This is a genomic window from Roseococcus sp. SYP-B2431, from assembly GCF_004336745.1.
In the GTDB taxonomy this organism is placed as follows: Bacteria; Pseudomonadota; Alphaproteobacteria; order Acetobacterales; family Acetobacteraceae; genus Roseococcus.
The window spans coordinates 113,202-223,975 of the sequence record NZ_SJXD01000027.1; the positions used below are offsets into that span (position 1 = coordinate 113,202).

Here is a 110,774-nt window from a genome sequence, read left to right on the forward strand (position 1 = left end):
GGCCGGAAGCGCTGGCGGATGGCCATCGCCACCGCGCGGCCCGCGGCTTCCATCAGCGCGGGGCCATTCCCCGCCAGCCTGTCCGCCTCGGCCATCTCCCCGGGCGTCAGCAGTTCGGAAAGCATTGCGGAGCGGGGGCGGGTCTGCGTCATATTAGCCGGAGCTTGGGAGGATCACATGACGTCGAACAAGAGGCCGGGGCGACCCGAGCGCTCGCTGCAGGAGCTTTACCGCGACGACCCCGAGCGGGCCGACGCGCTGGCCTGGGGCCGGCGGGGCGCGCTCAAGGGCACGGCGCTCACCAGCATGGGCGCCGCCCTCGGCGCCGCGATCCCCTTCTCCGGCCGCATGCCGGCCGGCACCCTGCCCGAGCTTCTCGCCCGTCCCGCGGCGGCCCAGGGCGCAGGACAGCCGGCCGCCGGGCCGCAGGTCTTCCGGATGGAGGGCAAGAACGAACTCATCCTGCTCGGCGACCGGCCCCTCGTCGCCGAGACGCCGGAGCACCGGCTGGACGAGCCGGTGACGAGCTTCCGCAACTTCTTCATCCGCAACAACGGCCAGATGCCCGAGCCCGTCGCGGAGCCGGACGCCTGGGAACTGACCATCGACGGCGAGGTGAACACCCCGCTGAAGCTCCGGCTCGGCGATCTACGCGCGCGCTTCGCCAATGTCACGATGCAGCTGCAGATGGAGTGCGGCGGCAATGGCCGCGCCTCCTACGCGCCGCAGACGCGCGGCAACCAATGGGGCAACGGCGCCATCTCCAACGCCGAATGGACCGGCGTGCGCCTGCGCGACCTGCTGAACGCCGCCGGCCTCAAGCCCGGCGCCGCCTACACCGGCCATTTCGGGGCGGACCCGCATCTCTCTGGCGCGACCGACCGGCAGGCCATCAACCGCGGCATGCGCATCGCCAAGGCCATGGACGAGGACACCATGCTCGCCTTCCGCATGAACGGCGAGCCGATCCCGCATATCCATGGCGCGCCGCTGCGGCTCATCACGCCGGGCTGGCCCGGCAGCTTCAGCCAGAAGTGGCTCACCCGCATCTGGATCCGCGACAAGGTGCATGACGGCGCGGGAATGGGCGGCACCAGCTACCGCGTGCCGGTCCGGCCGATCGTCCCCGGCAGCAACGACAACGGCGCCAGCTTCGCCGAGATCGAGAGCATGCCGGTGCGCGCCATCCTCTCCTCCCACGCGCATGGCGCGCGGCTGCCGGCGGGGACGCGCAGCCTGGACCTGCGCGGCGCCGCCTGGGCCGGCGACCTGACGGCGAAGGCCGTGCATGCCAGCGTCGATTTCGGCGCGACCTGGGTGGAGATGCAGGTCTCGGCGCCGGCCAACCGCCATGCCTGGCAGCGCTGGCAGGGCCGCGTGACCCTCCCCTCGGACGGCTATTTCGAGGTCTGGTACCGCGCCACCGACAGCGAGGGGCGCATGCAGCCGCACGCCGCCGCCAACTGGAACCCCCAGGGCTATTCGGCGAACCCGATCAGCCGCGTCGCGATCCTGGTGGGCTGATGCGGTCGATGCTGCTGGCGCTGGCCCTCACCGGCGGCGTCGCGCTGGCCCAGACGGCGCCGGAGCCGGAGGATCCCTCGATCCTCCCCGCCGGCGACGGGCAGGAGGAGACCTTCTATGCCTGCTCCGCCTGCCACAGCACCGCGATCATCCGCCGCAGCGCGTTCAGCCGCGAGCAGTGGGACGGCCTCATGGACTGGATGGTCGACAAGCAGGGCATGAACCCGCTGGAGCCGGCCGAGCGCCGGCAGATCGTGGACTATCTCGCGCAGCATTTCGGCCCGCGCGCCGCGCCGCGCGGCCGCAATCCCTTCCTGAACTGAGCCGCGCGCGATGATCACCATCGCCTGCCTGCACACCGCCCAGAGCAACGCCCCACTCTTCGATTCGGCCGCCGCCGCCCTGCCCGGCGGCGCGCTGCGCCTGACCCACAAGGTCCGCGCCGACCTGCTGCGCGAACCCACGCCCGAGGTGCTGAACGAGGCCGCCGTGCTCCTGCGGGATCTCGCCCGGCACGCCGATGCCGTGCTGCTCACCTGCTCCACCATCGGCGCGGCCGCGGCGCAGGCGCAGGACTCGCCCAGGCCCGTCCTCCGGGCCGACGGGGCGCTGGCCGAGGCCGCGACCCGCGCCGGCGGCACCGTGCACGTCCTCTATGCCGCGCCGACCACGCGGGAGCCGACCCGGCGGCTTTTCGAGGCGGCGGCCAAGGCGCATGACGCGCGGCTGGTCATGCACATGGTCCACGGCGCCTGGGGGCTGTTCCAGGCGGGCGAGACCCGCGCCTATCTGGGCCGCATCGCCGCCGCGGCCGAGGGGCTGGAGGGGCGCGTGGTGCTGGCCCAGGCTTCCATGGCGCCGGCCGCGGCCCTCATGCCCGGCCATCCGCCGCTGACCGTCCCGGGCATCGGGGTCATGGCCGCCGCAAGAGCCGCCGTACAGGCGCGAAAAGCGGGCTAAGCTCCGGCTTCCGAATCGCAGGAGACCCTGCCTTGGCCATTATCATCGCCGTAGCGCAGCAGAAGGGCGGCGCGGGAAAATCCACCCTGGCCGCCAATCTCGCCGTCGCCCTGGGAGCAGGCGGCAAGAAGGTCGTGCTGCTCGACACCGACCCGCAGCAGAGCCTGGCCCGCTGGCACGGCTTGCGCGCCGAGGGGGCGGCGCCGCTGACCTTCGAATCCCCTTCCGGCTGGCGGCTCGCCGGCGCGATCGACCGGCACCGCAAGACGGCCGACTACGTGGTGCTCGACACGCCGCCCCATGCCGACACGGACGCCCGCATCGCCGTCCGCGCGGCCGACCTCGTGCTGATCCCGCTGCAGCCCTCGCTGCCCGACCTCTGGGCGGCCGAGGCCACCATCAGGCTCGCCGAGGAAGAGAAGCGGCCCTACCGCATCGTGCTGAACCGCATGCCGCCCACCGGCCGACTGCGCGACGTGGTGACGGCGGAGCTCGCCCGCCGCAAGGCGCCGGTGATGAAGGAGACGCTGGGCAACCGTTCTGCCTTTGCGACCGCCTTCGCCCTGGGCCTGGGCGTCACCGAGAGCAGCCCGCGCAGCGCCGCGGCGGCGGAGGTGAAGGCGCTCGCCTCTTCCCTCCAGAGGGTGAAGGCCCAATAACTTCCGCATGAAGTCTCCCCTCCGCAGGCGCGTCGCGTGACGGACGCGCCCAAGCTCACCATCCGCGACGACGACTATCCCGAACTGGAGGCCGTGGCGGCCATCCAGCGCGGCCTGCACAGCTACAACCAGGAGCGCGGCGGCCCCTATGACCGCGAGCCGGTGACCGTGCTGGCGCGTGACGAGGAGGAGGTCGTGAAGGGCGGGCTGCTGGGGCTGACCTACTGGAACTGGCTGTTCATCGACTGGCTCTGGCTCGCACCCGGCGTGCGCGGCAAGGGGCTGGGCGGCGAGCTGCTGGCCCGCGCGGAGGCCATCGCGCGGGGCCGCGGCTGCACCGACGCCTATACCGACACCTTCAGCTTCCACGCGCCGAACTTCTGGCAGCGGCACGGCTGGATCGAGGCCGGGCGGCTGGACGGAATGCCGCCGGGGCACTCGCGGATCTGGTACCGGAAGAAGCTGTAGCGTCGCCTGGAGCGTGATGACCGAAGGCGCAAAGGCGCCGGAGGTCTGAATCACGCGCTCGAACAATGAGCTGGACCATGATGCCTGAGCGAATGCGAACGCATCATGGTCTAGCGGCCGGGGCGTGACACATCGGGCCCGGACTCCCTAGTCTTCGCGGCGGACCATCGTCCGAAGGAACGTTCATGGCGCTCAAGCGCATGGTGCTCGAAATCGGCATGGGCACCGATATCCGCGGCACGGATTACACCAAGGCCGCCGTTCGCGCGCTGCGCGACGCGCTCTGGCACAACTCCCTGACCATCGGCGCCGCCGTCGGCCAGCCGGTCGATGCGATGCAGGTCGAGGTGCTGATCGGAGTGCCGAAGCCCGAGCTCGTCGACAAGGCCGCGGTCCTGGCCATCCTGCCGCATGGCACGGGCACGGTGACCGTCGTCGAAGGCGGGCTGGAGATCTCCAATGACGAAGGCACGGGCACGACCGTGATGGCCAATTGCTGCGCCATCGTCCGGCTCGACGTCTGAGGGAGGCGCGCAGGTGGCCTTGAAACGAATCATCCTGGAAATGGGCAGCGGCAACGACCTGCATGGTGGCGACTACACCAAGGCGGCGCTGCGGGCGGTGCAGGACGCACTGCACCATTCCTCCCTCTCCTTCATCCGCACCCTCGGCCTGGACATCAGGACCATGCAGGTGGAGGTGACGATCGGCGTGCAGCGGCCCGAGAGGGTCGATATCGAGGCCGTCCGGACGTCGCTGCCCTATGGCGTCGTGACGGCGCGGGCCGTGAAGGGCGGCCTGGACGTGCCGCAGGAAGAGGGCCACGACCTGGCCGTGATCGCCTCCGCGGCCATCGCGGTGCGCTTCGACCTTCCGGGCTAGCCACGTCATGAAGCTGAACGCCGTCGTGAACGCGGAGGACATGCGCGCGCTGGCCCGATCCGCGCTGCCCAGGATCGCCTTCGACTTCATCGACGGCGGCGTGGCGGACGAGGAAGGCCTCACCGAGAACCGCGCGGCCTTCCGGCGTCACAAGCTGGTTCCGCGCTATCTCGTGGATGTCAGCCGGCGCGACCAGACGGTGGAGATCTTCGGCAGCCGCTATGCCAGCCCGATCGGCATCTCGCCGATGGGCATCGCCGGCTTTTTCCGGCCCGGCGCCGACCTCATGCTCGCCAGGGCCGCGGCCGAGGCCAACATCCCCTACATCATGTCCAGCGCCAGCTGCGATTCGATCGAGCGCGCCATGGCGGTGGCGCCGGACACGACCTGGTTCCAGATCTACGGCACCAGGGACCCCGCGATCGTCGAGGATCTCGTGCGGCGCGCGACGGCGCTCAGGGTCAAGGTGCTCGTGCTGACCATCGACACGCCGATCATCGGCGGGCGCGAGCGCAACATCCGCAACGGCTTCACGCGGCCGATGAAGCTGACGCCCGGCATCGTCCTGCAGGGGCTGCTGCGCCCGCGCTGGACGCTGGGCTTCCTGAAGAGCGGCGGCGTGCCGGTGATGGAGAACTGGAAGCCGTACAGCGCGCGGAAGGACGCCAACTCGGTCGCCGACCTCTACGGCGCGCAGACGCCCGCGCCGGGGCAGACCTGGGAGGTCCTGCATCTCGTCCGCCGTCTCTGGAACGGCCCCCTGCTCGTGAAGGGGGTCCTCCACCCCGAGGACGCGCTGCTCTGCGCCGAGGCCGGAGCCGATGGCCTCATCGTCTCCAACCATGGCGGGCGGCAGCTGGACAAGGCGCCGGCGCCCCTCGACGTGCTGCGGGACATCAGGGCCCGTGTGGGCGACCGGCTGGAGCTCATCGTCGATGGCGGCGTCCGCCGCGGCAGCGACGTCGTCGTGGCCCTGAGCCTTGGCGCGCGGATGTGCACCTTCGGCCGGCCCGCGATGTTCTCCGTCGCCGGGGCGGGCCAGGCCGGCGCCGCGAAGCTGCTGAAGCTCATGCGCAGCGAGATCGACATGACGCTCGCCCAGATCGGATGCACGTCACTGGACGATCTGGGCGCGCATCGGCTGGCTTCGGCAGCGCGCGACGGGCAACCGGATCTGCCGTAAGGCCCCGCGCGCCGCCCTTTGGGAAGCGCCGCTCCGCATCAGCCTTGCCCCGGCGCCCGCTCCCGAGGCGGCATGTGGACGGCGAGCCAGAGCGTGTCCTTCCCGGGCTCCGTCCAGGCGACACGATGCCGGCAGCCCGCCGGGAGGATGGCATAGTCCCCCGCCTCCAGCCGCCGCTCGCCGCCATCCGCGAAGGCCAGCACCGCGGCGCCCGAGACCAGCAGCACGAACTCGTCCCAGCCCTGCTCGTACCAGAAGCCCGACGGGCTCGCGGCGCCGCGCGACAGGACCCGCTCGACCCGCGCGCCGCCGGGCGCGGTCAATAAATCCTGGAAGCACTCGTCGCCGGCCACGGGGCGCGGGCCGCCCTCCGCGAGCCGGCCGAATCGCGGCATGTTCATGGGCTGCATCCTCCCTGCCTCCCGGCTGATTTCGCGCCGCACAACTTGCCCATTCCTTCAGGGACCAACATCTTTCCCCGGACAGCAGGATGACACGAATGGACACGGAATTCGGGCGTTTCGGCAGTGGACGGGCGGTGCGGCGGGTCGAGGACCGGGCGCTTCTCGCCGGCGAGGGCCAATTCACCGGCGATTTCGCGCCCCAGGGCGAGACGCACCTGGTCTTCCTCCGCTCGCCGCACGCGCATGCTCGGATCGTCTCGATCGACACCGCGCCGGCGCTCGAGGTGCCGGGCGTGCTGGCGGTGCTCACCGGCCAGGAGCTGGCCGCCGCCGGCGTGAAGCCCATGACCGTCTCCGTCCCGTTCAAGCGCCCGGACGGCGCACCCCTCCAGGCCGAGGCGCAGACCCTGCTGGCGACCGGCGAGGTCCGCTTCGTGGGCGAGCCCGTCGCGGCCGTGGTGGCCGAGACCATGGCCGCGGCGCGCGACGGCGCCGACGCCATCTGGGTCGAATACGACGAGTTGCCCTCGGTCACCGTCATAACCCGGGCGGCCGAAGACCCCGCCCGCATCGTCGCGCAGACCCGCTACGGCGACCCCGCCGCCGCGCAGGCCGGCTTCGACCGCGCCGCGCATGTGGTCGCGGTGGAGATCGCCAACCAGCGCCTCGCCCCCGCGCCGATGGAGCCGCGCGTGGTGCTGGCCGAGCACGACGCCGCCACCGGCCGGCTCACGGTCCGGCTGAGCAGCCAGATGCCCTCCACCGCGCGCGACCAGCTGGTGGACCTGCTGAACCTGGAGAAGGGCAGCCTGCGCGTGGTCATCGGCGATGTCGGCGGCGGCTTCGGCATGAAGACCAACCTCTACCCCGAGGATGCGGTGGTGGCCTTCGCCGCGCGCAGGCTGGGGCGTCCGGTCAAGTGGGCCGCCACCCGCATCGAGGATTTCCTGTCGGCCGTGCACGGCCGTGATGTCGAGAGCCAGGCGGAGATGGCGCTGGACGCCGACGGCAAGGTCCTGGCGCTGCGCGTGCGCGGGCTGGCCAATGTCGGCGCCTATCCGCGCAATTCCGGCATCGCCATCCAGCTGCTGATCGGGCCCTGGGTGTCCACCAGCATCTACGACATCCAGACCATCGACTTCACCTTCACCGCGCTGATGACCAACACGGCCCCGACCGGCGCCTATCGCGGCGCCGGGCGGCCGGAGGCGATCTACATCATCGAGCGGCTGATGGACGTGGCGGCGCGCAGGATGGGCCTCGACCCGGCCGAGCTGCGCCGGCGCAACATGATCGGCCCGGAGCAGATGCCCTACCGAAACGCCATGGGCCAGACCTATGACAGCGGCGCCTTCGCGCAGATGCTCGACCAGGGGCTGGAGCTCGCCGACTGGGGCGGCTACGAGGCCCGCGTCGCCGCCTCGGCCGCCCGGGGCAAGCTGCGCGGCCGCGGCCTCGCGACCTTCCTGGAATGGACCGGCGGCAATGCGCTGGAGGAACGCGTGACCGTCGCCGTGAAGGGCGACGGCGGCATCGAGATCTACGCCACCACCCAGCAGATGGGCCAGGGCATCGCGACCTCCTATGCCCAGCTCGCGGTCGACGTCTTCGACGTGCCGCTGGAGAAGATCACCATCGTGATGGGCGATTCCGACCGCGGCACCGGCTTCGGCAGCGCCGGCTCGCGCTCGCTCTTCACAGCGGGCTCGGCGGTCAGCGTCGCCTCGGGCAAGGCGGTGGACGAGGGCAAGGAGCGCGCCGCGGAGGCGCTGGAAGTCGCCGTGGCGGATGTCGAGTACCAGGCGGGCCGCTTCCGGGTCGTCGGCACCGACCGGGAGATCGGCCTTTTCGAGGTCGCGGCGAAGCAGCCTGAGGGGCGGATCTTCATCGATTCCACCACCAAGGTGGACGGCCCCACCTGGCCCAACGGCTGCCATGTCTGCGAGGTCGAGATCGACCGGGACACGGGCGAGATCGACGTCGTCTCCTACGTCTCGGTCAACGATGCCGGGCGGGTCGTGAATCCGATGATCGTCGAGGGCCAGATCCAGGGCGGCGCGCTGCAGGGCCTCGGCCAGGCGATCTGCGAGCAGATGGTCTACGATCCCGAGAGCGGGCAGCCGCTCAGCGCCAGCTTCCAGGACTACTGCATGCCGCGGGCCGACGTGCTGCAGGCCGGCTATGTCACCGCGCTGGACCAGACCGTGCCCTGCCGGACCAACCCGCTCGGCGTGAAGGGCGTGGGCGAGCTGGGCACCATCGGCGCCACGCCGGCGCTGGTGAATGCCGTGGCCGATGCGCTGGCGCGGGAGGGGCGGACCGCCCAGGCGGACAGGCTCCAGATGCCGCTGACCCCGCCGAAGGTCTGGGCGCTGCTGGAGGGGTAAGGCCGCCCCTGCCGCAGCCCCCGCATTCGTCTAAGGTCTCGCGACCGGACGAAGATGCCGGGCGCGAAAGCTGCGGAGGAACGGCGATGACCTTCAACAGGCGATGCCTCATGGCAGGCGCGGCGGCGAGCCTCGCCGCGCCGCCGGCCCTGGCCCAGACCTGGCCCAACCGGCCGATCCGGCTGGTCATTCCCTTCCCGCCGGGCGGCGGGACGGATATCTGCGGGCGTATCCTCGGCGCCAGGCTGGGCGAGGTGCTCGGCCAGCCGGTGGTGGTCGACAACCGCGCCGGCGCCGGCAGCATGATCGGCACGCGCGCGGTCGGCCAATCGCCGCCGGACGGCTACACGCTGCTCTTCAACGGCACCTCCTCCATCGTGCGGGACGGCTTCGATCCGCGCTCCGCGGTCCACCACGTCGCGCGCGCGGCGATCACCCACAACATCCTGGTGGTGAACCGGACGGTGCCGGTCGCGGACGTGCCGGCGTTCATCGCCTGGCTGCGGGCGCGGCCGGGGCAGGTGAATCACGGCACGGCCGGGCCGCTGACCTCGCAGCATCTGGCGGCGGTCATGTTCGACCTGCTGGCCGGCACGCGGATGGAGAACGTGCATTACCGCGGCACGGGCCCGTCGGTCGCGGGCATCCTGGGCAACGAGGTCCAGGTGATGTTCGGCTCGTTCAGCGCGGTGTTCCCGCTCGTGCAGGAGGGGCAGCTCAGGGCCCTGGGGACGGCCTCGGCACGGAAATCGATCGTCCTGCCGTCGCTGCCCACCATGGGCGAGTTCCTGCCCGGCTACGCCGCCGAGCTGACCTATTCCTTCTGCACGCCGCTCGGTACGCCGGCGCCCATCGAGCGGCGTCTCGAGGAGGCCGTGCGGCGCGTCCTGGCCGATGAGAACACGGCGCGCGCCATGGCCACGAATGGCTTCGAGCCCTACTTCGAGAGCGGCGAAAGCCTGAACGCCTCGATCGACCGCGACATGCGCCGCTGGGCGGATGTCCTGCAGCAGGCGGGGATCCGGCTGGACCAGCTCTAGCCCAGCCGGGCCAGCTTGATCTCAGCCCGCGTTCAGCAGGTTCTCCCGCAGCGTCCGCCCGGCATATTCACGGCGGAAGACGCCGCGGCGCTGCAGCTCGGGCACCACCATCCGGCCGACATCCTCATAGGTGATCGGGAAGGTGGTCGGCGGGATCACGAAGCCGTCGCAGGCGCCCGAGCGGAACCAGTCCTCCATCACATCGGCGATCATCTCCGGCGTACCGGCGAGCTGGCCGCGCGCCTTGCGGGCCGCCTCGGCATAGCTGATGCCCTCAGCCTTCGCCCGCTGCGTCATGCGGTCGCGCGAGCCTTGCGAGCCGCTGGCGCCAGCGCGGCGCTCGGCCTCCTCGGGGCTCGGCACGTCGCTCAGGTCCACGCCCAGCAGGCCGGAATTGGAGGCCATCACCAGCTCGGGATCGACCAGCGATTCCACGAAGGCGGCCTTCTCCCTCGCGATGGATTCGGTCTCGCCGACCACGACGGAGAGCGTGGGCAGGATCGCGACATCGGCGCGCGAACGGCCATGCTTCGCCAGCCGCCGCTCCATGTCGGCGCAGAACTCGATGCCGTCCTCCTTGGTGGCCACGGTGCAGAAGATCATCTCCGCCCAGCGCGCCGCGACGTCGCGCCCGCGCGGGGAGGAGCCGGCCTGAAGGATCACCGGCCGCCCCTGCGGCGTGCGCGGGATGGAGAGCGGCCCGCGCGTCTTCACATGCGGCCCGACATAATCGACGTAACGGATCTTTTGCGCATCGGCGAAGACGCCGCTCTCGCGGTCGAGCACCAGCGCATCCTCGTCCCAGCCGTCCCACAGGGCGCAGCAGGCTGCCAGCACGTCCTCGGCGCGGTCGTAGCGCAGGTCCTTGTCCGGCAGCGCCTCCATGCCGAAGTTCCGCGCCTCGGCATTGTAGGAGGAGGTGACCACGTTCCAGGCCACCCTGCCCTTGCTGATCAGGTCCAGCGAGCCGAGGCTGCGCGCGAGCTGATAGGGCTCGTAGAAGGTGGTCGAGAGCGTGGCGCCGAGGCCGAGATGCGTCGTCACGCGGGCCATCAGCGGCAGCACGATCATGGGGTCGAGCAGGCTCGCCTGGCCGCCGCGGCCGATATAGTCGGCGAAGGTCTGGCGATAGACGTCGGGGATGCCCAGGCCGTCCGCGAAGAAGCCGCAGTCGAAGCGGGCATGTTCCAGCAGCCGGGCCAGGTTCTCCCAGCGCGAGGGCTCCCAGATGTCGTCGAGCGGCGCGGCCGGGTGGCGCCAGCCGCTGGCGAAGCTCGCGGTGGGGCCCGTCTTCAGATAGGCCACGAGATGCATCTTGCCCGGACGGCTCACGCGCAAAGTCTCCTCAGATCCGACGAAGGTCGTGGTCCGTGCTAGCACCGCGCCCGCCGAGGGTCAGGACGGGCGCGGCCCGCCGATCACGTCCGGGAGAGCGCGGCTGATCGATCCTTGGGCATGAAGCTGCGCGCTTCCTGGGCGAATTTCAGAAGCGGTAGAGCTCCGCCGGATTGGTGACCAGGATCTTCTCCCGCGTCGCCGCATCCGGCACCCAGTCGAAGAGCCAGTCGAGCAGCATGCCGTCATCCGTCATCTGCTCCGGGGTCTCGAACTGCGTGTGCGGCCAGTCGGTGCCCCAGACGCAGCGCTCCGGCGCCGCGGCGACGAAGCGGCGGGCGATGGGCGCGAGATCGTCATAGGGCGGCTTGCTGGAGCGGTAGCCGCTGATCTTCACCCAGACATTGCCGCTGTCCAGCAGGCGCAGCGCGGCCTGGAGCTCCGGGCTGTCCGGCCCGTCGGCCGCGTCCACGCCCGCCATGTGGTCCAGTACCAGCGGCACGGGGAGCTTCGCGAGCTGCGGGGCGAACTGCGTCAGCGGCGGGCCCTTCACGTAGAGCTGGAGGTGCCAGCCGAAGCTCGCGACTCGCCGGGCCATGCTCTCGATCTGCTCCAGCGGCGTGCCGTTGCCGCTCACCACGTTGAAGCGGAGCCCGACCGCGCCCTCGTCGGCCAGCCGCTGCAGCTCCTGCGGCATGGTACCCTCGTCCACCACCACGACGGCGCGGGCCGTGTCGCGGCCGAAGCGCGCGACGGCGTCCATGGTGACGCGGTTGTCGGTGCCGTAGACGCTGGCCTGCACCACCACCCGGCGGTCGAGGCCCAGGGTGTTCGCCATGTCGAGATAGTGGTCGATCGAGGCGGGTGGCGGCGTATAGGGCCGGGCCGGGCTCATCGGGAAGCGGTCGTAGGGGCCGAAGATGTGGAAGTGGCTGTCGCAGCTTCCGGGCGGCGCCTTCTCGCGCGGCGGGCGCGTCTTCGCGTTGGCGGGGACGCAGGTGAATTCGAGATGCGTTTCCATGGGGTGAGATTGCGGGGATCGCCGGCCCGACGCAATCTTGCGCCGCAACGGAACCTTCCCTGGGAGAGAGATGACATGACCGGAAAAGTCGCGGTGGTGACAGGCGCGAGCACGGGCATCGGGCGCGCCTCGGCGCTGGGCCTGCTGAAGGCGGGCTATCGCGTGGCGCTGGTCGCGCGGCGGCAGGAGGCGCTGGACGAGACGGCGCAGATGGCCGGCGCCAATTCCGGCAACGCCATGCCGGTCGCGACCGACGTGGCCTCGCCCGAGGGCGTGGCCAAGCTCTTCGCCGCCGTGAAGTCGAAGTGGGGCCGCTGCGACCTGCTGTTCAACAATGCGGGCATGGGCGTGCAGGGCTTCCTGCTCGAGGACCTGCCGGTGGAGAAGTGGCTGCAGGTGGTGAACGTGAACCTCACCGGCTCCTTCCTCTGCGCGCAGCAGGCCTTCCGGATGATGAAGGAGCAGACTCCGCAGGGCGGGCGCATCATCAACAACGGCTCGATCAGCGCGCATACGCCCCGGCCGGACAGCGTGGCCTACACCGCCACCAAGCACGCCATCACGGGGCTGACGAAGTCGCTGATCCTGGACGGGCGGAAGTACAACATCACCGCCGGCCAGATCGACATCGGCAATGCGGCGACCAACATGACGCAGCGCATGACCAAGGGCGTGAAGCAGCCGAACGGCGAGATGCTGGTCGAGGCCACGATGGACGTGCAGAACGTGGCCAATGCCATCGTCTTCATGGACAGCGTCACGCCCGAGGCCAACGTGCCCTTCCTGACGGTCAAGGCCTCGCTGATGCCGTGGGAAGGGCGTGGCTGAGCCGCGGCCTTTGGATGAAGGTGCAGGAAACGAGTTTCCTGCAGGGCTTGGCGCCGAAGGGGAGACAACCGAGGGGCAAAGCCCCTCGAAGGTCAGGTCAACTGATCGTAATGTCCGCCGATACTCGCTGCAGGGACCGCAGGTTCGGGCGGTACGTGTTGTCCCACCGGAAACCCTCCAGCGGGCTTTTTGTGTTCTGGAGCGAGCCGGACTGAACCCCTACTGAATTAGCACGCTCATCCGCCGCCAATTCTCCAGTACCCCACTCCCGCCCGGACCGATCACTCTCCGTAGCACTGTTGATCTCCAGCTCGAAAAAGCTGCGGGGCATCAGGGACATCTCGTAAGAGGCAGCTTGGCCCAACGGCGCTCCTCGACCCCTCGGATGACATTTGGGGGTGGATATCAGTGGCGATTACGGCATAGACTGGTAGTATTCCCAATACGAGAGGTCACCCGTGAGCATTCTCATTCCTCGCGGCCTCTTAGCGGCGACTGGTGCTGTTTTATTGCTTGCAGGGTGCGCTGCGCAGAATGCAGCCGATCCTGTTGCTAGGACAACAATTGCAAGCCAACGAGTACCCGGCTTTTCGTGCCCACCTGCCGGAGCAGTTGTATCATATGGCCAAGTAACTCGAACCTACCAAGGCTCAGATCCGACGGACCCTGTGATATGTGTTTCGTCCGATCAATTCGGTGTGATCCACCGTCGAATGTACGATTTTTATGAACTTGGCCATCCATCTGACACTATTATTCGTTCAGCCATGCAATCATTGTACCCAATGGCCGCTGGAAGGCAATCGGAATTTTCTGTTTTTCTTACAGGACAAAGCGGTCTATCTCTGCCATTCACCGAAAGATACCGCGTCGAAGGAGAGGAAAAGGTAGTTATCGGAAATCGAGAGTATGATACTTGGATCGTAAGCCACATTCGAAATGGTGGAGGTCCGAGCAACTTTATGGGAGAAGATATTTACTGGATAGATAAAATAAATGGAATCCAATTAAAAAGAGTGATTCGGCAATCATTAGGGGCGGTAGCGGTCAGAAGAAATTTTACAGCCTCCAGTGTAATAATGGGGAATTAATGTAATAAGTGCGAGCCAGCGAGGCTGTTTCTTGGAATTTAGTATCCAATCAGCGCGCGTTTGCAAAGGATGGGTATCCGCCACCCAGAGCATCACCCCGCCAGCGGACGAATAAATAAATCGGCCGGCACTTGGATTAGGCGCCGATTTATTAGGTGGCCATCAGTACACCAGCGCCTCGCGAATCGGCCGCTCCGCCGCAATCCGCTCATATCCCAACGGCGAGAGATCGAGCGACACATAACGCCCATGCAGTAGCAGCTCCGCCACGCCGCGACCCGTGGCCGGCGAATGCATCACGCCATGGCCGGAGAAGCCGTTGGCGAAGAGGAAGTTCGTCACCTCCGGATGCGGGCCGATCACGCCGTTGTGGTCGAAGAGGTTCATCTCGTAATGCCCCGCCCAGGCGCTCATCAGGCGCAGGCTTTCCAGGGCCGGGATCCGGTGCGCCAGGGCGGGCCAGACCTTTTCCTCGAAGAGATAGTGGTCCGGCTCGAAATCCTCGCCCGGGTCGGGATCGCGGTCCTCGTCGGGCAGCGCGCTGCAGATGAAGCCGTCGCCCTCCGGCCGGATCGCGATGCCGGAGCTGTCGAAGACGAAGGGCAGCCCCTTGTTGGGCAGCGGCGCGCGGATGACGAACATGGTGCGCTTGCGCGGCCAGACGGGAAGCTCGCAGCCCGCCATCGCGGCGACGCGGCCGGCGAAGGGCCCCGCGGCATTCACCACGCTGCCGCAGGACCAGGCCGCGCCGCTCGCCAGCCGCACGCCCTCGATCCGGCCAGGCGCCAGCTCCAAGCCGGTGACCTCCTCGTCGATGAACTCAACGCCCCTGCGCTTCGCCTGGACGCGCAGCAGGCGGAGCAGCATATAGGCGTCGAACCAGCCCTCCCCCGCGAGGCCCAGCGTCGCGCCCGCCAGATCCTCCACGTTCAGCCAGGGAAAGCGACGCGCCAGATCCTCCGGGTCGAGCCAGGCGATGTCCGATCCCAGCTGCCGGAAGGTCGCGTGGCAGCCGCGCAGCGTCTCGACGCGCGCCGCGTCGGCCAGCAGCAGATAGGCGCTGCGCACCAGCGCGATCTCGCCCTCCTCGCCGAAACGCTCCTTCAGCCCGGCGAGGAAGGCCCAGGAGAATTGCGACATCTGCGTGCTCACCGGCGTGGTGAACTGTTGCCGGATCGAAGCGGCCGAGCGCGCCGTGGAGGCGAAACGGTAGGAGGAATCCTTCTCGAAGACCACGACGCGGCCGGTGAAGCCGAGCTCCCGCAGGAAGAAGGCCGTGGCGCAGCCGATCACGCCGCCGCCCACGATGACGATATCCGCCACCTGCCGTGCCATCGAGGGCCTTTCGCCGACGGGCACGGCCGGGCCCGCGCTCACCGGCCGGTGAAGGTCGCCTGCCGCTTCTCCAGCATGGCGCCGACGGCCTCCCTGTGGTCCTCCGTCTCCTGCGCGATGGCCTGGTAGGAGGCCGACAGCTCCAGCAGCGAGGCCAGCGACATGTGCTGCCCCTCGCGCAGCAGACGCTTGGTCATGCGCAGCACCTGCGGCGGATTCTTGGCCACGCGCGCGGCGAGTTCCTTCGCGGCCGCCATCAGCTCCGCATGTGGCACGACGCGCGAGACGAGCCGCGCCGCCAGCCCCTGCTCGGCATTGAGCGGATCGCCGGTGAAGGACATCTCGGCGGCCATGGCCAGGCCCACGGCGCGCGGCAGCAGCCAGGCGCCGCCATCGCCGGGCACGATGCCCACGCGCACGAAGCTCTCGGCGAAGATCGCCTTCTCGCTGGCGATGCGCATGTCGCACATGCAGGCGAGGTCGAGGCCCGCGCCGATCGCCGGGCCGTTGATGGCGGCGATGGTCGGCAGGTCCAGCTCCCACAGCGCCAGCGGGATGCGCTGGATGCCGCGGCGGTAGTTCTCCCGCATCTCGGCCGCGTTCTTGGCCGCCATGATGCCGGTGCGGTCGCGCATGCCCTTGAGGTCGCCGCCCGCGCAGAAGGCCGGGTCGGCGCCGGTGACGATGACGCAGCGCAGGCTGTCGTCGCGCGCGATGCGGCGGCAGGCGTCCTCCACCTCGTCGCAATCGGCGAAGCTGGAGATGGCGTTGCGCCGCTCGGGCGCGTTGAGGGTGATCGTGACGACCGGGCCGTCCTGCTCGATCTTGAGGAAGTCAGCCATGCGTCAGTTTCCTTTTTAAGCGGCCGATCCAGACCTGGCACCTTCGGTGCTGCGGTCCTCGGAGGCCTGCGGGTCGCGTGCGGTCAGGTCGGGCCAGAGGTTGGCGCCACCACGGGCCAGCGCCCCGCGGCCGATCTCCGCCGCCCAGAATCGCTCCGTGCCGCCCTCCTCGCGCCAGGACCAGAGCCGGCGCGTGAAGTGGTGCAGCTCGTGCTCCTCGGTGATGCCGATGGCGGCGAAGACCTGGTGCGCGGTGGCGGCGCCCATGGTCGCTGCCTCGCCGGCGACGACCTTGGCGCAGCCGATCTCGAAGGCGGCGCCGGCCAGGCCATGCGCGTCGGCGGCCCGCGCCGCCTGGCTCACGGCCACGCTCACCGCGGCGACCTCGCCGGCCATGGCGGCGAGCTGCTGCTGAACCGCCTGGAACTTCCCGATCGCGCGGCCGAACTGCCTACGCGTATTGGCCCAGTCCACGGTCAGCGCCAGCACCCGCTCCAGCGCGCCGGCGATCAGCGCGGCGCGGATGAGCGCGCGGCCGAGCAGCCCGGCGCGCGGCCCGAAGGCGTTCGGCAGCAGCCCGCGCGCGATGCGCGGGCCTTGCGTCACGAGGTCGCGCGGCTCGCGGCCGATATTGGCCGCCGGCGCCGCCTCCGCGGCCTCGTGCAGCGCGACGGTGCCGCCCTCCAGCACCACGAGCCGCGACACATGCCGGCCGAAGGGCACGGCGGCCCTTCCGCAGGCCAGCCCGAGCGGGCCTTCCGGCACCTCGATCCCCGCGCTCGCCAGCAGCGCCGCGCCCAGCATGGTCTCGGCGACCGGCGCCGGCGCGCCGTGACGGCCGAGCACCTGCCAGATCGCCGCGGCATCGCCCCAGGTGAGGCCGACGCCGCCGGCCTCCTCGGGGACCAGCGAAAGCGCCAGCCCCTGTGCCTCGAGCCCGGCCCAGAGCCCGGCCGGGAACTCGCCCGTCTCCACCTGGCGCAGCAGGGCCACGCCGCCCGCATCGCCGATGAGGCGGTCCACCTGCTCGATCAGGATCGCACGCAATTCGTTCATCGATGCGGCCCCTAACGCAAGCCGAGGTCGCGCGCGATGATGCCGCGCAGGATCTCGCGCGTGCCGCCGCGCAGGCTGAAGGTGGGCGCGAGCTGCGCGAGCACGCCCAGCATCTCGCGCAGTTGCGGCGACGAATCGCCGGGATCCAGGAGATTGCGCAGCTGCTCCGGCAAGGCCTGCTCGAAGAGGTTCCCCGCATCCTTCACCAGCGCGGCCTCGACCTGCGGCGATTCGCCCCGCTCCAGCATGCCGCCGACCGAGAGCGACATGCCCCGCAGCGTGGCCAGCCGCGCGACCATGCGGCCGATGGCGACCTCCGCGCCGGGCTGCGGCGCGGCGGTCAGCGCATCGAGGCCGGCCGTCAGCGCGGGGAAGGAGGAGAGGTAGCGGTCCGGCCCGCTGCGCTCGAAGCCGAGCTCGGAGGTCGCCTGGGCCCAGCCGGCGCCTTCCTGCCCCAGCAGGTCGTCCGGCCTCAGCCGCACCTCGTCGAAGGTGACCTCGTTGAAGCTGTCCTCGCCCGCCAGGTCGCGGATCGGGCGGATGGTGATGCCGGGCAGCGTCAGGTCCACCAGGAACTGCGAGAGGCCGGCATGGCGCGAGCCGCCCTCCGGCGCCGGCGAGGTGCGGACGAGGGCGATCATGTAGTCGCTCTTGTGCGCGAAGGTCGTCCAGATCTTGCGGCCGTTCAGCACCCAGCCGTCCTCGCTCCGCTCCGCCTTCGTGCGCAGGGCGGCGAGGTCGCTGCCGGCATCCGGCTCGGAGAGCCCGATGCAGAAGGCCAGCTCGCCCCGGGCGATGCCGGGCAGGATGCGCAGCCGCTGCTCCTCCGTGCCGAGTCGCAGGATCAGGGGGCCGGACTGCCGGTCGCCGATCCAATGCGCGCCGACCGGAGCGCCGGCCGCCAGCATCTCCTCCAGCACCACGATGCGTTCCAGGCTGCCGCGCTCCTGGCCGCCGTAGCGCCTCGGCCACGTCATGCCGATCCAGCCGCGCGCGCCGACCGCGCGCGAGAAGCCGCGGTCGAAGCCCATCCAGGAACGCGCGCGCGTCGCCGCCGACCAGTCGCGGCCGGCCTCGGCGAGGAAGGCGCGCAGCTCCGCGCGCAGCGCCTCGGAATCCCGCGGGGTATCGGGCAAGTCGAAGCGCATCCGGCATCCTCCTGGAGACGCAGGCTAGACGGGGCGCGTTTCGAGGGCGACCCCCCGCTCCCGGCCCGCGATCCGAGGCCCGGATGCCCTTCGAAGACAGAGCGAGCCCCGCTTCCCTTTCGCGGAAAGCCAGGCAAGAATGCAATCATAGGTTGTATTTGGACAAGGACACGCATTCCGCATGTGGTTGGAAAGCTACCTGAAGCCGGTCACGCCCGCGCATCCCCCCGTCGGGCCCCTGCAGCAGGGCGACATATTGGTGAAGGAGTCGGACGGCAGCGCCACCGGAGGCGTGATCAAGTTCGGCCAATGGCTGGTGAGTGGCGCCGGCGCCTATGCGAAATGGGCCCATGCCGGCATCGCGACGTCGGACCGCATGATCGCCGAGATGGATGGCGAGGGCCTGCAGCACCACGATCTCGCGGTGAAGAACGCCGGCTACACCTACTCGGTATTCCGCTGCAAATTCAAGAATGTCGCCATAGGCGCCGCCGAGACCGCGAATATGATGCTCGGATTCCAGAACAACAAGTCGGGTCACGTCACCTATTCGATCGGCGGTGCTGCGAAGTCCACCTTGCTCTCCACCGGGAAACTGTCCGACCGGAACCGTGTCAACGCGCTGCTGGACAAGTTGCTGGACGGCCAGGATGTAAGCTTCTTCTGCTCCGAGCACACCGTGTACTGCTACGTGGTGGCGCTGGAGCAGTCAGGCCTGCTGCCGGCCCGCTCCCGCCCCGACCTTCCTGGCCTCGGCAGCTTCTTCAGCTACGAGCCCGGCAACTACAGCCCAGCGTATCTCTACGAGATGCTCGTGAAGAACAATCGGTTCGACTATATCGGCCTCTACAAGGGCCTGCGCTGGATCTGAGGGGGCGGCGGCCGGGCCGCCCAGCCCTCTGGATCAGGGCTCCAGCAGCACCTTGCGCGGGCGCATCACCGCGAAGCCCGCGACGATCGCCAGCAGGACCACGCCCGCCAGGGCCGGGGCCCGCCAGTCGCCGGTCGCCACCCTGTTCACCAGCAGCGCCAGGCAGACCAGCGCTCCGAGCGCCGGAACGAACTGCGGGATCTCGAAGCCGCCCCGCGCCTCGCCCGGGCGGCGCTGGAGGATCAGCAGGGCCAGGTTCACGCAGGTGAAGACCGCCAGCAGCAGCAGCACCGTCGCCGAGGCCAGCTGCGCGATGTTGCCCGCCAGCATCAGCGCCGCCACGACGAGGAAGAGCACGGCCACGGCCACATGGGGCGTGCGCGTCGCCGGATGGATGCGGCCCAGCGGCTCGGGCAGCAGGCCCTGCCGGGCCATGCCATAGGCGAGCCGCGAGGCCGTGACGTAGTTGAGCAGCGCAGTATTGGCGACGGCGAAGATCGTCACGGCCACGTAGACCCATCCCGGCATCCAGGAGGCGGCGCGCAGCATCACCTCGGCCAGCGGGCTCGGGGCCGCGGCGAGCTCGCGCCAGGGCACGACCGAGACGGCCACGATCGCCACCGCGATATAGAGCGCCGTGGCCACCAGCATGGCGGAGATGATGCCGATCGGCACCGTGCGCTGGGGGTCGTGGCATTCCTCGGCGACGTTCAGCGTGTCCTCGAAGCCGATGAAGGCGAAGAAGGTCAGGATCGCGCCCTGCAGCAGCAGGCTGGCGCCAATCCCCTCCGGGCCCGGCGTCTCGAGGAGGTCCGTCATGCCGATCCAGGGCAGCCCGACGATGACGACGAGCAGGAGGCCCAGGGCCTCGACGGTCGTGCAGAGCATGTTCATCCACATGCTCTCCCGCATGCCGCGCGCGACCAGGCCGGCGATGAGCAGGAGAAAGCCCAGCGCCAGCAGGACCGCCGGGATCCCCGGCATGTCCAGCAGGCGCAGGAGGTTCTGGGCCACCACGCGCGACTGGGTGGCGACCGAGGTCAGCCCCGAGGCCATCACGGCCAGGCCCACCGTCCAGGTCAGGAGCGGCCGTTGGAAGCCGCGATGCGTGACATAGGCGGCGCCGCCCGCGCGTGGATAGCGCGAGCCGAGGGAGGCGTAGGAGAGCCCCGTCAGAAGGGCGGCGACCATCGCGACGATGAAGCCGAGCCAGACCGCCGAACCGAGCTGCCCGGCCGCCTGGCCGACCAGCCCGTAGATGCCGGCGCCGAGCATGCCGCCCAGCGTATAGGCGAAGAGCTGAAGAGGCCCGATGCTGCGGCGGAGGCCAGGCTGAGCGTCGATGTCGCTGGGCATGGCGTCTTCCCCGGATCACGATACCCTATCAACGCGGCATCCCTGGCGAAAGGTTTTCCTCACGGGAAGCCTTACCGCGCCATCGTCGCCAGCCCCGCCTCCACGCCCAGCACCGTCGCGTCCCAGACGGGCCTGCCCCCGAAGTCCGGACCGAGCAGCGGCAGGGGGAAGTTGGTGCACCAGCCCAGCAGCACGTCGCAATGCGGCGCCACGCGCCCGGCCTGGGCCTCGATCGTGGCGCGCGGGACGGCGGCGTAGGACAGGTTGTCCCGGAGGCCGAGATGGTCCTCGGCGCTGACCAGCCAGCCGCGCGCGGCGAAGGCGTCCAGTAGCCGGCGCTGATAGGCGTCGTCATAGGGCGTGACGAGGCCGAGCCGCACCGGCCGGCGCTCCATCGCCGCTTCGAGCGCGAGGCCGGAGGTGGTGGCGGGAATGCCCGTCGCGGCGGTGATGCGCGCGCAGAGGTCGCGGTCGTGGTGCAGGCCGATCACGCCGCCCTTGCTGCCGTTCCAGAGGATCACGTCCGGCCGCGCATGGCTCAGCAATTCGGCGGCCCGGAGCATGCCCTCCAGGTCGTAGCCGTCCGGGAAGGGATCGCGCCCGCCATGGACGGGGATGCGCGAGAAGATGGGCAGCACATCCGCGCGGTCGCGCAGCAGGGCCTGCGTCACCGCCTCGACCACCGTATTGCCCGAGGGCGTGATGGTGGCGAGGACCCGTCCCCCGCTGAGCCTCATCCGCGCGCGAGCGAGAGCAGCGCCGAGCGCGGCGGCACGCCCGGCTCAAATTCCGGCCAGCGCGTGGCGGGGCGGTCGAAACTCGCGCCCCGCTCGGCGCCGGGACGGCGCGCGACGGTGAAGATGACCCGCCCGTCCGGCGAGGCGGCCGCGCCGCCGATCCCGGCCGCGCGCGGCGCTCCATAGATCGGGCGCGTGCCGGCCTCGTCCATCCGCCAGAGCGTCTGCGCCGCCGGGCCCACCACGCCGTCCGTGTCCGTGCCGAGCATCAGCCCGCCTTGCGCATCGACGGACACGGTGCGGAGGGCGCCCAGCCCGCTCGTGTCGTGCCGGCGCAGCGACATGGTGGCCGCGCCCGGATCGCCGCCATCCGGCGAGAACGAGATCGCGCCCAGCCCGCCGCACAGGACCAGCCGGTTGCCGGCCGTGTCCCAGGCCAGGCCGGAGGGCGTGTCGAAGGGCGTGCCGCCGGCCGCGCGCGCGGATTCGGGCGGGTTGGAGGCATCGGCCAGCGGCACCCAGCTCAACCGCCCGCCCTGGACCTGCGCCACGCCGAGCGACCCCGCCTCCAGCGGCCCGCCCGCGGCGGCCGGGCCGCTGGAGAGGAAGCGGAAGAGATAGCCGGCCGGTCCGCGCTCAGCGACGAAGACCACCGCCTGGCCGGAGCGCGCGGCGGCGGCGGCCGCATCGGCCTTGGGAAACCGGCCGACGGCCGTGTGCTTCACGGGGATGGATTGTGGGTCGAGCGGGTCGAGCTCCACGAGCCAGCCATGGCCCTCCGCGCGGCCGAGGTCCAGGCGCCGGATCCAGGGCGTCGGGTCGCCCTCGGTCAGCAGCAGCGAGCCCCAGGGGGTGGCGCAGCCGCCGGTGACGGCGATGACGCCACGCAGCGCGCCGCCCGTCGCGGTCGCCAGGGGACCGCTGGCCCGGCACAGGTTGGCGGCGGTCAGCCGGCGCGACTGGAACCCGCCGTCGATCACGATCCAGCGGCCGGCCTGGAGCTCGACATTGAGCAGCGAGGCGCCCTGCATGGCGCCCGCGACCTCGGGCCGGTCCACGCCGCCGGGGAAGGCCATGGCGGGTTCGACCGTCGGATGCGCGATGGCCAGCACGCCGCGCGGCACGCGATCGGCGGCGAGCGGCGGGATCACGATGCCGGCGATGCGCGCATCCCAGCCGAACTGCGCCGAGGCGCCCTCCGCATCGACGCTGCGCGGGTTCCAGGGCGGGGCGTCGAAGGTGACGCGGTCGCCCCAGCGCATCAGCACGCCGCGGCGGAAGCCGGGCGCGACGCTGTCGTCCTGCAGGACCGGGAAGGCCGGCTGGGCTTCGGCCATCGCCGGAAGCAGCGCCGGCGCGGCGAGAAGCGCGCGGCGGGAGATCATGCCGGCATCTCCTCGATGGCCGGCGGGACATGCGCGCGGACGGGCGGCAGCGGCCCCGCCCAGGCCTCGATCCGGACCAGACAGGACTGGGCCGAAGGGCCCTGGGTGAGCGCCGAGCTTCCGACGTCGGCGGTCAGGACGTTCGGATTGCCGTGGACGCAGAGGCTGCCGGGCACGCCCGGCTCCAGCGGGTCGAACCAGGCGCCCGTGGCGAGCAGGACCACGCCGCGCGCCAGCCGGTCGTCAAGCCGGAGCCCGGCGAGGCAGGCGCCGCGCGTGTTGAAGACGCGCACCACCTGCCCGGCTTTCAGGCCCCGGGCGGCGGCATCCGCGGGATGGAGGACCAGCGGCTCGCGCCCCTGGATCTTATCGCGCGCGGCGATCGGCCCGGGATCGAGCTGGGAGTGCAGGCGCGTCGGCGGCTGGTAGCTCAGCAGGTGCAACTCGTCCGGCGCGGCATTGCCGAGATATTCGCGCGGCTCCATCCAGGTCGGCAGGCCGGGGCAGTCGGCATGGCCGAAGCCGGCGATGGTCTCGGAATGCAGCTCCACCTTGCCGGAGGGCGTGTCGAGCGGATGGGCCTGCGGGTCCTGCTGAAAATCGGCGAACTGCGTGAAGCCCTCGCCCCGGCCGAGGGGCGGCATCTCGACATGCCCCCGGTCCCAAAAGGCGTCGAAATTCGGCGCCTCGAAGCCCATGCGCGCGCAGGCCTGCTGCCAGCGGCCGTAGAGGTGGCGCAGCCAGGCGCCCTCGTCGCGCTGCTCGGTGAAGCGGTCGCGGAAGCCGGCGGCATCGGCGAGGTCGGCCAGGATGTCGTGGTCGTTGCGGGCGAGGCCGACGGGACGGATGGCCTGGTGCATGGCGCGCACGAAGCGGTCGCGCGAGGAATGGCCGATGTCGTTGCGCTCCAGCGTGGTGGTCGCGGGCAGCACGATGTCGGCATGTCGCGCCGCCGCGGTCCACCAGGGCTCCTGCACCACGATGGTCTCGGGATGCGCCCAGGCGCGCAGCAGGCGGTTGAGGTCCTGGTGGTGGTGGAAGGGATTGCCGCCCGCCCACCAGATCATGCGGATATCGGGCAGCGGCAGCTTGCGGCCGTTGTAGTCGAGCGTGCCGCCGGGCCGCTCCAGCAGCTCGGTGATGCGGCCGACCGGGATGAAGCTGCCGACCGGGTTGCGCGAGGCCGGCAGCGAGATCCCCGGCATCTCCCTGCGCGGATTGCCGATGCCGCCGGAGGAGCCGTAGCCGAAGGCCACCCCCTGCCCCGGCTTGCCGATAGTCCCCAGCACGGCGGCCAGCGCGATCAGCGCCCAATAGGGCTGCTCGCCGTAATCGGCGCGCTGCAACGACCAGGAGGCGGTAAGCATGGTGGGCTGGGCGAGGCAGCGCTCGGCGAGGTCGCGGATGGTGGCGGCGGGGATGCCGGTGATGCCCTGGGCCCATTCCGGCGTCTTGTCCGCCAGCGTCGGCTCCAGTTTCTCCCAGCCCACGCAATGAGTGGCGAGGAAGGCGCGGTCCTCGCGGCCGAGGCTCACGATGTGGCGGATCATGGCCAGGATCAGCGCCGTGTCGGTGCTCGGCCGGATGGGCACGAACTCGGCGGCGAGCGCCTCCTCGGTATCGGCCCGGTAGGGCGAGACGTTCACGATCCGCACGCCGGCATCGACGGCGGCGCGCATATTGGGCCCATAAGTATTGGCCGCGCCGCCCGAACAGACATAGCCGTTCTTGGCCGCCAGCCCGCCGAAGCAGAGCATCAGCCCCGCGTTCTTCGCGATGGCCGCCCAATCCGTCATGCGGCCCAGGAACACCTCGTTGGTGCCCAGGAGGTGCGGCATCAGCGCCTGCGCCGTGGCATAAGAATAGGCGTTCACCGAGAAGGTGTAGCCGCCGCCGAGGCCGAGGAAGCGCTGGAGCTGGCTCTTGGCGTGGTGGAAGCGCCCCGCGCTCGACCAGCCGTAGGAGCCGCCATAGATCGCGGCGTCGCCATGCTCGGCCCGGATGCGCGCGGTCTCCTCCGCGACGAGGCGGATGGCATGGTCCCAGCTGACGGGGACGAAGGCGTCGCCTCCGCGCAAATGGCCGCGGCGCCTTCCTTCCAGCCAGCCCTTGCGGACATGGGGCCGGTCGATCCGCGCCTCGCTATGGACCGTGGCGGGAACGGATTCGATCAGCGTCGCCGGCACCGGATCCTGCGCGAAGGGGCGGACGCCGACCAGCCGGCCGTTCTCCGTGATGGCGTCGAAGAAGCCCCAATGGGCGGCGTGCGGCTTGATCTCGGTCATGGGGCGAAGGATGCCCCCAAATCCGGCGCGCGCGAAGCAGGAACCGGCCCGGATCGGGTTCCAACGCCGGAGCCGGAGGCGTAGGGTGCAAGGATCCTGCAAGGACGCTGCCCGATGACCCCTCCGCGCAATTCCAACGCCGCCCGCGATATCGTCAACCTCCTGCATCCCTACACGGATGCCCGAGCCCATGCGCAGAGCGGCCCGCTGGTGATCACCCGAGGCAAGGGCGTGCGGGTCTTCGACGACCAGGGCAACAGCTACATCGAGACCGTGGCCGGCCTCTGGTGCGCCTCGCTCGGCTTCGACAACGAGCGGCTGGTGGAGGCCGCCACGAAGCAGATGAAGCAGCTGCCCTTTTATCACGCCTTCACGGGCCGCAGCCACGAGCCGGCGATCGACCTCGCCGAGATGCTCATCGAGCGCGCGCCGGTGCCGATGAGCAAGGTGTTCTTCTGCAACTCGGGCTCCGAGGCGAACGACACCGCGATCAAGATGATCTGGTACTTCAACAACGCCATCGGGCGTCCGGAGAAGAAGAAGATCATCGGCCGCCTGAAGGGCTACCACGGCATCACCATCGCCGCCGGTTCGGCGACGGGCCTGCCGGCCAACCACAAGCTGTTCGACCTGCCGATCCCCGGCTTCCTCCACACGCGCACGCCGCACCACTACCGCGAGGGCCTGCCGGGCGAGACCGAGGAGCAGTTCGCGACGCGCTGCGCCGAGGAGCTCGACGCGATGATCGTGCAGGAAGGCCCCGAGACGGTCGCCGCCTTCTTCGCCGAGCCCGTCATGGGCGCCGGCGGCGTGCTCGTGCCGCCCGCCACCTATTACGAGAAGATCCAGGCCGTGCTGAAGAAGCACGACGTGCTCTTCGTGGCCGACGAGGTGATCTGCGGCTTCGGCCGGACCGGCGAGTACTGGGGCTGCCAGAGCATGGGCATCCAGCCGGACATCCTGACCTGCGCCAAGGCGCTCAGCGCCTCCTTCCTGCCGATCTCGGCGGTCATGATCAACGAGCGCATCTTCCAGGGCCTGGCGGACGGCTCGGCGACCATCGGCACCTTCGGCCATGGCTTCACCTATTCGGGCCATCCGGTTCCGGCCGCCGTCGCGGTCGAGACGCTGAAGATCTACGACGAGATGAACCTCGTGGCCCATGTGAAGAAGGTGGCCCCGGTCCTGCAGGACGGGCTGCGCAGCCGCTTCGCCGACCATCCGCTGGTGGGCGAAGTGCGCGGCATCGGCCTCATCGGCGCGATCGAGCTGGTGGCGGACAAGGCCACGAAGAAGCCCTTCGACGCGGCCCAGAAGATCGGCCCGCGCCTGACGAAGATCGCCGAGGCCAATGGCCTGATCATGCGCGCCCTGCCGGGCGACGGCATCGCCTTCTCGCCGCCGCTGATCATCACGGCCGAGGAGATCGTCGACATGCTGGAGCGCTTCGGCAAGTCGCTGGACGAACTCGCGGTGCAGCTGCGCCGCGAGAGCATCGCGGCGGTCTGATCCGCCCCGAAGCATGACACCGAATTGGCCGCTGGCGGCGGCGCTCGCCGCCGCGCCCTTCGCGGTGGTGCTGCAGAACCGGGTGATGGCGCCGATCGCGCTGGCCGGCATGGTGGGCTGTGTCGTGCTGGGCTGGCTGCGGGGCTGGCGCCCCTCCGGGGTGCCGGCGCTGGCTTGGCCGGCGATCGCCCTGCTGGCCTGGATGGCGGCGTCTGCGCTCTGGGCGCCCGAGGCCGGGCGCGCGCTGGATGGCGCGGCGCGGCTGGCGATCTCGCTCGCCCTGGCCGTGCTGGCCGCGGATGCGCTGGGGCGTGAGGCGCCCTCCCCGTTTGTCGCGAAGGCGGCGGCCATCGGGTTGGCGCTGGGGATTCTCGCGGCCGGTTTCGATCATCTCAGCGGCAACCTCCTGCGCGGAACGGTGCGCGGGCTTCCGGCCTGGGATGTGACCCTTTCCTTCGGGCTGAAGAATGCGGGGGCCGTGCTGGCGCTGCTGCTGCCGCTCGGCGTCTTCGCCCCCTCGCTGCCGGCCTGGCCGCGCGTGGCGCTGGGCCTGATCGGCGGCGCCGTGGTGTTGATATTGCCCGGGGACAGCGCAAGGCTGGCCGTTCTGGCCGGTCTCGGCACCGGGCTGGCGGCGCAATTCGCGCCGCGGCTGACGCGGCGGGCCCTCGCGGCCGGCATCGCGGCGATGGTCCTGGGCCTGCCCTGGGTGCTGAATGCGCTCCTCCCGCTGGATGCGGGCGGACTGCCGCCCTCGGCCGCGCATCGCCTGCTGATCTGGGATTTCGTCTCCGGCCGGATCGCGGAACGCCCGCTTCTGGGCTGGGGCATGGAGGCGAGCCGCGCCATACCGGGCGGCATCGGCCATGCGAGCGCGGCGGTGCTGGCGGAGTTCGGCCTGACCGCGCAGTCGGGCTGGTTCTCCTCCGCCCAGCTTCTGCCGCTGCATCCGCACAATCTCGCGTTGCAGACCTGGCTGGAGCTGGGGGCCGTAGGCGCAGCGCTGATGGCGCTGCTGCTCGCGATGCTGGCCCTGCGGGCCGAGGGCGGTGCCGCCAGCGGCGCCTATGCTGCCGGCCTCGTCATCGCCATGCTGAGCTACGGCGCCTGGCAATACTGGTGGGTGGCCGCGCTGCTCCTGGCGGCGGTCGCCGTGCCCCGGATTCGATCGGCCAGCGCTTTGCCATCGTGATCGCATAGGGCGAAGATCGCCCTGGATTGTTCGGGGTCGCCGGCCAGGTTTCCCTTGACCGGCGAAGCGCCTCACACCAGCCGGGCCTGCTTCACCGCCGCGCCCACGAAGCCCGCGAAGAGCGGATGCGGCTCGAACGGCTTGGACTTCAGCTCCGGATGGAACTGCACGCCGATGAACCAGGGATGGTCCGGGTACTCGACGATCTCCGGCAGCAGCCCGTCGGGCGACATGCCCGAGAAGCGCAGGCCGGCGTTCTCCAGCCGCTCGCGATAGCCCACATTCACCTCGTAGCGATGGCGGTGACGCTCCTCGATCCGGCCCGAGCCATAGACACTGCGGACCAGCGAATCCTCGGAAAGCACGGCCGGATAGGCGCCGAGGCGCATGGTGCCGCCCAGGTCGCCGCCTTCGGAGCGGGTCTCGCGCTCGTTGCCGCGGGTCCAGTCGGTCATCAGCCCGACGACGGGCTCGGCGCAGGGGCCGAACTCCGTGCTGGACGCGCCGTCGATGTCGAGCAGGTTCCGCGAGGCCTCGATCACCGCCATCTGCATGCCGAAGCAGATCCCGAAGAAGGGGATCTTCCGCTCGCGGGCGAATTTCACGGCCTCGATCTTGCCGGCCGTGCCGCGCTCGCCGAAGCCGCCGGGCACCAGGATGCCGTGCACCCCGTCGAGACGGCGGACGACCTCGCCCTCCTCCTTCTCGAAGATCTCGCTGTCCACCCAATCCAGCTTCACGCGCATGTTGTGCGCGATCCCGCCATGGGCGAGCGCCTCGTTCAGCGACTTGTAGGCGTCCAGCAGCCCCGTGTACTTGCCGACGACCGCAATGGTCACCTCGCCCTCGGGCGAGGCGATGCGCTCCATGATGCCGTCCCAGCGGCCCATGTTCGGGTCGCCGTAGATGCTCAGGTTGAAGTGCCGCAGCACCTCGCGGTCCAGCCCCTCGCGGTGGTAGCTCGAGGGCACGGCATAGATGCTCTTGGCGTCGTAGGCAGGAATGACGCTCTCGGGCCGGACGTTGCAGAAGAGCGCGATCTTGCGGCGCTCGTTCTCGGGAATCTGGCGGTCGCAGCGGCACAGCAGGATCTGGGGCTGGATGCCCATGCCCAGCAGCTCCTTCACGGAATGCTGCGTGGGCTTGGTCTTCAGCTCGCCGGCCGAGGGGATGTAGGGCACCAGCGTCAGGTGGATGAAGAGGCTGCGCGTCGGGCCCAGTTCGTTGGCGAGCTGCCGGACGGCCTCGAGGAAGGGCAGCGACTCGATGTCGCCGACCGTGCCGCCGATCTCGACGAGCACGAAGTCGTAGCTGTCGGTGCCCGCGACGACCGCTTCCTTGATCGCGTCGGTGATATGGGGAATGACCTGGACGGTGGCGCCGAGATAGTCGCCGCGCCGCTCCTTGGCGATCACCTCGGAGTAGAGGCGCCCCGTGGTCCAGTTGTCCGCCTTGTTGGCGTGGACGCCGGTGAAGCGTTCGTAATGGCCGAGGTCGAGGTCGGTTTCCGCCCCGTCATCGGTCACGAAGACCTCGCCATGCTGATACGGGGACATCGTTCCCGGATCGACGTTGAGATAGGGGTCCAGCTTGCGCAGGCGAACGCGGTAGCCGCGCGCCTGCAAAAGGGCCCCGAGGGAAGCCGCTGCGATGCCCTTGCCAAGCGAGGAGACCACGCCGCCGGTGATGAATACGAACCGCGCCATGGGAGTTCGTCTTAGCGATACAGGCGGCGCCGGAACAACCCCCCTTCGGCGCAACCCTGCCAAAGCGTTTCAGGCCGGACAGGCTAGTCCGGCCGAGTCGCCCGGCGGGCGTCTCAGTTCGTGGGCACGGCCGGGAGCGCGGGCACGGCCGGGGCGGTGGCGGCCGGCGGGGGCGCGGCGTCGAGGATCGAGCGGCTCTGCTGCGAGGTGCCGCGGTGCAGCAGCGCGAGCGCCAGGGCCATCACGAAGAAGATCGTGCCCAGGATCGCCGTGGTGCGCGTGAGCAGGTTCGCGGTGCCGCGGCCGCCCATGAAGTTGCCCATCCCCTGGGAGGAGCCGATGCCGAGGCCGCCGCCCTCGCTGCGCTGCACGAGGATGACCCCGATGAGCGCCAGGGTGACGAGGAGGAAGACGATGAGGAGGATGGTGGACATGGTTGCGTCCCTCTACCCCCTTGAGGCGTCCAAGGCCAGAGTGAGGTTGACAGGGAAGAGGACCAGGAATGACCGGGATCGAAGCCACGCTCCACGCCGCGGTCGAATCGGGGCGGGTGCCGGGCGTGGTCGCCCTCGCCGCGACGCGCGACGGGCCGGTGTTCCAGGGGGCCTATGGCCTGCGCTCCCTCGGCGATCCGGCGCCGATGACCCTCGACACAATCTTCGCGCTGGCCTCCATGACCAAGGCGGTCACCTCCGTCGCGGCCATGCAGCTGGTGGAGGAGGGCCGGCTCGGCCTCGACGACCCCATGGCCGCAATCCTGCCGGAGATGGCCGACCCGCTGGTGCTGGAGCGATTCGACGCGGCCGGACGGCCGGTGCTCCGGCCGGCGCGCGGGGCGGTGACGCTGCGCCACCTGCTGACCCACACGGCCGGCTATGGCTACGACCACTGGGATCCGCTGCTGGACCGCTACATGCGGAGTGCCGGGCTCTCGGGCGGGCCGCGCACGGCCAAGGGCATGCCGCTGATGTTCGATCCGGGGACGCGCTGGGAGTACGGAATCAACACCGACCTGGCCGGCCAGGTGGTGGAGGCGGTCTCCGGCCGCAGCCTCGGGGCGTATCTTCGCGAGCGAATCCTGGGGCCGCTCGGGATGGAGGAGACCGGCTTCGCGGTCCCGGCGGCGTGGCGGGGGCGCATGGCCGGGCGCCATCAGCGCGGGCCGGACGGGGTGCTCGCGCTGGACCGGGAGTTTGTGCCGCCGGAGCACGTCGAGGTGGAAGGCGGCGGCGGGGGGCTGTTCGGGACGGGGCCGGACTATCTGCGTTTGCTGCGCATGCTGCTGAACGGCGGCACGCTCGACGGGGTGCGGATCCTGGCGCCGGAAACGGTGGCGGAGATGGGTCGGAACCAGATCGGCGCGGTGGAGGTGCAGCCGCTGCCGGCGAGCTCGGTGCCGGGGCGGGCCGACCGCGCGGATTTCTTCCCCGGGATGCGGAAGAAGTGGGGGCTGGGGTTCTTGATGAACACGGATTCGGTCCCCGGGCGTCGCACGGCGAACAGCCTGGCCTGGGGCGGGCTGTTCAACACCTATTACTGGATCGACCCGGAAGCGGGCATCACGGGGGCAGTGTTCACGCAGTTGCTGCCCTTCGCGGATGCGGCCGTGCTCGACCTGCTGGGCGGCTTCGAGACCGCGGTCTATGCCAGCCGCTCACCCGCCGGCGCCCCCATCGAGTCGAAATCGTTGTTTTCGCCTCGGTTTCCGGTAGAATAGCCGCCGCCAAGGGGCGCAGTCCGGCCGGGGTCCGGGACTTTGTCCGAAAACATCCCGCATCGCCGGGAACCGCGCCATGGGATGGCGAGACGCGCTTCCATGCCGCCGCGGCGCGATCCGCCGGGTTGAAGGGCCCGAGCCGTGTCACCCTTCAAGAGTCGAGCCCCGATGTCCGCCCTTCTCGCCAGCCTGCTCCTGCCGCTGCGTCAGCTCGACGACCGGGCCTTCCTGGCCCCCCTGCTCAAGGGGGCGCTTGGCGCCGCCCTGGGATGCGCGGCGCTGATCGTCCTCGGCGGCTGGGGAGCGGAGGCGCTGCTGGGCCAGACCGGCTGGCTCGGCTCCTACAGCGGCGTGCTGGGGGGCATGCTGGCGCTGATCGTCGCCGTCTGGCTCTTCGTGCCGCTGCTGCTGGCCGTCGCCAGCCTGTTCCTGGACGACGTGGCCTCGGCGGTGGAGGCCCGCTTCTATCCCAGCCTGCCGCCGGCGCGGGGCGCCTCGCTCGCCGCGCAGGGCCGGGCCGGGCTGGGCCTCGCGGCGCGCGTGCTGCTCTGGACCTTGCTCGCGCTGGCGGCGACCCTCGCGGTGCCGCCGTTCGGCGTGGTGCTCTTCCCGGTCGTCGCCACGGTCTCGCTCGGCCAGGGCCTGTTCGAGGGCGTGGCCTGGCGCCGGATGGGCGTGGCGGAAGCGCGCGCGCTCCGCCGCCGGCTCGGCCTGCCGGTCTATGTGCTGGGCGGGGCCCTGGCCGCCCTGGCCCTGGTGCCGGTGCTGAACCTGCTCGTGCCGGTGCTGGGCGCCGCGGCGATGACGCATCTGCTCCACCGCTCCGGCCCGGTGGGACGGGTTCCGGCCTGAGCTATTCCGGCCCGACCTACTCCGGTACTGCGCGGGCGATCGCCAGGAAGTCCTCCGGCACCAGGCTCGCGCCCCCGACCAGCGCCCCATCCACATCCTCCAGCGCGAAGAGTCCCGCCGCATTGCCCGGTTTCACGGAGCCGCCATAGAGCAGCCGCGTCGTCCGCGCCGCCGGCCCGAACCGTTCCACGAGCGCATGCCGCATGGTCCCGTGGATCGCGGCCACCTCCGCCTCGGTCGGCGTCCGCCCGGTGCCGATGGCCCAGACCGGCTCGTAGGCCACGATCCCGCCCGAGGTCACGAAGCCATAGGGGATGGAGCCTTCCAGCTGCGCGCTCACCACCGCCTCCGCCCGTCCGGCCAGCCGCTCGGCCTCGGTCTCGCCCACGCAGAGGACGGGGACGAGCCCGGCTGCCAGGGCCGCCTCGGTCTTGGCCAGCACCGCCGCATCCGTCTCGCCGTGGTTCTGCCGGCGCTCGGAATGGCCGAGGATCACATGCGTGGCCCCTGTGTCGCGCACCATGGCCGCGCTCACGTCGCCGGTATGGGCGCCCTTGGCCGCCGCGTGGCAGTCCTGCGCGCCCACCGCGACGCGGCTGCCCAGCAGCGCGACCGCCACCGGATGCAGATGCGGAAAGGTCGGGCAGACCAGCAGGTCCACGCCCGGCACCCCCTCGCGCACGCCCTCCGCGAGGCGCACGGACTCGCGCAGGCTGCCATGCATCTTCCAATTGCCCGCGATCAGCGGACGAATTCCCGGCGTCATCGGCCCATCCCTCTAACTCGGCCGATCAAGCATTCCGCGGACCCGTTTGGCAACCGCCCGGCAAAGGGCTATGCGCGGAGCATGATCACCTGGATGCGCCGCCTCGCCGGAACCTGGTTCGCGAAGGCCCTCTTCATCGTCCTGATTCTCTCCTTCGCGGCCTGGGGGATCGAGGACACGCTGCGCAACATCGGGCGCGACACCGCCGTCGCGCGCGTGGGTAGCGACAGCATCGAGGTGGACGAGGCGCAGGAGGCCGCCCGGCGCGAGCTGCAGCGCATCCAGCGCCAGCTCCAGGGGCGCATCGAGATCAACGCCACCATCCGCCGCGCCGTGGCCGGCCAGGCGATCGAGGCCCTGGTGCTCGAACGCGTGGTCCGCCAGGAGGCCGATCGCATGGGCATCGTCTCGCCCGACGAGGCGGTGCGCGGCTACATCTTCCAGATCCCGGCCTTCCAGGGCCTCGACAACCGCTTCTCCCGGGTCATGTTCGACGCCTTCCTGCGCAACAACGACCTGACCGAGGGGCGCTTCCTGGCCCTGCTGCGGGCCGACCTCTCGCGGCAGCAGCTGACCGGCGCCGTCCGCGCCGGCGCCGCCGCGCCGGAGACGCTGGCCGAGCGGCTGCTGTCCTGGAACCTCCAGCAGCGCAGCGCGACCCTGGTGGAGCTGCCCTTCTCCGACGCGCCGGAGCCGGAGGCACCGACCCAGGCCCAGCTCGAGCGCTTCCACGAGAACAACGCCGCCCGCTTCTCCACGCCCGAATACCGCGAGGTGGCAGTGGCGACGCTGAACGCCGCGCGGATCATGGGCGAGATCGAGGTCTCCGAGCGCGACATCGAGGACGCCTATGCCGCCGGCCGCGCCCGCTTCGAGACGCCGGAGAAGCGCGAGATCTTCCAGGCCGTGATGCCGGACGAGGAGGCCGCGAAGGCCCTCGCCGAGCGCTGGCGGGACGAGCCGGACTTCGCCGCGATCGAGGCGGCGGCCCAGGCGGCCGGCGGGCTGGCCTCCACGCTGCCGGCCAGCTCGCGCGCCGAGCTGCCGCTGCCCGAGCTGGCCGACGCCGCCTTCTCGCTGGAGGCCGGCGCGGTCTCCGCGCCGGTGCGCAGCGCCTTCGGCTGGCATGTCCTGAAGCTCGGCCGGGTCGAGCCCGGCCAGACTCGGGTGCTGGACGAGGTGCGCGACGAGCTGCGCCAGGAGATCGCCGCCGAGCGCGCCGCCGACATGGCCTTCGAGCGCGTGAGCCAGGTCGAGGACGCGCTGGCCGGCGGCTCCACCCTCGCCGAGGCGGCGCAGCGCTTCTCGCTCGGCTTCTTCGAGGGGAAGATCGACGCCGCCGGCCGCAATCCGGAGGGCGCCGAGGCGGAGCTGCCGGTGGCGGCCGCCGCGAGGACGGCCGCGCTGCGGGCCATCTTCGCCGCCGAGCGCGGCGCCGCGCCGCGCATGCAGGAGGGCGAGTGGGGCTTCATGGCGGTCGAGGTGCGCGACATCCAGCCGCCCGCGCTGCGCCCGCTCGACACGGTGCGCGAGCAGGTGACGGCGGCCTATCTCGCCAATGCCCGCCGCCGCTTCCAGGAGGAGCGCGCGGCGGCCCTGCTGGCGGCCACGCGCGGGGGCAAATCCCTGGCCGAGGCGGCGACGGAGGCCGGCGTGACGGCCGAGGAACTCGGCCCCTTCGGCCGGGAGGCCGGCGGCGCCAATCCAATGCCGCGCGACCTGCTGGCCCCGGTCTTCGAGCTGCGCGGCCAAGACGCGACCATGGTCGAGCGGCCGCAATCCTTCGCGGTGGTGCAGCTCCTCTCGGTGAGCGCGCCCGACCTCTCGGGCGCGGCCGAGGCGCTGACGACGCTCCGCTCGGAGACGGCCCAGGCCATGGCCGAGGACCTCGAGGCGCAGTACCAGGCCGCGCTACGCGCGCGCGCCAATGTCCGCATCAACCCGCGCCTGCTCGACCAGATCGCGGGCGGGGAATGACATGACCTCACCGGATTTCGCGAGCTTCCGCGCCGCCCTCGAGGCCGGGCAGTCGCAGCTCCTCTGGCGGGAGCGCGTCGCCGACCTGGAAACCCCCGTCGGCACCTTCCTGAAGCTGGCCGAGGACAAGCCCCATGCGTTCCTGCTGGAGAGCGTCGAGGGTGGTGCCGCGCGCGGGCGCCACTCCGCCATCGGCCTCGCGCCCGACCTGATCTGGCGCTGCCGGGACGGGGTGGCCGAGTGCAACCCGCATGCGCTTTCGGCGCCGCATGCCTTCGAGCCGGAGGAATTGCCGCCGCTCGAAGCCCTCGCCAGGCGCATCGAGGCGATCCGCATGCCGCTGCCGCCCGGGCTGCCGCCCATCGCGGCGGGCCTCTTCGGCTACCTCGGCTACGACATGGTGCGCCAGATGGAGCGGCTGCCGGACACCAATCCGGACGTGCTGGGCATCCCCGAGGCGGTGATGATCCGCCCCACCATCGTCGCCGTCTTCGACCATGTGCGCGATGCGCTGACCCTCATCACGCCGGTCTGGGCCGAGAAGAGCCAGGATGCCGAGACGGCCTGGGCGCTGGCCCAGTCGCGGCTGGACGAGGCAGAGGCCGCGCTGTCGCGCCCCCTGCCCCGCCCAGCGCCGCCGGCCCGCCTGCCGCCCACGCAGGCGCCGCGCTCCAACTTCACGCCCGAGGAGTACATGGCCGCGGTGGAGCGGGCGCGCGAATACATCCGGGCCGGCGACGCCTTCCAGATCGTGCCGAGCCAGCGCTTCTCCACGCCCTTCGCGCTGCCGCCCTTCTCGCTCTACCGCGCGCTGCGGCGAATCAATCCGGCGCCCTACCTCTTCTTCTTCGACTTCGGCAGCTTCGCCACCGTCGGCGCCTCGCCCGAGATCCTGGTGAGCGCCAAGGACGGCGAGGTGACCATCCGCCCGCTGGCCGGCACGCGCCGCCGCGGCGCGACGCCGGAGGAGGATGCGGCCCTGGAGGTCGAGCTGCTGGCCGATCCAAAGGAGCGCGCCGAGCACCTCATGCTGCTCGACCTCGGCCGCAACGATGTGGGCCGCGTGGCGGCGATCGGCACGGTGAAGGTGACGGCGCAGTTCCGCATCGAGCGCTACAGCCAGGTGATGCACATCGCCTCGGAAGTCCGCGGCCGGATGCGCCCCGGCCTGACGGCGCTGGACGCGCTTCAGGCGGGCTTTCCGGCCGGAACGCTCTCCGGCGCGCCCAAGGTGCGGGCCATGGAGATCATCGAGGAGCTGGAGCCCTCGCGGCGGGGCCTCTATGCGGGCGGCGTCGGCTATTTCGGCGTGGACGGCAACATGGACGTCTGCATCGCGCTGCGGACGGCCCTGGTGAAGGAGGGTACTCTGCACGTGCAGGCCGGCGCCGGCGTGGTCGCCGACAGCAACCCGCAGGCCGAGCACGAGGAGTGCATCCAGAAGGCCAAGGCGCTGTTCCGCGCCGCCGACGAGGCGGTGCGCTTCGCGGCGGGCGATCGCTGACGCGGGGCTGAAAGCCCCGTCCCCGCGCTTCCGCGCGCCTCAGGCCTTGTGGATCGGGTCCACCCAGAGGACGCCCTCAGGCTTCTCCACCGGCTCGATGTCCAGGTTCACCACGACGGACTCATTGTCGCTGCGCACCAGCACGCAGGACAGCGTCTCCGCGTCGCTCGCATTGATCTCCTGGTGCGGGACATAGGGCGGCACGAAGATGAAGTCGCCCGGACCGGCCTCGGCGACGAATTCCAGCTTCTCGCCCCAGCGCATGCGGGCCTTGCCGCTCACCACGTAGATCACGCTCTCCAGCGCGCCATGGTGATGCGCCCCGGTCTTGGCGCCCGCATGGATATCCACCGTGCCGGCCCAGATCTTCTGGGCGCCCGCGCGCGCGGCATTGATGGCCGCCGCGCGATTCATGCCCGGCGTCTGCGCGGTATTGGGATCGAGGCTGTTGCCGGGGATGACCCGGACGCCCGTGTGCTTCCACCCGTTGGGCGGAACGTCGTGGCTGTGGTGGCCGTCATGAGGCATGGCGCTGGCTCCTCATCGCTTCCGGCTTGACCCCGAAAGCCTCCGAAAGCCATCTTGCCGCATGCTCCTGCTCATCGACAATTACGACAGCTTCACCTTCAACCTCTACCACTTCCTGGGCGACCTGGGCGTGGAAGCGGTGGTGAAGCGCAACGATACGCTCTCCGTGCAGGATGTCTTCGCGATGCGGCCCGACGCGGTGGTGCTCTCGCCCGGCCCCTGTACGCCGAACGAGGCCGGCATCTGCCTGCCGCTGATCGCCGCCGCCGCCGAGGCGAAGCTGCCGCTGCTCGGCGTCTGCCTCGGCCACCAGGCGATCGGGCAGCAGTTCGGCGGCCAGGTGATCCGCGCGCCGGTCCCCGTTCACGGCAAGGTCTGGGAGGTCACGCACGAGGGCCAGGGCGTCTTCGCCGGCCTGCCCTCGCCCTTCCACGCCACGCGCTACCATTCGCTCGTCGTCGAGCGGGGGAGCCTGCCGGCGGAGCTGGAGGTCACGGCCGAGACCGCGGACGGCCTCGTCATGGGCCTGCAGCACCGCGCGCTGCCCATCCACGGCGTGCAGTTCCACCCGGAGAGCATCGCCTCCGAGCATGGTCACGCGATCCTGAAGAACTTCCTCGAGACGGCGCGCGTCGCCGCCTGAGGTTGCCCGCCGCTATCGCGGCACCTAGCATTCGCGGCTTCGCATAGTAGGAACCGCCGATGTCCCCGCTCGACAGCATCCGCAAATACCATCCCGAGCTGACCGAGCTCCGCCGCGACCTGCACGCCCATCCGGAGCTCGGCATGGGCGAGCACCGCACGGCCGAGATCGTCGCGCAAAAGCTGGAATCCTTCGGGGTCGAGGTGCATCGCGGGGTCGGCAGGACGGGCGTGGTCGGCGTGCTGCGCGGCCGCCCCGGCAACCGCGCGATCGGGCTGCGCGCCGACATGGACGCGCTGCCGATCGAGGAGGCGAACGACGTTCCTTATCGCAGCAGGACCAGCGGCGTGATGCATGCCTGCGGGCATGACGGCCACACCACCATGCTGCTCGGCGCGGCGAAGTACCTCGCCGAGACGCGGAACTTCGACGGCACCGTCCACTTCATCTTCCAGCCCGGCGAGGAGGGCTGTGGCGGCGCGCTGGCCATGCTGGAGGACGGGCTGTTCCAGCGCTTCCCCTGCGACGCCATCTACGGGATGCACAACCGCCCCGGCATGCCCGTCGGCGAATATGCGATCAGCGAGGGGCCGGCCATGGCCGGCGGCGCCTTCTTCGACATCACCGTGACGGGCAAGGGCGCGCATGGCGCGCATCCGGATGCGGGGATGGATCCGGTCATCGCGGCCTGCCACATCGCGACGGCCGCGCAGACCATCGTCGCGCGCAACCTGAACCCGGCCGATCCGGCGGTGATCAGCATCACCAAGATCGGCGGCGGCGACGCCTACAACGTCATCCCCGAGACCGCGACCATGTCCGGCACCGCGCGCTTCTTCAGCCGCAAGGTGGGCGAGCAGATCGAGGAGGGGATGAAGCGCGTGGTGGCGGGCGTGGCCGCGGGCCTCGGCTGCACGGCGGAGATCGACTGGCGGCTCATCTTCGCGCCCACGGTGAATGCCGCCGACGCGACCGACGCCTATGTCGCGGCGGCGAGCGAGCTGGTCGGCGAGGGCAAGGTGACGCGCGGCAAGCCGCCCTCCATGGGCTCGGAGGATTTCTCCTTCATGATGGAGCAGGTGCCGGGCGCCTATATCCTGGTCGGCAACGGCGAAGGCGCCATGCCGCACAACCCGCGCTACATGTTCAACGACGAGGCCATCCCCTTCGGCGCGGCGCTCTACGCGCGCATCGTGGAGCGCGGCCTCAAGGCCGGATAGGCCGGCTATCGCGCGGCGCCGCGAAACATGTTCCCCTCGGCCGTCCCGCTCTTCCGGCATGTCGAGAGGCCCTGATGACCGAATATGACGTGATCGTCGTGGGCGCCGGTTCCGCCGGCGCCGCCCTGGCCGGCCGACTCTCCGACGACCCGAACCGCCGCGTGCTGGTGCTGGAGGCCGGGCGCGACTGGCGCGCGGCCGAGGCGCCGCCCGCGCTGCGCTCCAGCAACATCATCCCCTTCATGCACGACCGGCGGAACCAGCTCGACTGGCAGTGGTCGGACCTGAACACCCGCCGCTCGCACGTCCAGGCGCCGAAATACTACTGGCGCGGCAAGGCGCTGGGCGGATCGTCCACGGTCAATGCGCAGATCGCCATCTGGGGCGTGGCCGAAGCCTTCGACGCCTGGGCCGAATCCGGCTGCGAGGGCTGGTCGCGCGAGGAGGTCCTGCCGCTCTTCGCCAGGCTGGAGGACGACCCGGCCATGGCGGGCGCTCCGCATCACGGCCAGGGCGGCCCCATCCCCGTCTACCGCGCGCCGCTGGAGAGCTGGGGCCCGGTGGACAAGGCGCTGCGCGAGGCCGCGCTGGCCTGCGGCTATCCTTGGAACCCGGACCTGAACGATCCGGACAAGGAAGGCGTCTCCTGCTACCCCATCAACAGCCGCAACTTCGAGCGCGTCACCACCAACGACGCCTATCTGGAGCCGGCCCGCCACCGCCCGAACCTGACCATCCGCGGCGGCGCGCTGGTCGAGAAGGTCGTCGTCGAGGACGGCCGCGCCGTTGCCGTGCGCGCGATGCTGGACGGGGAGTGGCAGGAGATCCGGGCGCGCGAGATCGTGCTCTCCTCCGGCGCCATCCACTCGCCGGCGATCCTGCTGCGCTCGGGCCTCGGCCCGGCGGCGGAGCTGTCGGCCCTCGGCATACCCGCGGTCGCGGACATGCCGCATGTGGGGAAGCATTTCCACGACCACGCGATCTGCCGGACCAACCTGGAGCTGAAGCCGGACTTTGTCTCCAAGGACCCGAAGCAGCGCCACACCAATTGCTGCGTGACCTACAGCTCCGGCCTCGCCGGCGGCTTCCGCGACATGATCTTCATCGGCTTCAACCACCGCTACCTGGGCCAGGGCGAGCTGCCGAGCGGCGTGGGCAGCGTGGCGGCCGGCATCTACGACGTCTTCTCGCGCGGCGAGCTGACGCTGGCCTCGGCCGATCCGCGCATCGACCCCATCGTCGAGGAGAACATGCTGGCCGACCAGCGGGACGTGGTCCGCATGCGCGACGCGGTGCGGCGCCTGGCGGAACTCGCCCGGCAGCCGGCGCTGGCGGATATCTCCACCCGCATCACCTTCGGCGATTCCGGAATGGAGATCGCGGAAGTGGCGGCCCTGCCGGTCTCGGCCCTCGACAGCCTGATGCTGGAACAGGTCAACGACATGCAGCACGCCGCCGGCACCTGCAGGATGACCGCCTATGAGGATCCGCGCGGCGTGGTCGATCCCGACCTGAGGGTGAAGGGGATCGAAGGTCTGCGCGTGGCCGATGCCTCCATCATGCCCTTCGACTGCCGGGCCAATACGCATTTCACCTGCGTCATGATCGGCGAGTGGCTGGCCCGGAAGATGAAGGAAGAGGCCGCCGCCTGACACGGCGGAAAGGTTGCGGGAGCTATCGCCACCCCTTACACGCCCAGGTTGCATCGGGCATAAAGGGCCATGGACTCCCGGACCGCCTATGTCGTCCTCGCGATGATGACGCTCGCCAATAGCGGCGCGCTGGGCCTGATCCTCCGCGATTTGCCGGAGCTCCTGCGGCCTTCGGTGCGGAGCTGGCAGGCCGGGACGCTCGTCATCGCTGGCGGCTATGTTCTCCATGCCTTTCCGTCCCTGCCGCTGGCCGTGATGGTCACGCTGTCGAACGGCGCCATCCTCCTGGGCCTGACGATCTGCTGGCGCGGGGTCCAGCAGTTCGACGGACTCCCACGGAAGAGCTGGCAGCTCCTGCCCGCCGCGGCGGGGACCTTCGCGATCTTCTGGTACTCGGCGCTTCAGCCGGACACGCTCGTCCGGATCCTCGCGGTCTCGCTGGCCTCGATCGTGATCCTGGCGGGCTGCGTCGCCATCCTGGCCGACCCCGGCCGCCGGGACGGCTCGCGCAGCCGGCAGCTGCTGATGATCCTGTTCCTCTCGATCATGCTGCTCAACTGCCTTCGCTTCGCCTATTTCGCCTGGGCAGGCATCCCGGCCGATTTCAGCATCGCCGACAACGGCAGCATGGCGAACGTCATCTCGCCGCTGGTGGCGGCCATGCTGCCGGTGATCGGCACCACGGCCTTCACGCTGATGTGCTCGGAGCGCCTGCGCCGGCAATGGGAGCACGCCGCCTCCACCGACCACCTCACCGGGCTGGCGAACCGCCGCACCCTCACCGAGATGGGGCGGCTCCGCTTCGAGACGGCCCGGACCCGGGAGGAGCGGGTTGCGATCGCGCTCATCGACGTGGACGCCTTCAAGTCGATCAACGATCGCTTCGGGCATGAGGCGGGCGATCTGGCGCTGAAGCACGTGGCGGCCAGCCTGAACGCGGCGACCATGCCCTCCGACCTTCTGGCGCGGACGGGGGGCGAGGAATTCGTGGCCCTGCTCGGGCAATCGGAGGCCGAGCCGGCCCAGATGGCGGCCGAGCGCCTGCGCCTGGCGGTGCAGCGGCACCCCTTCATCCTGCGCGGGATGCGGATTCCGCTCACCGTGTCCGTCGGGATCGCGGTGTCCCAGGAGGGGGACACGGATTTCGACAGCCTGCTGCGGCGCGCCGATCAGGCGATGTACACGGCGAAGTCGGCGGGCCGGAACCGGGTGGAGCTGGCGGCCTGACGCGCCCTCAGCCGGCCGTCCAGGCCGTGCAGGCCGAGCGGCGCTTCATCTCGCCCTGGACGCGGAGCGTGATGACGATCTGACCCTTCTTCCTCCCTATGGCGCCGCCACAGGCCTCCCAGATCTGCGTGAAGCTGGCCTTGCCCTCCGACATCACGCCGCTGGCGTCGAGGCAGCCCACGCCGACGCAGCCCTCGAGATGCGACGGCACGCTGGCCGGATGGAAGAGGATATTGTACTTCTTCTTCTCCGCCTCCCTGCCGAGCCAGGGGTTGATCACGTACGAGCCGTATTTCTCAAACCAATACATGGTGGAATTGGTATAGTCCCGGCTTCCCGCCATGGACATGTAGTTGTCCATTCGCTCGATCGTCCGGTAGGACTGGCCGCCGACCAGGAGCTCGCCGACCAGGCCATGGGCGGCCGCCGCCCCCGATTTTGGTATGTTGCTCACATACTTGTCGCCCCGGATATAAGTGACCACCGTTGCCGCCATATCTCTCTCCAGCCACGCGCCTGCCGCTGGAATCTGCATTAATTGCCGGCTGTTTGTTTTCCACGCGATTTATTGTCGCGCCTGTCACACGGTCTCATGGACCCGCGCCCAGGGCCGACCGGCAGCAGCGCCTTCGACCCCCCGCCGTCTTGCGCCGCGCGCCGTCCGCGCCGACCCTGCGCGCCGAGGAGAACGCCATGACCGAATCACCCGTGCTGATGTCCGTGGACGACCGCGGCATCGCCACCGCCACGCTGAACCGCCCCGCGCTGGGCAATGCCTATAACGGCGAGATGCTGGATGCGCTCATCGAAGGCATCCCCCGCCTCGCCGCCGATCCCGCCATCCGCGGCCTGGTGATCCGCGGCGCGGGCAAGCACTTCCAGGCCGGCGCCGATATCCACTGGCTGAGCGCGGCCGCCGCGGCCCCGCCCGAGCAGGCCTTCGCCTCCTCGCTGCAGACCACGCGCGCCATGCAGCTGCTGAACGAGTTCCCCAAGCCGAGCTTCGCCGTCATCCACGGCGCCTGCTTCGGCGGCGGCACCGGCATCGCCTGCTGCGTGGACGTGGCGCTGGCCACCACCCAGGCGAGCTTCGGCATCACCGAGGTCCGCGTCGGCGTGGCGCCCACGCCGATCTCGACGCACATGGTCCACGCCATGGGCCTGCGCCATGCACGGCGCTACGCCATCACCGGCGAGCGCTTCGGGCCCGAGGAGGCCATGCGCATCGGCCTGGTGCACGAGGTCCATGCGCCGGAGGCCGTCGAGGCGCGGCTGGAGGAGATCGTCGCCGCCATGCTGCTCTCCTCGCCGGCCGCGATCGCCGTGACGAAGACCAGCCTGCTGGAATCCAACGGGCTGGCGCTCAGCGCGCATCAGGTCACGCAGCTCACCAACGAGAGCTGGATGGTCCGCGCCGGGAAGGAGGGCAAGGAAGGCCTCGCCGCCTTCCGCGAGAAGCGCAAGCCCGCCTGGGCCTGAGCCGCGGGGGAAAACAAGAAACCGGATCGGGATCAGAGCGGATGCGAACGCATTCGCCACTTAGAGCTTTTTCCGTTCGAATAGGCTCATTCAAAAGCTCTAGCTTTTTGTTTTCGAGCATCTTCACCCGATCATGCGAAGCGGCATGATCGGGATCTGCTCTAGGAGGCGGACAGCCGCCGCGCAGCCTCCGCGACGCAGGCCTCGAAGAGCGAGAGGTCGGTCCAGGGCAGCGGCGCCGCGGCGCGCAGCACCATGCCGCCCGAGGCCGCGATGGCGCCTTCCAGCATGAGGTTCTCGGCCAGGCCGAAATCCTCGACCTCCATCCCCGCCGGATCGCGCCAGGCCGCGCCGTCGTGCCGGGCCTCGACCCGGGCGCGGTAGTCTCCGGGCGCGTGGGTATAGCCGAAGACGGGCCGGCCCATGCTGCGCATGTAGCCGAGTTCGAAGGCCGTGCCCGGATCGGTCCCGGAACCGCGGAACGGGGTGAGATTCGCCACCAGCGCGTCGCAGCCGTGCATGTGCATTTCGCAGGCGGCGTGGATGCGGCGCCAGTCCGCCGGACCTGTGGGCATGGGCGCCGGCGGGTCGAGCGGAAAGACCCCGGCCAGCCCGTGCCGCGCGCAGATGGCCTTCTTGGCCGCGCCCAGCGATGCCGGGTCGGGCAGGAAGACCTCGGGGCCGGCCAGGTAGATTCGCATGGGACATTCTGCCTGGAATCCATGCGGCAGACCATGATCAGCCCGTGAGGTGCGCCGCCGGGATGCGCAGCCGGATGACGACGCCGCCCGGCGCCCAGTCGCGCGCGATCTCACCGCCAAGTCCCTGGACGGTGGCGCGCTCGAGCAGGCTGCCGAACCCTTCCGGCATTCCGCGGGCCGCCACCGCCGGCCCGCCGATCTCCCTCCAGGTCAGGACCAGCATCCCGCCCTCTATGGCGGTCTGCACCGCGAGGCGGCCCGCCTTGCTCGAGAGCGCGCCGTACTTGGCGGCATTGGTCGTGAACTCGTGCAGCAGCAGCGCCAGCGAGGTCAGCGTCGAGCCCTGCAGCGGCACGTCCGTGCCCGTGACCGCCAGGCGCGGCGCGCCCGCGAAATCGTGCGGTGCGATGATCGCCGCCAGCAGCGCGAAGAGGGTCGTGCCCCTCTCGCCGGTCTGTTCCCCGCCAAGCTCGGGCAAGGTGAGGTCGTGCGCGCGGGACAGCGCCAGCACGCGCTCGCGCAACGAGACCGCCAGCTCCTCCGCGCTGTTCGCGGACGTCGCGCTGATCGAGATGAGCCCGGTCGTGACCGAGAAGAGGTTCTTCACCCGGTGGTTCACCTCGCGCAGCAGCAGGTCCTGCTGCTGCTGCGCGCGCTTCCGGTCCGAGATGTCGCGCGCGATCTTGGAGGCGCCGATGATGACGCCCCGCGTGTTGCGCACCGGCGAGACCGTCAGCGAGATGTCGAGCAGGCTGCCGTCCTTGCGGCGGCGCACGGTCTCGAAGTGGTCCACGCGCTCGCCCCGGCGGATTCGGCCGATGATCTCCTCCTCCTCATGCAGGCGGTCGTCGGGGATGAGGATCGTGATGTGCCGGCCGATCGCCTCGGCCGCGGTGAAGCCGAAGAGCCGGGTGGCGCTGGCGTTCCAGCTGGAGATGATGCCTTCCAGCGACTTGCTGAGGATCGCGTCGTCCGAGCCGGCGACGATGGCGGCGAGCCAGGCATTGGCCTCCTGCGCCTGGCGCGACGCCTCCTCCCCGCGGCGCGATGCCTCGAGCAGACGGGCATTGTCGATGGCGATGGCCGCATGCGCCGCGATGGCGGCGACCGTCTCCTCGGCCTCCATGCCGAAGGCGCCAGGCTCGTCATGGGCGACGAAGAGGCCACCATGCACCTCGCCCGTGCGCGAGACGACCGGCGCCGCTAGATAGCTGACCACCGGCAGGTGGCCCTCCAGCATGCCGAAATACGGCCCGTTCCTCCCGAAGCGGGGATCCTGGCGAATGTCGTCGGAGCGGACGATCCCGACGCCGTCGAAGGCGGGGCCGAAGATCTCCGCCCTGCGCGGCATCGGAAGCTTCTCGGAGCCGGAGCGCGGGACGCCGGACAGGGCATAGAGGTCACAAGCCTCGCCCGAGGCATCCACCATATCGTAGAAGAAGCCGCCGAACTTTGCGCCCGACCACTGCGTGGCGGCATCCGTGACGATCTGCACCAGCTGCGACAGCTCGACATCGCCGGCGATGGTACGGGCGATGGCGGAGAACATGCGCAACCGCTGCGTCTCGCGGACGGCGGAGGCGGGGCCCTCAATTCTCATGCTAAGCGCATCGAGGCCTTGCAGAACCTTTCCCTGACCCCGCAGGCTGGACGGGGGAATGAGAGCCGCGGATAAGCAGAACCCGACTTATTTCTATCAGAAGCTTCGCCGGGACGGTAGAGGGGCCGCATCGTGTCCCAGGCGGAAGGTGCGGGATGAATTCCGAAGAGATTGAATACAATAACCGGGCCCGGGTGCCGGGCCATCCGGCGATCATGGCGGGCTGGATGCGGGATGCGTCCGCCTTCCGGGCGGCGCATCCGCCGGAGGTGCTGGCCTATGGGCCGGGCCCGCGCGAGGCGATGGATCTCTTCCTGCCGCCGGAGATCCGCGGCGTCGCGATGTTCTTTCACGGCGGCTACTGGCAGGCGCTCGACCGCTCCTCGGCGAGCCATTGCGCGGCGGGGCTGCTGGGGCACGGGATCGCCGTGGGCGTGCCGTCCTACGACCTCTGCCCCGCCGTGCCGCTGGCCCGCATCCTGGAGCAGGCGGAGGCGGCGGCACGGGCGCTGCACGCCCGGCTCGGACGCCCCATGCTGATCTCGGGGCATTCGGCCGGCGGGCACCTCGCGGCCATGCTGTTGGCGCGGCTGCCGGCGGAGATGGCCGCGGCGGCGCTGCCCGTCTCGGGCCTCTTCTGGCTGGAGCCGCTGGTGCCGACCAGCCTCAACGCGGCGCTCGGCCTGGATCCGGCGGCGGCGCGCGGCCTGTCGCCGGCCCTGCTCTCCTCGCCCGGCCGCCCTCTGCACTGCGCCGTCGGCGGCGAGGAGAGCGGCGAATTCCTGCGCCAGAGCCGCGACTTCGCGGGGCTCTGGGGCGGCTCCTGGGAGGCGCTGCCGGGGCTGGATCATTTCACCGTGCTGGGCCCCTTGTCTCGGGTCGACCATCCGCTGACGATAAGGGCCGCGAGACTTGCATGGCAGGCCTGCTGCACGGTATCGAATATTTAAGGCTTCAAACGATGCGCGGGAGAGCACCCATGGCGTTCCAGGACAATCCGGGCTTCGCCCGCCGCACGCTCCTCGCCGGCGGCGGCGCTGCGGTCCTCGCCGCGCCGGCCGTCCATGCCCAAGGTTCGGCAGCTTCGGCCCCCATCAAGATCGGTCTCGTCGCCGTGCTGACCGGCCCGGCGGCCTCGCTGGGCACGCATCTACGCGACGGCTGGATGCTCGGCATGCGGCACCTTGACACCAAGCTCGGCGGCCGCCGGGTCGAGACCATCGTGATCGACGACGAGCTGCGCCCGGACGTCGCCGTCACCAAGGTCCGCGCCGCGCTGGAGCGCGACAAGGTGGACTTCGTCGTGGGCGTGGTCTTCTCCAACATCCTGGGCGCGATCATCCGCCCGGTGACGGATTCCGGTACCTTCCTGATCTCCACCAATGCCGGCCCCTCGACGCTCGCCGGCCGCGGCTGCAGCCCCTACTTCTTCACGACGAGCTACAACAACGACCAGGTCCATTCGGTGATGGGCCAGGTGGCGCAGGATTCGAACTACCGCCGGGTCTTCGTGCTGACGCCCAACTATCAGGCCGGCCGCGACGCGGTGGCGGGCTTCAAGTCGAAGTTCCAAGGCACCGTCGTGGACGAGGTCTATGTGCCGCTGACGCAGATGGACTTCTCCGCCGAGCTCGCGAAGATCGCCTCGCTGCGGCCGGATGCGGTCTTCACCTTCATGCCGGGCGGGCTCGGCGTGAACCTGGTGAAACAGTATCGGCAGGCCGGGCTGGCGACGATCCCCTTCCTCTCCACCTTCACGGTGGACGAGGCGACGCTGCCCGCGCAGGGCGAGGCCGCGCTGGGCTTCTACGCCGCGGCGAGCTGGGCGCCGAACATGGACAACCCCGCGAATCAGGCCTTCGTGCGGGACTTCGAGGGCGTCTACAACTACGTCCCCGCGAGCTATGCGGCGCAGAGCTACGACGCGGCGCGGCTGCTGGACTCCGCCGTGAAGAAGGTGGGCGGCAACTTCACCGACAAGAATGCGCTGCGCAACGCCATCGCGGCGGCCGATTTCCAGAGCGTCCGCGGGCCCTTCCGCTTCGGCATCAACCAGTATCCGGTGCAGGATTTCTGGCAGCTCCAGGTCGCGCGCCGGCCGGACGGCCGGTTCCAGACGGAGACGGTGCGCAAGGTGCTGTCGGCCAATATCGACCCCTGGGCGCCTGAATGCCGCATGCCAGTCCGTATCTGATCTGGCCGTATATGATCTGGCCGCATCTGAACGGGTGAACGTGACCCTCCGCGTGTGAACACGACGCTGCTCCTCGTGCAGGCCCTGAACGGCCTGCAATTCGGCATCCTGCTCTTCCTCATCGCTGCGGGCCTCACCCTGGTCTTCGGCGTGATGGACTTCATCAACCTCGCCCATGGGGTGCAGTACATGGTGGGCGCCTATCTGGGCGCCACGCTCGCCGCCTGGACGGGCAGCTTCTGGCTGGGGCTGCTGCTGACCCTGCCCGCCACGCTCGCCTTCGGGCTGCTGCTGGAGTTCCTGGTCTTCCGCCACTTCTACGACCGCGACCATCTCTCGCAGGTGCTCGCGACCTTCGGCGTCATCCTCTTCCTGAACGAGGGCATGCGGGTGCTGTTCGGCACGGCGCCGATGCAGATGCCCATGCCCGCGGCGCTGAGCGGCGGCATCGCCATCATGGACGGGCTGCTCTACCCGACCTATCGCATCGCCATCCTGGCCGTGGGCCTCGCCACCGCCGCCCTGCTCTGGTTCCTGGTCGAGCGCACGCGGGCCGGCATGCTGGTGCGCGCGGGGGCGAGCAACGCGCCCATGGTAAGCGCGCTCGGCGTCGACATCCGCCGGCTCTTCATGCTGGTCTTCGGCTTCGGGGCGATGCTGGCGGGGTTCGCCGGCGCGCTGGCCGCGCCCATCCTCTCCGTCGAGCCGGGAATGGGCGACACGCCGCTGATCCTGGCCTTCGTGGTGATCGTGATCGGCGGCATCGGCAGCATTCGCGGCGCCTTCCTCGCGGCCCTGCTGGTGGGGCTCGTCGAGACGCTGGGGCGCGGCCTGATGCCGGACCTGATGCGCCTCTTCCTCGACCCCTCCGCGGCACGGCAGACGGGCGCGGCGCTGGCCTCGATGCTCGTATATATCGTGATGGCGGCGATCCTGGCCTTCCGCCCCGCCGGCCTCTTCCCGGCCCGCCGATGACATGGCGTGACGCCGCCGTGCCGCTCGCGATCTTCGCGCTGCTGGCCATCGCCCCCTTCGCCGGCTTCGGCCAGGGGCATTCGCTGACCCTGCTGGCCCGCGCGATGATCTTCGGCATGGCGGCGATCTCGCTCTCGCTGATCGTCGGCGGCGCGGGGCTGGTGAGCCTGGGGCATGCGGCGATGCTCGGCGTCGGCGCCTACACCGTCGTCGTGCTGGACCATGCGCGCATCACCGAGGGCTGGATGGTGGTGCCGATCGCCATCGCGGCTTCGGCCGCCTTCGCGGCGGTGACGGGCGCCATCGCCATCCGCACCTCGGGCGTGCACTTCATCATGATCACCCTGGCCTTCGGCCAGATGGCCTTCTTCGCCACCTCCTCGCTGGCGCTCTATGGCGGGGACGACGGCTACACGCTCTACAGCCGCACCGAGCTCTTCGGGACGCGCGCGCTGGAGGGCCGGCTGTTCTTCCACTTCACCTGCCTGGCCCTGTTGATCCTGTGCTGGGCGCTGGTGCAGGCCCTGCTCGCCAGCCGCTTCGGCCGCGTGCTGCGCGCGGCGCGCGAGAACGAGACGCGCGCGCGCGCCGTGGGCTTCGAGCCCTATCGCTACCGCCTCGTCGCCTATGCGATCGCGGGCGCGATCGGCGGGCTGGCCGGCGTGCTGCTGGCCAATGGCACGGAGTTCGTGGCGCCGGCCTATGTCACCTGGCAGCGCAGCGGCGACCTGCTCTTCATGGTGATCCTGGGCGGCGCGGCCGGGCCGCATGGCGCGCTGATGGGCGCGCTGGCCTTCATCCTCGTCGAGGAATGGCTGGCCCATGTCACCGAGCACTGGCGGCTGATCTTCGGGCCGCTGCTGATCCTCTGCGTCTACTATATGCGTGGCGGCATCGCCGGGCTGCTGCGCCGTGGCTGAGATGCTTCTGGAGCTGCGGCATCTGCGCAAGGCCTTCGGCGGGCTGGTCGGCACCGACGACGTCTCGCTCGACCTGCGCCAGGGCGAGATCCACGCGCTGATCGGCCCGAACGGCGCCGGCAAGACCACGCTCATCCACCAGATCAGCGGCACGCTTGCCCCGGATTCCGGGCAGGTCGTCTTCGCGGGCGAGGACGTGACGCGGCTCTCTTTGGCGCGGCGGGCGCGGCGCGGGCTGGCGCGCAGCTTCCAGATCACGAGCATCGTGCCGGGCTTCTCCGCGCTGGAGAACGTGGCGCTCGCCGTGCAGGCGCGCAGCGGCTCCTCCTTCCGCTTCTTCCGCCCGGCGGGCAACGAGGCCACGCTGAACGGCCAGGCGATGGAGGCGCTGGCCGAGGTCGGGCTGGAGCGGCGCGCCGCCGTGCCGGCCTCCGTGCTTTCGCATGGCGAGAAGCGGCAGCTGGAGCTCGCCATCGCGCTCGCCATGCGTCCGCGCCTGCTGCTGCTGGACGAGCCGCTGGCCGGCACCGGCGCGGAGGAGGCCGAGCGGCTGATGCGCATCCTCGGCGGGCTCCGCGCGCGCTACGGCATCCTGCTCATCGAGCACGACATGCCGGCCGTCTTCGCCCTGGCCGACCGGATTTCGGTGCTGGCCCAGGGCCGCGTGATCGCCAGCGGCACCAGGGAGGAGATCCGCGCGAATCCCATCGTCCGCGACGCCTATCTCGGCGAAGACGAGGCGGCTTGATGCGCGCCGCCGATTCACGCCTCCGGGCCTTCGCCCTCCGGCGATCGGAGGTTTGCCGCGCCGCCGATTCACGCCTCCGGGCCTTCGCCCTCCGGCGATCGGAGGCGTGATGCTCCAGGTCGAATCCCTCGCCGCCGCCTATGGCCAGAGCCAGGCGCTCACCGACGTGACGCTCAGCGTCGCGCCGGGCGAGGTCGTCACGCTGCTCGGCCGCAACGGCATGGGCAAGACGACGACGATCCGCGCCGTCATGGGCCTGCTCGGCAGCCTCGGCGGGCGCGTCACCGGCGGCGGCATCCGCTTCGGCGAGGCCGGGCTGATCGGGCAGCCGCCCCATGTCATCGCCCGGCGCGGCATCGGGCTCGTCCCCGAAGGCCGGCAGATCTTCCCGACGCTGAGCGTGGAGGAGAACCTCGTCGCCACCTCCCGCCCAGGCCGCTGGAGCCTCGATTCGGTCTACGCCCTCTTTCCCCGCCTGCGCGAACGCCGCGCCAATACCGGCCGCAATCTCTCCGGCGGCGAGCAGCAGATGCTGGCCATCGGCCGCGCGCTGATGACGGACCCGAAGCTGCTCATCCTCGACGAGGCCACCGAAGGCCTGGCGCCGCTGATCCGCGCGGAGATCTGGACGGTGCTCGCCCGGCTGAAGTCGGAAGGCCAGGCCATCCTGCTCATCGACAAGAACCTCTCGGCGGTGATGCGCCTGGCCGACCGCCACGTCATCATCGAGCGCGGCCGCACCGTCTGGACGGGCGACAGCGCGGCGCTGGCCTCGGCTCCGCAATTGCGGGAACAATACCTGCACGTCTGAAACGCCAGGATCCGATCGTTACCCATGCGGCATGGACAGCCCCGGGTCGCGCCTCGTGGTCTAGGCCGGGGACGACAACCGTGCTGCGGTGCAACAAGAACGTGCCGCCAGCCTAACGAGGAGAGGCATCCATGACCGAAACCGCAGGCATCACCCGCGCCACCACCGGGCTCGAGGGCATCACCTGGAACATCCTGGGGCAGACCTACCACCCCAAGGCTTCCACCGGGGACTGCTTCGCCTTCGAGGCACTATCCCCGCCCGGCACCTTCGTGCCGCCGCACATCCATCCGACCCAGGACGAGTACATCCTGATGCTGGAGGGCGAGTGGAAGCTCATCCTCGACGGCCAGACGCACCACGCCAAGGCCGGCGACCTGGTCCGCATGCCGCGCGGCATCATGCACGGCTACTTCAACGAGAGCGGCAAGCCCGGCCGCGCCTTCTTCTGGGTCAGCCCGGCACGCCGCCTGCACGACCTGTTCAAGGCCATCCACAACGTGCCCGATCCGGCCGAGGTCGTACGCCTCTCCGCGCTGCACGAGGTGGAGTTCCTGCCGCCGCCTGCATGAGCCGCCAGAACCGTCTGGCCTTCCTGCTCGGGCTGCTGAGCGCCTTCGCGCCGCTCTCGATCGACATGTACCTCTCGTCCCTCCCGGATATCGGGAGGGATATGGGCGTGGGCATCGACGGCGCGCAGCTCACGCTGGCGGCCTACTTCCTGGGGCTGGGCACGGGGCAGCTCGTGCACGGCCCGCTTGCCGACCGGCTGGGGCGGCGCCCGCCGCTCTTCGTGGGGCTCGTGGTCTACATCATCGCCTCCGCCCTCTGCGCGATGGCGACCAGCATCGAGGCGCTGATCCTGCTACGGCTGTGCCAGGCGCTGGCGGGCTGCGCGGGGATGGTGATCGCGCGCGCGGTGGTGCGCGACGTCGCCCACGAGATCGACCCGGTGAAGCTGATGAGCCGGCTGATGCTCATCATGGGCGTGGCGCCGATCCTGGCGCCGCTGATGGGCGGCTACCTCGCGGCCGCGCTCGGCTGGCGCGCCATCTTCTGGTTCCTGGCCGGCGTGGGCGCGGTGGCGCTGGTCTGCTGCATCGCCTTCCTGCCGGAGACGCTGGCGCCCGAGAAGCGGCAGCGCGCCTCGGTCTTCGCCGTGCTGCGCAGCTATCTCTCGCTGATCACCGACCGGCGCTTCCTGGCGACCGCGGCCGTCTCCGGCCTCACCATGGGCGGGATGTTCGCCTATATCGCGGGCTCGCCCTTCGTCTTCATCTCGATCTACGGCGTGGCGCCCGAGCATTACGGGCTGTTCTTCGGCGCCGGCGCGGCGGGCTTCATCCTGATGTCGCAGTTCGGCGGGCGCTTCGCCGCGCAATATGGTCGCGACCGGGTGTTCACCATGGGCGTGGCGGGCGTGGCCTGCTGCGGCGCGGCGCTGACGGGCTGCGTGCTGCTGGGCGCGCCCTTCCTCGCGGTCTATGCGGCGATCGTGCTGTACATCGCGCTGCTGGGCGTGACCGTGCCGATCGGCAGCGTGCTGGCCATCACGCCCTTCCCGCATATCGCGGGCACCGCCTCGGCGCTGCTGGGGACGCTGCAGTTCGGCTTCGGCGCGATCGCGGGCTCGCTGGTCTCGGCGCTGCACAACGGCACGGCGCTGCCCATGGCGATCACGCTCGGCCTGGCCGGCGTGAGCGCGATCGGCGCGCGGCTGCTTCTAACACGATAGGGTCCAGGGATTTGTCATCCCTGGCGGGGAGAGTTTGAGAGGGGCAGAGCCCCTCTCAATGGGCGTGAATGGCCCGCCAGATCTTCTCCGGCGTCGCCGGCATGTCCATATGCGTCACGCCCATCGGCCGCAGCGCGTCCACGATGGCGTTCATCACCGCCGGCAGCGAGCCCGCGCAGCCCGCCTCGCCGCAGCCCTTGGCGCCCAGCGGGTTGGTCTTGCACGGCACGGGGTGGCTCGCGAATCCGAAGCTCGGCACGTCCTCCGCGCGCGGCAGGCCGTAGTCCTGGAAGCTGCCGGAGAGAAGCTGCCCGTCCTCGGAGAAGGCGACGAACTCGTAGATCGCCTGGCCGATCCCCTGGACGATCCCGCCATGCGCCTGGCCCTCGACCAGCAGCGGATTCACGATCACGCCGAAGTCGTTGACCGTGACGTAGTTCACGAACTTCACCGTGCCGACATCCGGGTCGATCTCCACCTCGGCCACGTGGCAGCCGTTCGGGAAGGCCATCGGCGCTTCCTGGAAGACATGGGTGACGTCCAGCGTGTCCGGCAGGTCGTCCGATTTCGGCATTTCCCTGAGCTTCGCGGCCAGCTCCATGATGCCGATGCTGCGGTCGGTGCCCGCCACGGTGAAGGTGCCGGCGTCGAACTCGATGTCCGCGACGGCGGTCTCCATGACATGGGCCGCGGCCTGCCGGCCCTTCTCGATGACGAGCTCGGAGGCCTCCACGATCGCGCCCCCCGACGCCATGATCGACTTCGAACCGCCCGTGCCGCCGCCGGCGATCAGCGCGTCGCTGTCGCCCTGCATCAGGCGCACGGCGTCGAAGGGCACGCCCAGATGCTGGTGCAGCACCTGCGCGAGGGCACTCCAGTGCCCCTGCCCGTAATCCAGCGTGCCGGTGACGATGGTGACGGTGCCGTCCTCGCCGAAGCGGATGCCGCCCTGTTCCTTCTGCACCGGCGCGGTGCATTCGAGGAAGTTGCCGATGCCGAGGCCGCGCAGCGCCCCACGCGCCTTGGCCTCGGCGCGGCGCGCCTCGAAGCCCGCGAAATCCGCCGCCTCCAGCGCCTGGTCGAGGATCGCCGAGAAGTCGCCGCCGTCATAGACACTGCCGCTCGCGGCGGAATAGGGCATCTGCTCGGGCTTGATGTGGTTGAGCTTGCGCAGTGCGATGGGCGACTTGCCCATGGCGCGCGCGGCCTCCTCGATCAGCCGCTCCATGTAGTAGTTGGCCTCGGGCCGGCCCGCGCCGCGATAGGCGGTGACGGGCACCGAATTGGTGAGGATGCAGCGCGTGTGCACCTCCAGCAGCGGCGTGGCGTAGTTGGCCTGGATGTTCTTCGAGTAGTTGCCGGTCGCCATGTTGGGTCCGACATTCGTCAGATAGGCGCCCATATTGGCGAAGCTGGTGAGGCGCACGGCCAGGAACTTTCCATCCGCGTCGAGCGCGAGCTCCGCCTCGACCTCGTGGTCGCGGCCATGCGCGTCCGACTGGAAGGAGCCGCTGCGCTCGTCCGTCCACTTCACGGGCCGGCCGAGGACTTTGGAGGCATGCAGGATGGGCAGGTATTCCGGATAGACGGAGGCCTTCATGCCGAAGCTGCCGCCCACATTGCCGGTGAGGACGCGGACCTTGTTCCGCGGCATCTTCAGCACGTCGTCGGCCAGCTGGTTGCGCAGGCCGAAGACGCCCTGGCAGCCCAGGCGCAACACGAAGCGGCCCGTCTCGGCCTCGTATTCGCCGATGGCGCTGCGCGGCTCCATCGCGGCCACGACGATGCGGTTGTTCCGGATGGAGAGCTTCTGCACATGCGCCGCACCGGCGAAGGCCTCCGCGACCTTCCCGGCATCGCCGAAGCGGAAGTCCAGCACCTGGTTGCCCGGGATGTCGTCATAGAGCTGCGCGGCGCCCGGCGCGGCGGCGGCCGAGGCCTCGGTTGCCGCCGGCAGCGTCTCGACATCGAGGAAGATCAGCTCGGCCGCGTCCTTGGCCTGCGCCCTGGTCTCAGCCACGACGACGGCGACCGGGTCACCCACGAAGCGCAGCCGGCCCTTGGCCAGCGCGGCGCGCCGCGTGGTCCGCAGCGGCGTGCCGTCGATGCTCTTGAGCGGCATGGCGCAGACCAGCTCGCCGTAATCGCCGAGGTCGTCGGCCGTGATGACCGCATGCACGCCCGGCGCCGCCCTGGCCTCGCTGACGTCGACGGCATTCAGGACCGCATGGGCATAGGGGCTGCGCAGGACATGGGCATAAAGCTGGCCGGGCAACGACAGGTCGTCCGTGTAGCGGCCCTGGCCCTTGAGGAGCTTCGGATCCTCCTGGCGGGGCACCGGCTGGCCGATGCCGAACTTCATGCGCGTGGGGTCGAAGGGGAGGCTGGAATCGGGCATCGCTTCGGTCCTTGAGCAGCTTCCGCCAGGCGGAAGGCGCGACACAACGAAGCCCGAGGCATGATCCGGGGTCTACACGCCGTTCATGCTTCGGGCTTTGCATGGATGGTAGGCGGCCCGGGGGCTTCCGCAAAGATGCGGGCCGCGTCACGCTGCGAGGCATCCAGGAAAGCCGATGAATTCTTCGCCAGACCGCGTCCCCCGAAAGCCTCCCATCGCGTGAGCCCCACCGCCCTCGGCATGCTCTACGCGGCGGCGGCCGGCTTCACCCTCTGCGCCCTGAACATCGTCCTGCGGCTGCTCTCGGAGGACCTGCCGAGCTTCCAGGTGCAGTTCATGCGCTACTTCATGGGGTTGGTGGCCGTGCTGCCCTGGGTGTTCCACGACGGGCTCGCCGCCTATCGGACACGCAGCCTCTCGGGACAGTTGTGGCGCGGCGCCGTGCATGCCTCCGGCCTGTTCCTCTGGTTCGCGGCGCTGCCGCTGATCCCCTTCGCGGAGCTGACCGCCATCGGCTTCACCACCCCGATCTTCATCATGATCGGCGCGGTGATCTGGCTGAAGGAGGTCATGTTCTGGCAGCGCTGGGTCGCCGGGCTGCTGGGCTTTTCCGGTGTGCTGGTGGTGGTCTGGCCCGGGCTGCAGGGCGGCGGCAACTGGGGCTCGCTGCTGATGCTGGCCTCCGCGCCGCTTTTCGCGGCCTCCTTCCTGATCACGAAGGCCCTGGCGCGCCGCGACGCGCCGACGGTGATCGTGGCCTGGCAGTCCCTGACGGTGACGCTCTTCACCCTGCCGGTGGCCCTCTGGGCCTGGGTCTGGCCGACCCCGTCGCAATGGGCGATCGCGCTGGTCTGCGGCATGCTGGGCAGCCTCGGCCATTGGCTCCTGACCCATGCCTACAGGCTCGCCGACATCTCCTCGACGCAGCCCGTGCGGTTCCTGGACATGATCTGGGCCGCGGGCCTGGGGTTCCTCTTCCTGTCGGAAATCCCCTCCACCTCGACGCTGCTCGGCGCGGCCGTCATCTTCATCTCGACCACCTGGATTGCCCGCGTCGAGGCGCGGCGCGGAAGGAGCCTGCCTGCATGACCGCCGAGATCGACGCCCTCGAAGCCCGCGCCCAGCCGTCCCACACGCCGTGCGGGGACGGCCGGATCGCCTGGCGGAGCTGGGGGGACGGGCCCGGGATCCTGCTGCTGCTGCATGGCGGCTCGGGGAGCTGGCTGCACTGGCTACGCAATATCGACGCCCTCGCGGCGCGGTATCGCGTCATCGCGGCCGATATCCCGGGCCTCGGCGAGAGCGCGATGCCGCCGGATGCGAAGGACATCTACGACGTGGCCAAGCCCCTGGCCGCGGGCATCGCCACGCTGCTGGGGCCGGACCGGCGCTACCATCTCGCCGGCTTCTCCTTCGGCGCCAATGTCGGCGGCCACCTCGCCGCGCTGGAAGGCGACCATGTGCGCAGCGTGACCGTGGTGGGCGCGGCCTCGCTCGGCCTGCCCCGCCCCCCACTCGACCTGCTCAAGGTGCGCGACAAGCAGGGCGCGGAGCGGCGCGCGGCCAATGCGGAGAACCTGGCGCGTCTGATGATCCGCGACCGCGCGAAGATCGACGACACCTCGCTCGACATCCAGGAGTACAACACCCAGCACGCGCGGTTCCGCAGCCGCGGCTTCGCCTCGGGCGACAGCCTGAAGGAGGCGCTGAAGCTGGCGAAGGCGCCGATCAACGGCATCTGGGGCGAGATGGACACGGTGGCCTGGCCGAATGTGGCGGCGCGGCTGGACGTGCTGCGCGAGATCGACCCGACGCTGCTGTCCCATGTGATCACGGGCGCCGGCCACTGGGTCGCCTATGAGGCGGCGGAGGAGTTCAACGCGGCGCTTCTTCGGATTCTGGCTGAACGCGAAGCCAGTACAGACCGATGAAGGCCGCGACAGAGAGGCCGATGGTGAGCCAGAGCGCGGCCACGCCGTAGCCCTCCACGAAGAAGCCGAAGACGGCGGGGGCGAGCGCCGAGAGGAAGCGCCCCGGCGCCACGATCAGCCCCTGCCGCGCGCCGTAGCCGGCCGCGCCGAAGACCGCGAGCGGCAGCGTGCCGCGCACGATCGTCAGGATGCCGTTGCCCGCGCCGTGGATCACGGCGAAGGCCATGGCCGCCGGCGCGCCGAAGGCGAGGAGCAGCGCGGCCGCGACCGGATGGCTGATCTGCGCCAGCTTGGCCGAGAGCAGCGGATGCGCCTTGCGCAGCAGCGTGAACTCCAGCACCCGCGCGCCGACCTGGGCCGGCCCGAGCAGCGCCCCGGCGGCGATCGCGGCCGCAGGCGTCGCGCCGGCCGCCAGCAGCAGGGCGGGCAGATGCGCGCCGAGCGCCGCGGCGGTGAAGGAGCTCACCGAGAAGATGGCGGCCATCAGGATGGCGGACCGGCGCGTCGCCCGCGCGGCGGCCTGCGGGAGCGGCTTGGGCGCCGCCACCTCCCTCGCCCCGGGGCGGGGCAGCAGCAGGTTCAGCGGCAGCGCCAGCAGGAGCTGGATGCCGATCCAGCCGAGGCACGCGCCGCGCCAGCCCCATTCCGCCTCCATCGCGGCCGTCAGCGGCCAGCCGACCGTGCTCGCGAAGCCGGCAATGAGGGTGATTCCGGTGATCGCGCTGCGCGCCTCCTTGCCGTAGAGCCGGGCCAGCGTGGCGAAGCCGGCCTCGTAGAGGCCCATGCCCATCGCGATGCCCATCGCGAGCCATCCCGCGAAGAGCAGCACGGGGCCGCCGGCCAGCGACAGGATCGCCAGCCCCGAGGCGAAGACCAGGTTGGACGCGGCCAGCACCCCCCGCCCGCCCTGCCGGTCGATGGCCGCGCCGACGCGCGGGCCGAGCACGGCCGAGATCAGCATGGCGCAGGAGAAGGCGACGAAGACCGTCGCCGTGGACACGCCGGTGTCGCGCGCCATGGCGGGGGCGAGGATGGCCGGCAGATAGTAGCTGCCGGCCCAGGCGAGCGTCTGCGTCGTCCCCAGGATCAGGACGACGCGCGACTTTTTCATACCTCGTCGCGCAGCAGAGGCTGCGCGGCGGCGAGCACGCGCTCGTAGCGGGCGCGCTCGGCGGCGGTCTTCTCCGGCGGCCAGTCGCGATAGCCGCGGCCGGTCTTGGGGCCGAGGCGATCCTCGGCCACCAGCTTCGCCAGGCCCGGCGAGGGCTCGGGGCTGGTGTTGAGACTCGGATAGATCGTGGCGGCGGCGGCCAGCTGCGTCTCCAGCCCGGCCAGCTCCTTCTGCAGGATCGGACCGGCCGCGAGGTAGCGGAAGCCGAAGCAGTAGCGCACCGCGCGGTCGACATCCTCGGCCGTGGCGAGGCCGGAATCGATGCAGGAGAAGGCCTCGCGCATCAGCGCGTGCTGGATGCGGTTGGCGAGGAAGCCGGGCTCGTCGCGCGAGACGCGGATGGGCATGCGGCCGAGGCTCTCCATGATGGCGAAGAAGCGGTCGACGACCTCATCCTCCGTCGCCTCGCCCTTCACGACCTCCACGCCGGGCACGAGATGCGCCGGCAGGAAGAAGTGCAGGTTGCACATGCGCGATTTCGTCGCGCAGTCCCGCGCGATCTCGGTGATGCGGTAGCCGGAGGCATTGGAGCCGATCGGGATGCCGACGGGCACCAGCCGGTCCAGCGCGGCGAAGACCTGGCGCTTCAGCTCCATCCGTTCCGGCGCGGCCTCGATGACGCAGGCGCAATCCGCGAAGGGCAGATCACCGATCGCGGCGAAGAGCGTGAGCCCCGCCTCCAGCGCCGGATCGGCGCCGAGCTGCGCCAGCGAGAGACGCACGCGCTCGCGCTTCGCCGGCCAGGATTCCGTCGCGGGCTCCTGTGCGGCAACGGTCCATCCGCCGGCGAGGAAGATCGCCGAAATGTCGCAGCCCATCAGGCCCATGCCGATGACGGCGGCTGTCTCGCTCATGCGTCGCGCTCCGGATAAAAGATCTTCATCACTTCGATCTCCTCGAGGCCTGCGGGGGTGCGCAGCTTCACGAGGTCGCCCACGCGCTTGCCCAGCAGCGCGCGCGCCACCGGCGAGACCCAGGAGATGCGGCTCAGCGTCGCATCCGCCTCCTCCATGCCGACGATGGTGACAGTGGTTTCGCTGTCATCCTCGCGCGCATAGGTCACCGTCGCGCCGAAGAAGACCTGGTCGCGCCGCTTCTGGTCGCGCGGATCCACGACCTCGGCGCGGTCGAGCCGGCGGCGCAGGAAGCGCACGCGGCTGTCGATCTGGCGCAGGCGGCGCTTGCCATACTGGTAGTCCGCATTCTCGCTGCGGTCGCCGAGCGCCGCGGCCCAGGAGACGATCTCCGTCACCTTGGGGCGCTCGCCATGCCAGAGCTGGTGCAGCTCGGCCTGGAGCGCCGCATGGCCGTCGGGCGTCATGTAGAAGGGCGTGCCGGGAGGAACGCCGGGCGGCCCCTCGTCGTCGTCGTCATCGTCCTGGCTCATGGCATGTAGAGACCGCCATTCACGTGGTAGACCTGCCCGGTGATCCAGCTCGCCTGCTCGGAGACGAGGAAGCAGGCCACCTCCGCGATGTCCTGCGGCTGGCCGAGGCGCGAGATGGGGATGGCCTTCACCCGCTCGGCGATCTGCTCCTCGGTATTGCCGTGCCGGGGCTGGGCCGTGTCGGTGAGGCCGGGCGCGATGGCGTTGATGCGGATGCCCCTGTCGGCCATCGCCAGCGCAACCGAACGCGTAAGGCCGAGCAGCCCGGTCTTGGTCGCGGAGTAATGCGCCCCCTTCGGGTCGCCGCGCACGGCAGAGGACGACATGGTCACCGCCGCCCCCGGCTTGCCCGCCGCGACCAGCGCGCGGGCGAAAAGCTGGATCTGGAACGCCGTGGCCTTGAGGTTCACGCCATGGACGGAATCCCACATCGCTTCGGTCAGGTCGAGGAAGTCGGCGCGGGGAAAGATGCCGGCATTGCAGACCAGGATGTCGGGCAGGCCGAGCCGCCGCTCCGTTTCGGATTGCAGATGGGCTCGGCCTTGCGTCGTTCCGATATCCGCCTGGATGGCGACGGCGCGAACGCCGGACGCACGTGCCTTCGCCGCGACCGCCTCGCCGGCTTCCGCGTCGTCCAGCCAGTTCACCGCGACATCGGCGCCGTCGCGCGCCATGGCGGCGCAGATCGCCGCGCCGATGCCCTGTTGGCCACCGGTGACGAGGGCGATGCGCCCCTTCAACCGACCGCCATCGGACGGCCGATTCAGATCGCCCGGCTGCGCGCTCCGATCATCGGACGCCATCATTCCGCCGCGAGCTTCAGGGCGACAGGGTCCCGCCGCGCGAGCCGGGCCAGCATCGCATCCACCTCCGCGCGCGTGGCCTCTGAGAGCTTCGGCCCCGGCGCGCGCACGGTGGGGTGCGCGATGATTCCGCGCCGCGTCAGCACGTATTTCCGCACCGCGAGGCCGAGACCCGGCTGGTGCTCCGTGCGGATGAGCGGCAGATGCGCCTCGAAGAGGTCCATCGCCTCGTCCCGCCGGCCGGCCAGGATGAGCTCGCGCACGCTCTTCAGCATCTCGGGGAAGGCGTAGCCCGTCATGATGCCGTCGGCGCCGCGGATCGTCTCCTCCGGCAGGAAGATCCCGCCATTGCCGCCATAGATGGCGATGCGGTTCATCTCGCCCCTGGCCATCAGGCCGACGAGCGTCGTGATCTTGTCGAGGCCGGGCCACTCCTCGGCCTTCAGCATCACGCAGCGCGGATCGGCGGCCAGCGTCGCGATCACGCGCGCGGGCATGGTGACGCCCGTGGCCTGCGGGAAATCCTGCAGCACCCAGGGCGCCGGCGCCACGGCCTCGGCCGCGCCCTGCAGCCAGGACAGCACCGCGTCGTCGCCGCGCAGGCCCGCGGGCGGGGCGATCATCACCCCGGCCGCACCGGCCTCCATGGCGCGCTGCGCCAGCGCCCGCATCGGCGCATAGCCCGGCGCCGAGACGCCCACGATCACCGGCAGGCCCTTGGCGTGCTTCAGCACGACGCGCACCAGCCGCATGGCCTCCTCGGCGTCGAGCTTCGGCGCCTCGCCCATGATGCCGAGGATGGTGAGGCCCGTGGCGCCCGCCGCCGCATAGGCCTCGGTCATGGCGGCCGCGCTGCGCTCGTCCAGCGCGCCATCGGGCGTGAAGGGGGTCGGGCAGATGACGCAGACGCCGGAGGCATCGGATGTGAGCATGGGACTTCTCCTCCTGGATCGAGAAAACTAAACCCGATGTCAGCCGCTGCGAAGGATGGACGATGACGCTGCCTGGGGGAATGCCGCCGACGACTCGCGATCTTGTCGGCTATGGGCGCCATCCACCGGACCCGCGCTGGCCGGGCGGCGCGCGGCTCGCCCTTTCCTTCGTGGTGAATGTAGAGGAGGGCGCGGAGCTCTCGCTCGCCAGCGGCGATGCGCGCAACGAGAGCGTGCACGAGATCCGCGAGGAGGTGACCGGCCAGCCCGACCCCTGCATGGAGACGCATTACGCCTATGGCGCGCGGGCCGGAATCTGGCGGATCCTCGACGCCTTCGACGCGCATGGCGTGAAGGCCACCTTCTCCGCCTGCGGCCGGGCCGTCGCCGCCAACCCGCACCTGGCCCGCGCGCCGGCCGAGGCCGGGCATGAGGTCAGCGCCCATGGCTGGCGCTGGGAAAGCCACGCCAATATGCCCGAGGCGCAGGAGCGCGCGGTGATCGCCGGCACGGTGGACGCCATCTCCCGGGCGGCCGGCACGCGCCCGGTCGGCTGGCACACGCGCTCGGCTCCCTCCATGAACACGCGGCGGCTGCTGCTGGAGGAGGGCGGCTTCCTCTACGACAGCGACGTCTATGACGACGACCTGCCAAGACTATTCGCGCCGCGCCCCGGCGCCCCCGGCCACGTGATCCTGCCCTATTCCTTCGACACCAACGACATGCGCTTTTCCCCGGGCGGCGGCTTCGTGCAACCGGAGGACTTCTCCCGCTATTGTACCGGCGCGATAGACTGGCTGATGCGCGAGGGGAAGACCGCGCCGAAGATGCTCTCCATCGGCCTGCACCTGCGGATCATCGGCCGGCCCGGCCGCATGCCGGGCCTCGCCGCGCTGCTGGATCACGTCGCGAAGACACCCGGCATCTGGGTCGCCCCGCGGCGCGAGATTGCGGCGCATTGGCTGAAAATCGCCCAGGAAAGGCCTTGATCCGCCGCCAATAGGAGCCGCATGCAACTCGCCCCTGCCCTGTCCGTCGTCGTGCCCTGCTACAACGAGCAGGAAGTGCTGCCTGAGTTCCACGACCGCCTCGTGCCGGTGATGGAGGCGATCGGACGCTCCTGGGAGGTCGTCTACGTCAACGACGGCTCGCGCGACACCACGCTCTCCGTCATGACGGGCCTCGCCGCGGCCGACCCGCGCGTGGCCGTGCTGAACCTCTCGCGCAACTTCGGCAAGGAGATCGCGCTGACGGCGGGGCTGGACCATGCGCGCGGCAGCGAGGGCGTGGTCATCATCGACGCCGACCTGCAGGACCCGCCCGAGGTCATCCCGGAGCTGGTCGAGGCCGCCGGCGAGGGCCACGACGTGGCCTATGCCCAGCGCAGCGCCCGGCACGGCGAGGGCCTCCTGAAGCGCGCCACGGCGCATGCCTTCTACCGGGTGATGCAGCGGCTCGGCGGCAAGGTGCAGCTGCCGCAGGACACGGGCGATTTCCGCTACATGTCCCGCCGCGCGCTGGACGCGCTGCTGAAGCTGCGCGAGCAGCACCGCTTCATGAAGGGGCTCTTCGCCTGGGTCGGCTTTCCCTCGATCGCGGTGCCTTATGAGCGCGCGCCTCGCGCCGCCGGCGAGAGCAAGTGGAACTACTGGAAGCTGTGGAACCTCTCGCTGGAGGGCATCACCAGCTTCACCGTGGGTCCGCTCAAGATCGCGACCTATCTGGGACTTGCCACGGCCTTCTTCGCGGGCCTTTACCTGCTGCAGCTCGTGGTACGGACGATCTTCTTCGGCAATCCGACAGCCGGCTATCCGAGCCTGATGGCCGTGGTGCTGTTCCTGGGCGGCGTGCAGCTGATGACGCTGGGCATCATCGGCGAGTATCTCGGCCGCATCTTCAACGAGACCAAGGGGCGGCCGCTCTACCTGGTGGAGCGGCACCTCCCCTCATCGGCAGACCGTGAGGTCTCCCGCCGCCCGGCAGCCTGAGCCGGACAGCCCCGGGAAATCTCTCCTCGGAGGCAGTCCGACGCGCAGCTCGCCCGGCGCCGGCGGCGTGGCCAGCACCTCGGCATCGGTGCAGCGCGGCGGCGTGCGCCAGCGCGCGGCATACATGGTGTTGACCGGTCGGGGCGTCTCACTCGCCAGCAGCAGCAGTTCCAGGGTGCGTATCCGGGCCGCGTCGTCGCCGGCCGCGATGCAGGGCCAGGAGGGCAGGAAGGTGACACGGCCGGCTTCGCGAAACAGCGGGCGCAGCGCTTCGGCCTCGACCGTCCAGGGCGCGCGCTCATGGGCCCAGGCGCAGAGCCCGTCGCGCATCGGCCCGCCATCGATGAACTGCATCAGGCCGCAGGCCAGCAGGATCACGACGCCGCGCCGCCCACGACCTGCGAGCAGCACGGCCGCGCCGATCATCAGCGCGTAGGCGACGGGCCAGAAGAAGCGGCCCGAGGCGCGGAACTGCTCCAGGAAGCCCGGCGCCGCGCCGAGGTCGAGCACGATCCGGTCGCCCAGCCCGATCCGGAAAGACAGGGCGATCGCCGTCAGCCCTAGCAGCGCCAGGACGAGGCCGAGATGCGCCCGCAGCCCCGGCGCGATGCGCCGCCCGGCCAGCAGCGCGCCCGCGATCAGGGCCGCCCAGAGTCCGAGGCCGAGCCAGTTGTAGCCCTCCCAGCCGCCATGGCCGGTCGCGTCCACCTCGGCCGGGGCCCAGCCGCCCAGGATCAGCGACCGGAAGGGCCAGAGCGGCGAGAGCAGGTTCAGCGCATATTGCCCGTAGCCGCCGTCGCCCGAGGCGCCGAAATAGCCGAACAGCGCCATCACGCCGATCATGGCCGCCGCGGCGAGGGCGGCGCCGATCCCGGCGCGGAGAAACCGCTCGCCGCGGAGCAGCAGCGTCAGCGGCGCGGCGGCGAGCAGCGCCAGCGACATCAGCGCGAGATAGGGATGGATCAGCAGCGCCACCGCTTGCCAGGGCACGGCGACCCACCACCAGCGCGGCGCTTCCAGCAGCCTGAAGTAAAGGCCGAGCGAGACCAGGATCACGAAATGCCCGCAGAGCGCGGCGTGGCCATAGCGCGATATGAAGGCGGGCATGGCGCTCGCCATCAGCGCCACGGCGAGGCCCGGCCAGAAGCCCCGCACCCCCGCCCCGCGCAGCGCCCAGACCGCGGCGACCGGCTGCAATATCCAGGCAATCGCATAGAAGACGCCGATGCCATGGAAGCCCTCCGGCAGGAGCGGGGCGAGCAGCTTCAGCGGGAGGGCCAGCGCCGGAATCCCGTCCAGAAAGGCGAGGTTCGCATTCCCCAGCGTGCCCACATCCAGCGGCGGCCAGCGCCAGGCATCGGCCAGGAAATGCCGCTGGGCGATCGCATGCTGCGCCGCATCGCCCACAGGCCGCCAGTCGAGCCCCGCGCGCGGCCAGATGAAATCCAGCCCGAACAGATGGATCGCCAGCAAAGCTCCCAGCAGGCATGAGGCGGCATAGGCGAGGCGGGACACGACAGGCTCCGGCGGTGGCTGCATTCCTCGTGGCATTTCAGCCCCTTGCCGGCAAGGGCGCGGCGTTTGCGCTGCCACATTCCTGCCCCAACCGGGCCCGATTGCCGCCCGCGATCAAAGGTTAAAACCGCATCGTGGCCAGGGGGCGGATACCCTTCCCCCGCGCCGCGACCGGATCGGTGAGAGCGGCCCTTCGGCCCGGATCACCGTGAATGAGGCCAGGATGCCTGGGTTGGACGCATTTACGTCCCTTCAGCGTGAAGTGATCCTCCGCGAGACGCGGATGGGTGGCGAGTACCGCGCCCCCAGCGTGATGCTGGCCCCGCCGCATGCCCAGTGGCGCGAGGGGCTGCAGCCGGTCCTCAAGCGCGCCATGGACGTGCTCGGCGCTAGCGCGCTGCTGGCGGTGCTGGCGCCCGTTATGCTCGCCATTGGCCTCATGATCCGGCTCGACGGCGGCCCGGCGCTCTTCGGCCATCGCCGCATCGGCCGCGCCGGCCAGGGCTTCGCCTGCCTCAAGTTCCGCTCGATGACGACCGACAGCCAGGCCCGGCTCGAGGCGCTGCTGGCGCGTGATCCCGCCGCCCGCGCCGAGTGGGAGGCCACGCACAAGCTCAAGGACGACCCCCGCGTGACGCGGATCGGCCGCTTCCTGCGCGCCACCTCGCTCGACGAGCTGCCGCAGCTCATCAACGTGCTGCTCGGCCAGATGAGCCTGGTCGGCCCGCGCCCCGTCATCCAGTCGGAGCTCGACCGCTTCTACGGCGCCGCCGCCGCCCATTACATGAGCGTGCGCCCCGGCCTGACCGGGTTGTGGCAGGTCTCGGGCCGCTCGGACACCAGCTACGCCCAGCGCGTGGCGCTGGACGTGGCCTATGTCGCCCGCCCCTCGCTTTGGCAGGACATCACCATTCTCGCCCGCACGCCGATGGCGGTGCTGTCGCGCCGCGGCGCCTGCTGAGCTAGGTTCGGCGCCTCTGGATTTTTTCTGGCGCGTGATTCAGATCTGCGGCGCCTCGGCGCCTTCGATCAGCACGCTTCAAGCAGGCGCAGGCATTCAATGAGCCAGACCATCGAGGCGCGGGCCGGTGCGCGGCGCCTCATCTCAGGCATGTTCTGGAATGCGCTCGGGCGGGGCCTGCCGCTGCTCCTGGCCCTCGTCCTGACGCCGATCCTGGTGCAGGAGATGGGGCTGGAGCGCTGGGGCCTCTTCACCCTCGCCTTGGCCCTGGTGGGCGTCTTCGGCATCTTCGACCTCGGCATCGGCCCGGCCCTGACCCGCGGCCTCTCCGAGCGGATGTCGGAGGGCGAGGATGCCGAGGCCGGCCGGTTGGTGGGCACGGCCATGGTGGCACTGGGCGGCTTCGCCACGCTGGGCGCCGCGATCTTCTGGTTCATCCTGCCCTGGCTGATGAAGAGCGCCCTGAACGTCCCGCCGGAACTGCAGGAGGAGGCGCTGGTCGCCTTCCGGGTGCTGGCCTGTTCCGCGCCGCTCATCGTGATCAACGCGGCGCTCTGGGGCGTGCTGGCCGCGCATCAGAAATTCGCTGCGGCCAACCTCGTCACGATCCCGGTGGCCGCGATGTATTATGTCGGACCGGTGCTGCTGCTGATGGTCTGGCCGAGCCTCGTCGCCGTGATGCTGGCGCTGGTGGCCTGCCGCCTGGCGAACACCCTCTCCTATCTCTGGCTGGCGCGGCCGCTGCTGCCGCGGCTGTCCGTCGGCAGCCCGGCCATGGTGCTGCCGCTGCTGCGGATCGGCGGCTGGATGACCTTCGCCTCCCTCCTGAACCAGGCGCTGCTCTATGCCGACCGCTTCCTGATCGGCGCCATGCTCACGCTCGCGGCCGTCGCACATTACGCGACGCCGCTCGACCTCGTGCTGCGCATGTGGATCCTTCCCATCGCCATCGCCCAGGCGCTGCTGCCCGCCATGGCCTCGGCCTTCCGCACCCTGCCCGAGGTGACGGCCGGCCTGCTGCGCCGGGGCGCCATGCTGATGATCCTGCTCACCCTGCCGCCCTGCCTGGCCTTGGCCGGTGCCGGCGACTGGGCGCTGCGGCTCTGGCTCGGCGCGGAATTCGCGGCGAATGGCGGGATGGTGCTGCGCATCCTGGCGGCCGGCATCTTCTTCTCCTGCGTCTCCTTCTCGGCCAATGCGCTGCTGGACGCGATCGGCCGGCCGGATGCGACGGCGAAGCTGGTGATGGCCGAGGTGGTGGTCTTCCTGCCCTTTTCCGCCCTCATGCTCTGGTGGATCGGCATCGAGGGCGCGGCGATCGCCTGGGGCCTGCGCGCGGCCATGGACTGCACGGGAAAGCTCTGGCTCGCCGGCTGGCTCTATCCGCCGGTGCGCGCCGTGACGCGGCGGCTCGGGCTCCCCCTGATCCTCTCCTTCCTGGCGCTGGCCGCGACGGTGCTGGCGCCGGACTGGCGCTGGGCCGCGGCGATCGCCCTGCCCGGCTTCCTCCTGGTCGCCCTGGCGACGCTGCGCGTGCTGACGCCCGTGGAGCGCACCACGCTCCGCCCGCTGCTGCGGCGGCCATGGCAGGCGCGGCGGCTGCTGCAATCGGGGCTCGCATGATCGTTCTCAACGGGCGCTTCCTCGCCCAGGGCCTCACCGGCGTGCAGCGCTATGCACGTGAGATCGCGCGCGCGCTGGACGCGCTGGTCGCCGCCGGCGAGGCGCCGCCCATCCGGCTGCTGGCGCCGCCCGGCGCCGAGGGGCTGGAGGAATTTCCCTTCCTCGCGCCGCGGATCGTGGGCCGCAGGTCCGGCCAGCTCTGGGAGCAGATCGACCTGCCGCGCGCGCTGTCGGGCGATTTCCTCCTCAATCTCGGCAATACGGCGCCGATCCTCGCGGGAAGCCACCAGGCCGTGGTCATCCACGACGCCGGAGTCTTCGACACGCCCGAGAGCTATTCCTGGAAGTTCCGCAGCTGGTACCGGACGATGCAGCGGATGCTGGTGCTCCGGGGCGCCCGGATTCTCACCGTGTCGGAATTCTCCGCCGGGCGGATCGCGGCCAATCTGGCCGTCGGGCGCCAGGGACTCGGCGTGACGCTGGAAGGCGGCGAGCACATCCTCCGCCAGCCGGCCGATACCGCGATCCTCGAGCGGAACGGCCTCGCGCGGCAGGGCTACGCGCTGGTGGTGGGCACGGGCGCGGCGCACAAGAATCTCGCCGCGCTGCGCGACGCTATCGGCGCGCTGGGCGCGCGCGGCCTCGTCCTGGCGGTGGCCGGCGCCAAGGATGCCGGCGTCTTCCGGCAGGAGGGCGGACCCGAGCTGGACCGGCATATCCGCCCGCTGGGCCGCGTCTCCGACGCCGAGCTGCGCGCGCTCTACGAATCGGCGCTCTGCCTGGTCTTCCCCTCGCGTTACGAGGGCTTTGGGCTGCCGCCGGTCGAGGCCATGTGGTGCGGCTGCCCGGTCGTGGCGGGCCGCATCGGCGCCGTGGCCGAGGTCTGCGGCGACGCGGCGCTGTGGTTCGACGCGGCACGGCCGGAAGGCCTGGGCGAGGCCATCGCGCAGCTCGCCGACGATCCGGCATTCCGCGCCTCCCTCACCGAGGCGGGCCGCCATCGTACTGCCGGTTTCTCGTGGGATGCCGCGGCCCGGAGACTGCTGGGATATCTGCCGCGATGAAGATCGCCATCATCCATGAGTGGCTGGACAGCTATGCCGGCTCGGAGCGCGTGGTGGAGCAGATGCTCGCCTGCTTCCCCGAGGCCGACCTCTACGCGCTCTGCGACTTCCTGCCCGAGGGCCAGCGCGGCTTCCTGGGTGGCAGGGTGCCGAGAACGAGCTTCATCCAGCGCCTGCCGCTCGCGAGAAAAATGTTCCGCAACTACCTGCAGCTGATGCCGCTCGCGGTCGAGCAGTTCGACCTGCAGGGCTACGACCTCGTCGTCTCATCGTCCCACGCGGTGGCGAAGGGCGTCATCACCGGCCCGGGCACGAAGCATGTCTCCTACGTCCACAGCCCCATGCGCTACGCCTGGGATCTCCAGCACCAGTACCTGCGCCAGGCCGGGCTGACGCGCGGGCTGAAGGGGCTCTACACGCGCTGGCTGCTGCACAGGCTGCGCGGCTGGGACCAGCTGAGCTCGGCGCGGCCCGACGTGATCCTGGGCAATTCCAGCTATATCGTGGAGCGCATCCGCAAGGTCTGGCGGCGCGAGGCGGAGGTGCTGCACCCGCCCGTGGACCTCGGCGGCTTCCCGCTCAGCACGGCGCCGCGGCGGCATTTTCTCGTGGCCTCGCGGCAGGTGCCCTACAAGCGCATCGAGCTCGTCGCCGAGGCCTTCCGGCGCATGCCCGAGCTGAAGCTGATCGTCGCCGGCGATGGCCCTTCCGCGCCGCTGGTCGCCGAGGCGGCGAAGGGCGCGGACAACATCGAGATCCGCGGCCGGGTGCCGCAGCCGGAGCTGGTGTCGCTCCTCCAGGGCGCCCGCGCCTTCGTCTTCGCCGCCGAGGAGGATTTCGGCATCGCCATGGTCGAGGCGCAGGCCTGCGGCACGCCGCTGATCGTCTATGGCCGCGGCGGCGCGCGCGACATCGTGGCGGACGGCACGACCGGCCTCTTCTTCGAGGAGCAGAGCGCCGATGCCATCGTCGCGGCCGTGCGCGCCTTCGTCGCCCGCGAGGCCGCCTTCACGCCCGAGGCCTGCCATGCCCAGGCGCAGCAGTTCAGCATCGCGGAGTTCCGCCGGAAGCTGATCGAGGTTGTCTCGCGAGATGCGCCTCCCTCCGCGCCTGCGGGGGCGGCATGATCTCTCTCGTCGTCTCGACGAAGGGCCGCGTGGCGGAGATCGGCGAGCTCTTCGACAGCCTGCTTGCCGATGCCAGCGCCGAATTCGAGGTGCTGCTGGTGGACCAGAACGAGGATGGACGCCTCGATGCGCTCGCCGAGGCCTATGCGCCGCGCCTGAAGCTGCGCCACCTGCGCAGCCCGCGCGCCCATGCCAATGCTGGCCGCAATCTCGGCCTGCGGCACGCGCGCGGCGACCTCGTGGGCTTTCCCGACGACGACTGCGTGTTCCCGGCCGGCGTGCTGGGCCGGGTGCGGGCCGCCTTCGACGCCGATCCGGCGCTTGCCATCCTCACCGGCCCGGCCGCCGCACCGCAGGGCGGGCTCGGCTCCGGCCGCTGGAACCCGGCGGCGGGCGCGATCACGCCGCGCAACGTCTGGACGAGCGTGATCGAGTTCAACCTCTGGCTCCGCCGCGACGTGGCCCTCGCCCTGGGCGGCTTCGACGAGTCGATGGGCCCCGGCGCCCGCTTCGGCTCGGCCGAGGGCAACGACCTCGTCTGCCGCGCCATGGCGAAGGGCCTCGCCGCCCGCTATGCGCCGGAGCTGCGCGTCGTCCATCCCGACAAGCGCCTCACGCCGGAGGCCGTCGCGCGCGCGGAGCGCTACGGCCTCGGCCTCGGCTTCGCGCTGCGGCGGCATGGCGTGCCGGCCGGCGTCTGGGCGCCTTTCCTGTACCGGCCCCTCGCCGGGGCCGCGCTCTCGCTGCTGCGCGGCCGGCTGCTGAACGCGCGATACTACCTCGCGACATTCCAGGGCCGGCTGTCGGGCTTCCTTTCCGCGGAGTCCCGCGCCCTGCCCCATCCCGCGCCGCTCGCGAGCCTCGCATGAGGATCGCGGTCGGCATCGCCACGCGCGGCCGCCCGGCGATCCTGGGCGAGGTCCTGCAGGAGCTGGACCGCCAGACCCGCGCGCCGGACAGGATCCTCGTCTGCCACGTCGCGGACAGCGACATCGCCGGCCTGCCGGAGCGCTTCCCCGGCGTCGAGTTCCTGACCTCGCCCGCCGGCCTGCCGCGCCAGCGCAACCGCATCCTCGACGCCCTCGGCGATTGCGACGCGGTGCTCTTCCTCGACGACGATTTTCTGGCCGGCCCGCGCTGGCTGGAGGCGCTGGAGGGCGTGCTGCTCGCCCACCCCGAATGCGTGGTCGCCACCGGCACGGTGATCGCCGACGGCGCGAAGGGTCCGGGCATCACGCCCGAGGCCGCGCGCGCGACGCTGGCCACCGACACGCCGCCCGCCGACCTGCTCGGCTTCCACGAGCACTTCAACGGCTATGGCTGCAACATGGCCCTGCGCCTCGCGCCGGTGCGCGCGCACGGGCTGCGCTTCGACGAGAAGCTGCCGCTCTACGGCTGGTACGAGGATCTGGACCTCACGCGGCGCCTGCTGCCCTTCGGCCAGATCTACCGGCTGCACGGCGCCAGAGGCGTGCATCTCGGGACCAAGTCCGGCCGCGTGCCGGGCATCAAGCTGGGCTATTCGCAGGTGGTGAATCCCGTCTACCTCGCCCGGAAGGGCAGCTATCCCTGGAGCCACGCGCTCCGCTCCGTCGCGCGGCATTGCGTGATGAACCTGGCCCGCTCGCCGATGCCCGAGCCCGAGGTGGACCGCTGGGGCCGGTTCCGCGGCAATCTGCGCGGGCTGATCGACCTCGCCACCGGCCGCGCCGATCCGGAGAGGATCCTCACCCTGTGAGCCAGGCGCATGCCGTCCGGGCCGAGGCATGGCGGGGCATCCGCCAGGAGCCGTGGCGCATCCTGCGGATCGCGGATCGGCCCGACCTCGTGCCGCTGGTGGCGAACTGGCTCTGGGATGCCTTCTGGCAGCCGGGCGGCCACCGGCTGGAGGAAGTGCGGGAAATCCTCGCCGCGGCCGATGCCGAGATCGGAACGCCGCAGAGCTTCGTGCTGATGGCGGGCGAGATCCCCTGCGGCACCGCGAGCTTCATGTCTGCGGACCTCGAGATCCGCAACGACATCGGGCCGTGGCTCGCCGGCCTCTATGTCGTGCCCGAGGCGCGCGGCCAGGGCTGCGCGCAGCGGCTCGTCACGGCGGTGGAGGAGGCTGCCCGCCGGTCGGGAGAGAAGGCCCTCTATCTTCACACGGAGGATGCGCAGGGGCTCTATGAAGGCCTGGGCTGGTACGCGGTGGGCGAAGGCTCCGACCACGGCCGCCCCGTCACCATCATGCGGCGCGACCTCTGATCGCGGCATCACCGGCCCGCGTCAGGCCGGATGCAATCTCCCGCCTTCCGCAACCCGCCCCCCGTCTCGGCGATTTCACATCTGCCGCTGCGTGACCGATCCGGGTCCGGTAAGCCACTGTGAAAGATTCCGTCATGAGTATCTTCAGCTCGATCCTGCACAAGATCTTCGACCACTCGCCCAAGGCCGCCGCCGCCAGCGCTCCTTCGTCATCAGCCGCCGCGTCGCCACAGGCCACGCCCTCCCAGCCCGCGCCGACTCAGGCCGCGCCGACCCAGGCCGCGCCGACAAGCGAGGCGGGCCAGACCAGCGCCGCGCCCCAGCTGGGTCAGGCGGATGTGGAGGCGATCCTGGCCGATCTGGCGGCGAAGAAGGGTGGCGGCGGCAATTGGAAGACCTCCATCGTGGATCTTCTGCGCCTGCTCGACCTGGATTCCAGCCTCACGGCCCGCAAGGAGCTCGCCTCGGAGCTGAATGTCCATGCGGGCGAGCACGGCTCCGCGGAGCAGAACATCGCCCTCTCCAAGGCGGTGTGGCAGCAGCTCGCGCAGAACGGCGGCAAGGTGCCCGACAGTCTCAGGAGCTAAGCCGGCAGAGACGGCAGCGCCCGCCCCTCCCCGGGCGGGCGCTGCCGGCGGGAAACGGAGGCAGGATCAAGGCCCTCGTCGCGCTCGTTCTCGTCGCCACGGCGGTCGGCCTCGCCTTCGCCCAGGCGCAGCAGCACAGGCCATCGGCACCGGCCGGCGGGGCGGCGCCGCGGCAGATGTCGCAGATCACCCGATGACCGGCGGCTCAGGGCGCGGGGAAGAGCGCGCTCGTCCGCCCGAGGAGCCGGTAGGCGATCAGCCCCACATATTCCCGCACCGCCCATTCCGCCTGGCCCAGCCGGAAAGAGAAGGGCGGATCGAACCAGCCCTGCCCGCCGGGCGAGGTCGAATAATTCACCGGCCAGGGCGTCACCTCCCAGCCCGCGCGCCGGAAGCAGCCCACCGAGCGCGGCATATGGCTCGCCGAGGTCACCAGCAGCCAGCGCTCGCCCGGCTTCGGACCCGCCACGCGGTGGGCGAGGACGGCGTTCTCCCAGGTGTTCCGGGACTGGCTTTCGAAGATGACGCGCTCGCCTTCAAGGCCCATCGAGGCCCAGAGCCCGCGCGCCACATCGGCCTCCGTCTCCTGGCCGGTGATCACCGTACCCTGCCCGCCGGTGAAGAGGATGCGCGCCTCCGGATGCCGCCGCGCCAGGGCGACGGCCTCGGTCATGCGCTCGGCGGCGCCGTTGAGGGCGGGGATGCCGCGCCGCTCGGTCAGGAGCTGCTCCACGGCGCCGCCCAGGATGACGACGCCGTCCACGCGCTCGAACCCGGCCGGCCGCGGGAAGCGGTCCTCCAGCGGCAGGGTGATCCAGGCGGGCAGCGGCGTGAGCAGCACGGCGACGAACCAGCCGAGGCCGAGCGCCAGCGGGACGCGGCCCCAGCGGCGGCGCGCCATCACGGCGATCGCACCGACCACGGCCAGCAGCAGCGCAAAGGTATTCGGCCGCGCGAACAGCCAGAACACCTTCGAGACAAGGAACAGAAAATCCTCCATCACTCGGCCTCGACGCGGCGCCAGAGCTCCACGGTCCCGCGCTCCTCCACGAAGCTGGCGGCGAGCTCATAGCCCTCCTCCAGCGCCTCGGTCAGCATCGCCATGGCCGAGGGGCGCATGGCGAACCACTCGCTGCGGTCGAGCACGATGAAGCGCGGCCGGGAGGCCAGGATGCGCGCCACCTCGGCATCGGTGTCCACGCCGGCGAGATTGGCGAAGCTGCCGGTCAGGTGCACCGGGAAGGGAAAGCGGGTGGGCAGGCTCGCATGGGTCAGGAAATAGACCACGGGCTGGTAGTTCGGCACGAAGATCGTATCGCCCGGCTCGAGCTCGTCATTCATCATCGCGGCCATGCGGCGGGGCGTATCGGGGCTGCCCATGGCGAAGCCGCGGCCGAGGCGCGGCGAAAGATCGGCCGCCATGAGATCGGCGCAGATCGCGACGATCGCGACGCCCAGCAGCAGGCGACCGTGGTGCCCGGCGACGTAGCGCGTGAAGGAATAGGCGCCGGTCGCCGCCAGCAGCGCGAGCGGCGGGACCGAGATCAGGAAGTAATGCGGGAAGAAGAAGCCCGGTCCCGCCACGGCCAGGGCGGCGGTGCAGAGCCAGGCCGTGCCCAGCAGCGTGAGCCGGCGCAGCACCGGCACGCGCCAGGAGAAGAGCAGCGCCGCCAGGGCCAGCGCCAGCAGCCAGCGCAGCGCCAGCGCCGCCAGCGTGATGCGCCAGAGCATCTGCTCGGTCGGGATGCGGCCGGAGGCATATTGCAGCGGCGCCAGGATGGTGCTCGCCCAGAAGATGCCGAACTCGCCGCGCAGCGCGTAGATGCCGGCGACCAGCAGCGTCGGCGCGAGGCAGAGCGCGGCGTAGGCGGCGGCGAAGCGCAGCAGGTCCGGCCATTGCCGCGCCCGCAGCGCCGGCCAGGCGAAGAGCGCGAAGATCAGGCAGCCCTCCGGCGTCACCACCGGCTTGATGACCAGCGCCAGGCCGATCAGCACGCCCATGGCGATCAGCCGCATCCAGGGGCGGCCCTGCATGAGCGCGATCGCCAGGGCGAAGACCACCAGCGGCGCGAAGAGGATCTCGGTGTTGGAGGCGAGGCCGCCCAGCAGCAGGGTATGCGCCGCGTAAAGCAGGGCCGCCGCGTAGCCGAGGCTGCGCGGCCCGCCCATCGCGCGGGCCAGCAGGATCAGCCCGTAGCCGGTGGCGGTGACGCAGAAGGCGCCGAGGAAGCGCACGGTCTGCAGGCTCTCGCCGCCGATGAGGAAGGCGCCGGCGATGGCGGCCGGCGCGCCCACGGGATGCATGTCCCAGACGCCGGAGAGCGGCCAGTTGCCGCGCAGCCATTCGCGGGCCTGGAGGACGTAGAGGCTCTCGTCCCAGTCGATCACAGAGGGCAGGAAGGAGGCCCAGCGCAGCCCCGCCACCAGCAGCGGCAGCGCCAGCAGCGCCAGGATCCAGCGCGGGTGCGGGCGTTCGCGAAGGGCGGTGTCGGAGGACATCGGCGGAAGGTGAGGCCTGTCGGCCCCGCGGGCAACCACGCCCGCGGCCTCGGGCGTTAGCGCCGCGGCAGCCGCCGGTTGCCGAGCTGCGCCTCGATCCGGGGGACCAGAACCTCGGCGATGCGGAAATAGCCGTTCTGCGTGAAATGGAGCGCGTCCGGCTGGCGCAGCGAGGTGGGGTGGCTGCGGCCGTTGAACCATTTCTCGTCGTAGCGCCCGTTGTTCAGCGTCAGCGGGCGCAAATGGAGGTAGGGGATGTTCGCGCGCCGCGTCGCCTGGACCTGGAGGGCGTCGATCCAGGCATAGGCCTGGTCGATCTGCGGCGAGCCGGCGGAGGGCAGCCCCACCCAGACCGGCGCGATCCGGGCCGCGCGCAGCATGCCGGCGAGGCGGGCCATGCGCTCGGCATAGGCCTCGGCATATTCCTGGCTGCCGAAGGCCAGGGACTCCCGCCCGTCCGCGAAGGTCAGCCGCTGGTTGTCCACGCTCCCGAGGCTGATCACGGCGGCGGCGTAGCGGTTGGACGCGGCGCGGAGCAGCTCCTCCAGCCGCGTGAACCAGTTGCTGAAATTGGACATCTGGGCATCGGCCCGGGCGAGGCCGGTGTTGACGATGCCGCGTGCGTCCACGTTGACGCCCCAGGCGAGAACCCAGGTGAGGCCGATCGCGAGGCCGTTGGAATGCGAATCCCCGATCACCAGGATCGACGTGCCGCGATTGTTCTCGCTCAGCAGCGTCTGGCCGCCCTGGGTCTGGCCTTGGCGGCCCTGTGCGATCGCAGGCGAAGCGAGCAGCGAGGACGACCCGGCCAGCAGAACCCGTCGGCGTGTTTCTTTCATGAGGCGAGGCTAATTTTCCGGACGCGCGCCGACAAGGGTGTCCGTGGGGCGGGACGTCAGCGCTTCAGGCCGAGCTGCGCCTCACGGTGCCAGATATAGAGGCCCGAGGCCACCAGGACGAGTATTCCCGCGCCATCCCAGAGATCCGGCGCCTCCGCCCAGATCACGGCCCCGAGGAGCGTGGTCCAGACGATGCCGGAATACTCGAAGGGCGCGACCAGCGTGGGCTCGCCGGAACGATAGGCCTCCGTCATCAGCAGCTGCGCCAGCGCCGAGACCATTCCGATGCCGAGCAGCAGCCCCCATTGCGCGGCGCTCGGCCAGACCCAGCCGGGCAGGCTCGCGATGGCCGCCACGCCGGTGGAGCCAATGGCGAACCACAGCACGATCGAGACGCCGGACTCGCCCGCCTCGCCCATGCGGCGGATGGTGATCATCGCCAGCGCCCAGCTCAGCGAGGCGGCCAGCACCGCCAGGCTCGGCACCAGCGGCATGTCGCCGCCCTCCCCCCCTGGTCCCCAGGGGCGCACCATCAGCAGCACGCCGCCGAAGCCCACCAGCACGGCGAGGCCGCGCCGCCAGCCCACCGACTCGCCGAGCAGCGGCACGGCCAGCACCGTCAGAAAGAGTGGCATGGTGAAGCCGAGCGCGGTGACGGCGGCCAGCGGCATCGTGGCATAGCCGTAGAAGGCGCCGGCCATGCCGATCAGGCCGAAGACCATGCGCCACAGATGCCCGGCCGGGTTGGTGGTCCGCAGCTCGCGCCAACCGCCCGCCTGGCGCAGCAGGGGCAGCAGCACCGGAAAGGCGAAGACGCTGCGGAACAGCACGAGCTGGGCCAGCGGCACGGCGCCGTCCAGCGCCTTCACGCAGGCTGCCGCCGCTGCGAAGAGGATGGCCGCGCCCAGGATGGCGAGTATGGCGCGCCGTCGGCCGGCGCGCGGGTTAGTTTGCAAGGCTCGGCTCATGGACTGGCGTTGGGGACAAGGTTACGGTCTGGCCCGCATGAGCGCCAGACCACCCAAGGCCCCCGCCATCCTCCCCTATCCCGGCCTCGACATCCGCGCGGACGAGGTCGTCTGGGGCGGCCGCTTCCCCGTGCAGCGCGTCCGCTTCACCTATGAGCGCTTCGACGGCGCCCGCTCGGCGGAGCTGACCTGGGAGCTGTGGCGCCGGGGAAACGGCGTCGCGATGCTGCCCTTCGATCCCTGGTCGGACCGGGTCGCGCTCATCGAGCAGTTCCGGCTGCCGGTGCACGCGGCCGGCCTGCCGCCGATCCACACGGAATGCGTGGCCGGGCTGCTGGAGGCCGGCGAGGATCCGGAGGCCGCCGCCCGGCGCGAGACGCAGGAGGAAGCCGGCCTTGTGCCCGACCGGGTGGAGAGGATCGGGCAGTACATGCTCATGCAGGGCGGCTGCGACGAGGTGATGTTCCTCCATTGCGGCCGCACCCGACTGCCGGAGCCGGAGGCCGTGAGGAACCACGGGCTGGCGCATGAGGGGGAGGACATCCGCCTCCTGATCGTGCCCGCGGCGCGTGCCTTCGCGCTGCTCGACGCCAACGAGATCCGCAACGCCACCTGCGCCCTCAGCCTCTTCTGGCTGCGCCAGAACCACGCGCGGCTGCGCACCGAATGGACCAGCGAATGACCGAAGTCCTCTACCGGGCCGATTCCTATCTGCGCGAGCTGATGGCGCGCGTCGTCTCGGCCGACGCATCGGGCGTCGTGCTCGACCGCACCGTCTTCTATGCCCGCGCCGGAGGCCAGCCCGGCGATTCCGGCGACATGCGCTGGGAGGGCGGCGAGGCGACGATCCTGGAGGCCGTGAAGGGTGAAGGCGAGGCGGTCCTGCACCGCCTCCCGGAGGGCGCCGCCCTGCCCGCACCCGGCAGCGAGGTCCGCATCGCGCTCGACTGGCAGCGCCGGCACCGCCACATGCGCATGCACAGCGCCATGCACCTGCTCTGCAGCCTGATCCCCGGCGCGGGCGTCACGGGCGGGCAGGTCGGCGCCGACAAGTCGCGACTCGACTTCGACCTGGCCGAGCCGCCGACCAAGGAATCGCTGACCGAGGGGCTGAATGCCCTCATCGCGGCCGACCACCCGATCTCCGACACCTGGATCAGCGAGGCGGAGCTCGACGCCAATCCCGGCCTGGTGCGCACGCTCTCCGTGCAGCCGCCGCGCGGCTCGGGGCGGATCCGGCTCGTGCGCATCGGCACCGAGGCGGCGCAAGTGGACCTGCAGCCCTGCGGCGGGACGCATGTGAAAAGCACGGCCGAGATCGGCCGGGTGGAAGTGGCGAAGATGGAAAACAAGGGGCGGCAGAACCGCCGGATCAGCCTCGTGCTGGTGGAGGGATAGCTCATGGACAACCTCGTCTCGACGGAATGGCTGGCGGCCGAGCTCGGCAAGCCGGACCTCATCGTCTTCGACACCACCAAGTATCTCCCCAATGAGCCCTTCGACGGGCGTCAGAAGTTCCTCGAAGCACACATCCCTGGCGCGCGCTTCTACGACATCGACGAGGTCGCCGACCCCGACGCCGCCCTGCCCCACATGATCCCGAGCGCCGCGCGCTTCGAGAAGCTGATGGATCGGCTCGGCGTGTCCAACAACAGCCGGATCGTCTTCTACGACCAGAAGGGGCTGCAATCCTCGGCCCGCGGCTGGTGGCTCATGCGGCTCTTCGGGCACGAGAAGGCCGCCGTGCTCGACGGCGGCCTGCCCAAATGGGTGCGGGAGGGCCGCGCCGTGCAGTCCGGCGCGGAAGAGCCGGAAGCCTCCGCCGGTTACGTCGCGGATTTGGTCGCCGGCCGGGTGCTCGGCATCGGCGACCTGAAGCGAATCCTGGAGAATGGCGACCGGCTGATCCTGGACGCCCGCGCCGCCGGGCGGTTCAAGGGCACGGCGCCGGAGCCGCGTCCCGGGCTGCCCTCCGGCCACATGCCGGGTGCTGCGAACATCCCCTTCAACGAGCTCTTCGCCGCCGACGGCACCATGCTGCCGGAGGCGGCGCTGCGGGCCCGCTTCGCCCTGGCCGGCGCCGACGGATCGCGCCCGCTGGCGACGAGCTGCGGCACCGGCGTCACCGCCTGCATCCTCACCCTGGGCGCGCTGCGCGCCGGGCTGCCCGAGCCCGCCGTCTATGACGGCTCCTGGACCGAATGGGCGAGCCGCCCCGAAACACCGAAGGTCACCGCCTGATGCCAAACGATAGAGACTCCGGCGATCACAAGAAGAACCTCGGCTTCGCCACGCGCATGAGCCATGGCGGCCGCGCGGGCGTGAAGATCCACGGCTTCGTGAATCCGCCCGTGCATCGCGGCTCCACCGTGCTCTACCCCGATGCCGAGGCGCGCCGCGACGGCGGGGCGAAGCGCTTCGAGCGATACATGACCTACGGCACCGCCGGCGGCCCCACACATTACGCGCTGGAGGACGTCATCGCCGACATCGAGGGCGGCACGCGCTGCACCATCGTCGGCACCGGCCTCGCCGCCGTGACCGTGCCGCTGACGGCCTATCTGAAGAACGGCGACCACTGCCTCATCCCGGACAGCTGCTATGGGCCGGCGCGCAACTTCGCCACCACGCTCATGAAGGACTGGGGGATCGACACCACCTTCTACGATCCCTGCGTGGACGAGGCGGGCATGGCCGCGCTCATCCGCCCCAACACCAAGGTCGTCTACCTGGAGAGCCCGGGCTCCCACACCTTCGAGGTGCAGGACGTGCCGGTCCTGGCCCGCGCCGCGCATGCCCGTGGCTGTAAGGTGCTGATGGACAACACCTGGGGCATTCACAACTTCCAGCCCTTCGAGCATGGCGTGGACGTTTCGATCCAGGCGCTGACCAAGTATGTCGGCGGCCATTCGGACATCCTGCTCGGCAGCATCACCACCAACTCCGAGGAGGACCACCGGGCTATCCGCTCGGCCGCCTCCACCCTGGGCCACTATGCCTCGCCGGACGATTGCTGGCTGGCGCTGCGCGGCGTGCGCACCATGGCGATGCGGCTCAAGGCGCAGGAGGCGGCCAGCCTGGAGGTCGCCACCTGGCTGGAGCAGCAGCCGCAGGTGAAGCGCGTGCTGCATCCGGCGCTGCCCTCGCATCCGCAGCACGCCCTCTACAAGCGCGACTTCACCGGCGGGTGCAGCCTCTTCGGCGTGATCCTCGATCCGCAATACGACCAGGGCGGAATGTTCCGCTTCGTGAACGCGCTGCAGCTCTTCGGCATTGGCGCGAGCTGGGGCGGGTTCGAGAGCCTGGCGCTGCCGACCTCGGGCTTCATCACGCGGACGGCCGGGTCGGGCGATTTCGGCGGGCCGATGCTCCGGCTGCATATCGGGCTCGAGGACACCAAGGATCTCATCGCGGATCTTGCACAGGGGTTGCGCGTTCTCAACTAGCCGAAGGGGGCTCCGCCCCCTTCACCCCCGCCAGGGCTTTTGGCCCTGGACCCTTGTACAGATGAGGGTCCAGGGAACGTGTTTCCTGGTGGGGGAGTTTGAGGGGGCAAAGCCCCCCCTCAAGAACAGGGAGAGATTCATGAAGGCCACCGACGTCCTCGCCACGATCGGCAACACGCCGCATATCCGCCTCGGGCGCCTCTTCCCCGACGCCGAAGTCTGGGTGAAGTCCGAGCGCTCCAACCCCGGCGGCTCCATCAAGGACCGCATCGGCATCGCCATGGTCGACGCCGCCGAGGCGGACGGCTCGCTGAAACCTGGCGGCACCATCGTCGAGCCCACCTCCGGCAACACCGGCATCGGTCTCGCCATGGCCGCCGCGGTGAAGGGCTACAAGCTCGTCCTCGTCATGCCCGAGAGCATGTCGATCGAGCGCCGCCGCCTCATGCAGGCCTATGGCGCCAGCTTCGACCTCACGCCCCGCGAGAAGGGCATGAAGGGCGCCATCGCCCGCGCCGAGGAGCTGGTGGCGCAGACCCCCGGCGCCTGGATGCCGCAGCAATTCGAGAACGCCGCCAATGTCGCGATCCATGAGAAGACCACGGCCCAGGAGATCCTGGCCGATTTTCCGGAAGGGCTGGACGCGCTCATCACCGGCGTCGGCACCGGCGGCCACATCACCGGCTGCGCCAGGGTGCTGAAGCAGGCCTGGCCCAGGCTAAAGGTCTTCGCGGTCGAGCCGACGGCCTCGCCGGTGCTGTCCGGCGGCGCGCCCTCGCCGCATCCGATCCAAGGCATCGGCGCCGGCTTCGTGCCGGGCATCCTGGACGTGAACCTGCTGGACGGCGTGATCCAGGTCACCGCCGAGGACGCAAAGGACTACGCACGGCGCTCGGCCACGAAGGAGGCGCTGCTGGTCGGCATTTCATCCGGCGCCACGCTGGCCGCCATCGCGCAGAAGATTCCCGAGCTGCCGGCCGGCTCGCGGATTCTCGGCTTCAACTACGACACCGGCGAGCGCTACTTTTCGGTGCCCGACTTCCTCCCGGAGTAACGAATGCCCGAAGCGCCCCCCTTCCTGCCGCACAGCTCCCATTGGGGGAATTTCACCGCGCGGTGGCATGAGGGGCGCCTGGAGCTTCGCCCGCATCCGGGCGACCCGGATCCGAGCCCCATCCTGGGCAACATGGAGGCCGCGCTGCGGCACCCCGCGCGCATCGCGCGGCCCATGGTGCGGCGAGGCTGGCTGGAGCGCGGGCCGGGGCCCAGCGACATGCGCGGCCGAGACGAACTCGTCCCGATGGAATGGGACCAGGTGCTCGACCTGCTCGCCGCCGAGCTGAAGCGGGTGAAGGAGAGGCACGGGCCGCAATCCGTCTTCGGCGGCTCCTACGGATGGTCCAGCGCCGGGCGCTTCCACCACGCTCAGAGCCAGGTCCATCGCTTCCTGAACGTGGCGCTGGGCGGCTATGTGCGCTCGGTGAATTCCTACAGCGCCGGGGCCTCGGGCGTGATCCTGCCGCGCATCGTCGGCCCCATGGAGACCATCTCCCGCCGCAACGTGACCTGGGAGGCGATCGCCGAGCACAGCGAGATCGTCCTCTCCTTCGGCGGCATGGCGCTGAAGAACAGCGCCGTGGCGAGCGGCGGCATCAGCCGGCACATCGAGCGCGGCTGCATGAGGGCGGCGCGCGAGCGCGGCGCGGAGTTCGTGCTCGTCGGCCCGTTGCGCGACGACCTGCCGGCCGAGGCGGGCGCGGAGTGGCTCCCCATCCGCCCGAACACCGACACGGCGCTGATGCTCGCCCTCACCCACACGCTGGTCGCCGAGGGCCTGCACGATGCGGCCTTCCTCGCGCGCTACACGGACGGGTGGGAGGTGTTCCAGCCCTACCTGATGGGCGGGACGGACGGCCAGCCCAAGGATGCGGCCTGGGCCGCCGCCATCACGGACGTGCCGGCGGAGACCATCGTCGCGCTGGCCCGCCGCCTCGCCGGACGCCGCAGCCTGATCGCCGTGGCGCACTCCCTCCAGCGCGCGGAATTCGGCGAGCAGCCGGTGTGGATGGGCCTCGTGCTCGCCGCGGCGCTGGGACAGCTCGGCCTGCCGGGCGGCGGCTACCATTATTCGCTGGGCGCGCTCGGCCATACAGGACGGCGCAACGTGAAGACCCCGGTCGCCGCGCTGAACCAGGGCCGGAACTCGGTGCGCGAGTTCATCCCCGTCGCGCGCATCACCGACGTGCTGCTCAATCCCGGCGGCCGCTTCGACTATGACGGCAAGGAATACGCCTATGCCGACATCCGGCTCGTCTACTGGGCCGGCGGCAATCCCTTCCATCACCACCAGGATCTCAACCGCCTGCGCCGCGGCTTCGCGAATGTGGACACGCTGGTCGTCCATGAGAGCGCCTGGACCGCCACCGCACGCCATGCCGACATCGTGCTCCCCGCCACCGTGACCATGGAGCGCGAGGATATCGGCGCCGAGCCGACCGATCCGCTGATCGTCCCCATGCACCGCATCGCCGCGCCCTATGGCGAGGCGCGCGACGACTACGCGATCTTCTCGGCGCTGGCCGAGCGGCTGGGCTGTGGCGACGCGTTCACCGAGGGCCGCGGCGTGCGCGAATGGCTGGCCTTCCTCTACGAACCGGCACGCGAGGCGCTGGAGAAGCTCGGCCAGCCGGCGCCCGATTTCGAGACGCTGTGGCGCGACGGCCCGCTGGAGATCCCCTTCGCGCCCGACGACGGCGGCATGCTCCGCGCCTTCCGCGAGGACCCGGAGGCCAACGCACTGCACACGGAATCCGGCCGCATCCAGGTCTTCTCGCCGGTCATCGCGAGCTTCGGCTATTCCGACTGCCCGGGCCACCCGACCTGGCTCGAGCCTGTCGACGTGCCCAATGCCGAGACGCCGCTGCGCCTGATCGCGAACCAGCCGGCCACGAAGCTGCACTCCCAGCTCGATTTCGGCGCCACCAGCCAGGGCGCCAAGCGCCGCGGCCGCGAGGTGGCGCGCCTGCATCCGGACGATGCCGCCGCACGCGGCATCGCCGAGGGCGACATCCTCCGGCTCTTCAACGCCCGCGGCGCCTGCCTCGCCACGGCGCATCTCACGACGGACGTCGCGCCGGGCATCGTGAACCTGCCGACCGGCGCCTGGTACGACCCGGACGACGCCGCGTCGGACACGCCGCTCTGCGTCCACGGCAATCCGAACGTGCTCACGCGCGACATCGGCACATCGCGCCTCGCCCAGGGCTGCACGGGGCAGCTCACCTCCATCGAGGTCGAGCGCTTCGACGGCAACCTGCCGCCCATCCGGGCCTACGATCCGCCGGGCTCGCAGGCGCTGGCCGCCGAATAGGGGACTGGTCGCGACCGCGGGAATTGCGCAGGCTTCCGGACAAGAACGGGAGATTTCCAGGATGCGCAGATTGCTTCTCATCGCCGGGCTTCTTCTGCCCGGCCTCGCCGACGCGCAGGTCGCGGCCGGCCCCACCCTCGCCGCCGTGCGCGCCAAGGGCAGCGTGGATTGCGCCGTGAGCCCCGGCACGCCGGGCTTCGGCGCGCCGGACAGCCAGGGCATCTATCGCGGGCTCGACCCGGACTCCTGCCGCGCCGTCGCCGCCGCCGTCTTCGGCGATGCCAGTCGCGTCCGCTTCATCCCCGTGGCCGGAGGCCAGCGGCCGACCATCGTGCAGACCGGCGCGGTGGATATCGTCACCAGCGCCTTCACCTGGACGCATTCGCGCGACACCGCGAACGCGCTGAACTTCGCGGCCGTGAACTTCTACGACGGCCAGTCCTTCCTCGTGCGGCGCTCGGCGAATATCCGCAATGCGCGCGAGTTGGACGGCGCCGCGATCTGCTCCACGGCCGGATCCACCAGCGAACTCAACCTCGCCGACTGGGCCCGCGCCAACAATGTCCGTTACCGCCCGGTGATCTTCGAGCGCAACGACGAGGCCCGCGCCGCCTATGCCGCCGGCCGCTGCGACAGCTATTCGACGGATGCGAGCCAGCTCGCCGCCATCCGCAGCGCGCTCGCCAACCCGGCCGAGCACGTCGTGCTGGAGGAGCGCATCAGCAAGGAGCCGCTGTCGCTCGCCGTCCGCCACGGCGACGACCAGTGGCTGGATATCGTGCGCTGGTCCTTCTACGCGCTGGTGGAGGCGGAGGAGCTCGGCATCACCCAGGCCAATGTGGACGAGATGCTGAATAGCCAGAATCCCTCCGTCCGCCGGCTGCTGGGCCTCTCGGGCGACCATGGGCCGATGATGGGGCTGGACCGGCGCTGGGCCTACAACATCATCAAGGCGCTCGGGAATTACGGCGAGATCTACGACCGCCATCTGGGCCCTGCCACGCCGATCGGGTTGCAGCGCGGGGTGAACAACATCTGGACCCGTGGCGGGCTGATGTACGTGCCGCCCATCCGGTGAGGGGAGCATGGGAGGGGCATGCCCCTCCCGCTCTGTTCAACCGGTGATCATGGGGCAGCCGCCCTCGTTCAGCGGGCGCCAGGCATCCTCGGGCGAGACCGTGGCCAGCAGCTTGTAGTAGTCCCACTGCCCGCTCGATTCCGCCGGGGACTTCACCTCGAAGAGATAGGCGTTGCTGACCACGCGGCCATCGGCGCGGATGGTGGCCTGGCCCAGCACGTCGTCCTCCACCGGCATCGCCTTCATCCGCTCCACCACGGCGCGGCCGGAGCGCTTCGCCTCGGCCACGCCGAGCGACTTCACCGCCTTCATGTAGTGCGTCACGGCCGAATAGGTGCCGGCCTGGGACATGTTCGGCCGCAGGTTCGGATTGAAGCCCGATTGCAGGACGCGGCGCGAGAAGGCGCGCGTGCGGTCGTTCAGGTCCCAATAGAAGCTGCTGGCGACGCCGAGGCCCTGGGCGGCCGGCAGGCCCAGCGCGTCGATGTTGTTGATGAAGGTCAGCAGCGCAGCGAGTTTCTGGCCGCGCCGCGTCAGGCCGAATTCGGCCGCCTGCTTCACCGCGTTCACCATATCGTCGCCCGAGAGCGCCAGCGCGACCACCTTGGCGCGCGAGGCCTGCGCCTGGAGGATGGCCGAGGAGAAATCCGTGTTGGGAAAGGGCGTGGCCACGCTGCCGACGACGCGGCCGCCGCCCTTCGTCACCATCGCGCTCACCTCGTCGAAGAGGGTGCGGCCGAAGGCATAATCCGCGCGGATGACGAACCAGGAATCCCCGCCCTGGCGCAGCATCGCGGCGGCCGCGACGCGCGTGAGCATCTGCGTGTCATAGGCCCAGTGGACCGTGTTCGGCGAGCAGGCACGGCCCGTGATGTCCGAGATGCCGACATTGCAGGGGAGCATCACCTTGTCGCGCTCGCGCACCAGCGAGTTGATCGCCAGCGCGATGGCCGAGCCCTGGATGTCAGTGACCACATCCACGCCCTGGTCGAACCATTGCCGCGCCAGGGCGAGGCCGACATCGGGCCGGTTCTGATGGTCGGCCGCGACCACCTCGACGGTCAGCCCGTTCTGCGATGCATATTCCGCGACCGCCTGACGCACGCAGGCCTGCGAGCCCGCGCCGCCCTGGTCCCGGTACACGCCGGACTGGTCGCCCAGGATCCCGATGCGCAGGACCGGGCTGGTCTGTGCCCGACCGGGCCGTATCGTGGCGAGCGTGGCGCCCGCGCCGAGGGCGTTGCGTCTGGTGAACATCGATTCTCTCCCCTGGCCGACGCGCCAGCGGTGATCCGATGGCGCTGCAGCTTTTCCCGATGTTGCGCCAGCAGCGCGGGAGATTTCAAGGCGGAATTGCATATATCTGTATACAGCCGCGTTCCATGCAACGACCGGCTGCTTCCGAAGCGACTTGAACCGGTGGGCGCTCAGCCCTGGCGAAGCACATCGGTGATGCGGCGGCAGACGCCATCCGCCGCGACCAGCAGGAGGTCGAACCGCACCCCCGCCGCGCCATGGTCGGGATGCGTCGCCATCCAGGCCTCGGCCGCCGCCATCAGCCGGGCCTGCTGGCGCGGCGCCAGCGCGAAGGCCGCCTCATAGAGGCTCGGCCGCGCCTTCACCTCGATGAAGGCCAGCAGCCCGTCCTTCTCCGCCACGAGGTCCAGCTCGCCCGCCGGCGTGCGGACGCGCTCCGCCAGCACCGTCCAGCCCTCCTCGGTCAGCGCCGCGCGCGCCACCCCCTCCGCATCGCGGCCCGTGCGGTCCGCGACGAGGCCCCGGCGCCGGCGCCCCGGATCAGGCGGCAAGCGCGTCGCGAATGGCCGAGACCGCCTCGGGGATCATCGCCGCCGTCACGTCCAGGTGCAGGCAGGCCCGCACGCGGCCGCCCAGCCCGCTGACCATGATGCCCTGCTGCCGCAGCGTCTCCTGAAGCTGCGGCACGGTCTTGCCCGTGGCCTTGATGTCGAAGAACACCAGGTTGGTGTCCGGATCGTCCACCACCACGCCCTCGATCTGCGCGAGGCCGCGCGCCAGGGACTTGGCATTGGCGTGGTCGTCGGCCAGGCGGTCGATATGGTGGTCCAGCGCATGGATGCAGGCGGCGGCGCAGATGCCGCCCTGCCGCATCGAGCCGCCCAGCCGCTGCTTCCAGCGCCAGGCCTGGCCGATGAACTCATTGGAGCCGCAGAGCACGGCGCCCAGCGGCGCACCCAGCCCCTTCGTGAAGTCGAGCCAGACGCTGTCGAAGCCCGCCACCATGTCGGCGGCCGCGATATCGGCGGCCACGCAGGCGTTCATCAGCCGGGCGCCGTCCATATGGGTGGCCCAGCCCTGCTCATGCGCGATGTCCGTGAGCTCGTTCAGCGTGGCCAGCGGCCAGATGGCGCCGCCGCCGATATTGGCCGTCTGCTCGATCTCCAGCAGGCGCTGCGGCGGGGTGTAGCGCGTCTTCGGGCGGATCGCGGCGCGCAGATCGTCCGCGGTGAACATGCCGCGCGCGCCCTTGAGGCCCATGATCTGCGCGCCCGTCAGCGCGGCATGCGTCCCGCCCTCGCTGCCCAGGATATGCGCCGTCTCATGCGCGATGACCTCGTCGCCCTTCTGGCAGTGGGTAAGGATGGCGATGACGTTGCACATGGTGCCGGATGGCAGGAAGACCGCGGCCTCCTTCCCCGTCAGCGCCGCCATGCGGTCGCAGAGCTCCCAGACGGTGGGGTCGTCGCCATGCTGCTCGTCGCCGACCTCGGCGCGCATCATGGCTTCCTTCATCGCCGGTGTCGGGCGTGTCTGCGTGTCGGAATAGAGGTTGATGCGCACCGGCGGCGCGTTTCCGGGGGGCCGTGCCGGCGCCCAGGAGTGGGAGGACATGCTGTGGGAGGGGGCTTGGACCATGGGCCGAGCTTGGCAGGATTTTCTCCGGACGTCAGCCGGGGCCGGGATCTGTCGCGCTGGCGCCCTCGCCGCCGCCGTGGCATCTCGCCGCCGGATTGCGCGGGAGACAGATTCGCAATGGCAGGTGGACACGGGGCGCCGCACAGCACCGAGAACAAGGGCGTGGCGCTGCTCATCGCCGTCCTGGCGCTTTTCCTCGCCCTGGCCGAGGTCGGCGGCAAATCCTCGCAGACCGAGGCGCTGAACAACAACGTCCAGGCCGCGAACCTCTGGTCCTTTTTCCAGGCCCGCACCATCCGCCAGACCCAGCTCCGCACCGCCGTCGAGCAGGCCGAGCTCGACAAGACCGAGGCCAACCGCGCCGCCATCGAGGCGCAGCAGTCGCGCTGGACCGCCACCGTGAACCGCTGGGAGAGCGAGCCCGCGACGGGCGAAGGCCGCCGGGAACTCACCGCGCGCGCCCGTGAGGCCGAAGCGAAGCGCGACCGGAACATGGAGCGCTACCACATGTTCGAGTACTCCAGCGCCGTCTACCAGGTGGCGATCGTGGTGGCCTCCGCGTCCATCATCACGGGGGTGGGGCTGCTGATCTGGCTGGCGGGCGGGCTCGGCCTGGTGGGCTTCGGGCTCATGATGCTGGGCTACTTCGCGCCGGGGCTGATCCACCTTTAACTCGAGGGCGGCCACGTCCGGCTGCCCCGGAGCCGCTAAGGTCTGACGTGCCTGGCCCAGACCGGCGCAATGCGGGGGCGGCCGGCCACCGCGCGCGCGAGGGCTTCAACGCGCGGGCATTCCGCCGGCATCCATCGGGCACCCTCGTTCCAGCGCGAGAGCGCGGCCAGGTAGATGTCCGCCACCGAGAAGCGGTCGCCCAGCACGAAGGGCGAGGGTGCGCATTCCCGGTCGACCAGCCGCCACACTTCGCGCGCCATCTCCCTCGCCCGGTCCGCGATGGCCGGTGCATGGGACGGGTCGGCGGAGAACCGCTCCGGATAGTCGTAGCGCGTCACATGCGGATAGAACTCGCCCGCGACCAGCGCCATCCAGCGCAAGGCGACCGCGCGGGCGCTGTCGGAGCCCGGCGGCAGCAGGCCGGCCTCGGGATGCCGGTCGGCCAGCGTGACCAGGATCGCGGCCGATTCCGTCACCACCGTGCCGTCGGGCAGGACGAGCGTCGGGATGCGCCCCATCGGGTTGAGCTTGCGGTACTCCGCCGCCAGCTGCGCGTCCTTCGTCAGCGGCACCTCCTGCAGCTCGACCGCGGCGCCGATCTCGGCCAGCGCCATCTCGACGGGGCCTGAGCCGGAACCGGCGTCGCCAAAGAGGACGTAACCCATGGGCAACTCCTTTCGGGCCAGCACGGCGAGCCGACGGCGGCCCGTGGCCGCCCCGGAGCCTGCCGGGCTAGCGGGGGGCGACCGGCGCGGGCGTGGACGACACGGGCAGCACCGCATTCCGGCCGTACAGGGCCATCGCCCGCCGCTCGAAGGCCCGCACCATCATGCGCACGGCCTCGTTGAACACCGTCCCGATCACGGCCTGCAGCAGCTTCGATCGGAACTCGAAATCGACGAAGAAGTTGACCTCGGTCCCGCCGGGCACGGGCGTCAGGCGCCAGGTGTTGTTCAGGTAGCGGAACGGGCCGTCGAGATACTTCACCTCGACCAGATGAGGACGCTCCAGCGTGACCTCGCTGCGGAACGTCTCGCGGAACATCTTGAAGCCGATGGTCAGGTCCGCGACCAGCTTGGTCTCGTCGCGGCTCAGGACCCGCGCGGCCACGCACCAGGGCAGGAATTCGGGATAGCGGTGCACGTCGGCCACCATCTGGAAGATCTGCTCCGGCGTGTAGCGGAGGATCTTCCTTTCGGCATGCGTCGGCATCAGGCCGCCAGGCTCTTGTCCCGCGCCGCTCGCAGCGCGGCGAAGTCGCGGTCGGCGTGGTAGGAGCTGCGCGTCAGGGGCGTGGCGGAGACGAGCAGGAAGCCCTTGGCCCGCGCCAGGCTGGCATAGTCGGCGAATTCCGCCGGATCGACGAAGCGGGCCACCGCCGCGTGCTTCACGCTGGGCTGGAGGTACTGGCCGATGGTGAGGAAGTCGACATCGGCGCTGCGCATGTCCTCCATCACCTGCTGCACCTCGATGCGCTCCTCGCCGAGCCCGACCATGACACCCGACTTGGTGAAGATGGAGGGGTCGAGCTGCTTCACCCGGTCCAGCAGCCGCAGCGAGTGGTAGTAGCGCGCGCCTGGCCGGATGCCGGGATAGAGCCGCGGCACGGTCTCGAGATTGTGGTTGAACACGTCCGGCCTGGCGGCCACCACCACCTCCAGCGCGCCCTCCTTGCGGAGGAAGTCGGGCGTCAGGATCTCGATGGTGGTGTCCGGCGCGGAATTGCGGATGGCGGCGATGGTCTCGGCGAAATGGCGCGCGCCGCCGTCGCGCAGGTCGTCGCGGTCCACGCTGGTGATGACCACGTGGCGCAGGCCGAGCGCTGCCACGGCATCGCCCACCCGGCGCGGCTCGTCATGGTCCAGCGGGTTGGGCATCCCGGTCGCGACATTGCAGAAGGCGCAGGCGCGCGTGCAGGTCTCGCCCATGATCATCATGGTGGCGTGGCGCTGGCTCCAGCACTCGCCGATATTCGGGCAGGCCGCCTCCTCGCAGACGGTCACGAGCTTGTTGTCCCGCATCAGCTTGCGGGTCTCGTGATAGATCGGATGCGTAGGCGCCTTCACGCGGATCCAGTCCGGCTTGCGCTGGATCGCGTTGTCGGGGCGGTGCGCCTTCTCGGGGTGCCGCTCGGCACCCGTCCTGACGCTGCCCCCTGCAGGACGATGGTCGATCTCGATGCGGGCCATGATCCCTCACATATAGCGCGGCCGGCCGGTTTCGCATCCCCGCCTGCGGCCCGGCCAGGCCGGCCGGGCCATCGCGGCTAAATGTGGATCACGCGACCGAAGGCATCCAGCACCGCCTCGTGCATCGTCTCGGACACCGTGGGATGCGGGAAGACGGTGTGCATGAGCTCCGCCTCGGTGGTCTCCAGGCTGCGCGCGATGGTGTAGCCCTGGATCATCTCGGTCACCTCGGGCCCGACCATATGCGCGCCCAGCAGTTCGCCCGTCTTCGCGTCGAAGACGGTCTTGGTGAAGCCCTCGGTGTCGCCGAGGGCGATGGCCTTGCCATTGCCGATGAAGGGAAAGCGGCCAACCTTCACCTCATGGCCGAGTTCCCTGGCGCGGGCCTCGGTGAGGCCCACCGAGGCCACCTGCGGGCGGCAATAGGTGCAGCCGGGGATATTGGTCGCCTCGAAGGGATGCGGATCCAGGCCGGCGATGAATTCGACGCAGGTGATGGCCTCGTGGCTCGCCTTGTGCGCCAGCCAGGGCGGGCCGGCCAGGTCACCGATGGCATAGACATGGGGCTCGCCCGTGCGGCCATAGCCGTCGACCACGACATGGGTCCGCTCGACCTTCACCTTGGTGCCCTCGAGCCCGATGCCCTCGACATTGCCGACGATGCCGACCGCGAGGATCAGCCGCTCCGCCTCGATCTCCTGCGTCTTTCCGCCGATCTCCACCGTCGCGGTGACGGTGGAGGCGCCCTTCCTCACGCCCTTCACCGAGGCGCCGGTGAGCACCTTCATGCCCTGCTTCTCGAAGGACTTCTTCACGAAGGCGGAGACCTCGGCATCCTCGACCGGCACGACGCGGTCCAGCGCCTCGACGATCGTGACCTCGCTGCCCAGGTCGCGGAAGAAGCTGGCGAATTCGACGCCGATGGCGCCCGAGCCGATCACGATCAGGCGCTTCGGCACCGTGTCCGCGACCAGCGCCTCCTTGTAGGTCCAGATGAACTTGCCGTCCGGCTCCATGCCCGGCAGCACGCGGGCGCGCGCCCCGGTGGCGAGGAGGATGTTCTTGGCCGCAAGGTCCGCGACCTTCTTGCCGTCCTTCTCCACCCCCACCTTGCCGGGGCCGTCCAGCCGGCCGGCGCCGTCGATCACGGTGATGCCGTTCTTCTTCATCAGGAACTTCACGCCGCCCGAGAGCTGCGCCGCCACGCCGCGGCTGCGCTTCACGATCTTGCCGATGTCGAAATTCACCTTCTCCGCGCTCAGCCCGTATTGGTCGAGCGTGTTGAGCAGGTGGAAGATCTCCGAGGAGCGCAGCAGCGTCTTGGCCGGGATGCAGCCCCAGTTGAGGCAGATGCCGCCCAGATGCTCGCGCTCGACAATGGCCACCTTCATCTTGAGCTGCGCCGCGCGGATCGCCGCGACATAGCCGCCGGGGCCGGAGCCCACCACCACGAGATCGTAATTGTCGGCCATGCCTCAGCCCCTTCCTGCGAGCGCGACGAGGGCGGCCCCCGAGACGCGCTGATCCGTCCATTCCTCGCGCCCGACGGCGCCCATCGCGCGATAGGCCGCGATGGCAGGCGTATTCCAGTCGAGCACGTTCCAGCCGATGGCGGCGCAGCCCTCGTCCAGCGCGCGTTGCGCGACGAGGCGGAACGCCGCCCGCGCGATGCCCTGCTTGCGGTACTCGGGCTCGACGAAGACATCTTCGATCCAGAGCTCCGCCTTGCCCGCGAAGCTCGAGAAGGTGCGGTACCAGAGGCAGATCGCGACGGGCCGCCCCTCCACCTCCGCCAGCATCGCCTCGGCCAGCGGGCGCTTGCCGAAGAGTGCCTCGCGAAGCTGCTCGGGCGTCGCCGTGAACTCGTGCTCGATCTTCTCGTAGACCGCCAGCCCGCGCAGCAGCCGGTGGATGTCCGCGACATCCGCCGGCCTGGTCTCGCGCCAGATGAAGGCGGCGCTCACGAGATCAGAGCATCAGGCTCAGCGGCTCTTCCACAATGGCCTTGAATTCCTGCAGCCATTCCGCGGCGAGCGCGCCGTCGATCACGCGATGGTCCACGCTGAGCTGGCAGGTCATCACGGCCGCGACCGCGAGCTCGCCGTTCTTCACCACCGGCCGCTTCTGGCCCGCGCCCACGGCGAGGATGCCGGCCTGCGGCGGATTGATGATCGCCGAGAAGAAGGAGACGCCGTACATCCCCATGTTGGAGATGCTGAAGCCGCCGCCCTGGAACTCCTCGGGCTTCAGCTTGCCCGACTTCGCCCGCGCGCCCAGGTCCTTCATCTCGTTGCTGATCGCGGCCAGGCCCTTGGTGTCGGCATTGCGCACGATCGGCGTGATGAGCCCGTCCGGGATCGAGACCGCGACGCTGATGTCCACCTCGTTGAAGCGGAGGATCGCCTCCTCGGTCCAGGCCGCGTTCACGGCCGGGATGCGCTTCAGCGTGACGGCGGCGGCCTTGATGACGAGGTCGTTGACCGACAGCTTGAAGGCGCCGGGACCGTCCTTCGGGCTGCGGGCGTTGAGCTTGGCGCGCAACTCCAGCAGCGCGTCGATCTCGATATCCGCCGCCACGTAGAAGTGCGGGATGGTCGCCTTGCTCTCCGAGAGGCGGCGCGCGATCACCTTGCGCATCGAGCTGTTCGGATGCGCCGTGGTGGCGCCCAGGATGGGCGCCGGCGCGGCGGCGGCCTTCGGCGCGGGGGCTGCGGCCGGGGCCGTGGTCGCGGCGGGAGCCGGCGCCGGGGCGCCGCCCTTCATCGCGGCCTCGATGTCGGACTTCACGATGCGGCCCTGCGGGCCCGAGCCCTCGACCTTCGAAAGGTCCAGCCCGGCCTGCTGCGCCATGCGCTTGGCGAGCGGCGAGGCGGCCACGCGGTCGCCATGCGACGCCGGAGCGGGCGCGGCGGCCGGCTTCGGGACTTCCGCGGCCTTCGGCGCCTCGGGGGGCTTCTCCGCCGGCTTGGGCGCCGGGGCGGGGGCGGCCTTCGCCTCGCCGCTCGGCGCGCTCTCGCCCGGCTCGACCAGCACGGCGATGACGGCGTTCACCTTCACGCCCTCGGTGCCGGCGGGCACAACGATCTTGCCGAGGATGCCCTCGTCCACGGCTTCCACTTCCATGGTTGCCTTGTCGGTCTCGATCTCGGCGATGACGTCGCCGGACTTCACCTTGTCGCCCTCGGCCTTGAGCCAGCGGGCCAGCGTTCCCTCCGTCATGGTCGGCGAGAGGGCGGGCATCAGGATATCGGTGGCCATGTCTCTCGCTCCCTCAGCGGTACGTCACGGAGTGGACGGCATCGACCACCTGTTCCAGCCGCGGCAGGGCCAGCTTCTCGAGATTGGCCGCATAGGGCATCGGGATGTCGAGCCCATGCACGCGCACCGGCGGCGCGTCGAGGTCGTCGAAGCAGTTCTCGACGATCTGCATCGCGATCTCGGCGCCGATGCCGGCGAAGGGCCAGCCCTCCTCCAGCGTCACCACGCGATTGGTCTTCTTCACGCTCGCGACGATGGTCTCGATGTCGAGCGGGCGGATGGTTCGGAGGTTGATGACCTCGGCGCTGATGCCCTTCTCGGCCAGGGCATCGGCCGCCTGCATCGCCAGGCCCACCATGATCGAGAAGGCGACGATGGTGACATCCGTGCCCTCGCGCTCCACCTTGGCTTTGCCGATGGGCAGGACGAACTCCTCGTCGGTCGGGCAGTCGAAGCTGTGGCCGTAGAGGATCTCGTTCTCGAGGAAGATGACCGGGTTCGGGTCGCGGATGGCGGCGCGCAGCAGGCCCTTGGCGTCGGCGGAGGACCAGGGGGCCACGACCTTCAGCCCCGGGCAATGCGCGTACCAGCTCGCAAAGCACTGGCTGTGCTGGGCCGCGACGCGCGAGGCCGCGCCATTGGCGCCGCGGAAGACGATCGGGCAGCCCAGCTGGCCGCCGGACATGTAGAGCGTCTTGGCCGCCGAGTTGATGATGTGGTCGATGGCCTGCATCGAGAAGTTGAAGGTCATGTATTCGACGATGGGCTTCAGGCCGTTGAAGGCGGCGCCCACGGCCATGCCGGTGAAGCCGTGCTCGGTGATGGGCATGTCGATCACCCGCTTCGGCCCGAACTCGTCCAGCAGGCCCTGGCTGATCTTGTAGGCGCCCTGATACTGCGCGACCTCCTCGCCCATGAGGAAGACGTCCTTGTCGGCCCGCATCTCCAGCGCCATCGCGTCGCGCAGCGCCTCGCGGACGGTCGTGGGCTTGGTCGGGCCCCAGTCCTTCTCGGGCGCTACCGAGACCGGCGCCGCGGCGATGGTCGGGTGCGGCTTGGCCGCGACCTCGGCATGGTCCTCGGCCTTGGGCAGGGGCGCGGCCACCTCGCGGGTGGCCGCCTCCTCGGCCGGCTTCGCCGCGGCCTTGCCGCCGCCGGCGCCGCCATCGAGCTCCGCGATCGGCGAGTTCACCGCGACGTTCTCGGTGCCCTCGGGCACGACGATCTTCGTGATCGTGCCCTCGTCGACGGCCTCGACCTCCATGGTCGCCTTGTCGGTCTCGATCTCGGCGATCACGTCGCCGGACTTCACCGCATCGCCTTCCTTCTTGAGCCAGCGGGCCAGCTTGCCCTCCGTCATGGTGGGCGACAGCGCCGGCATCAGGATCTCGACGCCCATCTTACTTCGTCTCCAGGAGGATGTCGGTCCAGAGTTCGCTCTCGTCCGGCTCCGGCGAGGCCTGCGCGAAATCGGCGGCGTCGGTCACGATCGCCTTCACCTCGTCGTCGATGGCCTTCAGGTCGGCCTCGGTGACGTTCTGCTCCATGAGCTGCGTGCGCGCGGTCTCGATGCAGTCGTGCTGCTCGCGCATCTTCTGCACCTCCTCGCGCGTGCGGTACTTCGCGGGGTCGGACATGGAGTGGCCGCGGTAGCGGTAGGTCTTCATCTCCAGCAGGTACGGGCCATTGCCGGCGCGGCAATGCGCGACCGCGCGCTGCGAGGCCTCGAAGACGGTCTGCACGTTCATGCCGTCGACCTGCTCGCCGGGAATGCCCCAGGGCGCGCCGTTCTTCGACAGATCGGCGCTGGCGGAGGCTCGCTCGACGCTCGTGCCCATGCCGTACTTGTTGTTCTCGATGACGAAGATGCAGGGCAGCTTGAACAGCGCGGCGAGGTTCAGGCTCTCATAGACTTGGCCCTGGTTGGACGCGCCCTCGCCGAAATATGCGACCGCGACCTTGCCGTCCTCGCGGTACCAGTTGGAGAAGGCGAGGCCGACGCCGAGGCTGACCTGCGCGCCCACGATGCCATGGCCGCCGAAGAAGCCCTTCTCACGGCTGAACATGTGCATCGAGCCGCCCTTGCCCTTCGAATAGCCGCCGATGCGGCCCGTGAGCTCGGCCATGACGCCGCGGGCCTCCATGCCGGTGGCCAGCATATGCCCGTGGTCGCGGTAGGAGGTGATGACCTCGTCGCCGGGCTGAAGCGAGGCCTGCATGCCGACCACCACGGCCTCCTGGCCGATATAGAGGTGGCAGAAGCCGCCGATGAGGCCCATCCCGTAGAGCTGGCCCGCCTTCTCCTCAAAGCGTCGGATCAGGAGCATGTCCCGATAGGCGCGCAACAGGGCGTTGTGCCCCATCTGCATTTCCTTTTCCTTCGCGGCGCCCTTGGCGCGGCGCTTGGACGGGGCTTCGAGCATGGACGTCTCCCTCGGGGGTCCGCCACAGTTAGGCTGGCCTTGCAACCTTCGCAAGGCGGGACCTCCGCCGGAAAATCCAACTATTGCAATGCAATATTCACTTTAACTGGATTCCGGTTCACGCAATATTCTTATGTTGCGGCGCAACATTGTTGCTAGAGCGCTGATCTGGCAGGGGAAGCGGCTCCCCCATACGATGGCGCCGCGGCTCTGGCGCCGACCAGCGGGAGCAGGGCCGTTCGGGCTCGCCCTCGGCCGCGCCCATAGCGCTGATTTTCCTGGAATGAAGAGGCCGGGCCGCTCTCAGAACAGCCGTTGCCCCGGCGGATAGGGGATGACGATCTCGTCGCGGTTGGTGAGGTTCAGCATGGCCCGCGCCCGCTCCTCGAGCTGGTCCCGGTCCAGCCGGTCGCCGCGCATGGCATTGACCCGCCGCTCGGCCGCCTCGCGCTCCGCGGTCGCCCGCTGCAGCTCGCCCCGAGCGGCCGAGATCTCGGCGATACGATGCTCGCGCGCAATGAGCCCGCGATCGCCATGCGAGGCGTGCCAGACGAAGAAGGCCGCGACGCTCGCCAGGATGACCGGCGCCGCCAGGAACTTCACGCCGCGGATGAGTGCCCGCCCGAAACCCATTGATCCCCCAAACGCGCAGCCAGCCCCCCCGGGCCCGCCCCGTCAAAGAATCATTAAGACTTCCCGCTGGCAAGGGGAAAGCTGAGCCAGCGCAGGAAATTGTCCTGGGATTCCCGTAGGATTCCAATATTCGGAAGCGTCGTGCCTCAGCGCTTCACGACGGTCCGACCGGCATAGCGTCCGGCCGGGCCCAGATCCTGTTCGATGCGGATGAGCTGATTGTACTTGGCCAGCCGGTCCGAGCGGCTCAGCGAGCCCGTCTTGATCTGCCCGCAATTGGTGGCCACCGCGAGGTCGGCGATGGTGTTGTCCTCGCTCTCGCCCGAACGGTGACTCATCACCGCCGTATAGCCGGCGCGATGGGCGATCTCGACCGCCTCCAGCGCCTCGGTTAGCGAGCCGATCTGGTTGACCTTCACCAGGATGGAGTTCGCCACGCCCGCCTCGATGCCCTTCCGCAGCAGCTCCGGATTCGTGCAGAACAGGTCGTCGCCGACCAGCTGGACCTTGCCGCCGAGCCTTTCCGTCAAGAGCTTCCAGCCCGCCCAGTCGTCCTCAGCGCAGCCGTCCTCGATCGAGATGATGGGGAATTTCGCGCAGAGCCCGGCCAGGTAGTCGACCATGCCGCCGGCGTCGAGCGTCTTGCCCTCTCCCGCCATGACGTACTTGCCGTCCTTGAAGAACTCGCTGGCGGCGCAGTCGAGGCCGAGCATCACATCCTCGCCGGGCCGGTGGCCGGCGGCCTCGCAGGCCTTGGAGATGAAGGCCAGCGCCTCCTCGGCGCTGCCGATGTTCGGCGCGAAGCCGCCCTCGTCGCCGACATTGGTGTTGTGGCCCGCATCGTGCAGCGCCTTTCGCAGGGCGTGGAAGCACTCGGAGCCGACGCGCACCGCATCCGCCAGGGTGCCGGCGGCGACCGGCAGGATCATGAATTCCTGGATGTCGATCGGATTGTCGGCATGCGCGCCGCCGTTGATGATGTTCATCATCGGCACCGGCAGGGTGCGCGCCGAGGTCCCGCCGACATAACGGTAGAGCGGCTGGCCATGCGCCTGGGCCGCGGCCTTGGCGACGGCCAGGCTGACAGCGAGGATCGCATTGGCGCCGAGCCGCGCCTTGTTGGGCGTGCCGTCCAGCTCGATCATGAGGCTGTCGATCTTCACCTGGTCGGTGGCCTCGAGCCCGCCGATGGCATCGAAGATCTCGCCTTCCACATTGGCGACCGCCTTGGTCACGCCCTTGCCGCCGTAGCGCGACTTGTCGCCGTCGCGCAGCTCGACGGCCTCGTGAGCGCCGGTCGAGGCGCCCGAGGGAACGATAGCGCGGCCGCGCGAGCCGTCGTCCAGGATCACCTCCGCCTCCACGGTCGGGTTGCCCCGGCTGTCGAGCACTTCGCGGGCGATGATGTCGGCGATGGCGGGCATGAGCTGGTCCTTCCGGAGGTTCCCTCGCGGATACGGCGGGAGAGGCGAAAGGGCAAGGCGGAGGGGCGGCCGGCGCGGCGCGCCGGACACCACGCCCCGGTCCCTTTCCGGCGGGCCGCGCATGAGCATCTTGCGCCAGCCCCCGGAGGTGCCATTGATGGGCGGATGCAGGCCGCCTCGTCCCTCGCCGTCCCGATCGCTCCCGCCTCGCCGGGAGGTGCCGCATGGGCGTGAGCCGCGAGGCGGTCGAGGCCGAGATCCTGGCCCGCACCGCGGCGGCCGGGGCGGGCGCCTCGATCACCCCCTCCGAGGTCGCGCAGGGGCTGGCGCCGGAGGATTGGCGCCCGCTGCTCGGCCCCGTGCGGCAGGCGGCGGCGCGGCTCGCGGCGGCCGGCCGGATCGAGATCCTGCGCAAGGGAAAGCCGGTGCCCGCCGAGGCCATGCGCGGCGTCATCCGGCTGCGCCGCCCTGCCGGGACGACGGAATGACGCGGCTGCGCGACCTGTTCCGCCGCCAGGCGCCGCCAGCGCCGATCGACCCTGTTCCCGCTCCCGTCGAGAGCCCCCTGCCCGTCCCGGCGCCCTTCCGGCTCCCCGATCCGGCCGCCGGCGACGCCCTTCTCGCCGTGGCGCTCGGCCTCGCCCCGGGCCGCCGCTGCTTGCTGACCGGCGACGCCCCCGCGCGCCTGGCCCGGGCCTGCCTCGCTCTGCTCCAGCAGGGGGCGGCCTCCGCCCTCGTCGCCGCTCCGGACCCGCCGCGCCATGCCGATGCCATGCTACGGGACGAGGCCCTGCGCTGGGGGCTGATGGAGGTCGCAACCCCCTTGCTGGAACGCCCGCCCGCCGGCGAGCGCGGACCGCAGACCTATTACCTCGATTGCGACCGGCCGGCCGACTGGTGGATGAGAGCGGCACTCGACGAGGGCGACATCGCCCAACGCGCCGGCCCGCTGGACCTCGTGGTGGATTTCCGGAGCCTCGGCGCCAACCCCGATCCGCTGGCGCGCCTGCGCGCCCTCGCGGCGACCGGGGCAGGCGAACTCATGCTGGAGGACGCGCCGGGCGAGGCGGAATACTGGCTCGACCGCGTGGGGTTCCGGCGGCGCGGGCGCCGGGGGACCGTCCTGGTGGCCCGGCGGCGGTGAGGATCTGCCTGCTCTCGCTGGACATGCTGGGGCCGATCCACAATGGCGGGATCGGCACGGCCTTCACCTCCCTGGCGGAAGCGCTGGCGGCGGCGGGGCATGACGTCACCCTGGCCTATCCGGCCGACCATACCGAGACCGCCCCTCTGTCGCACTGGGTCCGCCACTATGCCGGGCGGGGCATCCGCCTCGAATGCCTCTATGCGCGCGGCGAGGACAAGCGGCTGGCGCTCGCCGCCTATCACTGGCTGAAGCGGCGGGATTTCGACGCCATCCACTTCCACGAATGGCGCGGCATCGGGCATTTCCTGGTCAAGGCCCGCCGCCAGGGGCTGGCCTTCCGCGACACGGCGCTGATCTGCCAGCTCCACTCGCCCAGCGAGTGGCACCGCGAATACTCGCATCGTTTCGCGACGGGCCATGGCGAGCTCGAGCGCGCCTGGCTGGAGCGCGGCTCGGCCGAGGGCGCGGACCTCGTGATCTCGCCCAGCCGCTACATGCTGGACTGGGTCCGCGAGGCGGGATGGCGGCTGCCGGAGCGCGCGATCGTGCTCCCCAACCTCCTGCCGGCCGGTTTCGCGTGCCGCGAGCCGACACGCGGCCCGGTCGGCGAACTCGTGTTCTTCGGGCGGTTGGAGGAGCGGAAGGGCCTCGCGCTGTTCTGCCAGGCGATCGGCCTCATGATCACCGCCGGCGCCCCGCCCCGGCGCGTCACCTTCCTGGGCAAGGTGGGCGAGATGGGGAACGAGAGCGCGCTTCGCTACATCGGGCGCGCCGCCCAGGCGTGGAACTTCCCTTGGGCCGTGCGCAACGACCTCGACGTCCTCGGTGCCCGGGATTTCCTGGCCGCGCCGGGCCGGATCGCCGTCATCGCCTCCATCATGGAGAACTCGCCCTATACGGTGCTGGAGTGCCTTGCCGCCGGCATCCCCTTCCTGGCCGCCGATTGCGGCGGCGTCGCCGAGCTCGTGGCGGAGGAGGATCGCGGCCGGGTGCTCTATCGCCGCACCGCCGACGACCTGGCCGCGCTCCTGGTCCGGACGCTGCGCGACGGCGCCCCGGGGGCCCGGCCGGCCTTCGACCTCGGCGCCAATCGCGAGAACTGGCTCGCGCTGCACCAGGCGCCGCTCGCCGCGGCGAGGCCGGAGCCGGCCGGCGAGCCGCCGCTCGTCTCCATCTGCATGGCCACCTTCAACCGGCATGGGCTGCTGGCCGAGGCCATCGCCTCCGTGGAGGCCCAGACCTATCCGAGGGTCGAGCTGGTGCTGGTGGACGATGCCAGCACCGACCCGGCGGCCCGGTCCTTCCTCGACAGCCTGGAGCCGCGCTTCGCCGCGCGCGGCTGGCAGCTGCTCCGGAATCCGGAGAACCTCTATCTCGGGGCCACGCGCAACCGCGCCGCGGCGGCCGCGCGCGGGGAATTCCTCCTCTTCATGGACGACGACAACCTGGCGCGGCCGGACGAGGTGGAGAGCTTCGTCCGCGCGGCACGCCATTCGGATGCCGAGATCCTGACCAGCCAATTCTATTTCTTCGCCGGCCGGGGCGCGGGGCCGGATCGTATCCCGGAGATGCCGAACCACTGGATCCCGCTCGGCGGCCCGGTTCCCCTCGGCTTCTTCGCCAACCCCTTCGGCGACGCCAATTTCCTCGTCCGCCGGGACGTCTTCGAGCAGCTTGGCGCCTTCAGCACCGACCGCGCCTCCTTCGAGGACTGGGAGTTCCTGCTGCGCGCCGCGACCGCCGGGCGCCGGATCGAATGCCTGCCCGAGACGCTCTATGCCTACCGGGTCAACGAGGCCGCCATGCTCCGCAGCATGTCCCTCACCGATGCCCATCGGTCGTTCCGGCGGGTCATGCGCGCCTGGGCCGATGCGCCGCCCTCGCCCGACATGCGCGCCGCCCTGGTCCATGCGGCCGACATGGGGATGCACGAGCTGCACAAGCCGCCGCCCGGCGCGCGGCTCCCGCTCAACGGCGCGGAAGCCTTCTGCGCGGTCTCGGACGAGGCGCTCGCCCGAGGCGATCGCGAGACCGCCCGAAACCTCATGGCCCAGGCCTGCCGCCTGGAGCCGGAGAACCGCGAGCTGCGCCTCGCCTTGATCGGCCTGGGCGGCGGCGATCCCGCCGAGCTCGACGAGGTGGGGCCGGAGCTGCTTCCCGCCGCGCGGCTCGCGCTGCGGTGCCTCCGCCTCGCGGGCGACATGGCTGCCGCCGAAGCCCTGGCGGCGCGCCTGGCCCATCTCGGAGTACAGCCATGAAAGCCATCCGCGAGGCGCTCTCGCTCGCCCTTCCCTACTGGCACAGCGAGGAGCGCTGGAAGGCGCGCGGCCTGCTCGCCGTCGTCATCGTGCTGAACCTCTCGCTGGTGGCGATGACGGTGCTGCTCTCCTATTGGAACCGCGAGTTCTTCAACACGCTCGAAGCCCGCGATTCCGCCGCCTTCTTCCACCTGCTCTTCACCTGGCAGGAGACGGACAGCGGGCTGATGCCGGGCTTCGCCTGGATCGCGACCCTCTACATCCTCATCGCGGTCTATGCGCTGTACCTGCGCCAGGCGCTGCAGATCCGCTGGCGGCGCTGGATCACCGAGACGATGCTCGCCGGCTGGCTGGAGAAGCGGGCCTATTACCGCATCGCGCTGACGGATCGCGGGACGGACAACCCCGACCAGCGCCTCGCCGAGGACGCCAAGCTCTTCGTGGATTCCTCGCTGGTGCTGGGCCTTGGGCTGATGCGCACGGTGGTGACGCTCTTCTCCTTCCTCTTCGTGCTCTGGACGCTGTCGGGACCGGCCACGATCCTGGGCATCGATATCCCCGGCTACATGGTCTGGGTCGCGCTGATCTACGCCGTGGTGGGCACCTGGCTCGCGCATCTGGTGGGCCGTCCGCTGATCCGGCTGAACGTGCAGCAGCAGAAGGTGGAGGCCGACTTCCGCTACGCGCTCGTGCGCTTCCGCGAGAATGCCGAGGGCATCGCGCTGCATCGCGGCGAGGCGGAGGAGAAGGCCACCCTCTCCGGCCGCTTCCACGCGGTCATCGGCAATTGGTGGGCGCTGATGGTGGCCACCAAGCGGCTGACCTTCTTCACCTCGGGCTATGCCCAGGTGGCGACGGTCTTCCCCTTCGTCGTCGCGGCGCCGCGCTTCTTCTCCGGCGCCATCCCGCTGGGCGGGCTGACGCAGACGGCGCAGGCCTTCGGCGAGGTGCAGACGGCGCTCTCCTGGTTCGTGGACAATTATTCCGAGCTGACCCAGTGGCGCGCGACGGTGGCGCGCCTCACCGGCTTCCGCGACGCCATCGACACGGCGCATGCGGCGGCCGAGCGGGGCGAGGGCGTGCAGGCCGGCCGGGGCGCCACGGATTCCGTCCGCGTGGACGACCTGCACCTGACCCTGCCCGACGGCCGCGTGCTGCTGGCGGACGGCGCTCTGGAGCTGAAGCCCGGCGATCGCGCCGTGCTGACCGGCGCGTCCGGCAGCGGCAAGTCCACGGTCTTTCGGGCCATCGCCGGCATCTGGCCCTTCGGCCGCGGCCGCGTGAGCTTCCCGGCAGGCGAGGCGCCCTTCTTCCTCCCGCAGCGGCCCTACCTGCCGCTCGGCACGCTGCGCCGCGCGCTCGCCTATCCCGCCCCGGACGGCCGCTTCACCGAGGCGGAAATCCAGGCGGTGCTGCAGGAGGTCGGGCTCGCGCATCTCGCGCCGCGCCTCGATGCCGAGGAGAGCTGGGCGCAGCAGCTCTCGGGCGGCGAGCAGCAGCGCGTGGCCCTCGCCCGGGCGCTGCTGCACAAGCCGAAATGGCTGTTCCTGGACGAGGCGACGGCCAGCCTCGACCCGGCGGCGGAGCGGCGGCTCTACGAATTGCTGAAGGAACGGCTGCCGGGCACGGCCATCCTCTCCATCGCGCACCGCCCGGCCGTGGCGGAGCACCACGACCGCCATCTCGTGATCGCAGGAGGAGAGCTCGCCGAGACGCGGTGAAGTCAGCCGGCGAAGCGCAGGGCGCGGCTGATCGCGCCGGGCAGGACCGAGCCGTGGTTCTCGCTCTCGAAAAGCTGGAAGGCCGCCTTGGCGGCCTGGCCGCATCCTCCTCCAGAGCGCCGACCGTCAGCAGCGCCCGAGCCCGGGCAGGTTCGGCGGCGGCTGGCGTAGGGAGCTGAGGCCGGGGGCGCGCCTCAAGCGGCAGCCAGGGCCGTCAGCACGGCCTCCCCGTAGCGCTGCAGCTTGCTCTCCCCGACGCCGGGAACCTCGCGCAGCTCGCCCAGGCTCGCCGGCCGGCGCGCGGCGATCTCCGCCAGCGTCGCGTCATGGAAGATGACATAGGCCGGCACCTGCTGCGCCCGGGCCTCCGCCTTGCGCCACTCGCGCAGCGCGCCGAAGAGCGGATCGTCGGAGCCCGTCTGCGGGCTCTCGCGGCTCGCCCGCTGGCTGCGCGGGCGCATCACCTCCTCGCGCAGCATGACCTTGGTCTCGCCCCGCAGCACCGGCCGCGCGGCCTCCGTCGGCACCAGCTCGCCATGGTTCTCGACCGCGATATCCAGCGCGCCCTGGGCCACCAGCTGCCGCACCACGCCGCGCCAGGCCCCTTCAGGCACGTCCTTGCCCACGCCATAGGTCGGCAGCTTGTCGTGGCCGAACTGCGCGACCTTGTCGGTGAGCCGGCCGCGCAGCACGTCCACCAGGTGGCCGAGGCCGAAGCGGCTGCCCGTGCGCAGCGCGGCCGAAAGCAGCTTCTGGGCCGCGACGCTGCCGTCGTAGAGGCTGGGCGGCGCGGCGCAGACGTCGCAATTCCCGCAATCCGCGGCCAGGTCCTCGCCGAAGCAGCGCAGCAGCACGCGGCGGCGGCAGGTGCCGGCCTCGGCGATGCCGACCATGGCCTCGAGCCGCGCGCGCTCGATGCGCTTCTGGTCGTCCGAGGCAGGGCTCTGCTGGATGCGGTGGCGCGCCAGGGCGATGTCACCCGCGCCATAGAGCAGGAGGGTGCGCGCGGGCAGGCCGTCGCGGCCGGCGCGGCCGATCTCCTGGTACCAGCCCTCCGGCCCCTGAGGCAGCGAGAGATGCGCCACGAAGCGCACGTCCGGCCGGTCGATGCCCATGCCGAAGGCGATGGTCGCGCACATGACCACCGCGTCCCCCCGGGCGAAGCGGCGATGCGCGTCGCGCTTGTCCTCTGACGGCATGCCGGCGTGGAAGGGCATGGCGTCGTGCCCGTCGGCGCGCAGCCAGTCGGCGGTCTGCTCGGCCCGCGCCCGGGTGCCGCAATAGACGATGCCGGCGCCCCGCCCGTCCGAGGCGTCGCGCAGGAAGGCGCGGATCTGGCTGCGCTCCTGCTCGCGCGGGGCGGCGGCGAGGTGGATGTTGGCCCGATCGAAGGAGGCGCGGAAGACGGGAGTGTCCTCCAGGCCCAGCTGGGCTCGGATATCGTCCACGGTGCGCGCATCGGCGGTCGCGGTCAGCGCGAGGCGCGGCACCTCGGGGAAGCCGGAGCGGAGAAAGCTGAGCGCGCGGTATTCCGGCCGGAAGTGATGCCCCCACTGGCTGATGCAATGCGCCTCGTCCACCGCGAAAAGGGCGATGTCGCGCTGGGCCAGCCGCTCCAGCATGCCGTCCATGCCGAGCCGCTCGGGGCTGATGTAGAGGAGCTTGAGGGTGCCCTCGTTGATGCCGCGCCAGACCTCCCGGCGCTCGGGCTCCTCCAGCTCGGAATGCAGGGCGGCGGCGGCCACGCCCTGCTGGCGCAGGGCCGCGACCTGGTCCTCCATGAGGGCGATGAGGGGCGAGACGACGATGGCCAGCCCCTCGCGGCAGAGCGCGGGGACCTGGAAGCAGAGCGACTTGCCGCCGCCCGTCGGCATGAGCACGAGGCCGGAGCCGCCCCGCATCACATGGTCGACGATCTCCGCCTGCCGGCCGCGGAACTCCGCATGGCCGAAGACGTCATGAAGTACCTTCGCAGGATCCTGCGTCACGCTGTGCCTCTCGCTCACCCGGCGCGGAAAGATGCGCGCCGGGCTTCAGGCAGGGTAGCAGACGCGTCGAGTCGGCCGGACAGGGGGGCGGCCGCAGGCGGGCGGCTTATTGCGGCGGCCGCGGCGCCGGGGCGGCGAAGCGGATCTCGACGCGCCGGCTCTCGATCGGCGCCATGTCGAAGGGCACCGGGCCGCGCGGCACGACGAAGATGCGCTCCGAGGCCACGCCGTTGCGCCGCAGCTCGGCGGCGACCACCTGGGCCCGCGCGTCGGAGAGCTGGCGATTGAAGGCGGCGCCGCCGATCGGGCCGGCATAGCCGAAGACGTTCACCCGGGCATCGCCGAAGCGGCCGGCGGTCTCCGCGGCCTCGCGGATGGTGCCCTTGGCGGCGTCGTCCAGCACCGTGCTGTCCTCGCTGAAGAAGATCACGGGATGCGGGAGGTTCGCCGGGTCGCGGACGAAGATGGGATCGAGCTCCGCGCCCGAGCAGGCCGCGAGCAGCGGCAGGACGGCGGCGGAGAGCAGCAGGCGGCGATGCATCGGGGCGGTTCTCCAGGTCCGGTGAAGCTGTCGGTCGTGTAAGCCCAGCTTCACGTCAACCGTTCGGAATGTCGACAGGTTGCATGGCTTGGAAGGTTAAGCCGTCGCCGCCAGCAGGCGCCCGCCGGCCAGGCGCAGCACGCGGTCCAGCGGCTCCGCACCGGTCAGCCGGTGGGTGACGAGCAGCAGGCTGCGTCCCTCGCAGGCGGTGGCGAGGGTGGCAAGGAAGGCGCGCTCGGCGGCGGCGTCGAGGCCGGTGGTGGGCTCGTCCAGGATCAGGATGCCGGCGGGCGGCAGCAGGGCGCGGGCAAGGGCGATTCGGCGGGCCTCGCCGCCGCTGAAGCGGGTGCCGCCCTCGCCGCAACGGGTCTCCAGCCCCTCGGGCAGGCCGCGGACATGGTCGGCGATTCCGGCCTTGGCGAGCGCCCGCCAGAGCGCAGCATCCGGCGCGCCCGGGGCGGCGAGGCGCAGATTGGCCGCGATGGTGTCGTCGAAGAGCCGGGCCTGCTGCGAGAGCACCACGATCCGGGAGCGGATGTCCGCAGCCGGGAGCCCGGCGATGTCGGTACCGCCCAGGCGAATCGTCCCGGCCTCGGGAGCCGCCAGCTTCGTCAGCAGCGCGGAAAGCGTGGATTTCCCGGCGCCCGAGGGGCCGAGAATGGCGACCCGCTCGCCCTCCCCCAGGGTGAGGTCCAGCCTGTCGAGCACCGGCGCGCCGGGCCGCCAGCCGAAGCGGATATCCTTCAGGACAAGTTCGCTGGAGGACGGCATGGCCGCGGGATGGGAAGGCTCCGCCACCGGCGCGGGCGTGTCCGCGGCCTCGAAGAGCCGCCGCGCGCCCGCGCCGGCGGAAGCCAGCGCGGCGCCGGCGCGCGGCATGAGCCCCAGCGCCTCGGCCGCGGCCACGGAGAGGAAGAGCGCCAGCACGACCATGCCGGCCGCTTCCGTCCCGCCGGCCAGGCCCCAGCCGAGCGCGGCCAGGATCGCGAGCTGCGCCAGCAGCCCGCCCGCTGCCCCGGCCCAGGCCGACCGCTTCGCCAGCGAGCGCTGGCCGCGCATCAGCGCGCGGTCCGCCCCATCGAGCCGGTCCATCGCGCGGGCCTCGGCATTGGCCGCGAGCGTGTCCTCGAGCCCTGCCAGTGGGTCGACCACGGCGGCACGCAGCCCGCCCCGCCGCTCGGCCGCGCGCTGGGCCGCGCGCGCGGCGGCCGGCGCCAGGAGCAGCGGCAGGACGAGCGCAAAGGCCAGCGGCAGGCAGACCAGCAGCATCAGCCAGGGCTCGCCCGCCAGCAGCGCGACGATCGCCAGCAGCACCGCCAGCCCTGCCCCGGCGGGCAGGACGCCGCCGAGATAAAGACGGTCCAGCGCGTCCACGTCGCCGATCACGCGGCCCAGCAGGTCGCCCGAGCCGCGCATCCCGATGCCGCCGGGCATGCGCTCGGCGAGCCGGCGGAAGAACCAGACGCGGGTGTCGGCCAGGGCGTGGAAGGCCGCGGCATGGCTCGTCATGCGCTCGCCCCAGCGCAGCAGCGGGCGCAGCAGCACCAGCGGCCGCACCCAGACCAGGGCGGCCAGGCCGAAGATGCCGCCGGCCGCGAGCCCGGCGGCGACGCCCTGCCCCGCCAGCGCCAGCAGCGCCACGCCGGAGAGCGCCGAGACCATGGCGACCAGCATCGCCCCCGCCAGCGCCGCGCGGCGCGGCGCCCAGAGGCGCAGGACGCGCGCCAGATCAGTCCACATGAGGGTCAGCCCGCATCGGCCAGCCTCCTGTCGCCCAGCTCCAGCACCCGGCCGGACAGGCCGAGCAGCGCGGCGGAATGGGTGGCGATGATGGCCGTCCGGCCAGTGCAGAGGCGGGCGATGGCCTCCATCACCTCGGCCTCGGTGCCGGGGTCGAGCGAGGCGGTGGGCTCGTCCAGCAGGACCAGCGGCGCGTCGCGGAGAAAGGCGCGGGCCAGCGCCACACGCTGGGCCTGGCCGCCGGAGATGCCGTGGCCGCCCTCGCCCACCGGCGTGTCGAGCCCCTGCGGCAGCTCGGCGGCGAAGGCCATCACGCGGGCGGCCTCGGCGGCGCGGATCACCTCGGCCTCGCTCGCCTCGGGCCGGGCGAGCCGGATGTTCTCCCGCAGCGTGCCGCCGAAGAGATGCGCGCGCTGGCCGACATAGGCGGAGAGCCGCCGCAGCTCGGACGGGCGCAGGCGGGTCACGTCCTGGCCGTTGACGGCGATGCGGCCGGCGGTCGGGCGGGCGAAGCCCATGAGCAGCCGCAGCACCGAGCTCTTCCCGGCCCCCGAGGGGCCGACCAGCATCAGCACCTCGCCCGGCGCCAGGGCGAAGGTGAGGCGCGAGAGGGCGGGTTTCGGCGCATCGGGGTGGCGCAGCTCCACCTCGTTGAAGACGAGGGCCACGCGGCGCGGCACCTCCTCCAGCAGCAGGCCGGCCGCGGGCAGCGCCTCCAGCAGCGGCGCGAGCTCCGCCGCCGCGCCCCGGGCCGACATCGCCTCGTGATAGGCGGCCGAGAAGGCGCGCAGCGGCGCGAAGAAGGCGGGAACCATGAGCACGACGAAGAGCGAGAGGGTGGGGTCGCTCGCGCCGCGCCCGACCATCAGCGCACCATGGCGCCAGGCCAGGTAGCCCAGAGTGAAGGCCGAGAGCAGCTCCAGCATGGCGCTGGAGAGGAAGGCCACGCGCAGCACCCGCAGGGTGCGCCAGCGGAACTCCTCCGCCGCCGCGCCGAGCGCGCGGGCCTCGTCCTCGGCGCGATTGAACTGGACCAGGGTCGCGAGGCCGCGCAGCCGGTCCACGAAGCGGCCGGCCAGGCGCCCGAGCACGTCGAGCTGCCGCCGGCTCTCGCGCGCGGCGCCGATCCCGGTCAGCGCCATGGCGACGGGCACCAGCAGGCCCAGGCAGGCGAGGACCAGCGCGCTCACCCAGTCCGCCCGCCAGACCAGGGCGACAACCAGGGCGGGCGAGAGCACCGCGAGGGTCATCGCCGGCAGCCAGCGGGCGAAGAAGCCGTCCAACGCCTCGACGCGGTCCACCAGCAGGGCCGCCTTCTCTCCCACGCCGCGCGGATCGGCGGGGCCGAGTTCCAGCATCCGCGCGAAGAGGGCCGCGCGGATGCGGGCGCGGGCGTGCTCGCCGGCAGATTGCTGGGCCAGTTCCTGCACGCCGCCCAGCCCGGCGCTGGCCAGCATCAGCGCGCCGGCGCCGGCGAGGTCGCCCCAGCCGCCGCCGGTGGAAAAGCCCAGCAGGGTCGTCAGGATGCGCGCGACGAGAAAGGCGACGGCCACCTGGCAGGCCGTGACGGCCAGCCCCAGGCCGATCGGCAGGGCCACGCGCCAGGCCTGGACGCGCGCCTGCCGCATGAGCCAGGCCGAAGCTGGAGCCCCTTGCTTCCGCATGCGCTTGCTTCTCAGGCCCCCGGGGTTCCGCCAGGCGCGGGATTCTCCTGCCCCGCGGCCCCGTCTGGGACGATCATGCTCGGGCAACCCTGGGATGGCGATTCCATGTCCCGCCCTGTTTAGGCCAGACCGCCCCGCCGCGCCACTTGCCGCGGCCCGGCCGGCCGCGTCACATCCGGGGGTTCCCGCGAGGAGTCCCGCATGCTGCGTCACCACGGCCGCTTCCCCTATTCGCCCTGGACGGCGCGGCGGCCGGAATCCTGGCCGGGCGGGCGGAAGCTGGCCGTCTATCTCGGCGTGAATCTCGAGCATTTCGCCTTCGGCGAGGGGCTGGGGGCGGAGCTCGCCCCCGGCGCTCCCCCTGGCGGCCCGGCGCCCGACATCCTGAACTACGCCTGGCGCGACTACGGCAACCGCATCGGCGGCTTCCGGCTGATCCAGTTGCTGGACGAGCTCGCCCTCCCCTGCACGGTCCTGCTCAACAGCGCGATCTACGACCACGCGCCGGCGCTGATGGAGGCCCACCGCGCGCGGGGCGACGAGATCGCCGGCCATGGGCGCACCAACAGCGAGCGGCAGAGCACCCTGCCGGAGGCCGAGGAGGCCCGGCTCATCGCGGAATCGACCGCCGCCATCGCGGAGCATGAAGGCCGGCCGCCGCGCGGCTGGCTCTCGCCCTGGATCGCCGAGAGCGCCGTCACGCCCGCCTCCTGCAGGAGGCGGGATACAGCTACTCGCTCAACTGGTGCATGGACGACCAGCCCGTCTGGAAGAAGACGCGCGCGGGGAGGCTCCTCAGCATCCCCTATCCGCAGGAGGCGAACGACATCCCTTCCATCGTCGCCCGCAAGGACGGGGCGGAGCAGTTCGCCGCCATCCTCGCCGAGGATTTCGCCGAGCGCCTGCGCCAGACGGCCGACGGCATTCCCCAGGTGATGGGCATCGCCCTGCACCCCTACATCGTCGGCCAGCCCTATCGCATCCGGGCGCTGCGTCGCGCGTTGACGATGATCGCCGCCCAACGCGACGCGGTCTGGATCACGACGGCCGGCGCGATCCACGACCACTGCCTGACCTGGCCCGAAGGAAGCATCCCGTGAATCGCTCGCTCGCTGCCTTGCTGCTCCTGCCCTTGCTTCTGGGGGCCTGCGCCACCGCGCCCGGGCCGGCGACGCCCCAGACCGTCGCCTCCGTCGACCTTGCCCGCTATTCCGGGCGCTGGCACGAGGTCGCGCGCTTCCCGCAGCGCTTCCAGGACAGCTCCAGCCTGCGCTGCGAGGAGGTCACCGCGACCTATCAGCCGGCGGCGGGCGGGGGCCTCTCCGTGCTGAACGAATGCGTGAACGGGCTCGATCCGGCGCGGGCCCGGCGCCATGTGCTGGGCTCGGCCTATGCGGTCGAGGGCAGCAACAATGCGCGGCTGCGAGTCACCTTCTTCTGGCCGTTCTACGGTGATTACTGGGTGCTGGGGCTCGACCCCGACTACCAGTGGGCGGTCGTCGGGACGCCGGACCGCAACTACCTGTGGATCCTGTCCCGCTCGCCTAGCCTGCCGGCGCCACAGATGGAGCAGGCGCTCGCGATCGCCCGGGCGCAGGGCTTCGACTTGTCGCGGCTGATACGCTCCGCCCCCTGAGAAGCGGCCGGGCGGCGGCGGCGCGCTATTTGAGCTGGCTGTCCTTGCTGCCCCGGCGGTTGAATCCGATCTGCACCGGCCGGCGGTCGCGCTCGGACTGGCACTCGATGCAGGTCCGCGCCCCGGGCAGCGCGCGGCGACGCGCCAGGGGAATCTCCTCGCCGCAGTCCTGGCAGTGGGTCTCGCCGTGGCCTATCG

Annotated in this window: 106 protein-coding genes (2 of these 106 cut by a window edge); 58 read left to right on the forward strand and 48 right to left on the reverse strand. The window is 70.7% G+C overall.

The features are described from left to right. Positions 1-152: the start of an NAD(P)H-hydrate dehydratase gene (locus EJV46_RS17010; RefSeq protein ID WP_240782612.1), read on the reverse strand. 1,276 nt of this gene lie to the left of the window's left edge; the window shows 152 of its 1,428 coding nt (coding positions 1-152); it begins with the start codon at positions 150-152; its stop codon lies beyond the left edge, outside the window. Between the two features lie 25 nt (positions 153-177). Between EJV46_RS17010 and EJV46_RS17015 the strand changes: the two genes are divergently transcribed. From EJV46_RS17015 to EJV46_RS17050, 8 genes are all read left to right on the forward strand, one after another. Then, on the forward strand, positions 178-1,524 hold the full coding sequence (locus EJV46_RS17015) for a sulfite oxidase (protein ID WP_131549896.1): 1,347 nt from the start codon (positions 178-180) through the stop codon (positions 1,522-1,524). Next, the gene (locus EJV46_RS17020) at positions 1,524-1,847 is read left to right on the forward strand and encodes an aldehyde dehydrogenase (RefSeq protein WP_131549897.1); all 324 of its coding nucleotides are present in this window, start codon (positions 1,524-1,526) and stop codon (positions 1,845-1,847) included. Before EJV46_RS17015 ends, EJV46_RS17020 begins: the two co-directional genes overlap by 1 nt. 10 nt (positions 1,848-1,857) lie before the next feature. Next, on the forward strand, positions 1,858-2,484 hold the full coding sequence (locus tag EJV46_RS17025) for a hypothetical protein (RefSeq protein ID WP_206020852.1): 627 nt from the start codon (positions 1,858-1,860) through the stop codon (positions 2,482-2,484). A gap of 32 nt (positions 2,485-2,516) precedes the next feature. After that, positions 2,517-3,143 carry a ParA family partition ATPase gene (gene parA / locus EJV46_RS17030; RefSeq protein WP_131549898.1) on the forward strand — a complete coding sequence of 209 codons (627 nt, stop codon included), beginning with the start codon at positions 2,517-2,519 and terminating at the stop codon, positions 3,141-3,143. A gap of 36 nt (positions 3,144-3,179) precedes the next feature. After that, positions 3,180-3,611, forward strand: a complete 432-nt coding sequence (locus EJV46_RS17035; RefSeq protein WP_131549899.1) for a GNAT family N-acetyltransferase — start codon at positions 3,180-3,182, stop codon at positions 3,609-3,611. Positions 3,612-3,796: 185 nt separating this feature from the next. After that, positions 3,797-4,135, forward strand: coding sequence for a Lin0512 family protein (locus EJV46_RS17040; RefSeq protein WP_131549900.1), 339 nt, complete (start codon positions 3,797-3,799; stop codon positions 4,133-4,135). 13 nt (positions 4,136-4,148) lie between these two features. Then, the gene (locus tag EJV46_RS17045) at positions 4,149-4,493 is read left to right on the forward strand and encodes a Lin0512 family protein (protein WP_131549901.1); all 345 of its coding nucleotides are present in this window, start codon (positions 4,149-4,151) and stop codon (positions 4,491-4,493) included. Between the two features lie 7 nt (positions 4,494-4,500). Beyond that, positions 4,501-5,676 carry an alpha-hydroxy acid oxidase gene (locus EJV46_RS17050; RefSeq protein ID WP_131549902.1) on the forward strand — a complete coding sequence of 392 codons (1,176 nt, stop codon included), beginning with the start codon at positions 4,501-4,503 and terminating at the stop codon, positions 5,674-5,676. A gap of 38 nt (positions 5,677-5,714) precedes the next feature. Here the strand turns inward: EJV46_RS17050 and EJV46_RS17055 are convergent, their stop codons facing one another. Next, positions 5,715-6,077 carry a cupin domain-containing protein gene (locus tag EJV46_RS17055; protein ID WP_240782613.1) on the reverse strand — a complete coding sequence of 121 codons (363 nt, stop codon included), beginning with the start codon at positions 6,075-6,077 and terminating at the stop codon, positions 5,715-5,717. 98 nt (positions 6,078-6,175) lie between these two features. Here EJV46_RS17055 and EJV46_RS17060 point away from each other — a divergent pair, with 98 nt between their 5' ends. Further along, complete coding sequence (locus EJV46_RS17060) at positions 6,176-8,467, forward strand: xanthine dehydrogenase family protein molybdopterin-binding subunit (RefSeq protein ID WP_131549903.1); 2,292 nt, start codon at positions 6,176-6,178, stop codon at positions 8,465-8,467. Between the two features lie 86 nt (positions 8,468-8,553). Next, complete coding sequence (locus EJV46_RS17065) at positions 8,554-9,507, forward strand: tripartite tricarboxylate transporter substrate binding protein (protein ID WP_131549904.1); 954 nt, start codon at positions 8,554-8,556, stop codon at positions 9,505-9,507. Between the two features lie 21 nt (positions 9,508-9,528). Here EJV46_RS17065 and EJV46_RS17070 read toward each other — a convergent pair whose 3' ends face one another. Both EJV46_RS17070 and EJV46_RS17075 read right to left on the reverse strand, forming a co-directional pair. Beyond that, a complete protein-coding gene (locus EJV46_RS17070; protein ID WP_240782614.1) occupies positions 9,529-10,839 on the reverse strand; it encodes an NtaA/DmoA family FMN-dependent monooxygenase in 1,311 nt (436 codons plus the stop codon). Between the two features lie 151 nt (positions 10,840-10,990). Further along, entirely contained in the window at positions 10,991-11,863 is an 873-nt protein-coding gene (locus EJV46_RS17075) for an amidohydrolase (protein ID WP_131549905.1), read from the reverse strand. A 75-nt stretch (positions 11,864-11,938) separates the two neighbouring features. Here EJV46_RS17075 and EJV46_RS17080 point away from each other — a divergent pair, with 75 nt between their 5' ends. Both EJV46_RS17080 and EJV46_RS17085 read left to right on the forward strand, forming a co-directional pair. Beyond that, positions 11,939-12,691, forward strand: a complete 753-nt coding sequence (locus tag EJV46_RS17080) for an SDR family oxidoreductase (RefSeq protein WP_131549906.1) — start codon at positions 11,939-11,941, stop codon at positions 12,689-12,691. A gap of 458 nt (positions 12,692-13,149) precedes the next feature. Further along, positions 13,150-13,782, forward strand: a complete 633-nt coding sequence (locus tag EJV46_RS17085; RefSeq protein ID WP_131549907.1) for a hypothetical protein — start codon at positions 13,150-13,152, stop codon at positions 13,780-13,782. Between the two features lie 162 nt (positions 13,783-13,944). Here the strand turns inward: EJV46_RS17085 and EJV46_RS17090 are convergent, their stop codons facing one another. Genes EJV46_RS17090 through EJV46_RS17105 form a run of 4 tightly spaced genes read right to left on the reverse strand, consistent with a single transcriptional unit; the run spans position 13,945 to position 18,163 of the window. After that, positions 13,945-15,117, reverse strand: coding sequence for an FAD-binding oxidoreductase (locus EJV46_RS17090; RefSeq protein ID WP_131550145.1), 1,173 nt, complete (start codon positions 15,115-15,117; stop codon positions 13,945-13,947). Positions 15,118-15,155: 38 nt separating this feature from the next. Then, positions 15,156-15,959 (reverse strand): crotonase/enoyl-CoA hydratase family protein, encoded by an 804-nt coding sequence (locus EJV46_RS17095; RefSeq protein WP_131549908.1) that lies wholly within the window; start codon positions 15,957-15,959, stop codon positions 15,156-15,158. 15 nt (positions 15,960-15,974) lie between these two features. Further along, a complete protein-coding gene (locus EJV46_RS17100; RefSeq protein ID WP_131549909.1) occupies positions 15,975-17,015 on the reverse strand; it encodes an acyl-CoA dehydrogenase family protein in 1,041 nt (346 codons plus the stop codon). Positions 17,016-17,026: 11 nt separating this feature from the next. Continuing rightward, the gene (locus EJV46_RS17105; protein WP_131549910.1) at positions 17,027-18,163 is read right to left on the reverse strand and encodes an acyl-CoA dehydrogenase family protein; all 1,137 of its coding nucleotides are present in this window, start codon (positions 18,161-18,163) and stop codon (positions 17,027-17,029) included. A gap of 181 nt (positions 18,164-18,344) precedes the next feature. On the opposite strand from EJV46_RS17105, the gene EJV46_RS17110 reads away from it, so the two are divergent. Then, on the forward strand, positions 18,345-19,034 hold the full coding sequence (locus tag EJV46_RS17110) for a hypothetical protein (RefSeq protein ID WP_131549911.1): 690 nt from the start codon (positions 18,345-18,347) through the stop codon (positions 19,032-19,034). 33 nt (positions 19,035-19,067) lie between these two features. Here EJV46_RS17110 and EJV46_RS17115 read toward each other — a convergent pair whose 3' ends face one another. The 4 genes from EJV46_RS17115 to EJV46_RS17130 form a co-directional block, all read right to left on the reverse strand. Then, entirely contained in the window at positions 19,068-20,390 is a 1,323-nt protein-coding gene (locus tag EJV46_RS17115) for an APC family permease (RefSeq protein ID WP_131549912.1), read from the reverse strand. Between the two features lie 71 nt (positions 20,391-20,461). After that, complete coding sequence (locus tag EJV46_RS17120) at positions 20,462-21,127, reverse strand: hypothetical protein (protein ID WP_131549913.1); 666 nt, start codon at positions 21,125-21,127, stop codon at positions 20,462-20,464. Further along, positions 21,124-22,512, reverse strand: coding sequence for an alkaline phosphatase PhoX (locus tag EJV46_RS17125; RefSeq protein WP_131549914.1), 1,389 nt, complete (start codon positions 22,510-22,512; stop codon positions 21,124-21,126). The genes EJV46_RS17120 and EJV46_RS17125 overlap by 4 nt, the downstream gene beginning before the upstream one ends. Next, the gene (locus tag EJV46_RS17130; protein WP_131549915.1) at positions 22,509-24,797 is read right to left on the reverse strand and encodes a molybdopterin-dependent oxidoreductase; all 2,289 of its coding nucleotides are present in this window, start codon (positions 24,795-24,797) and stop codon (positions 22,509-22,511) included. The genes EJV46_RS17125 and EJV46_RS17130 overlap by 4 nt, the downstream gene beginning before the upstream one ends. A gap of 114 nt (positions 24,798-24,911) precedes the next feature. Between EJV46_RS17130 and EJV46_RS17135 the strand changes: the two genes are divergently transcribed. Together EJV46_RS17135 and EJV46_RS17140 are read left to right on the forward strand one after the other, a co-directional pair. Continuing rightward, on the forward strand, positions 24,912-26,306 hold the full coding sequence (locus EJV46_RS17135; RefSeq protein ID WP_131549916.1) for an aspartate aminotransferase family protein: 1,395 nt from the start codon (positions 24,912-24,914) through the stop codon (positions 26,304-26,306). Positions 26,307-26,319: 13 nt separating this feature from the next. Continuing rightward, a complete protein-coding gene (locus tag EJV46_RS17140; RefSeq protein WP_131549917.1) occupies positions 26,320-27,498 on the forward strand; it encodes a hypothetical protein in 1,179 nt (392 codons plus the stop codon). A 71-nt stretch (positions 27,499-27,569) separates the two neighbouring features. Here the strand turns inward: EJV46_RS17140 and EJV46_RS17145 are convergent, their stop codons facing one another. Beyond that, positions 27,570-29,204 (reverse strand): CTP synthase, encoded by a 1,635-nt coding sequence (locus EJV46_RS17145; RefSeq protein ID WP_131549918.1) that lies wholly within the window; start codon positions 29,202-29,204, stop codon positions 27,570-27,572. A 113-nt stretch (positions 29,205-29,317) separates the two neighbouring features. Continuing rightward, the gene (secG, locus tag EJV46_RS17150; protein WP_131549919.1) at positions 29,318-29,638 is read right to left on the reverse strand and encodes a preprotein translocase subunit SecG; all 321 of its coding nucleotides are present in this window, start codon (positions 29,636-29,638) and stop codon (positions 29,318-29,320) included. Positions 29,639-29,706: 68 nt separating this feature from the next. On the opposite strand from secG, the gene EJV46_RS17155 reads away from it, so the two are divergent. Continuing rightward, positions 29,707-30,921, forward strand: coding sequence for a serine hydrolase (locus tag EJV46_RS17155; RefSeq protein WP_131549920.1), 1,215 nt, complete (start codon positions 29,707-29,709; stop codon positions 30,919-30,921). Between the two features lie 168 nt (positions 30,922-31,089). After that, the gene (locus tag EJV46_RS17160; RefSeq protein WP_131549921.1) at positions 31,090-31,773 is read left to right on the forward strand and encodes an EI24 domain-containing protein; all 684 of its coding nucleotides are present in this window, start codon (positions 31,090-31,092) and stop codon (positions 31,771-31,773) included. 16 nt (positions 31,774-31,789) lie between these two features. On the opposite strand, the gene tpiA is transcribed toward EJV46_RS17160, so the two are convergent. After that, on the reverse strand, positions 31,790-32,527 hold the full coding sequence (tpiA, locus tag EJV46_RS17165; protein ID WP_206020865.1) for a triose-phosphate isomerase: 738 nt from the start codon (positions 32,525-32,527) through the stop codon (positions 31,790-31,792). Between the two features lie 93 nt (positions 32,528-32,620). Between tpiA and EJV46_RS17170 the strand changes: the two genes are divergently transcribed. Both EJV46_RS17170 and trpE read left to right on the forward strand, forming a co-directional pair. After that, on the forward strand, positions 32,621-34,516 hold the full coding sequence (locus tag EJV46_RS17170) for a peptidylprolyl isomerase (RefSeq protein ID WP_165585588.1): 1,896 nt from the start codon (positions 32,621-32,623) through the stop codon (positions 34,514-34,516). A gap of 1 nt (position 34,517) precedes the next feature. Next, positions 34,518-36,020, forward strand: coding sequence for an anthranilate synthase component I (gene trpE, locus EJV46_RS17175; RefSeq protein ID WP_131549924.1), 1,503 nt, complete (start codon positions 34,518-34,520; stop codon positions 36,018-36,020). 39 nt (positions 36,021-36,059) lie between these two features. On the opposite strand, the gene EJV46_RS17180 is transcribed toward trpE, so the two are convergent. Continuing rightward, positions 36,060-36,548, reverse strand: a complete 489-nt coding sequence (locus EJV46_RS17180) for a cupin domain-containing protein (RefSeq protein ID WP_131549925.1) — start codon at positions 36,546-36,548, stop codon at positions 36,060-36,062. 61 nt (positions 36,549-36,609) lie between these two features. On the opposite strand from EJV46_RS17180, the gene EJV46_RS17185 reads away from it, so the two are divergent. The 4 genes from EJV46_RS17185 (at position 36,610) to EJV46_RS17200 (ending at position 41,290) form a co-directional block, all read left to right on the forward strand. Then, complete coding sequence (locus tag EJV46_RS17185; RefSeq protein WP_131549926.1) at positions 36,610-37,191, forward strand: aminodeoxychorismate/anthranilate synthase component II; 582 nt, start codon at positions 36,610-36,612, stop codon at positions 37,189-37,191. A 59-nt stretch (positions 37,192-37,250) separates the two neighbouring features. Beyond that, on the forward strand, positions 37,251-38,411 hold the full coding sequence (locus tag EJV46_RS17190; RefSeq protein ID WP_131549927.1) for a M20 aminoacylase family protein: 1,161 nt from the start codon (positions 37,251-37,253) through the stop codon (positions 38,409-38,411). 74 nt (positions 38,412-38,485) lie between these two features. Then, positions 38,486-40,063: a GMC family oxidoreductase gene (locus EJV46_RS17195; protein WP_131549928.1), complete on the forward strand. Its 1,578-nt coding sequence runs from the start codon at positions 38,486-38,488 to the stop codon at positions 40,061-40,063. Positions 40,064-40,132: 69 nt separating this feature from the next. After that, a complete protein-coding gene (locus EJV46_RS17200; RefSeq protein ID WP_131549929.1) occupies positions 40,133-41,290 on the forward strand; it encodes a GGDEF domain-containing protein in 1,158 nt (385 codons plus the stop codon). A gap of 7 nt (positions 41,291-41,297) precedes the next feature. On the opposite strand, the gene EJV46_RS17205 is transcribed toward EJV46_RS17200, so the two are convergent. Continuing rightward, positions 41,298-41,786 carry a hypothetical protein gene (locus tag EJV46_RS17205; protein ID WP_131549930.1) on the reverse strand — a complete coding sequence of 163 codons (489 nt, stop codon included), beginning with the start codon at positions 41,784-41,786 and terminating at the stop codon, positions 41,298-41,300. Positions 41,787-41,983: 197 nt separating this feature from the next. Here EJV46_RS17205 and EJV46_RS17210 point away from each other — a divergent pair, with 197 nt between their 5' ends. Further along, positions 41,984-42,769, forward strand: coding sequence for an enoyl-CoA hydratase-related protein (locus EJV46_RS17210; RefSeq protein WP_131549931.1), 786 nt, complete (start codon positions 41,984-41,986; stop codon positions 42,767-42,769). Between the two features lie 161 nt (positions 42,770-42,930). Here the strand turns inward: EJV46_RS17210 and EJV46_RS17215 are convergent, their stop codons facing one another. Both EJV46_RS17215 and EJV46_RS17220 read right to left on the reverse strand, forming a co-directional pair. After that, positions 42,931-43,470 (reverse strand): nucleoside 2-deoxyribosyltransferase, encoded by a 540-nt coding sequence (locus EJV46_RS17215; protein ID WP_131549932.1) that lies wholly within the window; start codon positions 43,468-43,470, stop codon positions 42,931-42,933. A 37-nt stretch (positions 43,471-43,507) separates the two neighbouring features. After that, positions 43,508-45,070: a sensor histidine kinase gene (locus EJV46_RS17220; RefSeq protein WP_206020853.1), complete on the reverse strand. Its 1,563-nt coding sequence runs from the start codon at positions 45,068-45,070 to the stop codon at positions 43,508-43,510. 155 nt (positions 45,071-45,225) lie between these two features. Here EJV46_RS17220 and EJV46_RS17225 point away from each other — a divergent pair, with 155 nt between their 5' ends. The 8 genes from EJV46_RS17225 to EJV46_RS17260 all read left to right on the forward strand — a co-directional run bounded on the left by EJV46_RS17225 (position 45,226) and on the right by EJV46_RS17260 (position 52,453). Then, on the forward strand, positions 45,226-46,020 hold the full coding sequence (locus EJV46_RS17225; protein ID WP_131549933.1) for an alpha/beta hydrolase: 795 nt from the start codon (positions 45,226-45,228) through the stop codon (positions 46,018-46,020). A 29-nt stretch (positions 46,021-46,049) separates the two neighbouring features. Next, positions 46,050-47,264: an ABC transporter substrate-binding protein gene (locus EJV46_RS17230; RefSeq protein WP_131549934.1), complete on the forward strand. Its 1,215-nt coding sequence runs from the start codon at positions 46,050-46,052 to the stop codon at positions 47,262-47,264. A 54-nt stretch (positions 47,265-47,318) separates the two neighbouring features. Beyond that, positions 47,319-48,239 (forward strand): branched-chain amino acid ABC transporter permease, encoded by a 921-nt coding sequence (locus EJV46_RS17235; protein ID WP_131549935.1) that lies wholly within the window; start codon positions 47,319-47,321, stop codon positions 48,237-48,239. Beyond that, positions 48,236-49,159, forward strand: coding sequence for a branched-chain amino acid ABC transporter permease (locus EJV46_RS17240; protein ID WP_131549936.1), 924 nt, complete (start codon positions 48,236-48,238; stop codon positions 49,157-49,159). Before EJV46_RS17235 ends, EJV46_RS17240 begins: the two co-directional genes overlap by 4 nt. 1 nt (position 49,160) lies before the next feature. Further along, on the forward strand, positions 49,161-49,907 hold the full coding sequence (locus EJV46_RS17245; RefSeq protein ID WP_131550147.1) for an ABC transporter ATP-binding protein: 747 nt from the start codon (positions 49,161-49,163) through the stop codon (positions 49,905-49,907). Positions 49,908-50,016: 109 nt separating this feature from the next. Then, positions 50,017-50,718 carry an ABC transporter ATP-binding protein gene (locus EJV46_RS17250; protein ID WP_131549937.1) on the forward strand — a complete coding sequence of 234 codons (702 nt, stop codon included), beginning with the start codon at positions 50,017-50,019 and terminating at the stop codon, positions 50,716-50,718. Positions 50,719-50,849: 131 nt separating this feature from the next. Next, on the forward strand, positions 50,850-51,290 hold the full coding sequence (locus EJV46_RS17255; protein WP_131549938.1) for a cupin domain-containing protein: 441 nt from the start codon (positions 50,850-50,852) through the stop codon (positions 51,288-51,290). Then, complete coding sequence (locus EJV46_RS17260; protein ID WP_131549939.1) at positions 51,287-52,453, forward strand: Bcr/CflA family multidrug efflux MFS transporter; 1,167 nt, start codon at positions 51,287-51,289, stop codon at positions 52,451-52,453. The genes EJV46_RS17255 and EJV46_RS17260 overlap by 4 nt, the downstream gene beginning before the upstream one ends. Positions 52,454-52,508: 55 nt before the next feature. On the opposite strand, the gene EJV46_RS17265 is transcribed toward EJV46_RS17260, so the two are convergent. Continuing rightward, positions 52,509-54,851: a xanthine dehydrogenase family protein molybdopterin-binding subunit gene (locus EJV46_RS17265; protein ID WP_131549940.1), complete on the reverse strand. Its 2,343-nt coding sequence runs from the start codon at positions 54,849-54,851 to the stop codon at positions 52,509-52,511. Between the two features lie 219 nt (positions 54,852-55,070). Between EJV46_RS17265 and EJV46_RS17270 the strand changes: the two genes are divergently transcribed. Next, positions 55,071-55,940: a DMT family transporter gene (locus EJV46_RS17270; protein ID WP_206020854.1), complete on the forward strand. Its 870-nt coding sequence runs from the start codon at positions 55,071-55,073 to the stop codon at positions 55,938-55,940. Next, positions 55,937-56,782: an alpha/beta fold hydrolase gene (locus tag EJV46_RS17275; protein ID WP_131549941.1), complete on the forward strand. Its 846-nt coding sequence runs from the start codon at positions 55,937-55,939 to the stop codon at positions 56,780-56,782. Before EJV46_RS17270 ends, EJV46_RS17275 begins: the two co-directional genes overlap by 4 nt. Here EJV46_RS17275 and EJV46_RS17280 read toward each other — a convergent pair. The 5 genes from EJV46_RS17280 to EJV46_RS17300 form a co-directional block, all read right to left on the reverse strand. Beyond that, entirely contained in the window at positions 56,727-57,893 is a 1,167-nt protein-coding gene (locus tag EJV46_RS17280) for an MFS transporter (RefSeq protein WP_131549942.1), read from the reverse strand. The genes EJV46_RS17275 and EJV46_RS17280 overlap by 56 nt on opposite strands. Then, positions 57,890-58,807, reverse strand: coding sequence for a 3-hydroxyacyl-CoA dehydrogenase family protein (locus EJV46_RS17285; protein WP_131549943.1), 918 nt, complete (start codon positions 58,805-58,807; stop codon positions 57,890-57,892). Before EJV46_RS17285 ends, EJV46_RS17280 begins: the two co-directional genes overlap by 4 nt. After that, positions 58,804-59,340, reverse strand: coding sequence for a transcription elongation factor GreB (gene greB, locus EJV46_RS17290; protein WP_131549944.1), 537 nt, complete (start codon positions 59,338-59,340; stop codon positions 58,804-58,806). Before greB ends, EJV46_RS17285 begins: the two co-directional genes overlap by 4 nt. Continuing rightward, positions 59,337-60,080 carry an SDR family NAD(P)-dependent oxidoreductase gene (locus EJV46_RS17295; RefSeq protein ID WP_165585590.1) on the reverse strand — a complete coding sequence of 248 codons (744 nt, stop codon included), beginning with the start codon at positions 60,078-60,080 and terminating at the stop codon, positions 59,337-59,339. Before EJV46_RS17295 ends, greB begins: the two co-directional genes overlap by 4 nt. 62 nt (positions 60,081-60,142) lie before the next feature. Beyond that, complete coding sequence (locus EJV46_RS17300) at positions 60,143-61,075, reverse strand: dihydrodipicolinate synthase family protein (RefSeq protein ID WP_131549946.1); 933 nt, start codon at positions 61,073-61,075, stop codon at positions 60,143-60,145. 62 nt (positions 61,076-61,137) lie between these two features. On the opposite strand from EJV46_RS17300, the gene EJV46_RS17305 reads away from it, so the two are divergent. Next, a complete protein-coding gene (locus EJV46_RS17305; RefSeq protein ID WP_206020855.1) occupies positions 61,138-62,064 on the forward strand; it encodes a polysaccharide deacetylase family protein in 927 nt (308 codons plus the stop codon). A gap of 21 nt (positions 62,065-62,085) precedes the next feature. Then, positions 62,086-63,063: a glycosyltransferase family 2 protein gene (locus tag EJV46_RS17310; protein ID WP_131549948.1), complete on the forward strand. Its 978-nt coding sequence runs from the start codon at positions 62,086-62,088 to the stop codon at positions 63,061-63,063. On the opposite strand, the gene EJV46_RS17315 is transcribed toward EJV46_RS17310, so the two are convergent. Continuing rightward, positions 63,022-64,578, reverse strand: coding sequence for a DUF6311 domain-containing protein (locus EJV46_RS17315; RefSeq protein WP_131549949.1), 1,557 nt, complete (start codon positions 64,576-64,578; stop codon positions 63,022-63,024). The genes EJV46_RS17310 and EJV46_RS17315 overlap by 42 nt on opposite strands. A gap of 232 nt (positions 64,579-64,810) precedes the next feature. Here EJV46_RS17315 and EJV46_RS17320 point away from each other — a divergent pair, with 232 nt between their 5' ends. From EJV46_RS17320 to EJV46_RS17355, 8 genes are all read left to right on the forward strand, one after another. Beyond that, positions 64,811-65,539, forward strand: a complete 729-nt coding sequence (locus EJV46_RS17320; RefSeq protein ID WP_240782615.1) for a sugar transferase — start codon at positions 64,811-64,813, stop codon at positions 65,537-65,539. A 99-nt stretch (positions 65,540-65,638) separates the two neighbouring features. Further along, positions 65,639-67,162: a flippase gene (locus EJV46_RS17325; protein ID WP_131549951.1), complete on the forward strand. Its 1,524-nt coding sequence runs from the start codon at positions 65,639-65,641 to the stop codon at positions 67,160-67,162. Then, positions 67,159-68,226: a glycosyltransferase family 1 protein gene (locus EJV46_RS17330; RefSeq protein WP_165585591.1), complete on the forward strand. Its 1,068-nt coding sequence runs from the start codon at positions 67,159-67,161 to the stop codon at positions 68,224-68,226. The genes EJV46_RS17325 and EJV46_RS17330 overlap by 4 nt, the downstream gene beginning before the upstream one ends. Next, positions 68,223-69,353: a glycosyltransferase gene (locus tag EJV46_RS17335; protein WP_131549953.1), complete on the forward strand. Its 1,131-nt coding sequence runs from the start codon at positions 68,223-68,225 to the stop codon at positions 69,351-69,353. The genes EJV46_RS17330 and EJV46_RS17335 overlap by 4 nt, the downstream gene beginning before the upstream one ends. Next, positions 69,350-70,222 carry a glycosyltransferase family 2 protein gene (locus EJV46_RS17340; RefSeq protein ID WP_131549954.1) on the forward strand — a complete coding sequence of 291 codons (873 nt, stop codon included), beginning with the start codon at positions 69,350-69,352 and terminating at the stop codon, positions 70,220-70,222. The genes EJV46_RS17335 and EJV46_RS17340 overlap by 4 nt, the downstream gene beginning before the upstream one ends. After that, positions 70,219-71,091: a glycosyltransferase family 2 protein gene (locus EJV46_RS17345; protein ID WP_131549955.1), complete on the forward strand. Its 873-nt coding sequence runs from the start codon at positions 70,219-70,221 to the stop codon at positions 71,089-71,091. The genes EJV46_RS17340 and EJV46_RS17345 overlap by 4 nt, the downstream gene beginning before the upstream one ends. Continuing rightward, positions 71,088-71,600: a GNAT family N-acetyltransferase gene (locus EJV46_RS17350; RefSeq protein ID WP_165585592.1), complete on the forward strand. Its 513-nt coding sequence runs from the start codon at positions 71,088-71,090 to the stop codon at positions 71,598-71,600. Before EJV46_RS17345 ends, EJV46_RS17350 begins: the two co-directional genes overlap by 4 nt. 134 nt (positions 71,601-71,734) lie before the next feature. Then, positions 71,735-72,187 carry a DUF3597 domain-containing protein gene (locus EJV46_RS17355; RefSeq protein WP_131549957.1) on the forward strand — a complete coding sequence of 151 codons (453 nt, stop codon included), beginning with the start codon at positions 71,735-71,737 and terminating at the stop codon, positions 72,185-72,187. A 205-nt stretch (positions 72,188-72,392) separates the two neighbouring features. Here the strand turns inward: EJV46_RS17355 and EJV46_RS17360 are convergent, their stop codons facing one another. From EJV46_RS17360 to EJV46_RS17375, 4 genes are read right to left on the reverse strand one after another with little or no spacing between them, the layout of a single operon-like run. Then, positions 72,393-73,187 carry a YdcF family protein gene (locus EJV46_RS17360; RefSeq protein WP_131549958.1) on the reverse strand — a complete coding sequence of 265 codons (795 nt, stop codon included), beginning with the start codon at positions 73,185-73,187 and terminating at the stop codon, positions 72,393-72,395. Beyond that, entirely contained in the window at positions 73,187-74,686 is a 1,500-nt protein-coding gene (locus EJV46_RS17365; protein ID WP_131549959.1) for a glycosyltransferase family 39 protein, read from the reverse strand. The genes EJV46_RS17360 and EJV46_RS17365 overlap by 1 nt, the downstream gene beginning before the upstream one ends. A 56-nt stretch (positions 74,687-74,742) precedes the next feature. Further along, positions 74,743-75,525, reverse strand: a complete 783-nt coding sequence (locus EJV46_RS17370; protein ID WP_131549960.1) for a DUF459 domain-containing protein — start codon at positions 75,523-75,525, stop codon at positions 74,743-74,745. Positions 75,526-75,581: 56 nt separating this feature from the next. Next, complete coding sequence (locus EJV46_RS17375; RefSeq protein WP_240782616.1) at positions 75,582-76,481, reverse strand: DMT family transporter; 900 nt, start codon at positions 76,479-76,481, stop codon at positions 75,582-75,584. Positions 76,482-76,530: 49 nt separating this feature from the next. On the opposite strand from EJV46_RS17375, the gene EJV46_RS17380 reads away from it, so the two are divergent. From EJV46_RS17380 to EJV46_RS17410, 7 genes are all read left to right on the forward strand, one after another. Beyond that, complete coding sequence (locus tag EJV46_RS17380; RefSeq protein ID WP_131549962.1) at positions 76,531-77,175, forward strand: NUDIX domain-containing protein; 645 nt, start codon at positions 76,531-76,533, stop codon at positions 77,173-77,175. Next, positions 77,172-77,891 carry an alanyl-tRNA editing protein gene (locus tag EJV46_RS17385; protein ID WP_131549963.1) on the forward strand — a complete coding sequence of 240 codons (720 nt, stop codon included), beginning with the start codon at positions 77,172-77,174 and terminating at the stop codon, positions 77,889-77,891. Before EJV46_RS17380 ends, EJV46_RS17385 begins: the two co-directional genes overlap by 4 nt. Positions 77,892-77,894: 3 nt before the next feature. After that, positions 77,895-78,734 carry a sulfurtransferase gene (locus EJV46_RS17390; RefSeq protein WP_131549964.1) on the forward strand — a complete coding sequence of 280 codons (840 nt, stop codon included), beginning with the start codon at positions 77,895-77,897 and terminating at the stop codon, positions 78,732-78,734. After that, complete coding sequence (gene metC, locus EJV46_RS17395; RefSeq protein ID WP_131549965.1) at positions 78,734-79,939, forward strand: cystathionine beta-lyase; 1,206 nt, start codon at positions 78,734-78,736, stop codon at positions 79,937-79,939. Before EJV46_RS17390 ends, metC begins: the two co-directional genes overlap by 1 nt. A gap of 139 nt (positions 79,940-80,078) precedes the next feature. Then, complete coding sequence (cysK, locus tag EJV46_RS17400; RefSeq protein WP_131549966.1) at positions 80,079-80,993, forward strand: cysteine synthase A; 915 nt, start codon at positions 80,079-80,081, stop codon at positions 80,991-80,993. Positions 80,994-80,996: 3 nt separating this feature from the next. Then, on the forward strand, positions 80,997-83,309 hold the full coding sequence (locus EJV46_RS17405; RefSeq protein ID WP_131549967.1) for a molybdopterin guanine dinucleotide-containing S/N-oxide reductase: 2,313 nt from the start codon (positions 80,997-80,999) through the stop codon (positions 83,307-83,309). A 61-nt stretch (positions 83,310-83,370) separates the two neighbouring features. Then, on the forward strand, positions 83,371-84,387 hold the full coding sequence (locus EJV46_RS17410) for an amino acid ABC transporter substrate-binding protein (protein WP_131549968.1): 1,017 nt from the start codon (positions 83,371-83,373) through the stop codon (positions 84,385-84,387). A gap of 36 nt (positions 84,388-84,423) precedes the next feature. On the opposite strand, the gene EJV46_RS17415 is transcribed toward EJV46_RS17410, so the two are convergent. The 3 genes from EJV46_RS17415 to EJV46_RS17425 all read right to left on the reverse strand — a co-directional run bounded on the left by EJV46_RS17415 (position 84,424) and on the right by EJV46_RS17425 (position 87,258). Further along, complete coding sequence (locus tag EJV46_RS17415; RefSeq protein WP_131549969.1) at positions 84,424-85,644, reverse strand: ABC transporter substrate-binding protein; 1,221 nt, start codon at positions 85,642-85,644, stop codon at positions 84,424-84,426. A 170-nt stretch (positions 85,645-85,814) separates the two neighbouring features. Continuing rightward, the gene (locus tag EJV46_RS17420) at positions 85,815-86,195 is read right to left on the reverse strand and encodes a YraN family protein (protein ID WP_131549970.1); all 381 of its coding nucleotides are present in this window, start codon (positions 86,193-86,195) and stop codon (positions 85,815-85,817) included. Then, positions 86,185-87,258: a low specificity L-threonine aldolase gene (locus EJV46_RS17425; RefSeq protein WP_131549971.1), complete on the reverse strand. Its 1,074-nt coding sequence runs from the start codon at positions 87,256-87,258 to the stop codon at positions 86,185-86,187. Before EJV46_RS17425 ends, EJV46_RS17420 begins: the two co-directional genes overlap by 11 nt. Positions 87,259-87,399: 141 nt before the next feature. Here EJV46_RS17425 and EJV46_RS17430 point away from each other — a divergent pair, with 141 nt between their 5' ends. Continuing rightward, positions 87,400-87,954 (forward strand): DUF4337 domain-containing protein, encoded by a 555-nt coding sequence (locus EJV46_RS17430; protein ID WP_131549972.1) that lies wholly within the window; start codon positions 87,400-87,402, stop codon positions 87,952-87,954. A 35-nt stretch (positions 87,955-87,989) separates the two neighbouring features. On the opposite strand, the gene EJV46_RS17435 is transcribed toward EJV46_RS17430, so the two are convergent. The 10 genes from EJV46_RS17435 to eno all read right to left on the reverse strand — a co-directional run bounded on the left by EJV46_RS17435 (position 87,990) and on the right by eno (position 97,881). Next, on the reverse strand, positions 87,990-88,619 hold the full coding sequence (locus EJV46_RS17435; RefSeq protein WP_131549973.1) for a glutathione S-transferase family protein: 630 nt from the start codon (positions 88,617-88,619) through the stop codon (positions 87,990-87,992). A 67-nt stretch (positions 88,620-88,686) separates the two neighbouring features. Continuing rightward, positions 88,687-89,166 carry a type II toxin-antitoxin system RatA family toxin gene (locus tag EJV46_RS17440; RefSeq protein WP_131549974.1) on the reverse strand — a complete coding sequence of 160 codons (480 nt, stop codon included), beginning with the start codon at positions 89,164-89,166 and terminating at the stop codon, positions 88,687-88,689. Next, on the reverse strand, positions 89,166-90,143 hold the full coding sequence (gene lipA / locus EJV46_RS17445; RefSeq protein ID WP_131549975.1) for a lipoyl synthase: 978 nt from the start codon (positions 90,141-90,143) through the stop codon (positions 89,166-89,168). The genes EJV46_RS17440 and lipA overlap by 1 nt, the downstream gene beginning before the upstream one ends. 77 nt (positions 90,144-90,220) lie before the next feature. After that, the gene (gene lpdA, locus EJV46_RS17450) at positions 90,221-91,615 is read right to left on the reverse strand and encodes a dihydrolipoyl dehydrogenase (protein WP_131549976.1); all 1,395 of its coding nucleotides are present in this window, start codon (positions 91,613-91,615) and stop codon (positions 90,221-90,223) included. A 3-nt stretch (positions 91,616-91,618) separates the two neighbouring features. Next, on the reverse strand, positions 91,619-92,107 hold the full coding sequence (locus EJV46_RS17455; RefSeq protein WP_131549977.1) for a GNAT family N-acetyltransferase: 489 nt from the start codon (positions 92,105-92,107) through the stop codon (positions 91,619-91,621). Between the two features lie 4 nt (positions 92,108-92,111). After that, positions 92,112-93,401, reverse strand: coding sequence for a pyruvate dehydrogenase complex dihydrolipoamide acetyltransferase (locus tag EJV46_RS17460; protein WP_131549978.1), 1,290 nt, complete (start codon positions 93,399-93,401; stop codon positions 92,112-92,114). A 13-nt stretch (positions 93,402-93,414) separates the two neighbouring features. Further along, positions 93,415-94,800, reverse strand: a complete 1,386-nt coding sequence (locus tag EJV46_RS17465) for a pyruvate dehydrogenase complex E1 component subunit beta (protein WP_131549979.1) — start codon at positions 94,798-94,800, stop codon at positions 93,415-93,417. A gap of 1 nt (position 94,801) precedes the next feature. Continuing rightward, entirely contained in the window at positions 94,802-95,764 is a 963-nt protein-coding gene (gene pdhA, locus EJV46_RS17470; protein ID WP_206020866.1) for a pyruvate dehydrogenase (acetyl-transferring) E1 component subunit alpha, read from the reverse strand. Positions 95,765-96,127: 363 nt separating this feature from the next. Further along, positions 96,128-96,457 carry a septum formation initiator family protein gene (locus EJV46_RS17475; RefSeq protein WP_131549981.1) on the reverse strand — a complete coding sequence of 110 codons (330 nt, stop codon included), beginning with the start codon at positions 96,455-96,457 and terminating at the stop codon, positions 96,128-96,130. A gap of 146 nt (positions 96,458-96,603) precedes the next feature. After that, positions 96,604-97,881: a phosphopyruvate hydratase gene (gene eno / locus EJV46_RS17480; protein ID WP_131549982.1), complete on the reverse strand. Its 1,278-nt coding sequence runs from the start codon at positions 97,879-97,881 to the stop codon at positions 96,604-96,606. A 224-nt stretch (positions 97,882-98,105) separates the two neighbouring features. Between eno and EJV46_RS17485 the strand changes: the two genes are divergently transcribed. The 4 genes from EJV46_RS17485 to EJV46_RS17500 are packed head-to-tail and all read left to right on the forward strand — an operon-like array spanning position 98,106 to position 103,007. Further along, the gene (locus EJV46_RS17485; protein WP_131549983.1) at positions 98,106-98,369 is read left to right on the forward strand and encodes a DUF3253 domain-containing protein; all 264 of its coding nucleotides are present in this window, start codon (positions 98,106-98,108) and stop codon (positions 98,367-98,369) included. Continuing rightward, positions 98,366-99,025, forward strand: a complete 660-nt coding sequence (locus tag EJV46_RS17490; RefSeq protein WP_131549984.1) for a hypothetical protein — start codon at positions 98,366-98,368, stop codon at positions 99,023-99,025. Before EJV46_RS17485 ends, EJV46_RS17490 begins: the two co-directional genes overlap by 4 nt. Continuing rightward, entirely contained in the window at positions 99,022-101,286 is a 2,265-nt protein-coding gene (locus EJV46_RS17495) for a glycosyltransferase (protein WP_131549985.1), read from the forward strand. The genes EJV46_RS17490 and EJV46_RS17495 overlap by 4 nt, the downstream gene beginning before the upstream one ends. Continuing rightward, the gene (locus tag EJV46_RS17500; protein WP_131549986.1) at positions 101,283-103,007 is read left to right on the forward strand and encodes an ABC transporter ATP-binding protein/permease; all 1,725 of its coding nucleotides are present in this window, start codon (positions 101,283-101,285) and stop codon (positions 103,005-103,007) included. The genes EJV46_RS17495 and EJV46_RS17500 overlap by 4 nt, the downstream gene beginning before the upstream one ends. A 194-nt stretch (positions 103,008-103,201) precedes the next feature. Here EJV46_RS17500 and recQ read toward each other — a convergent pair whose 3' ends face one another. The 4 genes from recQ to cydD all read right to left on the reverse strand — a co-directional run bounded on the left by recQ (position 103,202) and on the right by cydD (position 108,940). Further along, positions 103,202-104,995, reverse strand: a complete 1,794-nt coding sequence (gene recQ, locus EJV46_RS17505) for a DNA helicase RecQ (protein ID WP_240782617.1) — start codon at positions 104,993-104,995, stop codon at positions 103,202-103,204. 106 nt (positions 104,996-105,101) lie between these two features. Further along, positions 105,102-105,536 (reverse strand): OmpA family protein, encoded by a 435-nt coding sequence (locus EJV46_RS17510; protein WP_131549988.1) that lies wholly within the window; start codon positions 105,534-105,536, stop codon positions 105,102-105,104. 96 nt (positions 105,537-105,632) lie between these two features. Beyond that, on the reverse strand, positions 105,633-107,276 hold the full coding sequence (cydC, locus tag EJV46_RS17515) for a thiol reductant ABC exporter subunit CydC (RefSeq protein ID WP_131549989.1): 1,644 nt from the start codon (positions 107,274-107,276) through the stop codon (positions 105,633-105,635). Positions 107,277-107,281: 5 nt separating this feature from the next. Continuing rightward, on the reverse strand, positions 107,282-108,940 hold the full coding sequence (gene cydD / locus EJV46_RS17520) for a thiol reductant ABC exporter subunit CydD (protein ID WP_131549990.1): 1,659 nt from the start codon (positions 108,938-108,940) through the stop codon (positions 107,282-107,284). A gap of 749 nt (positions 108,941-109,689) precedes the next feature. Between cydD and EJV46_RS23325 the strand changes: the two genes are divergently transcribed. Both EJV46_RS23325 and EJV46_RS17530 read left to right on the forward strand, forming a co-directional pair. Next, positions 109,690-110,040 (forward strand): hypothetical protein, encoded by a 351-nt coding sequence (locus tag EJV46_RS23325; protein ID WP_240782639.1) that lies wholly within the window; start codon positions 109,690-109,692, stop codon positions 110,038-110,040. Next, a complete protein-coding gene (locus tag EJV46_RS17530) occupies positions 110,037-110,576 on the forward strand; it encodes a lipocalin family protein (RefSeq protein WP_206020857.1) in 540 nt (179 codons plus the stop codon). The genes EJV46_RS23325 and EJV46_RS17530 overlap by 4 nt, the downstream gene beginning before the upstream one ends. A gap of 25 nt (positions 110,577-110,601) precedes the next feature. Here EJV46_RS17530 and EJV46_RS17535 read toward each other — a convergent pair whose 3' ends face one another. Then, positions 110,602-110,774: the 3' portion of a DksA/TraR family C4-type zinc finger protein gene (locus tag EJV46_RS17535; RefSeq protein WP_131549991.1), read on the reverse strand. 91 nt of this gene lie beyond the right edge of the window; only the last 173 of its 264 coding nucleotides appear in the window; its start codon lies off the right edge, out of view; its stop codon occupies positions 110,602-110,604.

Excerpts from the sequence above, each read along its gene's own strand:
- EJV46_RS17015 (WP_131549896.1), top strand. The coding sequence starts at position 178 with ATGACGTCGAACAAGAGGCCGGGGCGACCCGAGCGCTCGCTGCAGGAG.
- EJV46_RS17020 (WP_131549897.1), top strand. The coding sequence starts at position 1,524 with ATGCGGTCGATGCTGCTGGCGCTGGCCCTCACCGGCGGCGTCGCGCTG.
- EJV46_RS17025 (WP_206020852.1), top strand. The coding sequence starts at position 1,858 with ATGATCACCATCGCCTGCCTGCACACCGCCCAGAGCAACGCCCCACTC.
- EJV46_RS17040 (WP_131549900.1), top strand. The coding sequence starts at position 3,797 with ATGGCGCTCAAGCGCATGGTGCTCGAAATCGGCATGGGCACCGATATC.
- EJV46_RS17050 (WP_131549902.1), top strand. The coding sequence starts at position 4,501 with ATGAAGCTGAACGCCGTCGTGAACGCGGAGGACATGCGCGCGCTGGCC.
- EJV46_RS17055 (WP_240782613.1), bottom strand. The coding sequence starts at position 6,077 with ATGAACATGCCGCGATTCGGCCGGCTCGCGGAGGGCGGCCCGCGCCCC.
- EJV46_RS17060 (WP_131549903.1), top strand. The coding sequence starts at position 6,176 with ATGGACACGGAATTCGGGCGTTTCGGCAGTGGACGGGCGGTGCGGCGG.
- EJV46_RS17065 (WP_131549904.1), top strand. The coding sequence starts at position 8,554 with ATGACCTTCAACAGGCGATGCCTCATGGCAGGCGCGGCGGCGAGCCTC.
- EJV46_RS17075 (WP_131549905.1), bottom strand. The coding sequence starts at position 11,863 with ATGGAAACGCATCTCGAATTCACCTGCGTCCCCGCCAACGCGAAGACG.
- EJV46_RS17080 (WP_131549906.1), top strand. The coding sequence starts at position 11,939 with ATGACCGGAAAAGTCGCGGTGGTGACAGGCGCGAGCACGGGCATCGGG.
- EJV46_RS17090 (WP_131550145.1), bottom strand. The coding sequence starts at position 15,117 with ATGGCACGGCAGGTGGCGGATATCGTCATCGTGGGCGGCGGCGTGATC.
- EJV46_RS17095 (WP_131549908.1), bottom strand. The coding sequence starts at position 15,959 with ATGGCTGACTTCCTCAAGATCGAGCAGGACGGCCCGGTCGTCACGATC.
- EJV46_RS17100 (WP_131549909.1), bottom strand. The coding sequence starts at position 17,015 with ATGAACGAATTGCGTGCGATCCTGATCGAGCAGGTGGACCGCCTCATC.
- EJV46_RS17105 (WP_131549910.1), bottom strand. The coding sequence starts at position 18,163 with ATGCGCTTCGACTTGCCCGATACCCCGCGGGATTCCGAGGCGCTGCGC.
- EJV46_RS17110 (WP_131549911.1), top strand. The coding sequence starts at position 18,345 with ATGTGGTTGGAAAGCTACCTGAAGCCGGTCACGCCCGCGCATCCCCCC.
- EJV46_RS17115 (WP_131549912.1), bottom strand. The coding sequence starts at position 20,390 with ATGCCCAGCGACATCGACGCTCAGCCTGGCCTCCGCCGCAGCATCGGG.
- EJV46_RS17120 (WP_131549913.1), bottom strand. The coding sequence starts at position 21,127 with ATGAGGCTCAGCGGGGGACGGGTCCTCGCCACCATCACGCCCTCGGGC.
- EJV46_RS17125 (WP_131549914.1), bottom strand. The coding sequence starts at position 22,512 with ATGATCTCCCGCCGCGCGCTTCTCGCCGCGCCGGCGCTGCTTCCGGCG.
- EJV46_RS17130 (WP_131549915.1), bottom strand. The coding sequence starts at position 24,797 with ATGACCGAGATCAAGCCGCACGCCGCCCATTGGGGCTTCTTCGACGCC.
- EJV46_RS17135 (WP_131549916.1), top strand. The coding sequence starts at position 24,912 with ATGACCCCTCCGCGCAATTCCAACGCCGCCCGCGATATCGTCAACCTC.
- EJV46_RS17140 (WP_131549917.1), top strand. The coding sequence starts at position 26,320 with ATGACACCGAATTGGCCGCTGGCGGCGGCGCTCGCCGCCGCGCCCTTC.
- EJV46_RS17145 (WP_131549918.1), bottom strand. The coding sequence starts at position 29,204 with ATGGCGCGGTTCGTATTCATCACCGGCGGCGTGGTCTCCTCGCTTGGC.
- secG (WP_131549919.1), bottom strand. The coding sequence starts at position 29,638 with ATGTCCACCATCCTCCTCATCGTCTTCCTCCTCGTCACCCTGGCGCTC.
- EJV46_RS17155 (WP_131549920.1), top strand. The coding sequence starts at position 29,707 with ATGACCGGGATCGAAGCCACGCTCCACGCCGCGGTCGAATCGGGGCGG.
- EJV46_RS17160 (WP_131549921.1), top strand. The coding sequence starts at position 31,090 with ATGTCCGCCCTTCTCGCCAGCCTGCTCCTGCCGCTGCGTCAGCTCGAC.
- EJV46_RS17170 (WP_165585588.1), top strand. The coding sequence starts at position 32,621 with ATGATCACCTGGATGCGCCGCCTCGCCGGAACCTGGTTCGCGAAGGCC.
- trpE (WP_131549924.1), top strand. The coding sequence starts at position 34,518 with ATGACCTCACCGGATTTCGCGAGCTTCCGCGCCGCCCTCGAGGCCGGG.
- EJV46_RS17180 (WP_131549925.1), bottom strand. The coding sequence starts at position 36,548 with ATGCCTCATGACGGCCACCACAGCCACGACGTTCCGCCCAACGGGTGG.
- EJV46_RS17185 (WP_131549926.1), top strand. The coding sequence starts at position 36,610 with ATGCTCCTGCTCATCGACAATTACGACAGCTTCACCTTCAACCTCTAC.
- EJV46_RS17190 (WP_131549927.1), top strand. The coding sequence starts at position 37,251 with ATGTCCCCGCTCGACAGCATCCGCAAATACCATCCCGAGCTGACCGAG.
- EJV46_RS17195 (WP_131549928.1), top strand. The coding sequence starts at position 38,486 with ATGACCGAATATGACGTGATCGTCGTGGGCGCCGGTTCCGCCGGCGCC.
- EJV46_RS17200 (WP_131549929.1), top strand. The coding sequence starts at position 40,133 with ATGGACTCCCGGACCGCCTATGTCGTCCTCGCGATGATGACGCTCGCC.
- EJV46_RS17205 (WP_131549930.1), bottom strand. The coding sequence starts at position 41,786 with ATGGCGGCAACGGTGGTCACTTATATCCGGGGCGACAAGTATGTGAGC.
- EJV46_RS17210 (WP_131549931.1), top strand. The coding sequence starts at position 41,984 with ATGACCGAATCACCCGTGCTGATGTCCGTGGACGACCGCGGCATCGCC.
- EJV46_RS17215 (WP_131549932.1), bottom strand. The coding sequence starts at position 43,470 with ATGCGAATCTACCTGGCCGGCCCCGAGGTCTTCCTGCCCGACCCGGCA.
- EJV46_RS17220 (WP_206020853.1), bottom strand. The coding sequence starts at position 45,070 with ATGAGAATTGAGGGCCCCGCCTCCGCCGTCCGCGAGACGCAGCGGTTG.
- EJV46_RS17225 (WP_131549933.1), top strand. The coding sequence starts at position 45,226 with ATGAATTCCGAAGAGATTGAATACAATAACCGGGCCCGGGTGCCGGGC.
- EJV46_RS17230 (WP_131549934.1), top strand. The coding sequence starts at position 46,050 with ATGGCGTTCCAGGACAATCCGGGCTTCGCCCGCCGCACGCTCCTCGCC.
- EJV46_RS17240 (WP_131549936.1), top strand. The coding sequence starts at position 48,236 with ATGACATGGCGTGACGCCGCCGTGCCGCTCGCGATCTTCGCGCTGCTG.
- EJV46_RS17245 (WP_131550147.1), top strand. The coding sequence starts at position 49,161 with ATGCTTCTGGAGCTGCGGCATCTGCGCAAGGCCTTCGGCGGGCTGGTC.
- EJV46_RS17250 (WP_131549937.1), top strand. The coding sequence starts at position 50,017 with ATGCTCCAGGTCGAATCCCTCGCCGCCGCCTATGGCCAGAGCCAGGCG.
- EJV46_RS17255 (WP_131549938.1), top strand. The coding sequence starts at position 50,850 with ATGACCGAAACCGCAGGCATCACCCGCGCCACCACCGGGCTCGAGGGC.
- EJV46_RS17260 (WP_131549939.1), top strand. The coding sequence starts at position 51,287 with ATGAGCCGCCAGAACCGTCTGGCCTTCCTGCTCGGGCTGCTGAGCGCC.
- EJV46_RS17265 (WP_131549940.1), bottom strand. The coding sequence starts at position 54,851 with ATGCCCGATTCCAGCCTCCCCTTCGACCCCACGCGCATGAAGTTCGGC.
- EJV46_RS17275 (WP_131549941.1), top strand. The coding sequence starts at position 55,937 with ATGACCGCCGAGATCGACGCCCTCGAAGCCCGCGCCCAGCCGTCCCAC.
- EJV46_RS17280 (WP_131549942.1), bottom strand. The coding sequence starts at position 57,893 with ATGAAAAAGTCGCGCGTCGTCCTGATCCTGGGGACGACGCAGACGCTC.
- EJV46_RS17285 (WP_131549943.1), bottom strand. The coding sequence starts at position 58,807 with ATGAGCGAGACAGCCGCCGTCATCGGCATGGGCCTGATGGGCTGCGAC.
- greB (WP_131549944.1), bottom strand. The coding sequence starts at position 59,340 with ATGAGCCAGGACGATGACGACGACGACGAGGGGCCGCCCGGCGTTCCT.
- EJV46_RS17300 (WP_131549946.1), bottom strand. The coding sequence starts at position 61,075 with ATGCTCACATCCGATGCCTCCGGCGTCTGCGTCATCTGCCCGACCCCC.
- EJV46_RS17305 (WP_206020855.1), top strand. The coding sequence starts at position 61,138 with ATGACGCTGCCTGGGGGAATGCCGCCGACGACTCGCGATCTTGTCGGC.
- EJV46_RS17310 (WP_131549948.1), top strand. The coding sequence starts at position 62,086 with ATGCAACTCGCCCCTGCCCTGTCCGTCGTCGTGCCCTGCTACAACGAG.
- EJV46_RS17325 (WP_131549951.1), top strand. The coding sequence starts at position 65,639 with ATGAGCCAGACCATCGAGGCGCGGGCCGGTGCGCGGCGCCTCATCTCA.
- EJV46_RS17330 (WP_165585591.1), top strand. The coding sequence starts at position 67,159 with ATGATCGTTCTCAACGGGCGCTTCCTCGCCCAGGGCCTCACCGGCGTG.
- EJV46_RS17335 (WP_131549953.1), top strand. The coding sequence starts at position 68,223 with ATGAAGATCGCCATCATCCATGAGTGGCTGGACAGCTATGCCGGCTCG.
- EJV46_RS17340 (WP_131549954.1), top strand. The coding sequence starts at position 69,350 with ATGATCTCTCTCGTCGTCTCGACGAAGGGCCGCGTGGCGGAGATCGGC.
- EJV46_RS17345 (WP_131549955.1), top strand. The coding sequence starts at position 70,219 with ATGAGGATCGCGGTCGGCATCGCCACGCGCGGCCGCCCGGCGATCCTG.
- EJV46_RS17355 (WP_131549957.1), top strand. The coding sequence starts at position 71,735 with ATGAGTATCTTCAGCTCGATCCTGCACAAGATCTTCGACCACTCGCCC.
- EJV46_RS17360 (WP_131549958.1), bottom strand. The coding sequence starts at position 73,187 with ATGGAGGATTTTCTGTTCCTTGTCTCGAAGGTGTTCTGGCTGTTCGCG.
- EJV46_RS17365 (WP_131549959.1), bottom strand. The coding sequence starts at position 74,686 with ATGTCCTCCGACACCGCCCTTCGCGAACGCCCGCACCCGCGCTGGATC.
- EJV46_RS17370 (WP_131549960.1), bottom strand. The coding sequence starts at position 75,525 with ATGAAAGAAACACGCCGACGGGTTCTGCTGGCCGGGTCGTCCTCGCTG.
- EJV46_RS17380 (WP_131549962.1), top strand. The coding sequence starts at position 76,531 with ATGAGCGCCAGACCACCCAAGGCCCCCGCCATCCTCCCCTATCCCGGC.
- EJV46_RS17385 (WP_131549963.1), top strand. The coding sequence starts at position 77,172 with ATGACCGAAGTCCTCTACCGGGCCGATTCCTATCTGCGCGAGCTGATG.
- EJV46_RS17390 (WP_131549964.1), top strand. The coding sequence starts at position 77,895 with ATGGACAACCTCGTCTCGACGGAATGGCTGGCGGCCGAGCTCGGCAAG.
- metC (WP_131549965.1), top strand. The coding sequence starts at position 78,734 with ATGCCAAACGATAGAGACTCCGGCGATCACAAGAAGAACCTCGGCTTC.
- cysK (WP_131549966.1), top strand. The coding sequence starts at position 80,079 with ATGAAGGCCACCGACGTCCTCGCCACGATCGGCAACACGCCGCATATC.
- EJV46_RS17405 (WP_131549967.1), top strand. The coding sequence starts at position 80,997 with ATGCCCGAAGCGCCCCCCTTCCTGCCGCACAGCTCCCATTGGGGGAAT.
- EJV46_RS17410 (WP_131549968.1), top strand. The coding sequence starts at position 83,371 with ATGCGCAGATTGCTTCTCATCGCCGGGCTTCTTCTGCCCGGCCTCGCC.
- EJV46_RS17415 (WP_131549969.1), bottom strand. The coding sequence starts at position 85,644 with ATGTTCACCAGACGCAACGCCCTCGGCGCGGGCGCCACGCTCGCCACG.
- EJV46_RS17425 (WP_131549971.1), bottom strand. The coding sequence starts at position 87,258 with ATGTCCTCCCACTCCTGGGCGCCGGCACGGCCCCCCGGAAACGCGCCG.
- EJV46_RS17430 (WP_131549972.1), top strand. The coding sequence starts at position 87,400 with ATGGCAGGTGGACACGGGGCGCCGCACAGCACCGAGAACAAGGGCGTG.
- EJV46_RS17435 (WP_131549973.1), bottom strand. The coding sequence starts at position 88,619 with ATGGGTTACGTCCTCTTTGGCGACGCCGGTTCCGGCTCAGGCCCCGTC.
- EJV46_RS17440 (WP_131549974.1), bottom strand. The coding sequence starts at position 89,166 with ATGCCGACGCATGCCGAAAGGAAGATCCTCCGCTACACGCCGGAGCAG.
- lipA (WP_131549975.1), bottom strand. The coding sequence starts at position 90,143 with ATGGCCCGCATCGAGATCGACCATCGTCCTGCAGGGGGCAGCGTCAGG.
- lpdA (WP_131549976.1), bottom strand. The coding sequence starts at position 91,615 with ATGGCCGACAATTACGATCTCGTGGTGGTGGGCTCCGGCCCCGGCGGC.
- EJV46_RS17460 (WP_131549978.1), bottom strand. The coding sequence starts at position 93,401 with ATGGCCACCGATATCCTGATGCCCGCCCTCTCGCCGACCATGACGGAG.
- EJV46_RS17465 (WP_131549979.1), bottom strand. The coding sequence starts at position 94,800 with ATGGGCGTCGAGATCCTGATGCCGGCGCTGTCGCCCACCATGACGGAG.
- pdhA (WP_206020866.1), bottom strand. The coding sequence starts at position 95,764 with ATGGGGCACAACGCCCTGTTGCGCGCCTATCGGGACATGCTCCTGATC.
- EJV46_RS17475 (WP_131549981.1), bottom strand. The coding sequence starts at position 96,457 with ATGGGTTTCGGGCGGGCACTCATCCGCGGCGTGAAGTTCCTGGCGGCG.
- eno (WP_131549982.1), bottom strand. The coding sequence starts at position 97,881 with ATGCCCGCCATCGCCGACATCATCGCCCGCGAAGTGCTCGACAGCCGG.
- EJV46_RS17485 (WP_131549983.1), top strand. The coding sequence starts at position 98,106 with ATGGGCGTGAGCCGCGAGGCGGTCGAGGCCGAGATCCTGGCCCGCACC.
- EJV46_RS17490 (WP_131549984.1), top strand. The coding sequence starts at position 98,366 with ATGACGCGGCTGCGCGACCTGTTCCGCCGCCAGGCGCCGCCAGCGCCG.
- EJV46_RS17500 (WP_131549986.1), top strand. The coding sequence starts at position 101,283 with ATGAAAGCCATCCGCGAGGCGCTCTCGCTCGCCCTTCCCTACTGGCAC.
- EJV46_RS17510 (WP_131549988.1), bottom strand. The coding sequence starts at position 105,536 with ATGCATCGCCGCCTGCTGCTCTCCGCCGCCGTCCTGCCGCTGCTCGCG.
- cydC (WP_131549989.1), bottom strand. The coding sequence starts at position 107,276 with ATGTGGACTGATCTGGCGCGCGTCCTGCGCCTCTGGGCGCCGCGCCGC.
- cydD (WP_131549990.1), bottom strand. The coding sequence starts at position 108,940 with ATGCGGAAGCAAGGGGCTCCAGCTTCGGCCTGGCTCATGCGGCAGGCG.
- EJV46_RS23325 (WP_240782639.1), top strand. The coding sequence starts at position 109,690 with ATGGACGACCAGCCCGTCTGGAAGAAGACGCGCGCGGGGAGGCTCCTC.